This window comes from Pedobacter cryoconitis, from assembly GCF_014207135.1.
Classification (GTDB): domain Bacteria; phylum Bacteroidota; class Bacteroidia; order Sphingobacteriales; family Sphingobacteriaceae; genus Pedobacter; species Pedobacter cryoconitis_D.
In genome coordinates, this window is record NZ_JACHCC010000008.1 from 57,672 (window position 1) to 173,014 (window position 115,343).

105 protein-coding genes, 1 tRNA gene and 2 pseudogenes (1 of these 108 only partly in view) are annotated in these 115,343 nt (G+C 40.0%); 38 read left to right on the forward strand and 70 right to left on the reverse strand.

Going from position 1 to position 115,343, the window contains the following annotated elements; genetic code table 11:
* Positions 1–2: 2 nt before the first annotated feature.
* The 13 genes from HDF25_RS15395 to HDF25_RS15455 form a co-directional block, all read right to left on the reverse strand.
* Positions 3–1,103, reverse strand: coding sequence for a DegT/DnrJ/EryC1/StrS family aminotransferase (locus HDF25_RS15395; protein WP_184626292.1), 1,101 nt, complete (start codon positions 1,101–1,103; stop codon positions 3–5).
* Positions 1,096–1,875 (reverse strand): N-acetyltransferase, encoded by a 780-nt coding sequence (locus HDF25_RS15400; RefSeq protein WP_184626294.1) that lies wholly within the window; start codon positions 1,873–1,875, stop codon positions 1,096–1,098. The genes HDF25_RS15395 and HDF25_RS15400 overlap by 8 nt, the downstream gene beginning before the upstream one ends.
* On the reverse strand, positions 1,865–2,251 hold the full coding sequence (locus tag HDF25_RS15405) for a sugar 3,4-ketoisomerase (protein ID WP_221450919.1): 387 nt from the start codon (positions 2,249–2,251) through the stop codon (positions 1,865–1,867). The genes HDF25_RS15400 and HDF25_RS15405 overlap by 11 nt, the downstream gene beginning before the upstream one ends.
* A gap of 38 nt (positions 2,252–2,289) precedes the next feature.
* Entirely contained in the window at positions 2,290–3,555 is a 1,266-nt protein-coding gene (locus HDF25_RS25850) for a polysaccharide ABC transporter ATP-binding protein (protein ID WP_184626298.1), read from the reverse strand.
* A gap of 15 nt (positions 3,556–3,570) precedes the next feature.
* A complete protein-coding gene (locus tag HDF25_RS15415; protein WP_184626300.1) occupies positions 3,571–4,431 on the reverse strand; it encodes an ABC transporter permease in 861 nt (286 codons plus the stop codon).
* On the reverse strand, positions 4,415–5,407 hold the full coding sequence (locus HDF25_RS15420; RefSeq protein ID WP_221450920.1) for an NAD-dependent epimerase/dehydratase family protein: 993 nt from the start codon (positions 5,405–5,407) through the stop codon (positions 4,415–4,417). The genes HDF25_RS15415 and HDF25_RS15420 overlap by 17 nt, the downstream gene beginning before the upstream one ends.
* Positions 5,404–6,537 (reverse strand): MraY family glycosyltransferase, encoded by a 1,134-nt coding sequence (locus tag HDF25_RS15425; protein ID WP_184626302.1) that lies wholly within the window; start codon positions 6,535–6,537, stop codon positions 5,404–5,406. Before HDF25_RS15425 ends, HDF25_RS15420 begins: the two co-directional genes overlap by 4 nt.
* Positions 6,538–6,598: 61 nt before the next feature.
* Positions 6,599–7,543 (reverse strand): DUF5106 domain-containing protein, encoded by a 945-nt coding sequence (locus tag HDF25_RS15430; protein WP_221450921.1) that lies wholly within the window; start codon positions 7,541–7,543, stop codon positions 6,599–6,601.
* Entirely contained in the window at positions 7,540–7,968 is a 429-nt protein-coding gene (locus HDF25_RS15435) for a BT0820 family HAD-type phosphatase (RefSeq protein WP_184626306.1), read from the reverse strand. Before HDF25_RS15435 ends, HDF25_RS15430 begins: the two co-directional genes overlap by 4 nt.
* A gap of 55 nt (positions 7,969–8,023) precedes the next feature.
* Positions 8,024–9,874, reverse strand: coding sequence for a hypothetical protein (locus tag HDF25_RS15440; RefSeq protein WP_184626309.1), 1,851 nt, complete (start codon positions 9,872–9,874; stop codon positions 8,024–8,026).
* Between the two features lie 24 nt (positions 9,875–9,898).
* Positions 9,899–10,078, reverse strand: coding sequence for a hypothetical protein (locus HDF25_RS15445; RefSeq protein ID WP_184626311.1), 180 nt, complete (start codon positions 10,076–10,078; stop codon positions 9,899–9,901).
* Positions 10,079–10,117: 39 nt separating this feature from the next.
* Positions 10,118–11,308 (reverse strand): OmpA family protein, encoded by a 1,191-nt coding sequence (locus tag HDF25_RS15450; protein ID WP_184626313.1) that lies wholly within the window; start codon positions 11,306–11,308, stop codon positions 10,118–10,120.
* A 200-nt stretch (positions 11,309–11,508) separates the two neighbouring features.
* Complete coding sequence (locus HDF25_RS15455) at positions 11,509–11,757, reverse strand: hypothetical protein (protein WP_184626315.1); 249 nt, start codon at positions 11,755–11,757, stop codon at positions 11,509–11,511.
* 960 nt (positions 11,758–12,717) lie between these two features.
* On the opposite strand from HDF25_RS15455, the gene HDF25_RS15460 reads away from it, so the two are divergent.
* The 3 genes from HDF25_RS15460 to HDF25_RS15470 all read left to right on the forward strand — a co-directional run bounded on the left by HDF25_RS15460 (position 12,718) and on the right by HDF25_RS15470 (position 15,700).
* Positions 12,718–13,443 (forward strand): porin family protein, encoded by a 726-nt coding sequence (locus tag HDF25_RS15460; protein WP_184626317.1) that lies wholly within the window; start codon positions 12,718–12,720, stop codon positions 13,441–13,443.
* Positions 13,444–13,479: 36 nt separating this feature from the next.
* Positions 13,480–14,694 (forward strand): S41 family peptidase, encoded by a 1,215-nt coding sequence (locus tag HDF25_RS15465; RefSeq protein WP_184626319.1) that lies wholly within the window; start codon positions 13,480–13,482, stop codon positions 14,692–14,694.
* Positions 14,695–14,941: 247 nt separating this feature from the next.
* Complete coding sequence (locus HDF25_RS15470; RefSeq protein ID WP_184626321.1) at positions 14,942–15,700, forward strand: nuclear transport factor 2 family protein; 759 nt, start codon at positions 14,942–14,944, stop codon at positions 15,698–15,700.
* 54 nt (positions 15,701–15,754) lie between these two features.
* On the opposite strand, the gene HDF25_RS15475 is transcribed toward HDF25_RS15470, so the two are convergent.
* From HDF25_RS15475 to HDF25_RS15485, 3 genes are all read right to left on the reverse strand, one after another.
* Positions 15,755–17,674, reverse strand: a complete 1,920-nt coding sequence (locus tag HDF25_RS15475; protein WP_184626323.1) for a hypothetical protein — start codon at positions 17,672–17,674, stop codon at positions 15,755–15,757.
* A 21-nt stretch (positions 17,675–17,695) separates the two neighbouring features.
* The gene (locus HDF25_RS15480; protein WP_184626325.1) at positions 17,696–17,902 is read right to left on the reverse strand and encodes a hypothetical protein; all 207 of its coding nucleotides are present in this window, start codon (positions 17,900–17,902) and stop codon (positions 17,696–17,698) included.
* A 361-nt stretch (positions 17,903–18,263) separates the two neighbouring features.
* Positions 18,264–19,847, reverse strand: coding sequence for a Na+/H+ antiporter (locus tag HDF25_RS15485; protein ID WP_184626327.1), 1,584 nt, complete (start codon positions 19,845–19,847; stop codon positions 18,264–18,266).
* 530 nt (positions 19,848–20,377) lie between these two features.
* On the opposite strand from HDF25_RS15485, the gene HDF25_RS15490 reads away from it, so the two are divergent.
* The 4 genes from HDF25_RS15490 to HDF25_RS15505 all read left to right on the forward strand — a co-directional run bounded on the left by HDF25_RS15490 (position 20,378) and on the right by HDF25_RS15505 (position 25,159).
* Positions 20,378–21,520 (forward strand): TlpA disulfide reductase family protein, encoded by a 1,143-nt coding sequence (locus HDF25_RS15490; RefSeq protein ID WP_184626329.1) that lies wholly within the window; start codon positions 20,378–20,380, stop codon positions 21,518–21,520.
* Positions 21,521–21,958: 438 nt separating this feature from the next.
* The gene (locus HDF25_RS15495) at positions 21,959–23,365 is read left to right on the forward strand and encodes a sensor histidine kinase (protein ID WP_184626331.1); all 1,407 of its coding nucleotides are present in this window, start codon (positions 21,959–21,961) and stop codon (positions 23,363–23,365) included.
* Positions 23,334–24,014 (forward strand): response regulator transcription factor, encoded by a 681-nt coding sequence (locus tag HDF25_RS15500; RefSeq protein ID WP_184626333.1) that lies wholly within the window; start codon positions 23,334–23,336, stop codon positions 24,012–24,014. The genes HDF25_RS15495 and HDF25_RS15500 overlap by 32 nt, the downstream gene beginning before the upstream one ends.
* Positions 24,015–24,775: 761 nt before the next feature.
* Entirely contained in the window at positions 24,776–25,159 is a 384-nt protein-coding gene (locus HDF25_RS15505; protein WP_184626335.1) for a hypothetical protein, read from the forward strand.
* A 194-nt stretch (positions 25,160–25,353) separates the two neighbouring features.
* Here the strand turns inward: HDF25_RS15505 and HDF25_RS15510 are convergent, their stop codons facing one another.
* From HDF25_RS15510 to HDF25_RS15535, 6 genes are all read right to left on the reverse strand, one after another.
* Complete coding sequence (locus tag HDF25_RS15510; RefSeq protein WP_184626337.1) at positions 25,354–26,748, reverse strand: c-type cytochrome domain-containing protein; 1,395 nt, start codon at positions 26,746–26,748, stop codon at positions 25,354–25,356.
* Between the two features lies 1 nt (position 26,749).
* Positions 26,750–27,607, reverse strand: a complete 858-nt coding sequence (locus HDF25_RS15515) for a sugar phosphate isomerase/epimerase family protein (RefSeq protein ID WP_260409384.1) — start codon at positions 27,605–27,607, stop codon at positions 26,750–26,752.
* 106 nt (positions 27,608–27,713) lie between these two features.
* Complete coding sequence (locus tag HDF25_RS15520; protein WP_184626341.1) at positions 27,714–29,225, reverse strand: DUF1501 domain-containing protein; 1,512 nt, start codon at positions 29,223–29,225, stop codon at positions 27,714–27,716.
* Between the two features lie 6 nt (positions 29,226–29,231).
* On the reverse strand, positions 29,232–31,970 hold the full coding sequence (locus HDF25_RS15525; protein ID WP_184626343.1) for a DUF1553 domain-containing protein: 2,739 nt from the start codon (positions 31,968–31,970) through the stop codon (positions 29,232–29,234).
* 334 nt (positions 31,971–32,304) lie between these two features.
* Entirely contained in the window at positions 32,305–32,460 is a 156-nt protein-coding gene (locus HDF25_RS15530) for a hypothetical protein (protein WP_184626345.1), read from the reverse strand.
* Between the two features lie 17 nt (positions 32,461–32,477).
* Positions 32,478–32,888: a cupin domain-containing protein gene (locus HDF25_RS15535; protein WP_184626347.1), complete on the reverse strand. Its 411-nt coding sequence runs from the start codon at positions 32,886–32,888 to the stop codon at positions 32,478–32,480.
* A 329-nt stretch (positions 32,889–33,217) separates the two neighbouring features.
* Here HDF25_RS15535 and HDF25_RS15540 point away from each other — a divergent pair, with 329 nt between their 5' ends.
* From HDF25_RS15540 to HDF25_RS15550, 3 genes are all read left to right on the forward strand, one after another.
* Positions 33,218–34,291, forward strand: a complete 1,074-nt coding sequence (locus tag HDF25_RS15540) for a linear amide C-N hydrolase (protein ID WP_184626348.1) — start codon at positions 33,218–33,220, stop codon at positions 34,289–34,291.
* Positions 34,292–34,393: 102 nt separating this feature from the next.
* Positions 34,394–35,056, forward strand: coding sequence for a hypothetical protein (locus tag HDF25_RS15545; protein WP_184626350.1), 663 nt, complete (start codon positions 34,394–34,396; stop codon positions 35,054–35,056).
* A 4-nt stretch (positions 35,057–35,060) separates the two neighbouring features.
* Complete coding sequence (locus HDF25_RS15550) at positions 35,061–35,606, forward strand: hypothetical protein (RefSeq protein ID WP_184626352.1); 546 nt, start codon at positions 35,061–35,063, stop codon at positions 35,604–35,606.
* Between the two features lie 107 nt (positions 35,607–35,713).
* On the opposite strand, the gene HDF25_RS15555 is transcribed toward HDF25_RS15550, so the two are convergent.
* Entirely contained in the window at positions 35,714–37,255 is a 1,542-nt protein-coding gene (locus HDF25_RS15555) for a tyrosinase family protein (RefSeq protein WP_184626354.1), read from the reverse strand.
* Positions 37,256–37,587: 332 nt separating this feature from the next.
* Here HDF25_RS15555 and HDF25_RS15560 point away from each other — a divergent pair, with 332 nt between their 5' ends.
* Positions 37,588–37,845, forward strand: a complete 258-nt coding sequence (locus HDF25_RS15560) for a hypothetical protein (RefSeq protein ID WP_184626355.1) — start codon at positions 37,588–37,590, stop codon at positions 37,843–37,845.
* 32 nt (positions 37,846–37,877) lie between these two features.
* Here HDF25_RS15560 and HDF25_RS15565 read toward each other — a convergent pair whose 3' ends face one another.
* The 4 genes from HDF25_RS15565 to HDF25_RS15580 form a co-directional block, all read right to left on the reverse strand.
* A complete protein-coding gene (locus HDF25_RS15565) occupies positions 37,878–39,041 on the reverse strand; it encodes an MFS transporter (protein ID WP_184626357.1) in 1,164 nt (387 codons plus the stop codon).
* A gap of 82 nt (positions 39,042–39,123) precedes the next feature.
* Positions 39,124–39,810, reverse strand: a complete 687-nt coding sequence (locus HDF25_RS15570) for an HAD family hydrolase (RefSeq protein ID WP_184626359.1) — start codon at positions 39,808–39,810, stop codon at positions 39,124–39,126.
* Between the two features lie 33 nt (positions 39,811–39,843).
* Positions 39,844–40,866 carry a zinc-dependent alcohol dehydrogenase gene (locus HDF25_RS15575; protein ID WP_184626362.1) on the reverse strand — a complete coding sequence of 341 codons (1,023 nt, stop codon included), beginning with the start codon at positions 40,864–40,866 and terminating at the stop codon, positions 39,844–39,846.
* A gap of 3 nt (positions 40,867–40,869) precedes the next feature.
* Positions 40,870–42,105 (reverse strand): aspartate aminotransferase family protein, encoded by a 1,236-nt coding sequence (locus HDF25_RS15580; RefSeq protein ID WP_184626364.1) that lies wholly within the window; start codon positions 42,103–42,105, stop codon positions 40,870–40,872.
* 518 nt (positions 42,106–42,623) lie between these two features.
* On the opposite strand from HDF25_RS15580, the gene HDF25_RS15585 reads away from it, so the two are divergent.
* The 3 genes from HDF25_RS15585 to HDF25_RS15595 all read left to right on the forward strand — a co-directional run bounded on the left by HDF25_RS15585 (position 42,624) and on the right by HDF25_RS15595 (position 44,570).
* Complete coding sequence (locus HDF25_RS15585) at positions 42,624–42,881, forward strand: hypothetical protein (protein ID WP_184626366.1); 258 nt, start codon at positions 42,624–42,626, stop codon at positions 42,879–42,881.
* 25 nt (positions 42,882–42,906) lie between these two features.
* Positions 42,907–43,494: a Crp/Fnr family transcriptional regulator gene (locus tag HDF25_RS15590; RefSeq protein WP_184626368.1), complete on the forward strand. Its 588-nt coding sequence runs from the start codon at positions 42,907–42,909 to the stop codon at positions 43,492–43,494.
* Between the two features lie 107 nt (positions 43,495–43,601).
* Entirely contained in the window at positions 43,602–44,570 is a 969-nt protein-coding gene (locus HDF25_RS15595; protein WP_184626370.1) for a zinc-binding alcohol dehydrogenase family protein, read from the forward strand.
* 62 nt (positions 44,571–44,632) lie between these two features.
* Here the strand turns inward: HDF25_RS15595 and HDF25_RS15600 are convergent, their stop codons facing one another.
* On the reverse strand, positions 44,633–45,529 hold the full coding sequence (locus HDF25_RS15600; protein ID WP_184626372.1) for an NAD-dependent epimerase/dehydratase family protein: 897 nt from the start codon (positions 45,527–45,529) through the stop codon (positions 44,633–44,635).
* A gap of 101 nt (positions 45,530–45,630) precedes the next feature.
* Between HDF25_RS15600 and HDF25_RS15605 the strand changes: the two genes are divergently transcribed.
* From HDF25_RS15605 to HDF25_RS15615, 3 genes are all read left to right on the forward strand, one after another.
* The gene (locus HDF25_RS15605) at positions 45,631–46,527 is read left to right on the forward strand and encodes a LysR family transcriptional regulator (protein WP_184626374.1); all 897 of its coding nucleotides are present in this window, start codon (positions 45,631–45,633) and stop codon (positions 46,525–46,527) included.
* 23 nt (positions 46,528–46,550) lie between these two features.
* Positions 46,551–47,510, forward strand: coding sequence for a Dyp-type peroxidase (locus HDF25_RS15610; protein ID WP_184626376.1), 960 nt, complete (start codon positions 46,551–46,553; stop codon positions 47,508–47,510).
* Positions 47,511–47,627: 117 nt separating this feature from the next.
* Positions 47,628–49,175: an MFS transporter gene (locus HDF25_RS15615; protein WP_184626378.1), complete on the forward strand. Its 1,548-nt coding sequence runs from the start codon at positions 47,628–47,630 to the stop codon at positions 49,173–49,175.
* Between the two features lie 26 nt (positions 49,176–49,201).
* On the opposite strand, the gene HDF25_RS15620 is transcribed toward HDF25_RS15615, so the two are convergent.
* Positions 49,202–50,191 (reverse strand): hypothetical protein, encoded by a 990-nt coding sequence (locus HDF25_RS15620; protein ID WP_184626380.1) that lies wholly within the window; start codon positions 50,189–50,191, stop codon positions 49,202–49,204.
* Between the two features lie 109 nt (positions 50,192–50,300).
* Between HDF25_RS15620 and HDF25_RS15625 the strand changes: the two genes are divergently transcribed.
* Positions 50,301–50,735: an immunity 22 family protein gene (locus HDF25_RS15625; RefSeq protein ID WP_184626382.1), complete on the forward strand. Its 435-nt coding sequence runs from the start codon at positions 50,301–50,303 to the stop codon at positions 50,733–50,735.
* A gap of 49 nt (positions 50,736–50,784) precedes the next feature.
* Here HDF25_RS15625 and HDF25_RS15630 read toward each other — a convergent pair whose 3' ends face one another.
* Genes HDF25_RS15630 through HDF25_RS15640 form a run of 3 tightly spaced genes read right to left on the reverse strand, consistent with a single transcriptional unit; the run spans position 50,785 to position 53,502 of the window.
* Positions 50,785–51,849, reverse strand: a complete 1,065-nt coding sequence (locus HDF25_RS15630; RefSeq protein ID WP_184626384.1) for an alkene reductase — start codon at positions 51,847–51,849, stop codon at positions 50,785–50,787.
* A 46-nt stretch (positions 51,850–51,895) separates the two neighbouring features.
* On the reverse strand, positions 51,896–53,146 hold the full coding sequence (locus tag HDF25_RS15635) for an RNA polymerase sigma factor (protein WP_221450922.1): 1,251 nt from the start codon (positions 53,144–53,146) through the stop codon (positions 51,896–51,898).
* Between the two features lie 11 nt (positions 53,147–53,157).
* Positions 53,158–53,502 (reverse strand): YciI family protein, encoded by a 345-nt coding sequence (locus tag HDF25_RS15640; protein WP_184626385.1) that lies wholly within the window; start codon positions 53,500–53,502, stop codon positions 53,158–53,160.
* A gap of 259 nt (positions 53,503–53,761) precedes the next feature.
* Here HDF25_RS15640 and HDF25_RS15645 point away from each other — a divergent pair, with 259 nt between their 5' ends.
* Complete coding sequence (locus HDF25_RS15645; RefSeq protein ID WP_184626387.1) at positions 53,762–53,995, forward strand: GlsB/YeaQ/YmgE family stress response membrane protein; 234 nt, start codon at positions 53,762–53,764, stop codon at positions 53,993–53,995.
* A 52-nt stretch (positions 53,996–54,047) separates the two neighbouring features.
* Here the strand turns inward: HDF25_RS15645 and HDF25_RS15650 are convergent, their stop codons facing one another.
* Positions 54,048–54,989: a hypothetical protein gene (locus HDF25_RS15650; RefSeq protein ID WP_184626389.1), complete on the reverse strand. Its 942-nt coding sequence runs from the start codon at positions 54,987–54,989 to the stop codon at positions 54,048–54,050.
* 315 nt (positions 54,990–55,304) lie between these two features.
* Between HDF25_RS15650 and HDF25_RS15655 the strand changes: the two genes are divergently transcribed.
* Together HDF25_RS15655 and HDF25_RS15660 are read left to right on the forward strand one after the other, a co-directional pair.
* Positions 55,305–56,024: a porin family protein gene (locus tag HDF25_RS15655; protein WP_184626392.1), complete on the forward strand. Its 720-nt coding sequence runs from the start codon at positions 55,305–55,307 to the stop codon at positions 56,022–56,024.
* Between the two features lie 38 nt (positions 56,025–56,062).
* Complete coding sequence (locus HDF25_RS15660; protein WP_184626394.1) at positions 56,063–57,508, forward strand: hypothetical protein; 1,446 nt, start codon at positions 56,063–56,065, stop codon at positions 57,506–57,508.
* A 64-nt stretch (positions 57,509–57,572) separates the two neighbouring features.
* Here the strand turns inward: HDF25_RS15660 and HDF25_RS15665 are convergent, their stop codons facing one another.
* Positions 57,573–57,983, reverse strand: coding sequence for a GNAT family N-acetyltransferase (locus HDF25_RS15665; RefSeq protein ID WP_221450923.1), 411 nt, complete (start codon positions 57,981–57,983; stop codon positions 57,573–57,575).
* Positions 57,984–57,985: 2 nt separating this feature from the next.
* A complete protein-coding gene (locus HDF25_RS15670) occupies positions 57,986–58,441 on the reverse strand; it encodes a GyrI-like domain-containing protein (RefSeq protein ID WP_184626396.1) in 456 nt (151 codons plus the stop codon).
* Positions 58,442–58,615: 174 nt separating this feature from the next.
* Here HDF25_RS15670 and HDF25_RS15675 point away from each other — a divergent pair, with 174 nt between their 5' ends.
* Together HDF25_RS15675 and HDF25_RS15680 are read left to right on the forward strand one after the other, a co-directional pair.
* The gene (locus HDF25_RS15675) at positions 58,616–59,389 is read left to right on the forward strand and encodes a hypothetical protein (RefSeq protein ID WP_184626397.1); all 774 of its coding nucleotides are present in this window, start codon (positions 58,616–58,618) and stop codon (positions 59,387–59,389) included.
* Between the two features lie 90 nt (positions 59,390–59,479).
* Positions 59,480–60,217 carry a class I SAM-dependent methyltransferase gene (locus tag HDF25_RS15680; RefSeq protein ID WP_184626398.1) on the forward strand — a complete coding sequence of 246 codons (738 nt, stop codon included), beginning with the start codon at positions 59,480–59,482 and terminating at the stop codon, positions 60,215–60,217.
* A 6-nt stretch (positions 60,218–60,223) separates the two neighbouring features.
* Here HDF25_RS15680 and HDF25_RS15685 read toward each other — a convergent pair whose 3' ends face one another.
* The 3 genes from HDF25_RS15685 to HDF25_RS15695 form a co-directional block, all read right to left on the reverse strand.
* Positions 60,224–61,315 (reverse strand): aldo/keto reductase, encoded by a 1,092-nt coding sequence (locus HDF25_RS15685; RefSeq protein WP_184626399.1) that lies wholly within the window; start codon positions 61,313–61,315, stop codon positions 60,224–60,226.
* Positions 61,316–61,451: 136 nt separating this feature from the next.
* A complete protein-coding gene (locus HDF25_RS15690; RefSeq protein WP_184626400.1) occupies positions 61,452–62,687 on the reverse strand; it encodes a transglutaminase-like domain-containing protein in 1,236 nt (411 codons plus the stop codon).
* Between the two features lie 39 nt (positions 62,688–62,726).
* A complete protein-coding gene (locus HDF25_RS15695; protein ID WP_184626401.1) occupies positions 62,727–63,287 on the reverse strand; it encodes a T6SS immunity protein Tdi1 domain-containing protein in 561 nt (186 codons plus the stop codon).
* Positions 63,288–63,431: 144 nt separating this feature from the next.
* On the opposite strand from HDF25_RS15695, the gene HDF25_RS15700 reads away from it, so the two are divergent.
* Positions 63,432–63,857: a VOC family protein gene (locus HDF25_RS15700; protein ID WP_184626402.1), complete on the forward strand. Its 426-nt coding sequence runs from the start codon at positions 63,432–63,434 to the stop codon at positions 63,855–63,857.
* A gap of 65 nt (positions 63,858–63,922) precedes the next feature.
* Here HDF25_RS15700 and HDF25_RS15705 read toward each other — a convergent pair whose 3' ends face one another.
* Positions 63,923–65,554 (reverse strand): dihydroxyacetone kinase subunit DhaK, encoded by a 1,632-nt coding sequence (locus HDF25_RS15705; protein ID WP_184626403.1) that lies wholly within the window; start codon positions 65,552–65,554, stop codon positions 63,923–63,925.
* Between the two features lie 172 nt (positions 65,555–65,726).
* Between HDF25_RS15705 and HDF25_RS15710 the strand changes: the two genes are divergently transcribed.
* Entirely contained in the window at positions 65,727–66,491 is a 765-nt protein-coding gene (locus HDF25_RS15710) for a methyltransferase domain-containing protein (RefSeq protein ID WP_184626404.1), read from the forward strand.
* Here the strand turns inward: HDF25_RS15710 and HDF25_RS15715 are convergent.
* Positions 66,488–67,147 carry a PAS domain-containing protein gene (locus HDF25_RS15715; RefSeq protein WP_184626405.1) on the reverse strand — a complete coding sequence of 220 codons (660 nt, stop codon included), beginning with the start codon at positions 67,145–67,147 and terminating at the stop codon, positions 66,488–66,490. The genes HDF25_RS15710 and HDF25_RS15715 overlap by 4 nt on opposite strands.
* 409 nt (positions 67,148–67,556) lie before the next feature.
* Between HDF25_RS15715 and HDF25_RS25855 the strand changes: the two are divergent.
* From HDF25_RS25855 to HDF25_RS15735, 3 genes and pseudogenes are all read left to right on the forward strand, one after another.
* Positions 67,557–68,312, forward strand: a pseudogene (locus HDF25_RS25855) (DNA polymerase beta superfamily protein).
* A complete protein-coding gene (locus HDF25_RS15730) occupies positions 68,309–69,403 on the forward strand; it encodes a DNA polymerase beta superfamily protein (protein ID WP_184626407.1) in 1,095 nt (364 codons plus the stop codon). Before HDF25_RS25855 ends, HDF25_RS15730 begins: the two are co-directional and overlap by 4 nt.
* Before the next feature lie 100 nt (positions 69,404–69,503).
* The gene (locus HDF25_RS15735; RefSeq protein WP_184626408.1) at positions 69,504–70,463 is read left to right on the forward strand and encodes a hypothetical protein; all 960 of its coding nucleotides are present in this window, start codon (positions 69,504–69,506) and stop codon (positions 70,461–70,463) included.
* Positions 70,464–70,516: 53 nt separating this feature from the next.
* On the opposite strand, the gene HDF25_RS15740 is transcribed toward HDF25_RS15735, so the two are convergent.
* Entirely contained in the window at positions 70,517–70,888 is a 372-nt protein-coding gene (locus tag HDF25_RS15740; RefSeq protein ID WP_184626409.1) for a YrdB family protein, read from the reverse strand.
* A gap of 55 nt (positions 70,889–70,943) precedes the next feature.
* The gene (locus HDF25_RS15745) at positions 70,944–71,777 is read right to left on the reverse strand and encodes a Rid family detoxifying hydrolase (protein ID WP_184626410.1); all 834 of its coding nucleotides are present in this window, start codon (positions 71,775–71,777) and stop codon (positions 70,944–70,946) included.
* Between the two features lie 76 nt (positions 71,778–71,853).
* On the opposite strand from HDF25_RS15745, the gene HDF25_RS15750 reads away from it, so the two are divergent.
* Complete coding sequence (locus HDF25_RS15750; RefSeq protein WP_184626411.1) at positions 71,854–72,729, forward strand: LysR family transcriptional regulator; 876 nt, start codon at positions 71,854–71,856, stop codon at positions 72,727–72,729.
* Between the two features lie 204 nt (positions 72,730–72,933).
* Positions 72,934–73,575, forward strand: a complete 642-nt coding sequence (locus tag HDF25_RS15755; protein WP_184626412.1) for a DUF6266 family protein — start codon at positions 72,934–72,936, stop codon at positions 73,573–73,575.
* A 68-nt stretch (positions 73,576–73,643) separates the two neighbouring features.
* Here the strand turns inward: HDF25_RS15755 and HDF25_RS15760 are convergent, their stop codons facing one another.
* From HDF25_RS15760 to HDF25_RS15870, 23 genes and pseudogenes are all read right to left on the reverse strand, one after another.
* Positions 73,644–74,066, reverse strand: a complete 423-nt coding sequence (locus tag HDF25_RS15760; protein WP_184626413.1) for an SH3 domain-containing protein — start codon at positions 74,064–74,066, stop codon at positions 73,644–73,646.
* Positions 74,067–74,074: 8 nt separating this feature from the next.
* Positions 74,075–74,545, reverse strand: a complete 471-nt coding sequence (locus HDF25_RS15765; protein WP_184626414.1) for a BON domain-containing protein — start codon at positions 74,543–74,545, stop codon at positions 74,075–74,077.
* A gap of 34 nt (positions 74,546–74,579) precedes the next feature.
* Positions 74,580–75,965: a magnesium transporter gene (gene mgtE / locus HDF25_RS15770; RefSeq protein ID WP_184626416.1), complete on the reverse strand. Its 1,386-nt coding sequence runs from the start codon at positions 75,963–75,965 to the stop codon at positions 74,580–74,582.
* An 11-nt stretch (positions 75,966–75,976) separates the two neighbouring features.
* Complete coding sequence (locus HDF25_RS15775; RefSeq protein WP_184626418.1) at positions 75,977–76,243, reverse strand: DUF3601 domain-containing protein; 267 nt, start codon at positions 76,241–76,243, stop codon at positions 75,977–75,979.
* A 115-nt stretch (positions 76,244–76,358) separates the two neighbouring features.
* Positions 76,359–77,246: an AraC family transcriptional regulator gene (locus tag HDF25_RS15780; RefSeq protein ID WP_184626420.1), complete on the reverse strand. Its 888-nt coding sequence runs from the start codon at positions 77,244–77,246 to the stop codon at positions 76,359–76,361.
* Positions 77,247–77,257: 11 nt separating this feature from the next.
* Positions 77,258–79,291: a TonB-dependent receptor gene (locus tag HDF25_RS15785; RefSeq protein WP_184626422.1), complete on the reverse strand. Its 2,034-nt coding sequence runs from the start codon at positions 79,289–79,291 to the stop codon at positions 77,258–77,260.
* Positions 79,279–80,142: an urea transporter gene (locus tag HDF25_RS15790; RefSeq protein ID WP_184626424.1), complete on the reverse strand. Its 864-nt coding sequence runs from the start codon at positions 80,140–80,142 to the stop codon at positions 79,279–79,281. Before HDF25_RS15790 ends, HDF25_RS15785 begins: the two co-directional genes overlap by 13 nt.
* 15 nt (positions 80,143–80,157) lie before the next feature.
* A complete protein-coding gene (locus HDF25_RS15795) occupies positions 80,158–80,856 on the reverse strand; it encodes a hypothetical protein (RefSeq protein ID WP_184626426.1) in 699 nt (232 codons plus the stop codon).
* The gene (locus HDF25_RS15800) at positions 80,853–81,659 is read right to left on the reverse strand and encodes an urease accessory protein UreD (RefSeq protein ID WP_184626428.1); all 807 of its coding nucleotides are present in this window, start codon (positions 81,657–81,659) and stop codon (positions 80,853–80,855) included. Before HDF25_RS15800 ends, HDF25_RS15795 begins: the two co-directional genes overlap by 4 nt.
* A 6-nt stretch (positions 81,660–81,665) precedes the next feature.
* On the reverse strand, positions 81,666–82,301 hold the full coding sequence (ureG, locus tag HDF25_RS15805; RefSeq protein WP_184626430.1) for an urease accessory protein UreG: 636 nt from the start codon (positions 82,299–82,301) through the stop codon (positions 81,666–81,668).
* A gap of 27 nt (positions 82,302–82,328) precedes the next feature.
* Positions 82,329–83,018, reverse strand: a complete 690-nt coding sequence (locus HDF25_RS15810) for an urease accessory protein UreF (protein WP_184626432.1) — start codon at positions 83,016–83,018, stop codon at positions 82,329–82,331.
* 1 nt (position 83,019) lies between these two features.
* On the reverse strand, positions 83,020–83,529 hold the full coding sequence (gene ureE / locus HDF25_RS15815; protein WP_184626434.1) for an urease accessory protein UreE: 510 nt from the start codon (positions 83,527–83,529) through the stop codon (positions 83,020–83,022).
* A 12-nt stretch (positions 83,530–83,541) separates the two neighbouring features.
* A complete protein-coding gene (gene ureC / locus HDF25_RS15820) occupies positions 83,542–85,263 on the reverse strand; it encodes an urease subunit alpha (protein WP_184626436.1) in 1,722 nt (573 codons plus the stop codon).
* Between the two features lie 107 nt (positions 85,264–85,370).
* Positions 85,371–85,670, reverse strand: a pseudogene (ureB, locus tag HDF25_RS15825) (urease subunit beta); the annotation flags it as partial.
* A 15-nt stretch (positions 85,671–85,685) separates the two neighbouring features.
* Positions 85,686–85,988 (reverse strand): urease subunit gamma, encoded by a 303-nt coding sequence (ureA, locus tag HDF25_RS15830; protein WP_184626440.1) that lies wholly within the window; start codon positions 85,986–85,988, stop codon positions 85,686–85,688.
* Positions 85,989–86,119: 131 nt separating this feature from the next.
* Positions 86,120–86,488, reverse strand: a complete 369-nt coding sequence (locus HDF25_RS15835; protein ID WP_184626442.1) for a hypothetical protein — start codon at positions 86,486–86,488, stop codon at positions 86,120–86,122.
* A gap of 191 nt (positions 86,489–86,679) precedes the next feature.
* On the reverse strand, positions 86,680–87,963 hold the full coding sequence (locus tag HDF25_RS15840) for a TolC family protein (RefSeq protein WP_184626444.1): 1,284 nt from the start codon (positions 87,961–87,963) through the stop codon (positions 86,680–86,682).
* A gap of 10 nt (positions 87,964–87,973) precedes the next feature.
* Entirely contained in the window at positions 87,974–91,087 is a 3,114-nt protein-coding gene (locus HDF25_RS15845) for an efflux RND transporter permease subunit (protein WP_184626446.1), read from the reverse strand.
* A gap of 20 nt (positions 91,088–91,107) precedes the next feature.
* Positions 91,108–92,238, reverse strand: coding sequence for an efflux RND transporter periplasmic adaptor subunit (locus tag HDF25_RS15850; protein WP_184626448.1), 1,131 nt, complete (start codon positions 92,236–92,238; stop codon positions 91,108–91,110).
* A 128-nt stretch (positions 92,239–92,366) separates the two neighbouring features.
* A complete protein-coding gene (gene mgtA, locus HDF25_RS15855) occupies positions 92,367–95,078 on the reverse strand; it encodes a magnesium-translocating P-type ATPase (RefSeq protein ID WP_184626451.1) in 2,712 nt (903 codons plus the stop codon).
* A gap of 10 nt (positions 95,079–95,088) precedes the next feature.
* The gene (locus HDF25_RS15860; protein WP_184626453.1) at positions 95,089–95,667 is read right to left on the reverse strand and encodes a manganese efflux pump; all 579 of its coding nucleotides are present in this window, start codon (positions 95,665–95,667) and stop codon (positions 95,089–95,091) included.
* A gap of 10 nt (positions 95,668–95,677) precedes the next feature.
* Positions 95,678–96,379 carry an MgtC/SapB family protein gene (locus HDF25_RS15865; protein WP_184626455.1) on the reverse strand — a complete coding sequence of 234 codons (702 nt, stop codon included), beginning with the start codon at positions 96,377–96,379 and terminating at the stop codon, positions 95,678–95,680.
* Positions 96,366–96,617 (reverse strand): hypothetical protein, encoded by a 252-nt coding sequence (locus HDF25_RS15870; RefSeq protein ID WP_184626457.1) that lies wholly within the window; start codon positions 96,615–96,617, stop codon positions 96,366–96,368. Before HDF25_RS15870 ends, HDF25_RS15865 begins: the two co-directional genes overlap by 14 nt.
* 298 nt (positions 96,618–96,915) lie before the next feature.
* Between HDF25_RS15870 and HDF25_RS15875 the strand changes: the two genes are divergently transcribed.
* Positions 96,916–97,212 (forward strand): hypothetical protein, encoded by a 297-nt coding sequence (locus tag HDF25_RS15875; RefSeq protein WP_184626458.1) that lies wholly within the window; start codon positions 96,916–96,918, stop codon positions 97,210–97,212.
* Positions 97,209–97,874 carry an ATP-binding cassette domain-containing protein gene (locus tag HDF25_RS15880; RefSeq protein ID WP_184626460.1) on the forward strand — a complete coding sequence of 222 codons (666 nt, stop codon included), beginning with the start codon at positions 97,209–97,211 and terminating at the stop codon, positions 97,872–97,874. The genes HDF25_RS15875 and HDF25_RS15880 overlap by 4 nt, the downstream gene beginning before the upstream one ends.
* On the opposite strand, the gene HDF25_RS15885 is transcribed toward HDF25_RS15880, so the two are convergent.
* From HDF25_RS15885 to HDF25_RS15895, 3 genes are all read right to left on the reverse strand, one after another.
* Positions 97,867–99,099, reverse strand: a complete 1,233-nt coding sequence (locus HDF25_RS15885) for a carboxypeptidase-like regulatory domain-containing protein (RefSeq protein ID WP_184626462.1) — start codon at positions 99,097–99,099, stop codon at positions 97,867–97,869. The genes HDF25_RS15880 and HDF25_RS15885 overlap by 8 nt on opposite strands.
* Positions 99,100–99,190: 91 nt before the next feature.
* A complete protein-coding gene (locus tag HDF25_RS15890) occupies positions 99,191–100,558 on the reverse strand; it encodes a sensor histidine kinase (protein WP_184626464.1) in 1,368 nt (455 codons plus the stop codon).
* Positions 100,555–101,238: a response regulator transcription factor gene (locus HDF25_RS15895; RefSeq protein WP_184626467.1), complete on the reverse strand. Its 684-nt coding sequence runs from the start codon at positions 101,236–101,238 to the stop codon at positions 100,555–100,557. Before HDF25_RS15895 ends, HDF25_RS15890 begins: the two co-directional genes overlap by 4 nt.
* A gap of 249 nt (positions 101,239–101,487) precedes the next feature.
* On the opposite strand from HDF25_RS15895, the gene HDF25_RS15900 reads away from it, so the two are divergent.
* The 6 genes from HDF25_RS15900 (at position 101,488) to HDF25_RS15925 (ending at position 111,696) form a co-directional block, all read left to right on the forward strand.
* Positions 101,488–104,769, forward strand: a complete 3,282-nt coding sequence (locus tag HDF25_RS15900) for a SusC/RagA family TonB-linked outer membrane protein (protein ID WP_184626470.1) — start codon at positions 101,488–101,490, stop codon at positions 104,767–104,769.
* Between the two features lie 9 nt (positions 104,770–104,778).
* Positions 104,779–106,368, forward strand: a complete 1,590-nt coding sequence (locus tag HDF25_RS15905; RefSeq protein ID WP_184626472.1) for a SusD/RagB family nutrient-binding outer membrane lipoprotein — start codon at positions 104,779–104,781, stop codon at positions 106,366–106,368.
* A 162-nt stretch (positions 106,369–106,530) separates the two neighbouring features.
* Positions 106,531–106,603 (forward strand) — tRNA-Lys (locus HDF25_RS15910).
* Positions 106,604–106,851: 248 nt separating this feature from the next.
* Positions 106,852–107,214, forward strand: a complete 363-nt coding sequence (locus HDF25_RS15915; RefSeq protein ID WP_184626474.1) for an Arm DNA-binding domain-containing protein — start codon at positions 106,852–106,854, stop codon at positions 107,212–107,214.
* Positions 107,215–107,685: 471 nt separating this feature from the next.
* Positions 107,686–107,826, forward strand: a complete 141-nt coding sequence (locus tag HDF25_RS15920; protein WP_184626475.1) for a hypothetical protein — start codon at positions 107,686–107,688, stop codon at positions 107,824–107,826.
* 63 nt (positions 107,827–107,889) lie between these two features.
* Complete coding sequence (locus HDF25_RS15925; protein WP_184626476.1) at positions 107,890–111,696, forward strand: ice-binding family protein; 3,807 nt, start codon at positions 107,890–107,892, stop codon at positions 111,694–111,696.
* A 291-nt stretch (positions 111,697–111,987) separates the two neighbouring features.
* On the opposite strand, the gene porV is transcribed toward HDF25_RS15925, so the two are convergent.
* Together porV and HDF25_RS15935 are read right to left on the reverse strand one after the other, a co-directional pair.
* Complete coding sequence (porV, locus tag HDF25_RS15930) at positions 111,988–113,157, reverse strand: type IX secretion system outer membrane channel protein PorV (RefSeq protein ID WP_184626477.1); 1,170 nt, start codon at positions 113,155–113,157, stop codon at positions 111,988–111,990.
* A 429-nt stretch (positions 113,158–113,586) separates the two neighbouring features.
* A protein-coding gene (locus HDF25_RS15935; RefSeq protein ID WP_184626478.1) for an alpha-L-rhamnosidase crosses the window boundary here: on the reverse strand, positions 113,587–115,343 show its 3' portion. It continues 886 nt past the right edge of the window; 1,757 of the gene's 2,643 nt are visible here — the last part of the coding sequence; its start codon lies beyond the right edge, outside the window; it ends in the stop codon at positions 113,587–113,589.

Below are 115,343 nucleotides of genomic sequence, written 5' to 3' on the forward strand. Positions count from 1 at the left end.
CATTAAAATTTATTTAAAATTTCGACTACATGTTCTACCTCCACATCGCTTAATACCGGGCTTATGGGTAAGCTTAACACCTCTTCATGAATTTGTTCAGTAAGCTCAAAACACAAACTATTATACTCCCTATATGCTTCTTGTCTATAAGGCGGTATTGGGTAATGAATTAATGTTTGAATTTCATATTGTGTCAGGTAGCTTTGCAAAGCTTCGCGATTTTTTGTACGAATAACATACAAATGCCAGACATGGGATAAGGGATCTGCTGGTAAAACAGGTAATATAATTTTCTCGTTTTTTATATTTTCGGCATAATAATCTGCAATGGCTCGTCTTCTCGCATTGTCTGCATCAATAAACTTCAGTTTCTCATCTAGGACCGCCGCTTGCAATTCGTCAAGACGGGAATTTAATCCTTTATATAAGTTAACATACTTTTTGATCGAACCATAATTTGCTATAGCACGTATCGTTTGAGCCAATGCTTCATCCTTACACGATACAGCTCCCGCATCACCCAAGGCACCAAGATTTTTGCCTGGATAGAAGCTAAAACCCGCCGCGTCTCCTAAGGCACCCGTTTTCATCCCCTTCCATTCCGCACCAATTGCCTGTGCATTATCCTCTATAATTTTCAAATCATGTCGTTTCACAATACGCTGTAATTCTTTAGAAAACACAGCTTTCCCATATAAATGCACAATCAGAATAGCTTTTGTCCGGGCAGTAATACAGTCCTCTATTCTAGCAATATCAATGTTAAAGTCGACTAAATCAGGTTCACAAAAAACAGGAATTAATCCATTATCAGAGATAGCCAGTACCGAGGCAATATAGGTGTTTGCAGGTACGATAACCTCATCGCCGGGTTTCATCATACCCAACTCTATATAAGCTCTGAAAATTAAACGCAAAGCATCCAATCCATTGGCTACACCAATAGCATGACTGGCACCAATATACCGTGCCAAACTAGTCTCAAAAGTCTTCACTTCATTACCCAACAAGTACCAACCCGAACGAAAAGCAGCCAGTAGCCTGTTTTCAATAGCTTCCTGATGAAGCATATTTATTTTCTGTAAGTCAAGAAACTTAATCATTTCCGTATCCGTTTTTTATTTTCCAAACGTCGAATCCTTCATTTTCCCAAGGCATTCCTCTACTAAATTTATCTGGCCATGGATAGTGAGATTCTCCTGTTTGTTTGGATTTAAGATCTCTTACATCTTTTAGTCTTTTACCTGGATTTCCAATAATCAAAGAATAATCTTCGTATTTTCCTCCAACCAGAGATTGCGCCCCTACCAGGCAATGCTTCCCAATCTCCGTAGCTGGTAATAAGACTGTACCGACAGCGATTATAGAAAAATCACCAATTGTTACCCCTATACAAGTATCTGAGGGAGGTGTAGGATCATTTGTCAAAACCACATAAGGATAAATAAATACATAATTCCCTATTTTCGATTGTTGCCCAATATGAACATTACTATGTAACCAACAATTATCTCCAAACTCTACATATCCTTGTATATCTGTTACTGTTCCCAGTCTGCAATTATTTCCAAATTTTGATTTTTCTCTGATTGTAACACGATGGCCTGTTGAAAAATTCTCACCAAATACCGATCCGGCATAAATAATAGTGTGACTTCTGATTAATGCTCCTTCCATTATTACTGTTTCCGGATTTTCATAGGAGTCAGAAAAATAATAATCATTCAGTGGCTCTCCAAGGATACAGTCATTAGCGATAATGGAATTATCTCCAATCTTTACGTAATCATAAATAACTGTATTATCTCCAATCCTTACATTTTTACCAATTATGGCCTTTTCACTTATATATACATTACGATTGTTAAACTTCATAGCTATAATTTTTAAATTCTCTATAATTGCGGATATATTCTTCTTCAACATAATACTCAGATGCTAAACATAACAATACTGCAGTATGTGAAAAATGGATGTCACGCCATACCAAATTGGGGATATAGAGCCCCTTTGCCGGGTGGTCCAATATAAAAGTCTCTTTATTTCCCTGGCAATCTTCAGTATTAAACGTAATGATTCCAGAAACGGCAAAAATCACTTGTTGAAGATCCTTATGTGCATGTCCTCCCCGCACAACATCCTGAGGGGTAAAATAAGTCCAATATAGCCGTTTGAAATCGAACGGCATATTTCTCTGATTTTCGGCAATAGTTATATATCCTAGTTCTGAAGAACCGATTTTATCAAACATAATTATACGGGGAGTCGGATATGTTGCTTTACACATAATTAGCTCACATTAATTTTATAGTCAAACTTAGGACGGATAATGCCCGGATAAACATGGGTCTTGATGCCCATCTTAACATTCTCTACTTCAAAACCAATTAGATTATCTGCTCCTAATAAGAGTTCGGTTTGATCTTTACCAAAAAAGAGTTTAAAATAATAATTACCTGCATTGAGGATATTAGCGGGGATAACAAACTCTACAGTATATTCACCAATTTTTAAATTTTGCTTATCTTTTATAAATGCCCCTACATGGAAAACCACTGTTTCATCTACTGTACGTAACTCAAACGTTGTATCTAAAGCAATATTTGGCGTGTAATTATAAAAACGAAGTTTCACAGCAATGCCAGATTCAATATTCAAATCCTGCCCCGATGCTGGAATGGCGGCGAATTCTAAAATCCGGATATTTCGATTTCCATAAGCGGATTCGGGTGAACCTTCATGTATATAACGTGCATTGGTAGCAGCATCTTTTTGATATTCATGAATGGTGTCTATGGTAAGGCCCTTATAATCAATTGTGCCATTACGCATCAATATACCCTTAGTGCAAAGCTCTTTTACGGCTACCATATTATGGCTTACAAATAATACAGTTCTACCTTCTCCTTGTGAAACTGTATTCATTTTTCCTAAGCATTTTTTCTGAAACTCGGCATCCCCAACAGCCAATACCTCATCTACAATCAATATTTCAGATTCTAAATGTGCTGCCACTGCAAACGCCAGGCGAACATACATCCCTGATGAGTATCGTTTTACAGGAGTATCTATATAACGTTCTACGCCAGAGAAATCGACAATCTCATCAAACTTACGTTTGATCTCTTTTTTGGTCATCCCTAAAATAGCCCCGTTCAGGAAAATATTCTCCCGTCCGGTCATTTCAGGATGAAAACCTGTACCAACCTCAAGCAGTGATGCTATACGCCCTTTAACTTTGATATTTCCGGTTGTAGGAGAAGTCACTTTTGACAAGAGCTTAAGCAGCGTTGACTTGCCAGCTCCATTGCGCCCGATAATTCCTACTGCATCGCCTTGTTCGATCTGAAAATTAATATCATTCAAAGCCCAGACATAATCTGAATTACCTTTTACAGAACGGTCATTGGTTTCTCCAATTTTTAAGAAAGGGTCTTCTTTTCCGCGAAGACGAGCCCAAAACCGATTCAGGTCATGTGAAAGTGTTCCCGTTCCCACCTCTCCAAGTCGATATTGTTTTGAAACATTCTCTACTTCTAATGATATATTCTTCATTACGCAATAATCATATTAAATTGTATCTGCAAAATTTTTCTCCACCTTATTAAATATCAACACCCCTAACATAAAAATCACACACACTACGCAAGAGGAATACACCAACATCCCCGGCGAAAACTCTCCTGCTCCTAAATAAGCATATTTAAAAGCTTCAAAAATGGCAGTAAGCGGATTAGCCATCAATAATGGCTTGTACCTTTCGGGTAGTGTAGAAACTGGATAGATTACAGGAGTAGCGTACATAAATAATTGCACACCGAATGTAAGTAGCTGTACCATATCCCGGTATTTTACAGTCAAACTTGAAAAAATCATACCTAATCCAAGTGAAAAAGCTGCCATCAACACAATTAATAAAGGCGAAGCAAGTATCCAAAGGTTTGGCCGGACCAAACCCTGGAGCCAAAAATAAATTACGACAGCTATAAACAACAAGAACTGAACACCAAACTGCATCAGTTTCGAAACGACAATTGACAATGGCATAATTAGTCTAGGAAAATAAACCTTTCCCAACATTGTTGCATTTTTAGAAAATACAGTTGCCGTATCATTTAAACAGGTAGAAAAATAGTTCCATAAAGTCACACCACATAAATAAAATGCAATTTGAGGAATGCCATCTGTAGATATGTTTGCAATGTTGCCAAATACAATCACATAAATAATAGTCGTAAAAATAGGTGTAACAAAAAACCAAACCGGCCCTAAGACCGTTTGCTTAAAATAAGTAACAAAATCCCGCCGTACCAACATAACCAAAAGATCACGGTAGCGCCATATTTCATACACATCTATTTTAAACAAACCACTACGTGGTTCAATAACTTCCGTCCATTGTGGATCTATAACTCTATCTTCCTGTTCCATTTTCAATCACCTTATTACCAAACTCCGCCTTTAATGTACTTTTAAGCCCTTCTACTATTGTATAAGGCGGTTGAAAGCCAGAACTCAATACGCTATTGGAATCATATTCCGTTACTGCGCAGAATTTTTTCACTCTTACAGAACTAATGGAAAGTTTCTTTTGCAACAGCCATGCTAATACATCAAATCCATAGCCCCCAAGAAGGCCTAAGAAATAAGGTATATATATTGTAGGAATTCGTCTGTCTAATGCTTCACCAGTATTTAAAACCAAATCGTTAGTTGTAAAATCAGGTTTATCAACATAATTGTAAACGTTGTATCCTCTTTCTTTATGTAAAATCAGAAACAGTATAAACGCGACAACATTACCGATATAAGACATAGATTTCCTGTTATTTCCTTTCCCTATCATAATAAATTTCCCAGATGCAATCTGATTTAATAAATTATAAACATTTCCTCTGTTTCTTTCTCCGAAAATTACTGTAGGCCTGATGACGTTAATATTCCAGTCTTCATGAGTCTTATACCACTCCTGCAGTAGCTGTTCTGCCTTCCATTTGCTCTTTCCATAATGATTAAAAGGGTCAGCTGGCGTATTTTCATTTGGATTATTCTTATCTAAACCATAAATAGCAACTGTACTTGTAAATATGATCCGTTTAACTGCATTTTTCTCCATCGCTTCCAGGGTACACTGCATACCATTCACGTTAACATCATAATACAATGACGTTGGTTTTACGTCATCCCTGTGTTCGGCAGCCAATAAAACGACTAAATCTATTCCCTGCAACAGCGTCTGCATAACCTCTTTGTCCAGGACATCAGCAATTCTTGTAATTTCCGGATACCGGGTACTTTGTTGCTTATCAATATTTAGTATTTGAAATATTTCGGAATGAAATAAAATTTCTATCAATTTCGAACCAACAAAACCAGACCCGCCTAAAACCGCAATTTTCATAATCATTCAAATAATATTATTTTGGAATCGACACAATCAGTTTTTTTCTTATATTTCTCTATTATAGAAAAAACAAGAAGGAAACCGGTCCATAACAGTACGTTACATAAAACAATTAAGTTATTGCTCATATATTGCACCGAGACTATATTAAGCACGCAAAAACCCAATGACAATGCTATAATCGAAATCATAGCATTCCTATGAGATACCCCTGCTCTCAAAAGTTTGTGATGTAAATGGTTTCGGTCAGGCTTGAAGAGTGGTGCTCCAGTTCTCCAGCGTATGCACATTACGCGCGCCACATCCAGGACCGGAATGATAAGGGGTGAAAATGCTACAATTATTGCACCGTCAGAAAATGGTTTTATTGCCTGATTGTTTGTTGCAAAACTAAGGGCGAGAAAAACTATAGAAAAACCTAGGGTTAAACTTCCGGTATCTCCCATAAATATTCTCCTCTGGCGGCGTGCCGTTCCAAAAACATTGAAATAAAAAAAGGGTAATAAGACTCCTGCTGTAATGAAGGAAAATAATCCATGAATCCAGGCTCCATAATATATAAACAAGCCTCCAAGTACCAAAGTACCTATACCAATAAGGCCTGAACAAAGACCATCCAATCCGTCTATCAGGTTAACTGCATTTAATACAAGTACAATTACAAAGATTGTTATTGGTATTCCAACCCAGGGTGATAAATGCGTAATAAAGAATAATCCATACAAATCGTTTATCCACAAACCTGAAGCAGGTAACAGACAGGCCGCAATTATTTGGTTGAAGAATTTCCATTTGTAGTTAACTCCAATCAAATCATCACCAATACCTACAATAAAGAGCAAAAACAACCCACACATTAATGATAAAAACATGGGTAACAGCCCAAGAAGATCAACATTCAGGGCTACAAATTTGACTTTATATACTACGATTACCGTTAACGCAAATAAAAAACATTGAACAGGGAAAAAAGCGACTCCCCCAAGTCGGGGAATGGCATTCTTATGTAACTTTCTAGAGTTCACCGGATCAAACAAACGTCTTTTGTAGGTTACGAGCATAATCAACGGGGTTATTATTCTCCCCAAAGAAACAGCAATCAAAAACGGAATAACAACAATTAAAAACCTCATAATTAAATAATTAACACACTTATCCTACAGAGCATTAGACATCAATTTTACACTCAAAAACCTACTTAATTCCCGAATGTATTTTTTTAAAAAAGTATTCCACCTGTGAAAAATCAACATCCTTTAGCAACACTAACTTGTTTTTATCCAATAAATAAATTGTTGGTGAAGCTTTGAGGTCGTATATATTTTTTTTCAATATATCCCGGTCCCGATCCAGTCCATTTACCCAGTTAGAAGGCAGATTAGGCTGATATGCCTTCCAGATTTTTTCGTTCCCCTCGGGATATATTGCAATAATTTTTAACATCTTCTTACCGATCAACTCATTAATTACCAAAGATTTCTTTAGTTGCCTAACTGCCAGTTCGCAACTACTACAGCCTGGTTCATAAAAGACAAGAAGAGTGAAAGGAGATTTTATTTCACTCAAACTCTCTCTTTTTCCATTTTCCAGCCAATAAAAAAATAAATTAGCTTTTGACCCCGGCTTATTTTTTCGAACTATTTGGAGTTGTAATTGATACTTTATTTTTTCATTATTATCTACCATATCAGATTCCAGGAAATACTGTAGTACAATTTCATAATACAAGTCATTTCGCATAGGTGAATTGGGATCATATAAATACTTATCAAATAAATTTTTGAAAAAAATAAATGTCACTTTCTGCGATTTGGCTTTATCCAAAAATGAATAAATACTCTTCTTAACTTCACTGACAGGCGCATAAGGAAATATCACGATATAGCCTACAAATGCTTGCTCTGCTAACTCTCCCTGCGTACCGGTTAAATTATTTTTAAAATTAAAACTGTCCCAATAGTGGGAAAGCCGATCATTATATTTTGCTTTTGAATTTGTAAAATTCCGGGAAACAGCACGTTGCTTATCAAGCACTTTATTTTTATCTGTTGTTCTTTTTTCTTTTGTTCCCTGGCACGATAAGCAACAAATAGTCAGTACAAAAAATGACACCTTCAGGAATTGATTACAGATTTTCATAGGATGCCGAAAAAAAAGCTACGTATTCCTTTTTTGGAATTTCTATTTCTTTCCGATAAGAAATTCTCCTGAAAAACTAATTTGTGTGTCTGTTTATTCTTAATAGCCTGATAAAGCAAACCCCAATCCTGAAGCCCCCCAAAATTTCGATCGTCAATAAATAGATCAGCTCTTAATTTCCGTCCCGCAGTTAAAGGATCTTCTTCCGGAAAATTTGCATTATAGGCAAAAAAACATAAGCCCCTAGATTCACAATAATCAATAGCTTCTTGCAGCAAATCACCTTCTCTAACTGTCCAAAGAATCAATTGATGGTTTTCATTTTGAAGTTGCTTCAATGTATCAAATGCAAAAGGAATTGGTTTACCTATGGACGGGTACCTATGTTCAACAATTGTCCCATCAAAATCAACAGCAATTATCATATTAAAAACACCTTAGATTTACAGAATTATTTGATTTCCTATTTAACATCCTACTCTAATTAAGGGGATATAACTTAGCTCGGACACAACGCACAGTTGGTGCACCCAGGCTACTAACCACGCTGGCTTTATAGACATAACCATTGCTAGCATTTGCGGCACTTATTTGACTTGCAGCAGTATTTATATTGTTAGGATAAAAGAAGGAACCTGTCCCTTGAGTAAACGGTACAGTACCAGCATTGTATACGAAACCACCACCAGTGGGGTTGTCACCAGCCATAAACTGGGCAATCTTATTATTACTGGCGTTAAAAAAAGAGTCACCAGGTGTACCGCTCGCAGTAAAACCCTTAAATGAAAGAATAAGTTTATTACTGAAATAAGGAGTTGCAGCACCTGTTGTACTTTCAGTCGTAGTATACTCTATCCAATTACCCGATGAAGTAGCTGCGTTAAAGACAAATTTAAGGTTAGTGTTCTGTACAAGACTATTAACTTCGTTAAGAGTTGGCATGCGCCATGTACCCGCCGGATATACCAAACTACACGCATCAACCGCCCCTACGGTTGGTCCGGAAGGAAATTGCGTTTTAAATTTCCAGAACTCACCGCTCAAATTAGAATATCGGTTATCAGGAAAATGCCTGAATACATAATTTCCAGTACCACTGCTCAAGGAAGCTCCTGTCCAAAACAAATTCGCTCTGGCCCAGGATGTTCCATTTACTGTCACTGCCGATTCAACTAAATCGACTTTCAGGAGTTTACCATTTGTAAGCGTCACACTTGGAAAAATAAACTTACCGGTAAGTCCGGAAAAAGAACGGGAACTACCATCATCTAATGTGAGCGTAAAGTCTGTCACAGTCACAGGAAGATTTGTAATTGTTTTTGGAGTAGCTGTAGTAGCCGTATAAAAATATGCAATTCGTGCCGTATTCGATACGACACCAGTTATTGGGAAATTTTTATTAACCGAACTGGCAGAAGGAAGGCCTGTTGCTGGTGTAACATTAGTTACAGCACCCGTTTTGATGTTAACAGTTCCCACGTCAAAATTCGTTGGATCAATTTGCACCGTACCAGAGGTTAAACTAGCAAACATCCCCTGGGCATTGAGTACAACCCCTACCCTGGTAGTCAGGTGTTTAAAAGGAATATTAATATTAGCATTCTGAACGGTTTTTGCCGGCGGTATATCTTTACCCGTTGTAACTTGACCGCTAGCATATAACAGGTCCCGGTTTACCGCAGTAGGCATAGTTGGATTTGCCCTTTGGGCAGCAGGAATATCAGCAACATCGTTCGCGTCATTATAAGAATATGCAAACCAATTATAGGTTGTTCCCTGACTCACAACTACACTTGCATTAACCCCCATTGTAAATAAGGTACTGGAAACAAAGCTCCCGTCTGCAGCATTATAGAGTAATAGACGAAACTTATTTCCCCCAGCCAATGGTGAAGAAGTCGTCGCTCCCGTAGGCATTGCAAGTGCCGTCTCCTGTTGTTTACCTTCCTGCTGGACAGATAATAGAACTTCTAAACCACCCGACCTAACAATTTTATTTCCCAAAGCTTTATTTTCTGTCTTTAAAACTTGTTCTGTATTAGTCAAATTTATTCCATTACCATTATTAGAGGTTGCTTTCAGTGAAATACTATTTGACCCACCATTTTTAGAACCTTCTGCCTGCAGAACTCCATTCGGCCCTTCATCTTCGACATTATCTATACCATCAACTACAACGTTTAGTTTAACAAGATCACCTGTTAAAACATTACCCGCAGGGACTACCTCATTGCTGTCTTTTTTAGAGCAACTCCATAAAAAAAGTATACCTAATAACAGCAAAACAGTTAAACGAAAACTGATACTATTCTTTTTTATAACCAGACTCATATCTATGTTTATAAGCTTAAAAAATTAAAAATCCCCTCTCTGGGTATCTGCATCTCCGGGAGTTATATCAGTGATATCTTCTACCGTAATATTAGCATTAACCGGGGTAACTGTAGCTGAAGATGCTGCTATACCCTGCTCTAACTCAATAATTGCCACTTCTAATTTTGGAGATTCGTATTTCTTTCTTTTCACTACTTCCATATCCAATTTATTACATTGTTACAATCACTCTCTATCTTATTATTCTGCCATTGTAATAACCGCACGACTCAATTTAGGGTCATCATAAAACATATTTTTGGTTCCGCCTTCATAAGTTATTTTCAATTGAGATGCTGAAACACCGAATTCTCTAACCAAAACATTATATACCGCTTCTGCGCGTTCTCTGCTTAAACGTTTATTTGTCATTTCACTTCCTGTTCCTTTATCTGCATACCCTTTAATATTGTACACTATATTCTGACTACCCTCTTTAATGACTTTAGCAAGGAAACCTAAATTTACCCGCACCTCATTGCCAATTACACTTTTATTGATTTCGAACGTAACCAAAACCGGGACTGCCAGCATTCTTTTTTCTATTTTGATATCAGTTATTGTAGCATTTTTTGCTTCTGCCAACTGCTGTTTTAATGACTCATTGTCTTTCGCCAAAATATTTATTCTATTACGCAGTGCATCTAGCGCCACTTCATCATAGCTAATTATGGTCATTGTAGCTCTGTCCCAGTTACGTTTATTAAATTTATAAACAATTCCAAGCGCCCCAGTTAACAGCCCATCCTGCCCGCGGTTACCAACAGTACCACCAAAGCGTTCATTCACCATACTACCGCGAACATCCAAAGTAAGATCAAAGGCTTTACCCAAACGGAAACTATTGAAAAGTCCAATGTTCGCACTTACTTCTTTCGCTACAGGTTGTTCCCAGGTATACATCCACCCCAGGCCTGCATAGGGGCTTAAATTATAGAAGCGATCTTCTTTGTAACCAGATAAAATATTAAACATGTTAAACAGGACATCAGCATGAACGTTTACATAATGAAACTCCATCTTACTCAACCATTTTGAAGCATCATAAACTACACCTGTCCCATGATTACCATTTTGGTTCACTCCTACGATCTTCAATCCATTGATTGCTGCCCTTACCCCAATGCTTGGTGAAAACCACTTACCAACGTAAAATTCATAGGCCGGAGAAAAACGATCACCCAATTTCATTTGCTTATTGTGATCAGCAAAAAATAGCTGTGTTCCGGCCCCTGCACCAATAAACCAATTGTCAAAAAACCGGTTCGTTGCGATTTTGTATTTATCTTCACTCGACTTAATAACAGTGTCTTTTTTAATATTATACGTCTGAGACCAGGCACTACTACTTATTACCAAACCTAAAACAACACCTAAAATTTTTTTCCTCATAACTTATTTAGAAGCTTTTTAATCTTTAAATTACTCTCTACATTTAAATATCACACACACAATTATCTTTGACAAAGTTATGGCGTACAGATGGTTAAGAAAATGAACAATGGGTACAATGAGTATAACTGATGGCAAAAAGGCAATAATCATCCATAAAAGCTGTCAATTATAATAGAGAAATCAAGATGATCTCGGTGTTACGTGCTGAGTTCCAATCCAAGAAATGAAGAAATAATCTTCTGATCTATTTCAGGTCTGCTTGAAACCAATAGCGAAGTACTCTCGCCCATGCAGGTTAACCTTTGTATTTTTTTTTCCTGATCCAAAAATATAGCGAAAAAACCAGCGCTCTCTACTTCCTGAGAACAGTTTACCATATCAGCGTGCAAAATATCATCCGGAAATAAAACTGGACTCCCATTAATAATTACATACTTACCTATCATAAAATGCTTTTTACATTTAAGGCCATTCAACTCCTCTTCTACCATTTAGAACAACCTTTCTTTTTTAACAGATTTATTTATTATCTACCTGATTTCATTCAAGAAGAATATCAAACAGGTTATACAAACCTAGGCTGTATATCATATTTAGAAAAGACGAAATGGGTCGAAAGGCACAAACTATAAGCAGAACCTTCAAAAAACTAAACAAATAAAATGCTGTAAACCAAATATTTACAATAAACATTCTCAGGAGTACATGGTCATCCAATTGACAACCAATAAATGCCGTTCTACCCATACATATATGCCTTATACCCGATTTTAAATTTCTAGCACATGATCATCATATCTTTGTAGATTAATTGTTATCAGTTAACCATGATAATGTCACCGCATTTTTTTTGACTTAAAGCATAAATGATGTTATCATCATTTTGGATAACATCATGCAAGAAAGACAGTCAGAATAATGAAACTGGGAATAATACAACCAGTGGTGAAGCCGGACTGAATATAATTAATATCAATATGTCACTACGCTAATAAATGGCAACACAAGTCAAACCACTGCTACAGTACCTGCTTTCACGCTTGGTTCATCTACAATAGGTCCATTTACCTTCAATAACGTCAATATTACCTCTGGTGTCAGCCACAATTTAAAGATTACTGTTAGTCCAACAGATTTTTTCCTGAGCTGGCTGGGGCAGCAATCAGCAGCCATCGGCGGACAAGTATGGATGAAGTATAACCTGGGCGTAAATCAATACATAAGTTAAAATGTAACATGAGTACATTTTGGTGTATAAGTGGGTATATATAAGGATCATCAACGGAAGCAATATCAATGATAAACTATAACCTTTGTAAGCAATAGTAAAGTTAAATATGATTACAGGCATCCCTGTTCTATTGATTTAATTTTATCTGAAAACAATCTAAACCTAAACAAAAACTATGAAGAAAAGCTGTCTGCTTTTTGTTCTCTGCATTATAGCAGGGACTTTAACCTCGCGTGCCCAATGGTCTGTAGGACTTGAAGCAGGGTACAACAAAAATTATCTCTTTACCAATAGTGGTTTCAGAGCCTTTACTGAATATAAACCAGTAGAAGGTTTTAACATTGGTATACCAGTTAAATACACACTGAATAACTGGCTTGGCATTCAGGCAGATCCACAGTTTATATGCAAAAGTAACAGAGTAGAGCGCTCTGATTTTTTTGCGGGAGTTTATCAGAAAAACACAAACAGCTATATTCAGTTACCCCTGATGGCACATTTTACTTTCGGAGGCCAGAAACTCAAAGGTTTTTTCAATGTAGGAGGTTATGCTGCCTATTGGACCGCCTCGCACATTAAAGGGACTCAGTTAAACATCTTTCCGCCACCTAATGATCTTCCTGGTAATTCTCAATACAAAGGGATTATGGATATCTTTCCGGGATACAGCTATGACCAGAAGTATGATTTTGATAGTCGCAAAGACCGTCGCATTGAACTGGGAGTACTTGCAGGAGCTGGAGTAAGTTATCAGCTTAAACCCAGGTATGAGCTTTTTGCTGAAGGAAGGTACTATCGCGCATTGACCGATCAGCAGAAAAACTATATGCTCAATCAGATCCCTCGCTATAACGACACTTTCGTTATCCAGCTGGGGTGCATGTATCATTTAGGCAAATAAACCGGCTATTCAATTATTTAACTACTAAACGATTTTATGAAAACAACTTGTCATTTTATATATAAATACATATTCCAGATTGTACTGGGTATCTCAATAATCAGTGTCCTGGTGTCCTGCAGAAAAGAATTACCTCAGATTAACCAGCCAGAACGTTACATTACCGGGAATTTCAGCGAAGCTTTCGAAGCTTACTGGAATGGAATGAACAATAATTATATTTTTTGGGATATAGATCCTACTAACTGGGATGATGTATACAAAAAATACAAACCTTTATTCGCTCAGATGAACATAAATGATTCAACTGATGTCAGGAAATCATATACTTATTTTAAGGAAATGACATCCAAACTGGTCGATTCACACTATGCACTGCAGATTACCAGTAAATATGTAAAAGACTCAGCAAAATACATTAGCCCCTCTACGTTAAGACATTCTAAAGAACCTGGATATCATGGAATTATAGATCCTAATTTCTTTTACTTCAGCATTCCACCAAAATATCTTGATCCAGGTTATGTTAAAGGGTTTGTTAATGTATCTGACGGAAGTCAATTTTTCGCAATTGCCGGTAAGATCAAAAGTAATATTCTTTACCTCCATTTTAACAGTTTCAATCTGAAGCAGGTTTATGGATCAACAACGACCAATGATGCCCAGAAGACATTGAAGTACTATTTTGATCAGTTAAAAAACACTGTCGGTCTGAAAGGAATCATTATAGATGTAAGAAGTAATGGAGGTGGTGCATTAGCAGATCTGGATCTTCTGGTTGGTAATCTGACCGATAAACCATATAGTATTGGTGCAACACGATCAAAAGGAGGAATGGGCCGTCTGGATTATACACCCTGGATAGATGCCCAGGTTCATCCTGCAAAAGACGCGAAAGCATTTACTGCCCCTATTGTGGTATTAGCTGATTTGAATTCTGTAAGTATGGCAGAAATGACTACTATGGCATTAAAAGCGTTACCTACCGGGAATGCCACTTTTGTCGGGGAGCGCACCTGGGGAGGTAATGGACCATTACTTCCAAATGATGATGTTTATAATGGAGGACAATTTAAAACAGGTTTTATGAATCTGGTTTATACTTCCACTTTGATGCTACGTTATAAAGATGGTAAAATCTATGAAGGACTGGGTTTCCCTCCTGATGTCGAAATAAAATATAATGGGGCGGCTCTGGATACAGGAACTGATCCTCAGCTTGAAAAAGCAATTAGCCTCATTCCTCAATAATACAGAAACACTAATATCAACTTACATAAAATCATAATTAAACAAAAACCTATGAACAAAAAACAAATTAATCTATAAAAGAGCGGTACTATGGCAATGACTTGCCTGGTTATCCTATTTCAGCTGTCTGCCTGTCAAAAATTAATGCCCACAGCAGCGTGGCATCAGCTAGCTCCCCCCTACCCAAGAAGTGTTAAGGGGGAGCTTTATATTTTCATAACCGATAATCAAAATAAATAACAAGAAAATGAATAATAAACAAAAAGTAGTCGCATTATTAAAATCAATAGAAACAGGCGATGCAGAACCTATTGGATATATTGATGCAAACAAATACAAACAACATAATCTGACTGCAGGTGACGGTCTCGCTGGCTTTGCCGGGATATTACAAACACTTCCGCCAAACTCGGCAAGAGCAAATACAGTACGGGTTTTTGAGGATGGAGATTATGTTTTTACACATACTGAATACAATTTTTTCGGACCAAAAATAGGTTTTGATATTTTTCTTTTTGAAAATGGGAAAATTGTAGAGCATTGGGATAACTTACAGGAAATCGCAGCCCCCAATCCAAGTGGTCACACCATGACAGACGGCGAAACTATCATTTCCGATATCGACAAAACCGCAACGAACAAAATATTGGTACTCAACTTCATAGAAGATATTTTGGTAAGTGGTCAAGTAGACAAACTTTCGGACTATGTTGACGGAGATAATTATATTCAGCACAACCCACAAATCGGTGACGGGCTCTCAGGATTGGGAAAAGCATTGGAGTATATGGCTTCACAAGGCATTACCATGAAGTACAATAAAATTCATAAAGTATTAGGCGAAGGCAACTTTGTACTGACAGCAAGTGAAGGTACATTCGGCGGACAACATACTTCATTTTATGATTTATTTAGAATGGAGAATGGAAAAATAGCCGAACATTGGGACACCATAGAAACAATCCCTTCAAAAGAAGCCTGGAGAAATAATAATGGAAAGTTTTAAATCTAAATACCACCATTCTCTTGCCGAACGAATAAGGCAAGAGAATGGTAATAATTATTTATCTCTTACGCAACGAATTGGACATCTATCATCAGCAGACCAATTTTTCTGAGCTGTACCTCTGGCTGTAAGGAATGTGTTTGTACCATTAGCGGTACTGCCACCATAAATAACAGCCATCTCTGCTTTCACTTTTTGATCACCGGCATCAGTCCAGGTAAAAGGCAACGCATCACTGATCATATATACTGCCGCATCGGGGATCCATGCACTACCAGTTGGGGCATTTGTTGGCCAGTATTGCCTATTCATTACCGGAATTAATGGAGCAGTATTATCCTGCACAAGATAATAATAACGCCCTCCTGCGTAGAATTTTAACCGTACCGCCGATCCGTCGGTTTCGTTCGCACCAAAAAAATATATAAATGGATGGTTAGTTCCTGTAATGTCCCCATTTGGCTGGATAACACCACCATTAAAAACATTGCTTACACTAGCACCATTATAAACAGCATAAGCACCTAAACTAGCATAATCAGCAGCTGTTGGCATGCGCCATCTGCCTCCGGCAACCAATCTGCATGGATCTAATGCAGTGTTCTGAGTAATAGGGGTCACCTGATTATAAGCAGCGTTATTATCATCACTAGTCAAATAGGTAACGCTGCCTGTAGGAGATGTTTGTTTAGTTAATTTTGCAGGTACCAATGGCTGATTCGGATAAGAAGCATAGTTCCAATAATCGGTACTCATATAATTAGATCCGGTTTCCTCTGGATAATACCTGTTGAAATAGATATTATTTACCCAATCATACGCCAGATTCCCTCTTGCCCAGATCACATTGCCAGCCTTAATACCTGTTGATTGAAAACTAAGGTGTATAGTATACTGCACCCCCCCTTGTAATGTTCCATCCGGAATGTTGATTTGAGGGATATCGGTTCTCGCCGGAGCCGCATTAGGATTAGTAACTCCAGAAACAATGTTACCATTTAACGTAGCCGAATAAATTTTTATATAATTCCCTGTACCCTTAGGAGATAACATATATGGACTACTTGTTACCACCTGAGTATTCATAGTATTAGGAAAAGTAAAAAATCTTTCAGCAGCGTTTGAACTTGTTGGTGCTGTTGTGGTACCATTAGCGGCAAGATTTACTGATCCAGGATCAACAATAACAGCTTGCATAGCTGAAATCAATCCTAGTTCTGGTGAAGCATCAACACTAAGAGTTACTCTGATATTAACATGCCTGAAGGTTACATTAATATAATTCGCCTTCCCCCCTACAATCGTCATAGGACTACTCTTAAAATACAAAAAATCTGTTTTACTACTAACTGAAATTGTATTTGTCAAATCATTTAAGGTTTGGACATTAGCACCAAATGAAGGTGCTGTGGTCGTATTATTTGAAATAGCCACAAAAGTATACGTTTTCCCACCATCTAATTGACTTATTGCCTGACTAGCGTCACTTTGTGTTGTGCTATTATATGTTTTCTCCAGCGCTATTAAACGATTACCATTCTGATCAAACACCATTACCAGATACTGAATGTTACTTCCAAGTGGTGTTACAGTAGATGTGCCTGGTGTAACAACCAGTGCACCAGTTGCTATATTACTTTTCGTATTACCTGAGATGGTGGCTGCCTGCACTGCTGTAGTTGAACCTCTTTCCGGTGTAATGGTTGCTACAATGTTATAATTTTTATTATAGCGAACTTCTGCGACAAACTTACCAGCAGTCGAAGCAGGTACTTTTCCATTGGCTGAAGGTTGATCTTCTGCAGTACCACTATCATCTGCCACTCCCATCAGCTTTACGACAACAGAAGTTTGTCCATTCCCCTCCATATTACCAATATCATCCGGGCTACGTTTACACGATGTCATGCCAAAAAACATGACTAATACCACAAAAGCTATTCTATTATGATTCTTAAATAATTTTGGTTTCATATATTCAATTCATTAATAATATTACCAATTTATTGGTTGATCAGGGGTGACGTCAGCATTATCCCATGTTTCGTTAACTGGCGTAGATGAACTCGCCGGTAATGCTCTTCCTGAGCCAGCTGCTATTCCCTCTTCCAGTTCAACTAAAATTACTTCCATAGCAGGAGTAATGTATTTTGGTTTGAAATAGCGTTCTGTTTTTTCCTCATTGTTATTTCTCATATTCATATTGTATCTCTAAATCAAAGAATCACGACCAATTATAGTTTGAAGATTATAATTAAAAAATGCAAATCTATGATAATCAGAAACCACGAAAATGGCTAATGGGTAGAATGGCAATAATTATAGGCAGATAAAATAAAAAAGGTGGGCAAAACTTCAGCCCCCCTCCCAACTTAGACTTTAAGAAATTAAACAGTCTATTATTTTGATTTTACTAAAGTACCATCACCTAATACATATACATGATCGGGGGCATTTGAAGATTTATCTAACATGGTCACCTACAAAGAGTCTGTATCTGTCTGAATGATCATTTACATCATTCGGTTTCCCCATTTTCTTAAAATATAACTGGTTATTCTGATTAAATGATCTTCAACCGTTCTTCTTCCAAATCAATCTGGTACAATTGCAACCGAATAATATCTTCGTCAACAGAAGGATCCTTATTGAGTTCTGAAAGATACTGCCGCTGGCTTTCCAGCAATTCGACAAAAATAATTTTTGTCTTTTCATTCATCCAGCTGTCGTCAGCAGCCTTTGCTCTTTCTTCCCAATGTCTTAGCAATTTCTCTATACCTGTATGGCCATCCAACTCGTTGTCATATTTAGTCTTCAGGAACTGATATACATGCTGCTTCAACTCTTTCTTTATTTTTTTTCTGGTCAGCTCTTCGGCTTCTTCATTAAATATTCCTTCAAAAAGGCGAGTATGTTTTATAAGATAAGGAAGCGTAAGTCCCTGTACCAATAGGGTAAGTAATATCACAACAAAGGTGATGAACAATATCAGGCTTCTGTATGGAAAGACAGGGCCATTATCTAAAGTAACCGGAATTGCCAATGCCGCCGCCAGTGACACCACACCACGCATACCTGTCCAGCCAAGCAAGAGTGGCAGCATCCAGCGCCTTCTCCTGGATGGAACATGAGGAATTACACCCGGACGAAAAATAAGTGTAGCAATTAAGGCTGCATAAGAACTGATCATTCTTGCAGCAATAACTACAACTGTTACCAACACACCATAACCTATAGCAATACCTATAGAAATACCTTTTGAATGCAGCCCATCTATAATTTCAGGAAGATCCAGGCCAATAATCAGGAAAACGATACCATTCAGAATAAATACAAAACTCTCCCATACACTCTGCCCTCTGATACGGCTGGTACTATCCAAAAAGATCAACCTTCTTGCAGACATATACAAACCTCCACTTACCACCGCCATAACACCAGAACTATGAAGCTGCTCTGCTATCCAGTACATAAAGTAAGGTTCAATGAGTGTGAGCGCAATATCAGATGGGGCGTCTGTAGGTAAGCGTTTATGTCCCTGTACAAATATCCAACCTAGTAATAAACCAATGCCAACACCGCCAATTACCATCCACAAAAAACTAAGTGTAGCTTCCTCCCAGATAAACTGACCTGTACCTACTGCAACCATTGCAAACCGAAAGATAATTAGTGATGAAGCATCGTTTAGTAAGCTTTCTCCCTCAAGGACAGACGAAGTAGATTTAGGTATTTTTACAAATTTCGTAATGGCTCCGGTACTGATAGCATCCGGTGGCGACACAATGCCTCCCAATAAAAATCCTAATGCAATTGTAAATCCGGGAATAAGATAATTTGTAACCAGAGCTACAGAGAGCGCCGTAAAAAAAACCACCAGAAAGGCAAAACTGCCAATTATACGCCACCACTTTTTCATCTCCTTGAAAGAAACGGACCAGGTCGCTGCAAATAACAGAGGTGGTAGAAATATAAAAAAGATAAGGTCAGGGTCAATTTTCATCAATGGTAGTCCCGGAATAAAACTTACCGATAAGCCTCCCACAACCAATAGAATAGGATAAGCAATTTTAAGTTTGGCTGCCCACATATTTAATAATACAATTGCGGCTACCATCAAGAGAAAAAAAGGTAAAATGATATGCATCAGCTCTTTTATTTCCCAAGATTACAAGTAATTACAATTATTTAAGATACTCACACACCTCTATTTATCAGTATATGTACACCCAAAGTCAGCAATGTCTCAATGTGAGTGCAAGTAAAACCCCTAAATGGCCATTTATATTATAGTTAATCATGACCTTTATTGGAGGGAATAAGTTTAAATCAATTTATTGAATTTCTTATTTTATATAAAAAGATTTACTGTAAACATATATACCCACATATACTTGTTTGTACGACATCAAGATAATAATTCTTTAGCCCACCTTATCTTTGAATAACTAAATTAAAGTTTAGTTAGTTAAGTTAGGTGATAAAAAGACCGGGTAGTCGTTTACCCGGTCTTTACTTTCTCTGTTCTTATTTAGAATAACTCTCTCCTCTTTGAATACGGCACTTTATAACCTGGTGACTTAGCCATTAACTTATCATTAACTTTTGTTTAACCATCCTTCTCTTCTGACATACGCAATTTTGTGTCGGATTATATATCAATTAAATTATATAAAAATGAGAAGAATAAGCTATCTGCTGTTTGCAGTAATGCTGTTGGTCATGCCAGCAGCTTCATTTGCCCAGGGAGGCAATTTTACGGTAAAAGGGAAACTTTACAAGCTGACATTTCCGGCAAGAGTCTATTTGTCATACAAAACAAAAAAAGGCAAAGTACGTGATTCAGTTAATGTCAATAAGGGTGTATTTACCATTAATGGCCAGATCGGGGAAACTACAATGGCCTTTATGTCGATTAGAAGACTAGACGGTAACCCAACTGAAAATAACAATGATACAGAAATTTATCTTGAGCCGGGTACCATTACGGTAACGGGTACTGGTATGCTTACTGAGTCAACAATCAGTGGAGGAGTCGCGAATGCCCTAAACACAGCATTAAAAAAGGTGATAGAACCGATAGATAAAAAACATGATGCTGTGATGAAATCCTATCACGCAATTTTGCCTGTTGAAAGAAGAGAATCGAAAGCAGTACAAGATTCTGTCGACGCCGTCCTTGACCCTTTAAAAAATCAAAAAGACATGGCTTACCTTGATTTCATTAAGGCCAACCCGAATTCACTTGTTAGCCTTTTTGCTATACAAGATTACCAGGGTGCTAAACCAGATGTTGATAAGATCGAGCCATTATTCAATAACTTATCTGCTGACATCAGATCCAGTAGTGCAGGTGTAAGCTATGCTGCCATAATTGAGAGCCTGAAAGCAATTTCCGTGGGGCACCTGGCACCCGATTTTACACAAGCGGATGCGTCAGGTAAGTTAGTATCACTACACGATTTTAGGGGTAAGTACGTATTGGTTGACTTTTGGGCAAGTTGGTGTGTGCCCTGCCGAAAAGAAAATCCGAACGTGGTAGCAAACTTTAATCAATATAAAGACAAAGGTTTCACCGTACTAGGTATCTCTTTAGATCAGCAAAGCACCCGAAGCGCCTGGTTGAAAGCAATCCAGTCTGATCATCTGGCATGGACTCAACTTTCCGATCTCAACGCATGGGGTAACAAAGTAGCACAGTTATATCAGATACATTCCATCCCGCAAAATTTCCTGGTCGGTCCAGATGGTACCATTGTAGCTAAAGACCTGAATGGCGAAGCTTTAGGAATTAAATTAAAAGAGCTCTTGGGTAAATAAACCTGGTCCTCAAATAAAAAACATACTATTCCGCTACTGCAACACGATCAATATGAAACCAATAACTAAACTGAAACATACAGGTTTTGCTGTCTTTGTGTTCTTGATCCTTCCGTGTATCTCCTATGGCCAGGTATCAACAGCAAAATCGAACAAAACATCCCCGTCTATTGTAATATCTACACCAATGTTTACACTTATAACAACTATAGATATTCCTACTAACGCTGTAGTAGCGAACAGTAAAGTGGGTAAGAAGGATGTTAAGGGTAAAATTCAGCATCTAAAACAACAAACCTTTTGGGCGTTTTTTTTTACTGGCATAATTGAGACCTTTTCTATTTTAATGATGCTTTGTATTTTCCCAATGCTGCCATCAATGCTAAGCTAGTTTACCAAATAGGAATAGGATTTTAAGTACCTTTATATGATATATATATGAAAACCAGTTATAAAATCAAGGCGTTACTGATCTCTTGTCTTATTATTGTAAGTACATTGTCGCTTATGCAATTTTACCTGGTAAAAGCCACCTACCAGCTAAAAAAAGAGAAATACAATGACGATCTGAAGATTGCTGCCGGGAAATTTTATGATGTTACCCACAGGAAAACCAAACTAAGCGCTACAATTTGGGCAAATTTGCAAGCTACCATTCAATTGTATATTGAAGGGAAAGTGAGCAGGAAAGATCTCCTCAAAGCAATAATGATAAAGAATGATTCGGTCACAAGGATAGCAAATCAATATTTTAGCAACATATCAGCCAAAACACCACTACTTAAGAATGCAGACTACGTAGAAAGGATCGATGAGGTGATCATCCAGGTAAACGGCAGAAATAGCATTTTGTTGGCGAGATCTGGTAAACCGTATATCTATTTCGGGCATTCTGCTCCGAAGACGGATCTTTTGCTCCTGGGGGGCCAAAGTTTCTCAAATTCAAAATGGTTGGTAAAAATACCCCCTACCAACCGGTTATCATTATGTAAAGTATTTATATTTGGGTCAAGTTATGTGAATACATCCGGATGGAAGCGAGAGCTTTTTGGGCAAATGGCAAGTATTTTTCTGCTGGCGGTTGGTCTGATTGTTGCAGTTATCATATTATTTTATCTGATGTTCAGTGCAATTTTCAGGCAAAAGAAAATAGCTGAGATCCAGACAGATTTTGCCAACAATATTACACACGAACTTAAAACACCTTTAAGTTCCGTCAGCATAATCATAAAAAGTTTGGGTAAACAAGAGGTTCAGGCTAATCCAGTCTTGTTTAATGAGCTATTGCAATCATTATCGCGACAACAGATTAAAATCCAGCAAACAGTTGACAGCGTTTTAGAAAGTGCAACACTAACAGAGCTGAAAATTGAAAAGACATCAATAAATATCTCAACCTGTTTAAATGAATATGCAAAGAGTATTTTTTTAGACACGCATACATTAATAACTGACATCAGCCCTGAAACATTCATCCTTAGAACACACCTCCCTACACTTCAAAATGCACTTAATAATCTTGTAGAGAATGCAGTAAAGTATACCCCAGCGGGTACTACCATTACCTTAAAGGCTTATTCAGGAGATAATTATTATATTGAAGTCATTGACAAGGGCTCCGGTATTGCTATATCGCAGCAAACGATGATATTTAATAAGTTTTATCGTATCTCTGAACAAAACAGACACACCGTTAAAGGACTAGGTCTCGGCTTATATATCAGTAAACATGCTATTGAGCAGTTAGGAGGTCACCTGACACTAAAGAGTGAGCCTGGATCCGGCAGCACATTTATCATTCAATTACCCATAGATGAAAACAAAGGTACTAGTTATAGAGGATGATATTGATCTGGGTAACTTGCTCAGGCAATATCTGGAAATCAATAATTTCGAAGCTCATCGTGTTTATAATGGTGAAGAAGCCAGAATGGAATTAAAGGTCAACGATTATGATATCCTGATTATTGATGTAATGATGCCAAAGGAAGATGGGTTTACATTGGCTGCAAAACTTAAAGTGAGCCACCCGCAACTTCCTTTTTTATTTGTCACTGCCCGTAAACTAAAAGAGGATGTAATACTGGGGCTTAAACTGGGGGCCGACGATTATATCATTAAACCTTTTGATGCAGACGAACTGATTCTGCGCATGCAAAACATACTGAGAAGGATACAGCCACAGCTTACCAATCCAAATGAGATATATCGAATTGGTATCTACAATTTCGATGCAGAGAACCTTAAACTTTCCTCGCCCCTTTCAGAAAAAACACTTACAGAAAAGGAAGGACAATTGCTGAAATATCTTTACGAACATCAAAACCAACTAATTAAAAGGCATGCGATACTGGATTATTTATGGAATAATTCGGATTTCTTTAATGGCAGAAGTATGGATGTTTTCATTACCAGGCTTAGAAAACATCTGATGGAAGACAAAAATGTACAGATTGAAAGCATCCGCGGTGTAGGGTATCGTTTTTATTGTTGATGTTATGAAAATTGATTGCATGTTTTGGGTTACTCAATCCTTGAGAGATCATCTGTATTACAAAAGAATTCGACCCCTCTACTATCTCTTACCTTTGAATTACCGGTCCCATCATCTAACCTGATTACGGTAACTTCTTCAGTTATGGCCTCTTTTAATACTGTTGCAACTCTATTCCGGTGCGGCCTAGACCTTTTAAACTTTGTATTGCTGATACCTGGCACTAATAGTACCTTTTCTCCATTTTGCATATTGCCTTTTAATTGCTTATATATGATGTCCAATTTAGTGTTGCAATATCGAAAGAAGATGCCAGCATACGCATACTCACACATACCTGCTTATACTCATTTATACCATACTAAAATAATAAATTAGCTATTGTTTTAACTTTGAATTGCACTATAACCTTTCACAAAATTGTGCTGAGTTTGCGGTAAAAAGACCGGGGAGTAGATTACCCGGTCTTTATTCTTGGTAGTCCTATTTTTACTTCAACAAATAAGCACTTCCAGAAACATATCTTAAATGCACTGCTGCTGCGTATTTAAAATTATGGCCGATACCTTTTGTCGCATTATAAATAAGAACATGTACATCATCATCAAGCCGACTATCACGGTTTAAATAATCAAGATCATCATCCCCTCCAATACTACCACTCAAATTGGTATTCCCTTTAATGCTCAGACTGTCCTATACTGGGATAAGATATTAAGGTTGATGATGGACAAGAGTGGAAGTTTACAAAACAACCTGCAGTGCTTGCCCCTGTACAGCTTACCAGTGATTACTTACCTAAGGTTGTGAATGCGGCAGGTTTTAGTATTTCTGTACCGGTTACCAAAGCAGGGGTATACTATATACGTATTGCTTCTGTAACTTCGGGTGATTATGGTGGCCCTGTAGGTGGTACTATGGCATACGAAGCATACCAAACATTTACAACTGATGATATAGGTAAGGTTGCACAGATATTTCTCCCTTCTAATAAAGGAAAGTTACTCTTTAATTATGACCTCGCTAATAGAAGCGCTCTATTCACCACTTTATTTACCATAATGCAATATAATGCATATGGGGCGTCACAGGGAGGTGAGATTGTTAGCAAAGTTTCGTGTGTTCCTATAACGTTTAATCGGTAAATTGTAGCCAATCGTTTAAGATTAAATAAATCTGATAAACAAGGTTAAAATAATAACAGCCCCGGAATATACTTCATATCCGGGGCTGTTTGTTTTATGCCAGCTCAGCTTTTGTCAAAGCTGTAAACAGACCAAAAGATCAAATCGACATAATTGAGCTAGAAAAAATCAGGGAATTAAGAGATCCTAAATAATCATAGTGCTTTAACAATTATTGTATCCTGTGCCAATTTCGGTATATTATAATTTCCGATATCCAAACTTACTTTTGGCAATATCTTTTTTATACTGGCCAGATCCGTTTTATTCACGTTAGTTTGGTATAAATAAAGGAACTTCAGGTTTTTTAGATTTTTTAATTGGTTAATCCCTTTTAGGCTAACCTTCGCACCAACCAGACTAAGTGACTGCAACTGATCCAGATCTTTTAACTGTGCTAATCCTGCGTCGGTTACAGCAGTATAATTCAGGTTTAACCTCATTAGTTTCTTACAATCTTTAATTGCAGTTAATGTTTGATCTGTTACCTTCTTATTTTCCAGTTTAAGCCAAATCAGTTGTTTTTCGATTGATTTTATCAACCCCAAAACATCCTTGTCCATTGATGTGGCATTTATAAAATTTGCAGACAAGTAATTAGAATTTTGGGTGACAGGAAAAACAGTGACCCCTGCATCAGCTAATTTTTTCAATACATTGTTATCTGCCATTTTAACTTCTTCCACGGGTAATTCGCTGGTTTTCACTTTTTCAACAGCACCTTCACCTTTTTGTAAACTGGCCAGAACTGGCTTTATATCTTCAGGCTGTGGCAGGTCCTTAAATTTCTTTTTAAAATCGGCCCCACTGTTTATCCACCATTTTAACAGTTTAATTTCGGTTTCGGTAAGCTGTGATTTTTCTTTAGGTGCCATATGCTTCTCATCATTTAAAGGAACCATCAGTCTTTTAACTAACTCACTTTCATCAGCTTTACCTGGCACAATGGTTTTGCCGGTCTTCCCTCCTTTTAAAATATATTCCTGTTGATCTAACCGCAGTTTTCCTTTTTGTTTTTCGCCGCCATGGCAACTATAGCATCTATTTTGAAACAATGGCTGAATTGCGTTCTGATAAACAAATGCTTCTTTCAAATTAGGAATAGCAGGAATGGCTACCCCGCCTTTCACACCCCCCGCTTTTAGTGGTGCAGTTAAATAATCAGCCCCATGCGTTAAAGAGCCCCCCATATGGCCTGTAACAGAAATTAATAAAGCAAGTATTGCAGCAACTGCACCTAGTACAGAATTAGAGCTAACCCTCTTATAAATTGTCCATAAAATCATGGATAAAATTGCAACACTAATACCCATCCATTGGTGATTATTAACCAGCTTACCGTCATAATCACCGCCACCAGCCAGTAAATATCCCGTGATACAAGATACAATAGCACTTAGTGTCCCCAGAAGCAACATGATTGGGATGGCTGGTTTTAGATTAACAAATTTTGTTGTAAATGATAAAAGAATAAAAATACAGGCAAGTAACAAAATCCCAATAGGGAGATGAACAAAAACTGGGTGAAAACGACCAAAAAACTCTAACATTCTATTTGTATCTCTTTCTTAAAAGGTTCATCATATATACATTTATTTCCCATTGATCTGCAAGAGGCTGGCGGGTATAAGGCAAAGTCGGCATATAATCCGCAGGACCAAATTCGGTAAGAATGGTCATTCTTTCCCCTTTTTCTTTTTTATATCCGATTACTTTGTCCCACCAGGCTAAATGTGTTTTTACGGTCTCTTCCCATTCCGGTGCCCTTGGGTCATTTACCTGCGGGCCTTCCGGGTGCCCAATTCTGGAATGAATATGATCTACCCTTTTCAATAAATAATCAACAGTTTCTTTCTGGTCACTCAATAAACTTTCATGAACATTACACCAATGCGAAATATCTAATGTTAGACGCAGCTCAGGGTTTTTCTCTGCAAAATTGCGGGCAATATGAGCAGCAAACATCATTCTTCCCCGATGGGTTTCGTGATAAATGGGAATACCGCTGGTTTTAGTTTTAACCGTCGAATAATCAATCATCATCTTGTTCTGCTCATAAGTGAAATAATCTTTACCCGAATGACAGTTAATATAAAGCGGTTTTTGATAGGTATTAGCGCAAATGGCATCAACGTATTTTTTATAATTAATTAAATGCTGTTTAGGCTCATTGTGATGTCCTGAACATAAAAAACCAATTTGCAAGCCATTATTCTTTACCGCTTCAAAAAGCTCTTTTACGGCTTTAGTATCATCACCAGGCCACCAAACTTCTATGCCATCATAACCTTCTTTTTTTGCAGCTGCGCAAAACTCATCCCGTGTACCTTTAAACCCCCAATCGGTTTGCATAAACAGCAGTTCAAATCCAGCTTTTGCTTTTTTATGCTTCAGCTCGTTTGCGCTCATATTTTGTATTGGGGCTAAAAAAGAGGCCGCAGATACTACTGCTGTATTTTGTATAAATTTCCTTCTGGTCAGGGACATATAATTGAATTAATTCTGAATGATTAGTTTAGGCTACAATCTCTGAAATTACTTTACCAGCTACATCTGTTAATCTGAATGGACGGCCTTGAAACGGATAGGTAAATTGTTCATGATCAAACCCTAACTGATTTAAAATAGTAGCCTGGATATCAAAGGCGTCAACTTTTCCACTTATTGCACTATACCCTATCTCATCTGTTTCTCCATGCGTAAATCCTTTTTTGATACCTCCACCGGCCATCCATATTGTAAATGCCTCTGTATGATGATCTCTCCCTTTAAACGGGTTCTGTATACCATTACGGTTTTCCATCATTGGTGTACGTCCAAATTCACCACCCCAGACCACTAAGGTTTCTTCTAATAAACCGCGTTGTTTTAAATCGAGCAGTAAGGCCGTAATAGGTCTGTCAATACTTCTGCATTTATTTTTCAAACCGATATTAAGGGAGTTATTTGGATTATCGCCATGCGCGTCCCAGCCCCAGTCAAATAATTGCACATAACGTACTCCTTTTTCTACCAATTTGCGGGCAAGCAGTACATTATTTGCGAAACAGGCTTTACCTGGCTGTGTACCATACATTTCATGGATATAGGCAGGTTCGTCATTAATATTCATCACCTCTGGTGCAGATATTTGCATACGATAAGCCATTTCATACTGTGCTATACGCGATAAAATTTCCGGGTCATTATATTCCTGATATTGTTGCTCATTGGCTTTGTTAATTGCTTCAATAGAGGCTTTTCTTAAGCTTCTGTTCATTCCATCCGGGTCCTTTATAAACAGAACCGGATCACCTTCACTCCGACATTGTACCCCCTGATACACTGACGGCAAAAAACCACTTCCCCAAACACTTTTGCCTGCATCAGGAAAACTACCTCCGCTGGTCAGCACTACATATCCAGGTAGATTTTGATTTTCTGAACCTAAGCCATAAGTTACCCAACTTCCCATGCTGGGTCTGCCCAAACGCGGTGAACCTGTATGTACCAGCAATTGCGCCGGTGCATGGTTAAACTGATCAGTTTTTACTGCTTTTAAAAAGCTTACTTCATCTACCATTGTAGAAAAGTGCGGCAAATTATCACTCACAAATGCGCCACACTGCCCGTGTTTAGCAAAATTGGCCTGAGGCCCAAGCATTTTAGGCACACCAGTTATAAAAGCAAATTTTTTCCCCGCCAGTAAAGATGGTGGACAATCTTGCCCATCCATTTTCATCAATTCAGGTTTATAATCAAATAACTCTAGTTGAGATGGCGCCCCTGCCATATGTAAATAAATTACACTCTTAGCCTTACCAAAAAGTGGAGGGGATTTTGGCAATAACGGATGCGCAGGATCATAGGCTATTTTTGTTTGGGGGCTGGAAAAATAATTACCACAGCTGCCCAATAACGAACCCATAGCCAAAGCACCTAATCCCATTGCGCTTTCTTTTAAAAAATGGCGCCGGGAATGCATTCTTGCATAGGTTTCCTGTGCCTCCTTAATTAACCTATGTACATTTAATTCATCCCTTGTCATAATTGATCAGTTCTTGGTAATTACTTCATCCAGATTTAGCATCGCACTGGCCACTAAAACCATTGCCGCCTCTTCCGGTTTATATTTCTTTTGTTTATCACCCATAAATGCTGATACACTAACTGCGTTTTTGTTAAACTCTCCAAAGGCTTTTGTGTACAGATCTTCAAATACCTTTAGCCTGTTTTGTGGAATGGTTTTATACAGGATCATTTCGTATCCCTTTGAAATTTTAGATCTGCTGTTGCTCCCTCCGGTTTTTTCCATACGGATTGCAAGTTTTCTTGCCAGATCAATGTAAACGCTATCATTTAAGGTAACCAATGCCTGTAAAGGTGTATTGGTTCTAATACGTCGTGGACTACAAACTACCCGTGACGCACCATCAAATGCAATAGCTGACGGATATGGAGCGGTTCGTTTCCAATAGGTATAAATTCCTCTCCGATACTGCTCAGTCCCACCACTCAATATCCATTTAGCGCCATTATAAGGTGAAAACCAAATCCCTTCTGGTTGCCAGGGCATTACTGGCGGGCCATACATTTTGTTACTCAGCACACCACAAATGGCTAAACTTTGATCTCTTAGTTGCTCAGCACTTAATCTAATACGGGAGCCACGGGCATAAAACTTATTAAACAGATCTTTTTCTTTTAACTCCTCCGATACCTTACTGTCCTGCCGGTAAGTAGCCATCATTACCAGTTCCCTAAGCATTTTTTTAACGCTCCAGTTGTATTTGTACATAAACTGATAAGCCATAAAATCTAATAATTCCTGATGAGTTGGAGGCATTCCCTGTGTACCCATGTCCTCTAATGTTTCGACCAAACCAGCGCCATATAATTGCTCCCATAACCGGTTAACCATTGTTCTGGAAACCAAAGGGTTTCTTTTATCAGAAAGCCACATGGCCAGGCCCATTCTATTATCAGGTGCATTTTTGGGCATGGCGAAAGCCAAGGAATTAGGTACACCAACTTTTACCTCCTTACCTTTGGATGTCCATGCGCCACGCTCAAATACATAATTCTTACGTCGCATACCTGACGGGTTTTCGACCATAACAGGCGTTGTTGGCATCTGGGCATTCATTAAATCAATGAATGTTTTTTTGTATGTCAGATAATCCGGTTTACCATGACCGGGAAACTGTTTCGTAAAGTAGAACCAATCAAAGTACACCATAAATTCATCTGGATTTTTAACAGAAGTATTGGTATAGCTTAGATATATATCTTTTACCCCACTTTGCTTCGCAAAATCTACTACTACATTTTGATACCCTTTTGTTACAGCTAATTTCCATGATTTTAGAATAGGCCCATTTGGTGAACCCAGATGGAGGCTCATCATCCCATTTGGTTTGCTGCAGTTGTATCGTAAAATCAATTGGTCTACATTTTCAATGTTGACAGCTTTTAACCTTGCAGCTGAGCTGTTTTTAAAAAACAATGCGATGTTATTATTACCAATTACCGAATTCACCAACTGATCTGCCGTAGTAGAGTTGATGGCTGGCTGCCCGGTTTTTAAGAACAAAGCCATTTGATCTGCACGTTCCTGATCAGAAACCGTTTTAACCCAACTCAATAAATGGTTGAGTTGATTTTTAAGACTATCGTTAAAGTTTTTAAACAAAGGATAGTCTCCTGGCACATCTTCATCTCTTGTATTATTAAAATACGACATAAATTTGTAGTATTCATCATGTTTAAAGGGATCATACGGATGACTATGGCATTGTACACAAGAGAAAGTTGTACTCATTAATCCCTCCCAGGTAGCATTGACCCGATCTAAAACTGCTGCTGTCCTAAATTCTTCATTATTGGTCCCCCCCTCATCATTGGTAGGTGTATTTCTACTAAAAGCAGTGGCGATATACTGGGCATCAGTTGGTTTGGGAAACAGATCCCCGGCGATCTGATCAGTAATAAACTTATCGTAAGGCATATCCTGATTGAAGGCTTTAATTACCCAATCGCGATAGCTCCAGATATCCCGGTTATTATCACTCTCATACCCCCTGGTATCTGCATAACGGGCAAGATCCAGCCACATCGATGCCCAGCGTTCCCCAAATCTGGACGAAGCCAATAAGCTATCAACTAATATATTGTAGGATTTTTGTTCGTCTTTACTATTTAAATAAAATTTTGCTAATTTTTCTGAGGGGTAAGTACCGGTCAGATCTAAGCTTACCCTTCTTAATAAAGTAGCTTTATCGGCAGTTTTAGATGGCTTAAGCTTATTTTCTTCCAGTTTTGCGAAGATAAATTTATCTAAATCGTTGCGCACCCAAGCATTATCAACATCTGGCAACTCAACAGGCTTAACACTTACATAAGCCCAATGATTACCCCACTTTACACCCTGCTTTACCCAAAGAGTTAAGATATCAATTTCATCATTATTTAATGCCGGGTGTTTATAGGGCATCCTTTCTTCCGGATCATTAGATTTTATGCGTTTAATAAACTCACTATCATCTGGATTGCCTGGAATAATAGCTGGTTTGCCACTTTTGGTTTTAGCCAGCGCCTCTTCTCTAAACAACACACTAAAGCCACCTTGTTGTTTAACCCCGCCATGGCACGAAATACATTTTTTATTAAGAATGGGCTTAACTTGTGAATTAAAATCAACCTGCTTTTCTGATGAGAAAAGTGAGAACGCAACTAAACCTGCGGTAATCATTGTAAGTCCCAGTACTATTACTATATTTCTTTTTAAGAACATTTAGCCGATTTAGTAGTATAACAGTTTTTATATTTGGATAATATCAAATATAGACTGGGACTTAGGCATATACTAAAACTTATTATGCAACAAGTCAAACTATTTTACCTTAAAATAGCCTTTTAAAATTCTCACTATTGCTTTTTATAATTTAGTGTTCCGGCTTTGTTGAGCTAATTTGAACAATTAAAGCCCAACCATAAATTCTTTAAATTTCGCCACACTTTATCATCCTGCTGCTGTATAGGTGAAAGCTGGTGAAACAGAATCGTCTTATCTTGTCCCGGACACTTCCGCAGATGAACCAGGGCATAGAGTACCATCGGTTTCTGGCTCATATAGCTATACCCCAGCCATCGAGAGAAAGCTGATAAGGAGCCTGCCATGAAGGCACATCAAATACAGGCTTCGTTTGTGAGCTGACTAAATTGCTGTTCAATAGGATAAATAAAATCAGACTACTTTTTAAGGTTAAAAGATGCGTATTCATATTGAATAGTTTTATACTTATTTGAAACTATTGTATTGTTCGTCGGTCACTGGTTCCAGCCAGTCTACTACACCCTTTTCTGTATTGATACCAACAGCATAATGTGTGAACCTGCCATTGGGTGTTGCTCCGTGCCAATGTTTAATTCCCGGCAATACATTTACAACATCGCCAACTTTGATCTCCCGGATCGGCGAACCTTCCTCCTGATAATATCCCACTCCTTCTATTACGATCAGGATCTGGTTACTTGGATGTGTATGCCAGTTATTTCTGCAACCGGCCTCGAATATCACTTCACCAATAGCACAATTTGTAATTTCATCCGGCACTACCCGCATTTTTAACCATGCCGTGCCTGTAAAGTATTGCGCGGCAACAGGGCCAAATCCATCTGGCGCTGTCTTTATTTGCTCTTGATTTTTCATAATTATCTAATCGTTTAAATTCCGAAGTCCGGTCTCGTCTTCATGGATGAATATAACACTTCATATTAACAAAGCAGATAAAGAAATCATAGTGGATACAGCTATAAAATTTCCGTTCACTAATGAACAAGAATTCAAAAAACCATTCAAAGGCAAATAAAGATGGTAACATGAAAAAATAATTAACTGGACGAAATGAATACAAACCTAAAAGATAACAATATATAACTTTAGGTTTATTAAGAGCCTTGCTTTTCATTGGTAAATATAAGATAGGACGCATGGCACTTATAGAACTATAATATCAATTCAATTTAACACAAAAAATTATGTGTACAGGTATTCAACTTAAAACAACAAAAGGTGTCCCGGTATATGCGCGCACCATGGAATTTGGAACCTCTCTCCATTCAAAGATTCTGGTTATCCATCCGGGACATAAGTTCACGGCTATTGGTCCTACCGACGACTATCCGGGAATGTCCTGGACCTCTCAATATGCAATAGTGGGAATTAATGCAATGGATCGGGAAGTAATTGCTGATGGGATGAACTCAGAAGGATTGGCTGTCGGCTCATTTTATCAGCCTGGTTATGCCAGCTATATGGATATTACTTCAGAAAATGCTAAATTATCTCTAAGTTCAATTGATGTTACTACCTGGTTGCTCTCTAGCTGTTCAAACGTAAACGACGTTAAGGAAAAAATCAAAGGCTTACAAATTAATAATGGAATTCCTATAGTTGACGGTAAACAAACCGGTACTACTCCCTATCCCCTACACTATAATATACACGACACATCAGGAAATGCTCTTGTAATTGAATGTATAAATGGTGTCTTATTTTGTTACGATAACCCGATCGGAATATTGACTAACTCACCTACTTTTGACTGGCACCTGACCAACCTTCGAAATTATGTAAACATTTCGCCAGATAACAAACCCGTTACTAACCTGGTGACCAGTAAACAAAAAAACACAGCAACTCCTTTCGGTCAGGGAAGTGGTTTTCTTGGATTACCTGGTGACTTCACCCCACCTTCCCGTTTTATCCGTGCTTTTGCTCTAACTCAGAGTGTACTGCCAGTTGATGAACCATTGGATGCCATTACACAGGCATTCCATATACTCAGTTCTTTTGACATACCCGAAGGCGTAATAAGGGAACATACCCTTGATGAAAATGGTGATCCTATCACGACGTATGACAAAACATTGTGGACAAGCGCATGCGATCTGAAAAACAAAAAGTACTATTTTCATAGCAGAAATAACAGAACGATCCGTATGGTTGATCTCGGAAATTGGAATTTCCATGAAACGGAAGAAGTTACTTCTATGAATATGGAAGACAGTCAGCAAGTTGAACAACTTTATCCGGTAAAAGTTCCTGCTTAAGCTTGAACCAGGGACATTACACAGTTCCATTCTTTTTTCATGAATGGGAACTGTGTAATGTCCTTATAGGAAAATCAGAGTTTATAATTAAAAACTATCCTAATGTTAAAATTTAAAACTTTTTGCTTCTTTACCCTTATTACAATAAGTGGCTGTTCTCCTGGTAAGAAGAAAGACATTTCTTCAAGTCCCAGGGATATGATGACGCTCATTCCAAAGATTGACAAATGGATGCATGACAATAAAAATGACAGCCCGGCTACATGGCTCGGTATGCGCTATCATGGCAAAACCCTTTATGAACCCATTAACCTGATCATCATTGATACCATTTCCCGCTCTGCTAAAGCGTCAGAAGATCTTATCAAACATAGGTTTGCTAATGCAGGGTTTGATACCCGGCAAGGGCACAGCGCCAATTATAAATCAAAAATGGATGATCAGTACTTTGACCAGTTCCCTAAATTGGGCAGCAATGAAGCCTTCTCCAATTATATATGGTCTTTCACCAACGACCATGCCCGTCTTTTTGGTCCTTATCAGAAAGATAGTATCTATTTCTGGACTGGCGCTGCAAGCCGGGAGCTTGGCCTCGCCCACAACTACCTCACTTTTAAGGGTGCCGTGAACGAAATTAAAACACAGCTCGTCAAGTTTTCTTCTGTGAAATCATTGGGACAATACAACCTGAACAATACTCAAAATAATACATCCGATACTACCGGCGACCATGACGGGAAAGCTGAGGTATTACAAATCAAATAATCCTATGAACCGTATAACAAGTTTTTCTCTTGCTATTGCACTATTTTTCTTATCAGGGTTAATAAAAGCACAGGCCCAGAACTCAACTCTTCATGTAGAGATCAGTGGGGCCTTCACGATGAAAAAAGATTTTAATACAGATATCATATGGCGGCAGCTGACCGCTCAGACTAAGATCGATACCAATGCTACTTTTGGGTTCTTCACAGGCAGATCTGCTGCTATACCATTTTATTTTTCCTGCGTTCTGGTTGATATTCCTTCAAAAAAAATCGGCCCTGGTACTTTTTCTGTAGTGGAAGTGAAGAATGATATCCCTACAAGTGACACCATCAAAAAGGGCGGTTTCATTGCCATAAAACTTAACAAAAGGAATGTCGCCCGTCAGGACGAATATATTTCTGTTCCGGGAACCGGAAATACAATTATCATCTTAAGTGTAAACGGGACGGTAGTCAATGGCAGTTTTAATACCTTTATGCAATGCACTAACGATGAGAAGAAAATAATAAATGTCAAAGGCACTTTTAGAATAATTACTAAAAAGTAAATCTCATGAGGGTAAGGAATGGTAATTTCCACATAAAACATTCACAAGATTCAATATCAAAACATCCCCCCACAAACTTTATACTTGCAGGGGGTACGTTCATGACATTATATCGCGTCCATTAGCAGAGACACCGTAACTGTCGGATTGCCAAGCACTTTAAGTGGAACGGTATCCCCATACATTTCTTTATTGTTCGGCTCTACACGTATGCTGAGCTGACCACCTTTTACAACGGATAGTGGTAATCTGAAGTCAAAATGAACTGTTGGTATTTTCATACAATTGGAACACTTTTCTACTTCGTCCGGCTGGAAAAAGACCGATTTATCCAGAACCTTCTCATCTTTGAGCAGATACACCTTGAAAGTACCCGGGATCTTCGTTCTGTCCAGGTCTTCTATGCGTACATTAACCTCCTGATCGTCGGCCGTAAATACACGTGCCATTCCCAGAAACAGGTGTTTATTTGTCTGCGCTTGTGGTAATTTCAAAGTCATAGATTCATACGAGACATCGAAATTTGTAGCCAGGTCTATAGTAAATTCAGCAGTCAGATCATCCCGTTTCAAATTCTGTGCCCATGGATTCATCTTACCCAATGCAGCGTTGGTAAATACCAGGTAACTGGAGCTACTTTTGTTTTTAATGGTTTTCATGAAACCATCAACGGTTTGAGCATCGTTATTGGCCTGCCATATCCACCACATTCTATCCAGATTGCAATGGTAAAACCAAAAGATGGGATCAAACGCTGAAACATTTTGTTGTCCCATGGTATCACCCGTGGCATCATGTCCTGAATCATGCCCCGATATGAAGTCGAGGTTAGGAGTCCCATCAAGCAAACCATTGAAATTGTCCCACCATACTTCTGTCTGCGCATTGGCATAGTACTTCATTACATCAGCATTGAAGTTGTTTAAAATAGTCTGGGCATCATAACGGTTTGTTTGATAACCCGCCTTGTAATTGGGATTTTCACTTCCAGAGACTGTGCCGATATCAATGGGTAAAGTATAAGAACCAAAAGGTGCGTTGTACATCCAGTCGGGCAACAATTCATTAAAGTCCCAATATGGCAACGTTACATCTTCACATCCCTCAATTGAACGCAGGCAATTTTCAAATGCCCACATCTGAACCCTGTGCCAGGGCTGAAAACCAGGATCGTGATGCTGACAGAATGCAAGTGGCAGTCCGTGTATGGCAGCATTCTGGAAATATCCGTTCAGATTATCGGTACCAAGATTCATTATACCAATGAAAGCAGTCTTCAATTTTTCCAGTTCTTCGGTAGTCAGTGAGGTCAGGCTCTTCCTGATTCTGCCTGTTCCAGACATTTTGAACAATGACTTGTTTTGATGTTGTGGTTCTCCTTCAGGGTACCCTGCTTCCATCCAGGTTAGAAAACTGCTTATCATTTCTTTTGACCATGGTGTTCCCGGATCCATCGGCATCCTGCCCTTTGCATCAGGAGGAAGGGATACACGTTGATAAATATCTGGGGCATGGCTCACAACGAATGAATAACTGCTCAGGTCAAATCCCCTGATAGCCCGCATTTTCTCAATATCCAAAGCGGTAAAATAATTTTTAATTTCTCCATGCCATGTAGGAGCCTGGGCAATTTGTGAGATTGTTAACATGGTTTAAATGGTTTTGTTTCAGGTTAAAGTTTTAAAGAGCTCCGCTTTTCTATAAACACCACAACCAGCAGGAGTATCCAGCGTAAAGTTACCCTATAAGGATCAGCCTGACATAAGTAGAAATCCCCTTTTCTTAAAACAGGTGTTTTTACCTGCCAAGCTCAATCAGAAGAAATAGGTTCTTAAAGTTTTACCGACAGTAAAATATTTCTTTTTGTCAGTTCCTAAAGCAGTGATAACCTCGTTAATAATAGTGGCGGATTTAAACACTTCCGGCAAGGTGGATAAAATGAAGAAAAAACGCTACTTTTAGGGCATACACAAGCGCTTAGATGAAATACCACTACCAATTTGTATCAAGGACCACAGTAAGAATAGAACTCATACCGGAAGACAAAAAAGAAACAGCACTGATAGACAGCTTTTTTGCATCTGGAGAAGATGATGAGCAGCTTATGGTACTTTTCCGTAAAGGAATTGAAGATTATGCCACCAATGCGCAACTTACAGAAACCAGGTTCATGAATTTTCCGAAAGTAGCACTTTGTAGTTATAATGTGGTGGTACAAACTGCCGAATTAATAAAATAAAAATACTTTTATCTTCCTTTTCTGATCCCCTGTTATATCATTTTCTTGATTTGCGAAGCCATAAAAGTAGTCCCCAAACCAAGCAAGGCGATCAGGGCAAAAGACCAGCGTAAATTAGTTGCCTGCGCGATGAAACCGATCAAAGGCGGCCCTATCAGGAACCCCAGAAAACCAACAGTCGATACGGCTGCAATGGCTATTCCAGGAGCCAGCGTTTTTGATTTACCTGCAATAGCTAACACTAAGGGTACCACGGCTGATACCCCAACACCTACCATTAAAAAACCGGCTGTTGCAGTATATATATTCGGAAAGATAACCGCGAGTAATAAACCCGATGAGCTGATTACACCACTAAACTGCAAAATTTTACTAACTCCATATTTTGTTACCAGGCCATCGGCAGTAAAGCGGCCCATTGCCATGGTAGCCATAAAAGCTATACTACCCACCGTGGTGAGCGTTTCGGGTACAGCGACCACTTTTTGAAAATAGACCCCGCTCCAATCGAACATCGTTCCTTCTGTGATCAGGCTTGCGAAAGCAATAAATCCCAGTTTCAGTATATTATAATCGGGCTTGGCAAACAGGGGCTGTGATTCTGAAACTTCATCCTCGGGCAACAGATTTCTATAGGAAACCATGACCATGATCCAACACAGTATACCAATAATGATATAATGCATCCAGAGCGGCCATTGGAGATTTATAGCCAGTGTACCTATAGCAACGCCGCTAAAGCCGGCCAGGCTCCATAAACCATGAAAAGAGGCCATGATAGAACGGCCGTATAATGATTCGATGCCTACAGCCTGAGTATTCATGGCCACTTCAAATACATTATTCAAAAAACCAAAGCAGAATAGTACAATAACCAATTGCCAGATATGCGCAATAAGGCCAATCATACATAAAACTAGCGGAAATAATATCCCCGCGGCTATCAGTACACGGCGGCTTTTATATTTGCTTACCATCCAGCCCGAAATGGGCAAGCTGGTAAGCAAGCCTATGGGTAAAGCAAATAACACGCTTCCCAGTTCGGCATTGTTTAAACTAAAAAATGCTTTCAGGTCATGAATGCGGCAGGCCCAGCTGGAATAGGTTAAACCGCAAATAAAGAAAAATATACAGGTAGCGACGCGGTGCGAACGCTTGATATCAACAGATGAAGTAGATAATGATGATGACAACATAAATTTATTTTAAACCCAAAGGGTGGTATCAAAATTACCTGTCCGGAATATTTAATTATTTCGGACAGGTATCATAATTTAGCTACCAGGCAGGCACGTCCTGGTTCCAGAGATGCTGATAGATCTCATCATAATCATCAAGTTTGACAATATTACTGATCTCAGTCAGTTTTTTATTGTTGATGCCGATGAAGCGAATAGCCAATTGCTTAGTAGCTTCATAATCCCACCGCCCATCGCCAATGTAAGTAATTTCAGTAAAGGGTACTTCCATCTGGTGTATTTTATTCATCTGACTTATGGTATTACCTATAATATCACGTCTTGCTTTCGCATCCTGGGCAAAGGAAGCAGCAATGCAGCCGCTGGTGTCTATACCAGCACAACGCAACTTATATAAAGCTGACTCGCGCCAGCCCCCGGTAGCTAACCCGATACTGACCCCCTCTTGCTGGCAAAGTGTTTGGATGATCTTCGCGGCTTTAGGTATTTCTTTCATACAATTATTCTCCAAAGCATAAGCCCCGGCAAGTAAATTACAAAAATGACTGATAAACTCATCCCGCTCCGCCTCGGTATAAGTACGCTGATACTGTTCCTGAAATAACTGATCAATAATACCAGAATCTGTAGTATTTACATAATGACCGTAATTGGTTTCGAAACCTTTGAAATTAAATACGTCTTCCAAAGCCTGTGTAAAACAACGATCGTCAACTTCCGTAGTATCGGTTAAAGTTCCGTCGATATCAAATATAATGTATCTCATAATTTGAATGGGGGTATTAATTAAAAGAAATTGTTAAATGGTGATCACAGATTTTAAACTCGAAATATTGTTGCTGCGGTCACGCGTGCTCACATTAACACCTAAGTGCTCAATAGCCAGCTTAAAATCGTCAAGATTATAATCGTTAGTGATGATCTTTTCCAACCCCATGCGCCCGCTGTTGATCATATCGACCGCGTGCTTAAAAGTGTCCATAGAATCAATGGAGCCAATAATAGAAATACTGCGATCGGCTATTTCCCTCGGATTAATGGTCTGCTGATTATTACGCAAACCCATCATAGATATTTTACCACCATCGGCAATAGCCTGCATCGATTTTTCCAGTAGCGAACCAGTGGTATCAATGATCAGGTCATATTGATTTTTCTGCGGAATAAACGCCGGTTCTATCTTCCAGTGTTTTGATAAAACGTTGTTCTGCTCTATCAACTTGATCCTTTGGCGTGATGCTTCATAAACCACACCTTCCTGTATACCATGTTGGGTAAGCGCCATATAAAAAAGCAAACCTATTGGGCCACCTCCTAATATAGCTGTGCGCATAAAAGGGGTTACTGCCAGTTTTTTTACCGCTGTCAATACACAGCTTAACGGTTCAGACATGGCACCCTGTTCAAACGGGATATTGTCGTTGAGCGGATAGATGAAATGCTTGGTGGTTTTAAAGTACTTGGTAAATGTACCATCAATAGATACACCAGCTTCGGTACTTGATTTATGCAGGCAATGATTACGCTGCCCTCTGCGACAGTTTTCACAATAACCGCAAAAGTAAGTCGGATCGATGATCACGCGCTGCCCTATTTGGCAGCTTTCAACCCCGCTTCCCTTAGCGACAATAACGCCGGCAGATTCATGCCCGATGATCACACTGGGTTTTGCCATATATTCTCCTGAGATGATACTCAGGTCGGTACCACAAATACCTGTAGCTTTAATTTCTACAATCACCTCGTCAGGTAATGTAATCTCCGGTTCTGCTCTGTCCTGGATATCAATGTCCCAGGCCCCGCTGTATACAATTGCTTTCATATTTTATAGCTGACTAAAAATTTTATTTAAACGCGAATAGATCTCTTCAATATCATCAACAGTGGCGGTAAGTGCCGGCCGCACTTTAACCACATTGCCAAAACCATAGCGGGAACTCCTTAAAATGAGGCTATGATCTTCAAATGCAACCTCAATGATCTTATTCGTTAAAACCGGATCAGGGACACCATCTTTAGCTATGATCTCCAGACCCCACATATAACCTATACCCCGTACATCCCCTATGATGTGGGGGTAATTTTCTTTAAGCTTGTTCAGCAATTCGCCAAGGACAATTCCGGAGCTGCGCACATTTTCCAGGAAACCTTCTCTTGTTACGACTTCCATCGTTTTTTTCGATGCAGCCAGTGACAAGAGGTTACCGCCTGAGGTATAAGAGTGTTCGAATTTTTCCAGTACCGCGTACTCGGGTTTATACAGAATGGCTGCTGCCGGTATACCAATACCGCCCAGACCTTTTGCAAGCGTAATAATATCCGGCTTAATGTCATAATGCTCACTGGCAAACATATAACCCGTGCGGCCGATGCCTGTTTGCACTTCGTCGGCAATGAGGGTGATTTCCAATTCATCGCATATTTGCCTTACTTTTTCAAAATACCCTTCCGGCGGCATAATATTGCCCCCATTACCCAATATAGGCTCCATAATCATGGCTGATACATTGCCCGAGCTACCATATTCTACATAATCATAAATAGCTTCTGCACATAAAAACCCACATTGATCCGGGCCTTTAGCCGAAAACGGGCAACGGTAGCAATACGGTGCAGGTACAATGGCATTTTTGGTAGAAATAGTATTGGAAAAAGATTTTCGCCTGAATGCATTCCCAGAGATATTGGTGGTATACAGCGTTTGCCCATGATGTGATAGCGACAAGCTAACCACCTCATTTTTGCCGTTAAATTTATTGGCGATCTTTACAGCACCCTCATTGGCTGTTGAACCAATAATGTCGCGCATCCAGCCATCGGTAATGTACTCCGGAGCTTCGTCAAGAATGCAGTCAAGCACTTGCTGCGCCAATTCGGCGGTAAATGCCGATGATACATGGATCAGATTTTCAACCTGTTGCTTAAGTACCTCCACCAATTCGGGGTGACTATAGCCCAGTGAGAGGTTAAATGTTCCTGAAGCCCCATCTATGTACTCTTCATTTTCAGGGGTGTAGAGGCGAATGCCGCTACCTTTTGTAAAAGTGACGTTGTTGGACATGTTTTTTAGGTTAGAAATGATTAATATTTGGTTTGTATAAACTTTTAATTATTTATCAGACAATAAGATTCCATATAGCCAATTTTCAATGCCATAAACAAATAGGTTATATTATCTTATAATAAAACGTTTTATTAGATAAACAACAGTTTAAAAAGTAACGATTTACCCGGCCGCTTTCAATTGAAGTCTCCCAAAGTGATAAAGAAATTTTGCTTTCCAGGTGCTGCTGCCATTACCCCTATCTGCCCCTTTTGACCAGGCGGAAAATAGATAAGCCGGGAGTAACAGTTCATATAATTAACTATCGAATGAATATTTGACCGCTGCATATTAATTTTATATTAACTACTAATAAACATACGATAATATTTTTTACAAATCAAAAAAAATATATTTTCATTAATAGGAGAATCGAATAGCCCAACTAAGAACAGGCGAAAAAAAAAACACCAATCATTTAAAACATTGCCGATATCTAAAAAAATGCTACTTTTAGGGCGCACCCAAGCGCTTAGATGAAATACCACTACCAATTTGTATCAAGGACCACTGTAAGGATAGAGCTCATACCAGAAGACAAAAGGGAAACCGCACTGATAGACAGCTTTTTCGCACCAGGAGAAAATGATGAGCAGCTGATGGCACTTTTCCGTAAAGGAATTGAAGATTATGCCAGCAATGCATACCTTACAGAAACCAGGTTCATGAATTTTCCGAAGGTAGCGCTATGTAGTTACAATGTGGTTGTACAGACCACCGAAAACATTGCCTGACAATTCAAATCATAAAACCTGGCCTATGCTTGAACAATTAAAGCATAAATTTCATTTAAATGACTCCCAGTGGGAGCTATTTTCTTCCTGTCTGAAAAAACTCAAAGTCCCTGCAAAAACAACCCTGTTACAGGAAGGTGAAATCGCTAAAAGAATATTCTTTATTGAAAAAGGCTGTATCCGGGTATTGTTCAATCATGATGGCAGGGACCTTACCTTACAATTCTTTTTTGAAAATGAGACGGTGGCTTCGATGGAAAGCTTTAAAAAAGGTGCTCCCAGCCTGATGGGCATGGAAACCATTGAGCCTTGTACCTTGTGGTTTATCAGCAAACACGATCTTGATCTGTTATTACCAGAACTGGAAAAAGTATCCGGATTGAGGAACAAATTTACCGAGTATCTTTTTGAGCGGATGTTCCTGTACATGAGACACTTTTTCTCCTTCATTAAAGACAGTCCCCTGGAGCGCTATCAGAACCTGATCCAGGAAAAACCAATTGTTATTCAGCGCGTACCTCAGCATTATATTGCTTCCTATCTGGGCATCAGTTCCGTACACCTCAGCCGGATCAAAAGCCAGCTGGTGCGAAAAAACATGAAGTCTTCTTAAAAAAATTCAAAGATTTTCAGCCTGTTTTGACTGGTACATTTGATAACAAATGTTATCGCCAGCCTTGATTATAGCAACTAATTTTACAGTATTAAAAACGTACAAAAATGAAAGCAGCAGTCATATATCAGGTAGGCAGTATGCCTCAATACGCAGAGATCGCAGAACCGGTTGTTCAACAGGAAAACAACGTGTTGGTTAAGGTCAGGGCCGTCGCCATCAAACATCTCGACCGGGCCGTAGCCAGCGGTAAACATTATTCCTCAGGACAGACTTCCGGAGCCAGAATTGTAGGCGGCGATGGTATCGGTGTTTTGCCCGATGGCCAGCGAATCTATGGTTTCGGTGTGGGTGGGACACTGGCAGAACAGGCAATATTCCTGAAAAGCTGGAGTACCCCGGTACCCGACGGACTGGATGACATTACCGCAGCAGCACTCCCTAACGCCGTCATGGGCTCGGCCATGGCCTTACTTTTCCGTGCGCAGCTTCAACACGGTGAAACTGTATTAATCAATGGAGCAACCGGTTTTACCGGAAAAATGGCAATACAACTCGCAAGGCATTATGGTGCCGGGAAGATCATTGTCACAGGACGAAACCAGGAAACGCTAAATTCCCTTACGGAACTGGGCGCAGACCAGCTCATCTCATTGAATGAGAATGACGAAGCTATAGTCAGTCAGTTAAAGGCAATTCATGCAGTTACCCCAATTCATGTCGTTATTGATTACCTTTGGGGGCATTCGGCACAGCTTATCCTGTCAGCATTAAAAGGAAGTGGTACATTTAGTCCCAGGACCCGTTATGTATCTATCGGTGCCATGAGCGGCGATATCATCCAGTTATCCTCACAGATCTTACGGAGCATCGACCTCCAGCTATCGGGTTCCGGTCTGGGAAGCTGGACAAAAGATGAGATCGGTTTATTATTTCGTGAAATACTACCCGAGATATTTCAGCTGGCAGCAGCAGGTAAACTAAAGGTCGAAGTCATTACAGTATCCCTAAAAGATATTGAACAACTATGGGAAACAGACCCAGGAAACGGAAAAAGACTCGTAGTCAGCATTTAAGCCAATACGAAAAGCCTCTATACAATCCGAGGCTTTTCGTATTTAAAATCAAAATTCAGATTTTAACGCTGACCGGCAATCCAGGAAGACACAGACTCCCCTTTCGGCTTCCAGCCTAGTAACCGCCTGGCGTGAACCGCCCTTACACGACTATTAGATCCTAATGCAAAACGCGCCCAGTCCCCTAATTCTGCTAATGCATCCTCAGCGTCCCATGAACCTACCTCGCCCCCATAACCCAGCGCCCTGCTGATATATCCCGCAAGATCAAGGTAAGATTCTTCTCCATTTTCCGCATAAAAATATCCCGCAGAAGGAGCTTTTTCCAAAGCCAGGTCATATAATTCAACCAGATCAGCAATATGCACATTTGACCATCTGTTAACCCCTTTACCTAAATAAACACCTTTACCCAGCTCTCTTGATTTACGAAAAACAACAGGTAACTGATCGCTTTCGGTATCCAGCCCCAGACTGTTCCCGTAAATCATAGAAGGTACAATTACTATCGTCCTGATCTGTTTCTCTACCGCAGCAATACGTACCATATTGTTAATAGCCGTCCGCTTAACCCGAACTTCCATAGGTGTAAACAAACTTTCCTCATCAAATATTTCCGGATTTTCAGACCTGCCCAGCACATCATCGCCAACCACGCTCGATCCCGATGTATGGATAAAGGTTTTTCCCGTGCCTTCCAGGGCATTGAGCATGGTCTCAATTGCAGAACGATGATCGGAATCTGCGGTGTGTATAACTGCATCCGAGAGCCGGGCATACTCATCAAGCAATACCTGATCTTCTAAAGTCCCCAGTACAGGGATAATAGCCAATTGTCTTAGTTCGGCTTCTTTTGCAGGATTACGATATAATCCATAAATTATATGTCCCTTGTCTGCCAGGAATTTTGCTACAGAACTGCCAATATATCCCGTAGCCCCTGTTAAAAATATTTTCATGATTCATTGTTTTTAATTCATTACAAATGTCCATGAGTTTAAGTTATAAAGGAAATAATACAATTTATGGATATCTATAAATTAATTTATAGCTTTATACCATGGTAAATCTGGAATGGTACAGAACTTTTAAAGCAATATATCAAACAGGGACACTCACCGGAGCGGCTGTCGAATTACTTATCTCCCAGCCTAACGTCAGTCAGCATCTTTCAGCACTGGAAGCCCATATTGGCAAACAGCTTTTTGAAAGACAACCACGCCGCATGGTACCAACAGATTATGGGAAACTATTTTATACCCAGATCATTGAGGCAATAGATAAACTCGAACATGTTGAAGCCGAATTCAGGTACACGCGGACATCCAATATCCCCCTGACCTGTATCGGTATGCCTAATGAATTTTTCAGTCAGGTACTGGCCAGCAAAATACACGTTGCACCGGCAAATCTTGTATTCGAATTTGGCTTAACACAAACGCTGATGAAGAATCTCCTGAGCGGGAAACTATATTTCGTAGTAGCAACAAATTGTGACAACGAAAAGGATATTGTCTATGAACCATTCCGGGAAGAGAATTTCCTGTTGATCAGCAATTTTGGCCATGACACAACAGCATTTGACCAATTAATCAGTACCAAAGAATATGATCAGGCAGAAAAATGGCTCACAGAACAGGACTGGTATGTATACAGTAGTGATTTGCCAATTATCCGCCGTTTCTGGCTAAAGAATTTCAAAAAGCGCCCGGCCATCAAACCAAGATTTATTATACCCGATTTTAATGCAATTTTAAAAGGCATTGCTCATGGTACCGGAATTACAATTGCTTCAGATTACCTGGCAAAAGACCTGATCGAAGCACAAAAAATCAAAGAAATATGGAAGGGCAGGGAAATTACAAGCAACACCATGTATCTTGCCTACAATAAGAACAATGTCACTACAGCCCAGATTGAAATGGTCAGAGAATTATTAAATTTAACCCGAGATTAATCATTAAATATATTAAACAGAATATGAAAAGAGTACCAGAGGACGAGTCACAGAATGTCGCTGATTACCCAAATAACAACACCATTTTTACAGTCTGGAAGTTTAAAGAAAACACAGAGATCAAACCTGCTTTCGAAAGAATTTGTGCCCTCATCGCTAACCTTAATCACTCATTCATTATAAGAACACCTGGTGGACGTTCCAGTTGTGTAATGGGTATAGGATATGATGCCTGGATTAAACTTTCATTACCTACCCCACTTCCTAAGGAATTGAAAAATTTCGAACCTGTTGCCGGATCGAAACATACGGCTGTCGCTACTCCGGGAGATTTACATTTTCATCTGCGGGGAACCGACATGGCAGTTTGTTTTGATATGCTCACCGCGATAACAGAAGTATTATATCCGGTTGCCGATTCTCTTGAAGAAGTACATGGTTTCAGATATTGGGATGGACGTTCCATTCTTGGTTTTGTCGATGGAACAGAAAACCCGGTTGGCAACGAACGACAAGGCTTTGCAGTTGTAGATGATGAAGACCCACTTTATAAAGGAGGAAGTTACCTTTTTGTACAAAAATACCTGCACGATATGCAGGCATGGACGAAATTATCTACCGAAGCCCAGGAAAAAGTAATCGGACGTTATAAACTCAGTGATATTGAGATGTCAGACGATGTAAAACCTGAAAACTCACACAGTTTCTTAGCCAATTTAGAAGATGAGGATGGGAATGACCTGAAAATAGTAAGGGACAATATGCCTTTTGGAAATCCTTCCAGAAGAGAGTTTGGAACCTATTTCATTGCTTATGCAAATACTTTCAGTACCACACATAAAATGTTGGAAAGGATGTTCATCGGCGTTCCTTCCGGAAACCATGACAGAATATTAGATTTCAGTACAGCACATACCGGTAGTCTTTTCTTTGCTCCGTCAATGAATATACTGAACGATTACACTGCTGAGCCTGCAAGCTGATACGGTATTTAAATAACACCAAATGGGGCAAACTGGTTAATTCATAGTTTGCCCCATTTTTTTAATATTAATCCGGATGATTTCGTTATTTTTAATCAATCCCGACAAAATTGTTTTATGGCAACAGTTGCACTCCGAAGTATCCAGGGCAAATGGGTTATGGCTTGTACCATAATGGCCTCAGCAATGGCTTTTATTGATGCCACTGCATTAAATGTGATCTTACCTTCCTTACAGCAACACTTAAAAGCTTCCGGACCAGACCTGTTTTGGGTACTGAATGCCTATTTACTCATGCTCGCTTCCCTCATTCTGATCGGCGGGACATTGGGCGACAGATTAGGCCGCAAAAAGATATTCATGATCGGGATCTTTATTTTCATATCAGGGTCTGCAGCCTGCGGTTTTTCTTCCAGTGCCACTATCCTGATCATTTTCCGGGTGATACAAGGCATTGGTGGTGCATTGATGATACCAGGAAGTCTATCCTTAATTTCTTCTTCTATTGATGAAAAAGAACGGGGAAAAGCCATAGGAACCTGGTCTGCGGCCACCACTTTAGTAACAATGGGCGGGCCTGCACTGGGTGGCGCCCTTGCCGATGCCGGTCTTTGGCGTTATATATTTTTCATTAATGTGCCTATCGGGATTATCGTGTTGATCTTCTTAAGGACAAAAGTGAAAGAAATCAAAGATGAGGACAACCATAAGGGATTGGATTTTTATGGTGCAATTGCTATAGCCCTTGGCCTGGCGATGCTCACCTTTGGCTTCCTGCGTTTACCCGCTGTTGGCTTTAGTCATATCCAGGGTTATGGTTCAATCAGCGCAGGGATTTTACTACTCCTTACTTTTATCGTCATAGAACGTAAAAGCAGTCAGCCAATGATGCCATTGAGTTTGTTCAGCAATGTCATTTTCAGCGGGACAAACCTGCTTACTTTTTTCCTTTATGCAGGACTAGGTGCAGGAATGTTGTTTATTTCACTGAATATGGTGCAGGTGCAGGGTTATACACAGCTTGAATCCGGTCTTACCTTTCTGCCATTTACTATTTTCATGGTCGCGAACGCACGTTTTGCCGGCAGCCTCGCCGATAAATACGGACCAAGGTTCTTTCTGATCACAGGCCCTTTTTTAGCTGGCGCAGGCTTACTCCTCTTATCCTATATTCAGCAGACAAAAGGACCTTCAGATTACTGGACCACCTTTTTACCAGGTATTCTGATCTTCGGTTTTGGCATGTCACTTACCGTTGCACCCCTTACTGCAGCGGTAATGGGTTCGGTAAGTGATCATTTTACAGGTACAGCATCAGGCATTAACAATGCTGTATCAAGAATTGCAGGTGTTTTTGCCAATGCAGTTCTGGGTTCGATGGCTGTACTACTGTTTTCCGCAGCTTTACAAAAGGAAATTAAAGAACTCCCGCTTAACCAACAGCAAAAACAAGCTGTAATTGCGCAAAGCGCAAACCTCGGGAATGCCAGGGCTCCGGAAGGATTAAATCCAGTTCAGGAAAAGAAAGTAGTAGCGGCCTACCATTCCGGTTTTATTGATGCGTATGGAAAAATCATGAAAGTTTCTGCTGGTCTTGGATTCTTAGCCTCATTAATGGCCCTGATCTTTATTCAGTCACCGGGCATTAAAAAAGCACTTGTTTGACCCAGAAAAAACAGAGCAACCCAATATTAATCAGACACAATTGATGATTTCACAAGCTTATAGAGGTCAATATTCTTTTTACCCTCAGCTCCCCTGAGTTTCTCCTTAAAGCTGATCACTGAACGGGCAACAGCACTGGCCGGATATTTTTTGATAAGCTGATCAAATGTTTCTTCTACATCAGGCTGGAGCTTATTTGTATCAGGATCAGTGCTTGGCGTATTCTCCAGACCTCCCAAAAGATAACTCATATAAGTCTGATAATTACTTTTAGCTTCTGCCTTGTAATACCCCTTAGGAGAATGCTTCAAATACTGTTCCCATGAAAAAGCCCAGTCTCCAAGCGTAGCTCTGTCTACTGCCAGTCCTGCATCATAATCAACTACAGGATCGTTCTCCAAAACTGTTTGTGCCCAGAATTTCTGATCATCTTTTGTTAAAGATGATGCAAATAGCCATTCCCAGTAAGCTGGTCTGAGATGAAAAACAGGTCCAACTTCTTCTTCAGACCTGATTTCAATATAATGAGCTGAGAGTTGCTGAAACAAATCTTTTTGTTCCGGACTCAGCTTTTCAAGGAAGCCTGCTTCTACTCTTTTCTTACTTGCATCCATTGATTCTCCCTCAACGTAATTATTTTCAGTATTTTCATAAACTGGCAACAGTTGTCCCTGACGCGCGTCCAAATGACTAATTACCGGTGTCAGCACTTTTCTCCATTGATCCAGCAATTTGTACCGCTGGTTCAGGTCAAGTTCGGGTAACTTCTCCCTGATCATTTTTTCGACCGCTGTCAGACTAAGCAGAGATGGTTTTTGCCTGAATAAATCAAACCCAGGCTCAGCAATGGTATCGTTCCTGGTAACTAAGGAGTCTTTTTTCAAGTCCGGACGAAGAAAGCTATCTGTTTTTTTGATTTGTGCCACTTTTTCCGGCCGTGTACGCAGTACTGCCCAGATCGCAGCGATCAGCACTAAAAGGGATACTATAATTAATGGAATTCTAAATTTGGTCATTTAATTTAAGGAATTATTGAAATGGCTTACTTACATAAAGTATGCCATCAATTTATAAACATTACCTTTATCCATCATTATAAATTTGCTTTACTAGAACAGAAAGAAAATGGCACAACAAAACATACATGTGTGGACAGGGATCTCCAACAAAACGGAGGAGCAATTCTATAAATATTTTGACCAGGATAAATTCCTGAAAGATAATCACAGATTCAGCACTGATGAATCTCCAGAGAAAGACGGTCCGGATCTCAAACTCCGTTGTCAGTTCTGTAAAGACCTCGGGCTGCCATCCGCCTATAACGAAGATTGGATAACCATGCACTTCAGCCGTAAAAAAATCAATGTCCAGCTGGCTATTGAAGAACTTCCGGTTTGGGATGATCAGCTGGAAGTAGATATCTACAAAGCCTGTGTAGCTAAAGGAATTTCAACAGTAAACGCCATATTTTCATATGCAGATGATACGCTGACAATTGATGCTCCGTTGAAAAGCTATAATGATCTGATGTATGTTGGCTGTTTTGTCAGTCAGTTTTAAACAGATTCATAGCATTGAAGGTGTCCGGAAAGACCGGACACCTTCCTTTTTACCCCAGATAAGGGTAATCGGTATACCCCTGTTTTCCGGTCATGTAAAAAGTAGACGGATCTGGTATATTCAGGCCCGCATTCTTTGCGAACCTTTCCGGCAAATCGGGATTAGCGAGAAACAGCTTTCCATATACAATAGCATCAGCACCGCCTTTGGCCAGCAGGTTTTCACCAGATTCTTTCGTAAATCCACCATTAGCCAGATAAACACCTTTATAAGCCTGACGCAGCAATCCATGCAGTTCAGCGTTAGTTAATCTTTCAGAAGCAAAAGCGACATGAAGATAAGCCAGGTTCCTGTTGTTTAATTTATTGATAATATATGGATAAAATTCTTCCGCATTGGCATCCTCCATATCATGAAGAGGGTCACCAGGAGAAATCCTGATTCCCATCCTGTCAGCGCCAATCACAGCAATAATAGCATCAGCACACTCCAATAGAAACCTCGCTCTGTTTTCCTCATTTCCCCCGTATTCGTCAGTCCTCAGATTTGAATTTGTACCTAAAAACTGATGAATAAGATAGCCATAGGCGGCATGCAGCTCTACCCCGTCAAAATCACAATCTATGGCATTTTTAGCTGCCACTGCAAAATCCTTAATAATATGTCTGATTTCATTGGTGGTTAATGCCCTTGGGGTCACCAAATCCTTCATACCCTGTGGAGTATAACTTTGCCCTTTTGCAGGAATGGCACTTGCTGAAACAGGCAGCGCGTTTTCAGGTAGAAAATCAGGCATAGCCATGCGTCCTGTATGAATAAGCTGCATAAATATTTTACCTCCTTTTTTATGAACCTCAGCCGTTACAGCTTTCCAGCTCCTGAGCTGTTCAGCAGTATAAATTCCCGGTAAATTACTACCGGATTTTGCCATTGGCGAAATACAGACTGCTTCAGTGATCAATAAACCAGCTGAAGCCCGCTGCGCGTAATATTCACCTACAATATCCGGCTGGGTTCCCGCATTATCTGCACGCCCCCTGGTCATTGGGGCCATCACCATCCGGTTTCTTAATTCAACTTTTCCTATTTTTAATGAATCAAATAATGTTGTCATGCTTTTATATTTTATTAAAAAGATAGCATCAACCGCAAATACAGCACTATCCCTGACGAAGGATCAATCGTTCCAACTCTCTGGTCAGAGTTTTCCTTTCAGCAGGTGATTTTGTCAGCTCTATAGCTTTCCTGTAGTGAATTATAGCTTTGTCAATGTTAATGGCTACATATAAGTAACCAATCAGAGAATGATAGTAATTATTCTCATTCAGGTTGAGTTTTTCTGCTTCTTTGATACCTTGTTCATTTCCATGAACTTTTGCAAATGCAAATGCTCTGTTTAATGCTGTCACTGGTGAGTATTCTATCAGGATAAGCTGATTATATAAAGATAAAACATGGAGCCATTTGTCTACTTCTGCCGGAGTAGTATGCCAGTAAGCAATTCCCGCTTCCAGGTGATATTTAGATATCTCGTTTCCAGAACAGGCATTTACCAGGTAATAGTTACCCTTATCAATTAATTCCTGGTCCCACAGAGACTTGTCCTGCTCTTCATATAAAACAATCTCTCCGGCAGCATCCAGCCTGGCTTCAAACCTCGAACTTTGAAAACATAGTAAAGCCAGTAATGCATTAGTTCTGGTTGTATTGGTCAAGGGGTTTTCAATCAGTACCAATGCAAGTCTCATTGCTTCTGCACAAAGATCTTTTCGGATCAGATGATTATTGGATCTGGAAGAATACCCTTCATTAAACAGCAGATACAGAGTCCTTAAAACTGTATCTAACCTTGATTTTACTACCGTTTCCTGCAACTGACTAATCTGAAATTCATTCTTCCGGAGGCTTGCCCTTGCTCTGAACAGCCTCTTTTTAATCGCCTCTTTCCTGGCAAGAAATGCATCAGCAATTTCTTCTATACTAAACCCGCAAAGAATCTGCAAGGCCAGACAGATCTGTGATTCTCCGGGGTTATCCGGATTACTGACCGCAAAAATCATCGCCAACTGGCTGTCAGCTATTGTTTGCGGTGTAAAATCAGTCTCTGGTTCAATCTGAGGTGTATCTCTTTCAAATTCTCCCCTCACTTGCGTCTCAAAAATATTTACTCTTTTAAGATAGTCCCTGGTTTTGTTTTTAGCTACCGTATAAAGCCAGGCTGAAGGATTTTCTGGAACACCATTTACGGCCCATAACTCACTCGCCTTTAAAAACGTTTCACTTGCTATATCTTCAGCTACTTCAATATGTTTCAAACCAAAATGACGGCATAACACTGCTGTCATCCGGGCATATTCCTGCCTGAATAAATGAGGTAAAAGCTCAGTCCGGAAACTATTTCCCTGATTCATCCTCCTGGTTCTTACAATCCGCTACGACGTACCATCACTTCCCTTACTTCTATATTTCCGCCAATTTTGAAAATAGGATTGGCTTTTGCCAGCTCAACCGCTTCTTCAATAGTCTCTGTATTTACAATGATATACCCACTTACAAACTCCTTGATTTCCGTATAAGGACCATCAGTCACCACATTATCCGGATAAACGGTTCTGGCATTTACCGAAGATAAAGTATTTCCCTGATCAGCCAGTTTGTTTTGGGCGGCAATACTCCCCAGCCAGTTCATTCTCTCCTGCATTTGTTCAGGTGATGGTTTAAAATCGGAATGATTATTCAATCTGAAAATTAATACAAACTCTTTCATTTTTATAAAATTTTAATGTTTTTGGTCTGATGACGATTGAGCATCCAAGATGGGGACAAAATATTTTTCTACAAAGCGTTATAATTAATAATTTTCAACCAGGATCTCTGAATATCATGCCCTAAGAACATGATTCACCATGCCATAAACACCCGATAATAATATTTTTACATAATACATACATTCTCAGTTTTTATATTAACTTTAGTTAACCTAAGAAATTTTGTCACAAACAATTTAAACAATAGAAATTATGCACATGTTATTTCACATTTTATTGGGAGGTATTGCTGGTTGGCTTGCCGGAAAAGTAATGAAAGGCGATGGTTATGGGGTTATTTTTGATATCCTGCTAGGTTTAATTGGCGGATGGGTCGGCGGAGCGCTCTTAGGATGGATTGGTATCCACACAGGGGGAGACATCAGCTATCTGGTCACTGCATTTTTAGGTGCTGTATTGTTGGTGTGGATTTCAAGGTTGATCAAAGGATAACCAGAACAAAATCTAAAATAAGGCTGTACCTGAGGGGGTACAGCCTCTTAACTTATCTGATCAGCTGCTTTAGTTCCTTTTTGGTAAACTCCTGCGTTCTGATTTCAGGTGTATCCGCCACAACATATTCCTGTTGTGCTGTTAAAACGGTATCCGCATTTCCGACTGTATAGAAATGCGGAGCTACAAACCCATAAAAACTTTTAGAGCTCTGAATGCTCCTGTTTTTCATCCCTTCAAAATCAACTGATTTCAGATAAGTGATTAACAGATTGACACCGAATAAATCACTCCCTGTCTCCTTAGTATTAAGTCCCAATGTGGTTCCCGGAAAGACAGTCTGCCCCTGGCGCACAACAAAACTTCCTTTTTTAAATCCTCTGTAAGTAGCCAGCGTACCATCCGCATGTTCAATCGTTAATTCATTGATTTTGTCGCTATAGGTTAGACCGGCAGAAGCCTCTGGTTCATAAAGATCCCTGACTTCAACAACTATCCCTTTCCGCACAGCGGCAATGGAATCTGCCTGTTTGGTGTAAAACCGATAGACTTTCCAGTCTTCGGCTGTAGTACCACCAAAATACGCTTCCCCGATAAAACCAACCTCGGCAATCTGGGTCTTTGTTCCGTTCTTATAAGGAAGGATGTAACTGAAATTGCTATTATATTTGGGGTTTAACTTTCCTTTGATATAGGAGTAATTAAAGGAGTATTCAATATTTTGTTCTTTATTTATAGGTGATAAAGTAACCAGACTTCCGGAAGAACTTTTCAGTGTATAACTCTTTTCCTTTGCACCAGATGAATTATTTAAAGTATTGAACTTTAAAATTAAGGTATAAGTTCCGGGAACGTTCTTTTCGTAATTAATCTCTACTCCTCTTTCCTTGTTTGTTTTGGAAGCCACAGTAATCAGATTTTCCTGTGCGTTTACTTTTAGTACACCTAACCCTAAAGAAGCGCAAAGCATGACTATTTTCGTTTTACTTATCATTTATCCAAGTGGTTTAATATTTATGCAATATACTATACAAAAGACACCAGAATAATCTTTAATGAAAAATAGTTGCCTTTTTTCATTAAAAAAAACCGGGCTCATAAATCCAGTCATTAATTATTAATAAAAATAGTTAAACAGCAGGGAACTGCTTAAATAATTATAGAAAAATTATATATTTGCAAATTATATAATATAACCTCAAAGCGCATAATGTTCTCTCATCTTAACGCCGATGTTAACACTCGGGCAATCTTAAAAAAAACTTGTGTTTTTGTTCTTACACTCGCAACTACAATCAGCTTAACAAATGTGGCAATTGCACAGGGTATCCAAAAGAAAGAACATACCAACAAATTTACAGACTCATTAAAAAACAGGATTGAAGTTGGTATAAACGGAGGTCTTAGCCTCAATCAATTTACAAAAGGGCAACCTCAGACCAGTTCAAATACCGGTTATACTGCCGGCCTGCTGATCAACTACAGATTACCCAAAAACTTAAGTTTACAGCTGGAAATAAACGCGCTTCAGCAAGGAGGCAGAATGATCCGTTTTAAGGATGATACCAGAATTGGCCTGCCGGAAAGTTTTAACAGCAAAAATGTTAAAAACAGCTCATACCTACTTAATAGTATAGAGGTTCCATTATTAATCAATTATACTTTTAAAATAAAACCTACCTGGAAACCTTCAGTGTACCTTGGCGGAAGTTACGCCTACACTTACAATGTAAGTGAAAAGTATCAAAAAACAGGTGACCTGCTTCCAGGAGAAGATATTATAGCCACTGTCAGCGGATCACAAAATGCAACCAATTTGTTTAACACCTCCAGATTTAACTTAATCGTTGGTGCCAATGCAAAATTGCCACTGATTTATAAGTTCATGTTGCTGATAGACTTCAGATATTTAAAAGGGTTAACTCCTGCCAGGGAAAACTATTCTTATATCGAAAAAACCGGCTTTGGAAGCGATATCAAAACTAATTCTTTCCTGACCAGGATAGGAATTACCATGCCTTTGAAGTAAACACCCCTCCCCCTAATCAAACAAATAAACAAGCACATATGAAGTCAAAATTTACTATTTTAACGATGGTGTCGTTCGCCATTCTTATAGCAGGTTGCAGTAAGAATGAATTTAATGAACGTGACGCTATAAACGCACAAAAAGAATTGCTGAACCTTAAATATCAGCATGAAATTGATCTTGAAACCCTAAAACAAAAGGGTGTAAATGCCCTGCAACAATTGGTTAATGATGCTGCACTGGCACAACTCAAATTGAGTGACAGTTTGAGAACCAATAGTGATATTGCTGCAAGAAAACAAGACTATACAGTAACAGTTGTCGATGTTTTGACCAATAGCCCTGTCTCGGATGCAGATGTCACAGTATCTTCACAAGGAAAATTATATACAGCGAAAACAAATGTTCAGGGTTCTGTAACGTTTACTTCTCTCTATTTATTTCCGACAAGTCCCTTCCTGATATCTAAAACTGGTTATGCAGCTACGCAGATACTACAGCAAAACATTGCTTACGGTACAATAAAGCTTTGGAATACTGCGGATGTGACGAATGAAATTTTAGGTAATCTGTATATTGAAACAGATCTGACAAACAATACGTCAGAAAAAGTAGGAGCTAATGTTTTAGTTACAGCTTCAACAAGTATCCCAAATGGTCAGAATAACCAATATAACCAACCTGGATATTATAATGTGTATTTTCCAACATACACCAAAGCAGACGGTAGTTACTCTATCAAGGTACCAGCTGCACCGAATACATACAATTTGTCATTTGAGCAAATTACAGCTGACCAGAAACTTTTTGTAAATTCAACAGATGAGGATCCTATTCAATCATTCCCTAGTAGTTTACCCCGTGTAACTACTATTAAAACCTATTTTAACGTAAATAGCTACAGTGTCGGCATCCCAAATGTAACTAACTATTATTATTTCAAATTTGCTCCTGACAAAACCGGAAAAGTATTATATATACCTGGTAATCAACCTAATTACAATTACAACCAGGTTTTACTATCCTCTACTGGCGATAAGTTCCAGATTGAAAGACTTAATGTAAATAACAATTACTATAATAATTTCGATGTATCGAACTTCAATTATGATCCGAATACTAAAGTTGACGTAGAAATGATAGATGTGGTAGGGAACCTCATACAATCTGCTCCAAAATTAGCGGCTCTTGCAAATTCAAATGGAAAGTTAAGTAATTATTATTCTCCTGAAGGCGGAAATGGTTACGTACATCTTAAAAGAGATGATACAGGTGTTATAGTGCCAAATGCGAAAGGTCTAATATTAAAAGCTACTTCTTACGATAGCTATAATAACACTTACAATTTAAACTTCACAAGCAACCTTAATACAGCAAACAACCGCTATAATTCGAACAGCATCCAGCTCATTAACAAAGGAGATAAAAAAGCAGTTAATTTTTACTATGGTTCTGGAGATAGCAGAGTAAAACAAGCTAATTAATACTGTCTTATCATTTAAGAATACAAACCCCTGTTTCCTAACATGAAACAGGGGTTTTATATTTCTATCTGGAAAGCAGATCCTTTTGCATCACAACAAAGGCAACTCCATCCTTTATGAAATGCCTGCTGGTCTTTATCATTCCGAATTTCTCATAGAAAGGTGCTTTATCCAGCCTGGCATTACACCACAGCATATTCACCCCGCAATTCACCGCCTCTTCCATCATATGCAATAAAAGTTTACCCCCATAACCTTTCCCCTGCTCCTTTGCGTCGGTTGCAAATTTTCTGAATTGGGCCGAATTCCCGTCAATAAAGAGCGAGACAACAGAAACCAGTTGATCCTGATTAAAAAAACCAAAATGAATTCCTTTTTCGTCATCTTCAAGTTTGATATAATCAATTGGTTGATCCGGCCACATTACCCTTTGTCTTAAGGCCCAGGTATCGGCAGCATTAATTTCTCTGATCACTTTTAAGGTATAGCTATAAAAATATCAACTTCAGCATTTTCAGGATCTGATGTTTTATGTCCATATACTTCAAAATCTGCCGTATAAATTCTTTGTATCCCTGAATTCCAGATTTTCATCCATTCCTGTATAACGATGTAATCGCTCAATTTCCCTTTAGCTGTAAATTTCATATAATTTCCGCCTTCAATAGAGATACCTTTAAATCCATCCGGAACATTGTTCAGATTAGCTACCCTACAGCCAAGAATTGTGGTATATGGTTTTGTAAAATCCTTTTCATACTCCGTATAAACGCTATAAACAGTATGATCAATTTTTCCAGGAATCTGTTCGATCATATTTTCTGATAAAAACCTGTCCCATAACTTAGAAATGTCCGTTGCAGCTTTTTCGTTCTCATTTGTAGTTCTTACAGCTATACCTATAAGATAAAATTGTTCTACTGATTCACTCATTTTTTAAATATTTATTAGGTCACGAAATTAGCACTGCTAATGACAACCCTATGTCAGCAGGGATAAATTTAGCTTATTTTGGGTCATATGACCCTGTAATTATGATGTGTTCTAAATTAAATTGCAACTCAATTCAATTCTGATTAGCAAAGGACTATCCTAAATTATATAAATATGAACAATAGATTATACAGAGAATTCGCTCCTTACTATGCAGCAGCGAGTGGTGATAGAGATTTCAAAAACCAGCTGGCCAGCATACTGAGTACCTATACACCAGAAAGTCCCTGCAACTCCTTCCTCGAATTATTTGCTGGTCAGGCCGTCCACAGTCTGGAAGCCCAGGAAAATCAGGATCTTGATGTCTGGGCCTTAGATTCCAGCCGTGAAATGAAACAACTGGCCATCAAAAACGGATTCAAAAACCCCAACCAATATATCCTGGGGAACCTGCCAGAATCAATTTTAAAACTTTCAGAAAAAACAAAGTTTGATTGTATCACCTGTCTGTATAATGGTTTGAGCAATTTAACTACACGGGAAGTATATGAATTGTTATCGAATAGCCAACAGCTATTGAATACCCACGGCAAAATATTCATAGAAATGCATGATGTCGCCTATATCATGGAATACATAACAGATCCACAAATTCATTTTACCGAAACACAAACTACAGAAGGTGAATCCTTTAAGTATGCATGGCCAAGTGGAAAAATCAAATGGGACAATTACAGTTATACTGCAAAAGTACCTGTACAATTTCTTATTCCAACCTCAAAACGCACCGATACTATTGAATTCACTTCAATTGAACGTATTTACAGTGTTGATGAAGTCAGATTCATGGCCGGATTGCTGGATTATAATTGCAGGATATTAACCGAAGACCCATTATGGCAAATAAACTTCGCCGGAGAAATCATTCTGGAACTGTCTCTTAAATAAATACATCTACCTGCAAGAGCCCCAATAACAAGGGGTTCTTTGTTCCGTTTTTAGGCAAAAAAGCATAAAAATGTATAGCTTTGCTTATCTATGAAACAGAATAAATACGATGATCCTCAGTTCTTTGCCAATTACAGCCTGATGCCACGCTCTGTCGATGGACTGAACGCTGCAGGGGAATGGCATACTTTCAGGGATATGCTACCCACGCTTCAGGATAAAAAAGTACTTGATCTGGGTTGCGGTTTTGGCTGGCATTGTCTTTATGCACGTGAACAACAGGCCCGGGCAGTAGTTGGTGTTGATCTTTCAGAGAATATGCTCGCCAGAGCAAGAAAAAGCACTGATGACCCAGCCATTGAATACCATCAGCTGGCTATAGAAGATATTAATTTTACAGCAGAAGAATTCGATGTAGTAATCAGCTCACTGGCCTTTCATTATGTAGAGAACTTTGCGCAGGTTTGCCAGAAAGTTGGCCATAGTCTTCAACCAGGCGGTTCATTTGTCTTTTCAGTTGAACACCCGGTTTTCACTGCCATGGCAACACAAGACTGGTATTATGATGAAAATGGTAAACGTTTACACTGGCCGGTTGATGGTTATCAGCAGCAAGGCCAGCGTATCGCCAGATTTCTCGATCATGATGTGGTCAAATATCACCGGACTATAGAATCGTATCTGAATGACCTGATTGATTCCGGTTTTCGGATCACCAGAATTTCAGAACCACAGCCATCTCAGGAAGTATTAGACAAACATCCTGAAATGCAGGATGAAACACGCCGCCCTATTTTCCTGATGATCGCTGCGGTCAAAGATAAATAAGAACCTTTAATATACCTCTTTACTATCTTTTGGTAGTAAAGGGGGTACCATAGAACTAATTCCATTGATGTTTGCCCCGGCCTGTCCCATATGTCCGGCCCGTTCACGAAGAAATGGTATCGGGAAGCTTAAAGCAGGTTCTGATAACTTATCCAGCGAAGCAATATCATTCTTTGTCAGTTCTACTTTCAGAGATTGCAGATTCTGGTTAAGCTGATCCATAGTCCTTGCCCCAATTAACGAAGAGGTCACTCCCGGGCGACTATTTACCCAAGCCAGGGCTATACCGGCAGGCGTTGTTTCTTTTTCTTCTGCCAGTTCCACCAGACGGTCAATCACACGATAAGTGTCTTCCGGGAACTCCGCTCCTGTTTCTGTACCATTCCGGCCGCTCACCAGCTGACCTTTATTCTCTCTGGTATATTTGCCGCTTAAAACTCCTCCTTTTAATGGCGACCAGGGCATAACACCTAAACCAAGATCCTGCGCCATAGGAATAAGTTCACCCTCTACTGTCCTTTCCAGCAATGAGTATTCTATCTGTAAACCAGTGAAAGAACTCCATCCCCTGAACCGGGCAATCGTTTGTGCCTGCGCTACTTTCCATGCCGGTGTATCAGATACAGCAATATAACGGACCTTGCCCGAAGTGACCAGATCATGTAAAGCAGACATGGTTTCCTCAATAGGTGTATAAGGATCAAAAGCATGCATCCAGTACAGGTCTATAAAATCAGTTTGTAATCTTCTCAGTGAATTTTCAAGAGAGGAGATAATTGTTTTTCTGCTGGCCCCTCCGGCATTCGGATCACCTGGATAAAGATTACAGAAAAACTTGGTAGAAAGCACCAGCTGATCCCTTCTTACATCCGATTTTTTCAAATAATCCCCGATTATTTTTTCCGAATGACCTTTAGTGTAAACATTAGCTGTATCGATGATATTACCACCCTGCCCAATATATGCTGAAATAATTGCCTCAGAATCTGCTGGAGTAGAACCCCAGCCCCAGTCTTCACCAAATGTCATTGCGCCCAATGTCAGAGGGCTAACCCTTAACCCCGATTTACCCAGGGTTCTGTAATTTGTTAAATCCATAATTTTTATTTTTCCGGAGCAACAGAGAACCGGTATATAAAATTAGGATGAACCCGATCTTACAGATTGTGTAAATCAAACCGATAATAGCAAAAATCAAACATGGCCTGAAAACTATCCCTGATCGTTACCCGTATCAGGGTTTTGCCCAGAAGTAAGCCGCATTGTTTGTCGCATAATTTATTCTGGTTTTTGATTCCGATTGATCTCCTTTCAGCGTAGTATAGCTTCCCGGAAATAAATCTATAATCACATAGGGTTGTTTTCCACTTCCTGAAGTTTCCAGATCCCATTCACTTTTAGCTGCACAATTTATCCAGAACAAATTCTTGGACATATAATAATCCAGGTAATGCGCTTTAGTCTGTTTTTCCTGGTTATTCCAGTTGGCATCAGCATTCACCGATAACTCTTCACCCTTAACCAGTTTGTCCCTCACCTCTTCAATACTGAGTAAATTCCCTTTTTCATCACTGACAAAGGCATTAAAAGTAGGGTCCATCCAAACCCATTTATTCAATGTTTCTGACCAGACTACATTAATGACATGACAATCAAAATCAGCAGTATCTTTAGGCATGCAGGTGACCACTCTTGATTTAAACCCGACAGCCTGATAAGTGTCTCTTAATGCCGTAGCCATCATTCTGCAATTGACCCCACGATTTTCCTTTTGACAGATTTCAATTAAATCCACCGCATTTTTTTGTTTTGGGTTGTCTGCATTTCCGTCATGCCTGATGGTATTATGTATCCACAAAAGCAGGTTTTTGATTTTTGATATTTCGTCTCCGTTTCCACTTATAGAATCCAGCTTAAACTGCTTTCTGAATTTAACCAGTTCCGGAGCATTGACATCCTGATAGCTAAAGATCTGGGAGGTGGCTCTTTGATCCTGATTATTATAGGCACCCGAATTTTTCAGGATATAACCAAAATCGCCTTTCTCCCGTATTTTTAATAATACAACCTTAAAAGCTTCTTCACTGCGCAAACCATCAAGATCAGTATCTTCCATGGTATGTTTGTAATTGGTGTACCCGCTCTGAAAAGCACTGTCCAGGTAGAGAATAGCCCTGGCCTTATCCCCATCTAAAGCCGTGTAACAAGACAGATTATAATATTGATTTGGCACTATACCACTATATTTTTGCTGTACTTCAACCGGTAATTTCCTGAAATCCATACCAAACCGGAGGGTGCCGGCAATAGCAGTTTTATAATCTTTGTTGTCCACCGCTGCCTTTATTTCTTTGACAGCGGCCTTATATAGCTGGTCTAATTCTTTTTCTTCCTTTGAAGCTGTCTGACTGTAAACAGTAAAACCACTCAGACAAATTACAGTTAGCAGGGTAAGTAGTTTTTTCATCATATAAATTAAGTTGGTTTACGACATAGAACCTGGTTAAGGTCAGGACTGAAATAACAAATCAAGGTGTACCTGGCAATTCCCTTTTGCCAGACGGTCTAAAGACACTTTTCCACCCAAAGCCAGCGGAGGAACAAAAAAGAAGATCTCATTATTTTCAAGGTGTCCCAATTTTTTCAGTGCTGCCTTAAACAATTTAATCCTTAAGATTTCAGTCATGATGTAACTATCGCACAAATAGCCGTTAAAAAAATCAACCAGGCTCCAGACGCAGGTCTCTATTTGTTTATAATGCGGATCAAATACACAAACATCCTCATCCACTGCTGTTAATTTCCTATAATAAAATAACTCTCCGAAACCACTGATAGCTATCGGAACATAATTTGGCACTTTTCGCCCCAGCGTCCTTTCCAGATCATCCTGAAAATCGTCAGGGTTAATCAGTTCAATCAATCCGTCATTATACTTACCTAACCCTTTTGTACTCCATAAGTTAATGATACTGGAGGGGAGAATATGTGCATAGCGATTCATCAGTTCACTTTCTGCTTTAACCGTTAACGTGGGATGATATTTTTTCGAAAAATGAGTTAATGACATAGAGACTGAATCAAATAGTTGTATTATAAATATAGCTTGATTTTCAGTCCGAAACAACCACTAAAATTGTCTAATTCATACCCCTTCTGATTCCATTCTCTTGTCTATATTTGATTTGTAATAGTTAATCTAAAAACACAAACCATGGCAGCACTTAATCCTTATTTAAACTTTGACGGCAATACCGAAGAAGCTTTTAATTTCTACAAATCAGTTTTTGGCACCGAATTTCTGGTTGTATCCAGATTTAATGAAATGCCTCCGGAATTTCTGCAATCTCCGGAAGACGCTAACAAAATCATGCATATTTCCCTGCCAATCGGAGGAAAAAGTGTGCTGATGGGTAGTGACAGATCAAGCGCGTTCGGCCCCATGACCAAAGGAGATGATTGCTACATTGCTATCCAGGCGGACAGTGAAGAAGAAGCTACAAAATTATTTAACGGTCTTTCCAAAGGTGGTGTAGTGACCATGCCGCTGGAAAAAACCTTCTGGAATGCCTATTTTGGGATGTTTAACGACAAATTTGGAAAACAATGGATGATCAACTTTGATTACAATCAAAATTAAATCATTTTAACCAGCACACCAGTTAAAAAGAGCATCAGCAGAATTGCTGATGCTCTTTTTTTGAACTATGGCATCAACGAAGCTATTTTTTCGAAAACTCTCGCAATAACCTCAGCACCCGGATCAGGAATATCTTTCAAGACTGCCTCAGACAGGTAAGACGACCTCCCAAATTTAGTATTGGTAATCGTTTTGGTATATTCGGCCCCATGACGTGCCTGTAAGGCAGCGACAGCCAAAGATTCTTTTTTCGCCAGTGCCTCAAAACCAGGCTCCAAAGCATCAATCATGGTTCTGTCCCCTGCTTTGGCCCCACCATAATCCTTTACTTTCTGTAAGCCCGCTGAAAGCGCTTTACCCAGATCAGGATCCTTCGAATAGGTATTACCAGCGGCAGTGAACAAGATAGACAACAAGACCCCGCTTGATCCTCCGGCCTCTCTGGCCAGGACCCTGCCAATGGTCAGCAGTAATTTTCCTGTATCATTCAGTGGCAACTGATCAACCACCCCCGACAAACGTCTACCGGCAAGTGCAAATGTTGACCCTGCATCCCCGTCCCCGACCTTAGCATCCAATGCATTGATTTCCTTTTCTATGGCAACCAGTAAAGCACCCGTTTCCTGGATCAGCTGTTTCACCTGACTATTCGCAGAAGCTTCATATGGCATCGTCCCAGGTAATTCAGGACTGGCAACAGTTGCAGGTTTTTTAAAAGATTGTAACTGCCATGCCCGGGGTTCGGCAACGGCTAACAGTGCTTTTTCGATCTTTTCATCCAGCAACAACACCGAAACTGAAAAACCGCTCATATTGATGGATGACATCAAAGCCGCCGGACCTATCATATAATCAATCTTTGCAGCTAGTTTTGTCTTACTGAAAGCATTAACCAGTAAACTCATTTCAATAGGGCTAACACTCCCCATATTGTTAAAAATCATTGCATATCTGCCATTTTCAACTGATAATGCTCCCTCTAGTTTGTCTATAGCAAGAGCCATCAGCTGATCTGCCTTGTCATAAGCAATCACCTCAATACCAGGCTCTCCATGAATACCCAGTCCCAGTTCGGCCTGTTCATCTGTCAAACGGGATGTCGTTGCTTGTCCCAAATGCTGACATTCGGTAAGTGACAGCCCTATAGATGCCGTCCGGTCGATAACCTGTTGTGCAACGGCCGCAATTTCATCCAGTGAGCGGCCTTCCTCTGCCAACTGTCCCGCAATTTTATGTACAAATAGTGTTCCCGCAAGACCACGTTTCTTCACTTCCTGTCCTAAAGCAACATCATCATCCACCGTTACTGTTTTCACTTCATAACCCAAAGCACGCGCCTGCTCTGCCGCCAATCCGAAATTAAGACGGTCTCCGGTATAATTTTTAATGATTAACAAACAGCCCCTAGGCCCTGTAGCAGCTAAAATAGCTGACAATACTGCATCTACAGTGGGTGAAGCAAATATGTCCCCACAAACCGCAGCAGTCAGCATTCCTCTCCCAACAAATCCTGCATGTGCCGGTTCATGCCCCGAACCTCCACCGGAGATCACTGCCACTTTTGATTTGTCCCAGTCTTTACGAATAACTACACGTACTTCAGGAAAGGAATCTAATTTGGCTAATCTGGGATCGGTCAGGAGTCCGTCTATGGCTTCATTTACAATCTGATCGGTTTCATTTATAAAAAATTTCATATTATAATTATTTTTTGTCCTGTTAATTATCTATTCAGATGATCATTTCACAAGATACCGAAAAGATCCGCCCAGAGGCTTTTCAGATCATTAGGATAATGTCAAATTTTGTGTCCCAGCATAAGAAACAATATCAGGATCAATAATGTTGTTATATAAATCAATAATTCATATGGCCTGGAATCCTGATGTCTATAACAAGTTCAAACAAGAACGTTTTGGTCCTTTTTACGACTTAATCAAATTAGTAAAAGTCAAACCTGATTTAAAAGTAATCGATCTGGGTTGCGGTACCGGTGAACTAACCCGAAAACTGGCAGATGCTTTACCTGATCCTACAGTGTTAGGTATAGATTCTTCACAGGAAATGCTCAATGATGCCGCCGCATTTCAGAATAAACAGGTTAGCTTCCTCAAAAGAGGTATAGAAGAACAACTAAGTTCAAATGAACATTGGGACCTGATATTTTCGAATGCAGCCATTCAATGGCTGGGTAATCATGAAAGCTTGTTTCCAGAAATAATTTCCAAAGTGAATCCTGGCGGCCAGCTTGTTGTTCAGGTACCTTCTAACCATCATCACTTTACCCATACTTCCCTGATCAGCCTGGCCTCAACAAAACCATTTGCCGAGGCCTTTAATGGATATACACGAAGTTCACCGGTACTGGGCATTGAAAATTATGCTGAATTATTTTTTCAACATGGAGGAACAGAAATAACTGTTTTTGAAAAAATCTACCCCCATGTTTTAAAAGATGCGGATGCTTTATTTGACTGGGTTTCCGGCACCGCCATGATTCCTTATGTGGAGAGACTACCGCCAGCTATCAGGCAGGAATTTATAACAGCATATAAAGAAGGATTAAGACATGAATTTAAAGGATCTCCTGTATTTTATCCTTTCAAAAGGACAATTATGGCAGCTACCTTCTAGTCTTTTTTATTTCCGACTACGACCACTCCGGATATCTTTCCTGCCGCATCTCTTAATGGTGTATAACTAAAACAGATCCCATCGTTTTCAACTGCATAGGATACACCATTATGAAAAACATGCTGAAGCTCCCTGATGCCTAGTTTTTTGTTGTCATTCCATAAATTCAACATTCTGTCATTTACAATTTGTACGATAAAACTATCGCCCTTAAATACTGCCATTGCTACGGGTGCTGACATCACCAGTGCACGCAGATTCGGCTCTGATTCTTCTAACCCTAATTTGCTCATCTCTCTTTCACCTACATCTACACTCACTACAAAAACTGCTCTGACCTTATTATTTTTATCAAAAATTGGCGTCAGACTATAATCGATAAAGATAGTTTCCAACTTATCATTGGCCCTGAGATAGACCTTTGCCCCGCTTTCCTTATATGGCTTTCCTGTCCGGATCACATTATTCAGTATTTCAGGATAAGGTTGTTCTGCAACTTCAGGCATAAATTCCAGCAACCTTGTCCCCAGTATACTTTTTTCACGTTTTAACAGTTGCAGCATTGCAGGGTTTACCAGATCCAGTTTTAAACTACGTGCTTCAAAAACAGCCATCGCAACCGGGGCGTTATTAAATAAATTAATATATTTTCTCATAAACTACAAACGGGATAATTACCTGATGCCTAAGTTCATCAGGCTTAATAAAGATTCCTATTTAAATCCATTTAACAAAATTTATACGAGGTAAAACAGCTTTTATAAAAACAATATTCTTCACTCTTTCTTTAATCGCCGTCTAGGCTAAAAAGCTCTGGTTCATATCGTTATTGCGGTTTTTGCAATTTTCTATCAGAAATTGTACTACTCAATTATCAAAAAAGACATGAAATGCTTCAAAATTATTACAAATCAGGTCTGGTAAAAACCCACGCTAACATTCTGATTTCAGATTAATCCGAGTAACACACATCATTTAGTTTATTTTTTCCGAAAAATATTCAAGCTACGCAATTGCACTGCGCAGTTAATAATTTACTTTGTACGAAGCCTAAATATTAAACAGATGACTGAAACAATTAAACAAAAACTAACTGAGCTTGAACAAACTCATCAGATAAAGATATTATACGCCTGTGAATCAGGCAGCCGTGCCTGGGGATTTCCTTCTCCTGACAGCGATTTTGACGTACGTTTCATCTATACCCGGGCTATCAATGACTATTTAAATATCAAAGAGGTTCATGATGTCATAGAATTACCTGTTAATGAAGTCCTGGATATCTGTGGCTGGGATATCAAAAAATCATTGAATCTGTTTCATAGATCTAACAGTCCTTTATAAGAATGGCTGCAATCCCCTATTGTCTATCAAGAAGATAGTGCTTTTGCAGGGGAGTTACGAAAACTGATGCCATTATATTATATCAACAGGTCTGGTGCCAATCATTATCTATCGATAACCTATAATACGCTGACCAATGATTTACAAAGTGATGAAGTAAAATTAAAACGTTATTTCTATGCTCTACGTTCCCTGCTGGCTGGCTTATGGATCGTAGAAAAACAAGATCTCCCGCCAATGGAGTTCCACATACTGCTTGATTTGGTTACTGATTTCTCTGTCCGGCAGGATATCAATGAATTAATGGAAATCAAAAAGACAGCAGACGAAAAGACACGCATTCCTAAAAGAAAAACACTAAATGACTGGTTAGCACATACGATGGAAAACTGTAAAGAAAAAATAGCCGGGCTCTCTGCGGAGAAACAACAGGCTGAAGAATTAAACCTAATATTCAGAAAATATCTCTTGTCATGACATACAATCAGTTAAAACAGCAGAAACAGCATCTTTTACTGGATTGTATCAGCGGCAGTACGGCTTATAACCTAAACATACCAGGATCGGATATTGACAAAAAAGGGATATTTGTTCTGCCGCAGACCGAATTATATGGCTTTAATTACCAGGAACAGCTATCAAATCCGAGTCAGGATGAGGTGTATTTTGAGATCGGACGTTTTTTGGATTTATTAACTAAAAATAATCCAAACATCCTTGAATTACTGAATACCCCAGGGGAATTCGTTTTGTACAGACACCCTTTAATGGATCTGGTCAGACCTGATGAATTCTTATCCAAACTCTGTTTAGATACTTTTGCCGGATATGCACACAATCAGGTCAAAAAAGCCAGAGGGCTAAATAAAAAGATCAATAAACCAACGGCCGGGGAGCGAAAATCAATCATTGACTTTTGCCATGTGATCTATAAAGACCTGAGTATCCCACTCGCAGACTTCTTAAAGGAAAAGAGGTATAGCCAACAAGACTGCGGTCTGACCAATCTTGCTCATTTCAAGGATTCTTATCTGTTATTTCATCAACATCAGCTGTCGGATAACAGCAACTTTTCAGGAATCATTTCCGGACCACAGTCACAGGATGTACAATTAAGTCGTGTGCCTAAAGGCCTGGAATCCCTGGCTGTAATGAACTTCAATAAGGATGGCTATTCAACTTACTGCCGCGAATACCGGGAGTATAAAGATTGGGAAGAAAACCGTAATCAGCTTCGTTATAGCGGTACGATAGCACATGGTAAAAATTATGATGCGAAAAATATGATGCATACTTTTCGCCTGCTGAATATGGCTGAAGAGATCGCTGTAAATCATCAGGTGATTGTCCATCGGAAAGACCGCGATTTTCTACTGAAAATCCGCAATGGAGAATTTGAATTTGACACTTTATTAAAACTGATCAGTGAAAAACTCGAACATATCACTGAATTATATCAGTCTTCCTCTCTACCGGATCGGCCTGATATAAAAAAGACAGAAAGTTTATTGGTTCAGCTCAGGAGCGAATTTTATGAAGAGTATAATTACGGATCATTATCAAAATAGTATCATTTTGATAATGATCCGGTTACACTGCTTCACCGATTTATTTTCTGTTTTATAAGTAAAAAAATATCTTTATAGAATTAATCAACCCTATTGAAAAATGAAATCAATATTTACCTACATTTCCTGCTGTTTAATCTTACTTACAGTAGTTTCATCCTGTACCAGCAGGGCCAGTAAAATCGATGCCGGAGACGGTGCCAGCAAAGGCACTGCCGAAAGTGCCAGTCGCATTATTGAATATACCAATTTAATTGTGGACATGTCGAACAGCCATAATACTTATCTGAAAAGTATACTTGGAAATACAGACCGGATTGAAAGTGGATTGAAAAATCCCGACAAAAGATTTGCTTTCGTGGGAATAATCCCTCCCCATCTTTTCACAACGTCGATCCGGAGTACTTCGGGGATTACTATAGATAAACCCGTTGATGAATTGGGAAAAGATGACCAGGCCTATTTTATGACTGAAATAGCCCGGTACAAGTTAACTTTTAAAAAGCTAAATGACAGTTATCAGCAATTAGACGATTATCTAAAAGCACAGGACTATAAAGATGATAAAAGCATTAAAGGTTATGCTTTGATAGACACGGTCAGAAACACGGCAAAAAACCTCTACGAACAAAAAGTAGCCATGATGAAACGTGTAAATGTAATAGCGGATGCTGCAGAAATGGTTGTCCTGAAAAGCAGCCCGCTGAAAGACTATATCCTGGCTATGAAGACTGATATGAAAAACATCAGGAATTTCGTTGACATGCTCGCGAATGATGGCAGGAACTATACAAAGATCAGTGCACAGGCACAGGCTAATTACAAAGCTCTGGAAGCCTCACAAGCTAAAAATGCTGCGTTAAATCCTGATAACGCCAAAAAGGCAAATAAAGAAAGTGAGTATAAACGTTTTTATGATGGTTTTCATGAGCTGTTATTACACACAAAAAAAACATTACGGGATGCAGGTGAAAAAGGTACACTAACAGCTGCTGATATCGAGGGCCTGGACCGTGATTATGATGGTCTGATCAGAAATTACAATTACTTCAATCAGTAAGATACCAGCTTTAAAACGGATGTTCTTTTTTGCTCACGAAGAACATCCGTTTTTCAGGATTGTTTCAATAGCCATTTGATTCTTTCGTACGAAACCACATAGTGCGCAAAAACGATTACCGAAAAAATATTCGCCACCAGCGGCCCTATACTCCCGTGAATAAACCAGAACCCCAAAGCAAAGAAAAACAGTTCGATAACCAGTCTGGTCCACCCTGGCACAGCAACAACAGTTTTCCCCGAGCGGCTGGGATCATGAGGTACTGCAAATATTCCCCAGACTGCTGCCAAAATCAGTGGCAGAAAAATTGCCCATAAGTATCTGCTCCATTCTCCGCTGGTTACCCAACCCCAGTAAACGGCAGCAAACAGAACTGTTAATTCCAATAGAAAGCGTAAAGCCAGATTGACGGGATGGTAACTCATTTCAGATTTATTTCCACCCAAATTACAAATCTATTTTTTAATATAAAACGGTTTATTAACGACTGGCTTCTAATTGTTTACCTAACCCTTCCCTGTCTATCTGAATCCAGTATTCTGCTATTTTACCATGTTCTAACCGATAAACTGCACTTGCAATTTCCACCAGTGTTTTCCCAGTAGAAGGATGACCATCTATCGTTCCAAGATGTTTTCCGGTTTGTTTCCAGCGGGCATATACTTTATCATCACTGGCTATTAATTCAGTAATTTCAAAAGAGAAATTTCCATATAAAGCGAGGAACTCTCTGATATGTGCAGCGTAATCCTGTGGTGTCCTTTTGACAGCAGTCTCTTCTTCGGCATTCATCTGGTGGGCCAACACTGTATCAGCCATAAATTTCACTGCCTGATCTGGATGTTTACCAGAGCGTACCACTTCCAGAAATTGCCTGACCATTTCTTTATTTTCTAAGGTCAGATACTGCTTTTTCAAGGCTATTGCCGCAATTTCTATATTTGCTTTTGAGGGAAGATCAGCTACAGCGATGCAAACTCTTGCAGGAAAACCCTCCTTAAAAAATGAACTGTAGACTTTATTCGTCACAGGATAATTATCCATATTCTTGAGGTAAACAGTTACATTCACCAAATCAGCAAAACCAAGCCCCTGTTCCCTGAGTAACTGATCAATGTTTTTCATGACCTGATTCACTTCGGCTTCAAAGCTGTCATCGACCAACTTTCCTGTACGATTGTCCTGACCAATCTGTCCAGATATAAATACTAATTCATTTGTCTGTTTTACTTTGCTGTAAGGTAGCTTTTCTTTCTGCTGTGCCATCGTAGAGATAGAGGAGATTAATAAAAGGGTGAATACTATACTTTTCATCCTTACAAAATTACCGGAAGCATTTAATACTGAAAATACTATTTTTGTCAAACATTAATACCAAAATAGTATTACTATGGATTTGAGGCATCTGAATTATTTTCTTGTTTTAGCAGAAGAATTACATTTTGGAAGAGCGGCTGAGCGATTACATATTTCACAGCCTCCTTTAAGCAGGATGATCCAGCAAATAGAAAACGACCTGGGTGTATTACTCTTTGAAAGAACAAAAAGAAGTGTCATCCTTACTCCTGCCGGCTCTGATTTCCTACAGGAAGCGAAACAAATGATTTCGCAGATGCAAGCTGTAAAAAAACGCCTGGCAATCTACGGGAAAGGTGAAACGGGTACTTTAAGGATTGGCTACGTAGGTGCGGTGATGCACAGCAAACTCCCTTCATTATTAGCAGATTTCAGCAAAGGCCTGCCCTATATTAATCTCCGGTTTGAGGAACTACCGAATCATAATCTAGTCCATGAATTAAATAACGGGACGCTGGATGTCGCTTTCGTCAGAACCTGGCTGCACCCCGAAAAACTAGAAGAAAATCTGATCCTAACAGAACCATTTATAGCGGTTTTACCTGTAGCTCATGCTTTAGCACAGCAGCAAAGGATAGCAATCGAGGACTTAAAACAAGAGACTTTCATCACATTTTCCCGTGAATGCGGCCCGACTATATTTGATAGTTTCCTCGCTCTGTGTTCAAATGCAGGATTTAGTCCGCAGATCTCTCATTATGCCTCACAGTTAAATTCAGTACTAAGACTTGTAGAAAGTGGTTTTGGCATTTCTCTGCTACCCGAACATGTAGAACAAGGATATCAACTGAATTTAAAATTTATCCCCCTTGAAAATACAGAAGAAACTGTTCCGCTGATTATGCTGCACAGAAAGGAAAATCCAAATCCTGCTTTGTTGCATTTAAAAAACCACCTGTTTCAACCCTAATAGTAAGTACTAGTCTGCTTGTTCAAGTCTGCTTTCGTTCGGAGATCGTTCGGAGATTGTTCGGAGATTGTTCGGAGTACCTTCGAACTGAGCTGAACAATATATGAACCAAACAAGAATTAATTATCAAACAAGTTACAATCTATTCAAAATGAATGATTATATTGTATATACTGAAATATTAATCATTTAAAGGAAATTATTATGGCAAAAGCAGATGATGGCCTTTTTGGGGGCCTGAGAGGAAGTATCAGAAATCTGGTGTTCTATAAATATATGGGACAGCCTTGTGTAAAAACGAAACCTCAACTCAAAAAAAAAGGGTCGAGAACGCTTCCACAACAAGCTCAGAACAATAAATTAAAATTATTAAGTCCATTCTTAACCTCGGTTAAATCATTCCTCAGCATCGGATTTGAATTTAAAGCAAAGGAGCAGAACAAAACAGCAAATAATCAGGCTACATCTATCAATCTGCTGAATGGGATTAAGGGCATATATCCAGATCAGGAAATCAACTGGAATGAAATATATGTAGCCGATGGAGACCTTGCCAGGCCAGAAAATGTACAGGTGACAATGACAGCTGACTCTTTTCAGTTTAACTGGGAGCGCACTACCGGATCAGAGGACGACAGGAGTATGATATTAGTATACTGTCATGATAATAATGAATCTCATTTCAGCTTCAGTGGCGCAAGAAGAGCAGAATTAAAGGATGTATTTACTTTAAGATCCAGGTATATAGCAGGTAAAACATTTGAAGTATTTATCGCCTTTAAAAACATTATCAGTAATGAAGTGTCCAGAAGTGTTTATTGTGGCAGACATGCGTACCAACCTTAAAATAAAAGCGCGGTGCTCCGGTTCTGAAAGACGAACCGGAGCACCGCGCTTAAATAAATTTACTCTTTTTATGCCTGAGGCTCCAGGTACTGCGCATAACAATAGCCTTCTTCCCCATCATTGGTACGCACCAGCCACCATAAATCATTACTTCTGTTAACCAATGTAATCACTTCATCATGAGCAGCTTTTCCAACGATAGGCTGATCAGTTCCTGGTCCTTTACGGATATTCAGGTTACTGCTGTCAGTAATCACTTTAGCATGGGTTACCGCAGCATCAACAGCTACGTTTACATTTAAAACCAGATCACCGGAAGCAAAATTCGGGTCAATCTGATTGTAAATATCCCAAAGTTTATCTTTCGTAGCACCATCCGCAGCGGTTCCGTCTACATACAATATTCCATCCTGCTCACGAACAGCCAGGTCAGAAATCCCTGCTGCAGTTGCAGCATCAGTCAGTGCTTTATATTTATCTTCTAATGCCATAATTCAGCTTATTTTACAATTAATTGGTTGTCGATTTTTTTAGGTTTCAGCGCAGAAAGCTGCTGCATTAATTTAATCAGTGATGTTTTGTTGATTGTTCCTGTTAGCGTAACTACACCATCCTTAATGGCAGTTTTAACTGTTGGAAAATCTTTAGTTGCATCAGCTACATTTTTAACCAGTGTAGCATCTTCGGCAATCACTACCGGTACTACAGCTACAGCAGGTTTAACGGTAATATTATTCACTACCGATTTTACCCCTTTTTCTGCCTTAGCGATTACTTCGGCTTTAGCTTTAGCTGCATCATCAGCAACTTCACCAGTTAAAGTAACTTCACCTTTAGCGACAGCCACACTGATTTCGCTGGCTTCTTTAGCTTTCACAGCTGTTTCTATGTCCGCGTCTTTAGGGGCACAGCTTGCAAGAAACAGCGTTGCGACTACCGCCGCGCTCATTAATAGTTTTGTTGTTTTCATTTTTTCGGGGTTATGTTGGTTTTAAATATTAGTACTATAACAAAGTTCCCTTCAAAAAGATTGCTGCAATGCTAAAATAAATTACCAGCCCCGTCACATCGACTAAAGTGGCGACAAATGGTGCTGAAGAAGTTGCCGGATCTATCTTACATTTTTTTAAAACCATAGGAACCATAGAACCACTTAATGTACCCCACATGACAATACCAATTAAGGAGAAAAAGATCGTTATGGCCAGTAATAACCAGTGAATCCCGTAATCATACCAATGCAGGTTCTGCCAGATCGCAATCCGGATAAAACCTATCGCACCCAGGATGATCCCCAATACCAGACCCGATAGAATTTCCCTGCGCATAACGTACCACCAGTCTTTCAGGTTCAGCTCTTTTAAAGCCATTGCCCTGATGATCAGCGTGGCTGCCTGCGACCCACTATTCCCCCCGCTGGAAATAATCAGCGGAACAAACAGGGCCAGAACCACTGCCTTTGATATTTCCCCGTCAAAATACCCCATGGCAGTAGCAGTGAGCATCTCTCCTAAAAACAGGATGATCAGCCAGCCCGCCCTTTTTTTCAGTAAGGAGAAGAAAGGTGTTTTGACATAAGGAAAATCCAGTTCTTCGATACCCCCGAATTTTTGAATTTCAGCGGTATCCTTCTGTTCAGCGACATCCATCACATCATCAATAGTGACTACGCCTAATAAAATGTTCTCCTCACTGATTACAGGCAATACTACCCGGTCATATTCTTTAAATTTCTGTACTGCATCTTCTATGGTATCGGTAATTTTTAAACTGGTACAAAAACCATCCGCGATCTCCATAATTTTTTTTGACCGCTCGTTCAGCACCAGGCGCCGTACAGGAATATCATCCAGCAATTTCCCTTCATCATCTACGACGTAAATAACGTTGGCTGCTTCACTATCTTTATGAAACAGACGCAGGTGTTCACTGGCCTCTGCAATGGTCATGGTTGCATCCACCGTAGCAAAATCGGTATTGATGATCCTCGCTACACTTTTACGGGAATAACCCAGTGTACGTTCTACTGCATTTCTGTTCTCTTCATTCAGATATTCGAGAAAACGGGACCTTTCCAGCCCTTTGGAAGCTGCATAAAAGATAGTCCTGTCATCTGATTTCAGCTTGTTCAACAGATAGGAAGCCCTCTCTGCTGATATGCTTTTAATAATCTTTTTCTGAAGCTGCACATCCAGGTAAGGCCAGACATTAACCTGCTGGTCTGCATCAAATGTATTATAGGCGACAATAGCATTTTCTGTCGGGATTGACGTAAATAACCTGGCTACTTCAGACGGGTGGATATAACCAGACTGATGAGTAGGTTTAAATAAATCAGAAAAATCGCCGGACAGTAATCTTTTCCTTACTTCGTTAAAAGAGAAATTCATTAGATATGGGTTTAAGGTAGTTCATTGGTCAGTTCGGCAACATAGTCTTCAAAATCCCGGATAATCCCGGCCTGTTCTTCTTCTCTCCACTGAAATCTGTAAATCTGGTCATGCCCATTTTCAATTACATGAAGTGTTAACCCATCTTCATAAGGCAAAAAAGCCGTTTTATTAAAAATCCATGTCTCACCAATATGATGGGTGATATAATCATAATCCACAAATGATCTGATCACCTGGTACCTTTTTCCATTTTTCAAGTTATTTATATCTCCCATAAACGTTAATAAATGAATTAACTGATGACGTATCCTAAACAGATTGAAATTCAACACAATTTATAGATTGACAAAGACATCAACAAAATAATATTTATTTAATTTAAAAGGTGGATCAGGTACTACCTGTCAGTTGCGCCCTGAAGACTGAAGGCGTACATCCTTTGACTTTTTTAAATACCCTGCTGAAATAAGAAGCAGACTGATAATTCAACTGATAAGCTATTTCAGCAATCTCCATAGTCATGTCCTGTAGTAACAGCTGACTATGGAGGATACTTATTTCGTTAATCCATTGTTTAGGAGGCTTTCCGGTCGTTTCTTTAACGCATTTGTTCAGGTAGGTTTCTGATAAGGCCATCTTCTTTGCATAATACAACACATCCCGGTTTGTCATATGATCATGCTGAACGTGCTCCCGGAACAAATAGGAAATTTCAATACTTCTTGTAATTGCATAAGGTTTATAAGGACTCTGGTGAATAATTTTAAGCAGCACAGAAGTAAAAAGTGAAGTACATATTTCAGGAAGACAATTACTATCCTGTATTTCTGCTTCCAGGAGCAGAAATACATTGGACACCCAGCGGATTACTTTTTCAGATAAATTGATAAAGGGAGCCGTAAAAAAGAAATTCAGCTCCGTTTTATTCAGGGCAATATCAGAAATAATTTCATTTTCATAGATCACATAAAATCCACTGATATCTTCCGAAAGTTCCAGCGTCCGGGTTATACTCCCCTGTTTAATATTCAATACCTGACCAGCACCGACGGTATAATCCTCTGTTCCTAATTGCTGACCTATATATCCTCCGGTCACCAGGATCAGAAAATTAAATGAAGTCCGGTAAGGAGGTACCGGAATAACAATATCCTTTAAATAATCTTCAATTCTGTAGAGTTGAAGATTTGATTGATTATGCAATACCTGTTCAGTTACTTCGGGAAGAAACTGACGTTTGTATTCGTAATTGGTAATCAGTTTCACAACGTGACTCATCCTATAAAAAATTAAAATTTCACTGTGACACCCGCTTTGATATAAAATGGAGTCCCTGGAGTAAACGTCAGTTGTTCAACGCCCGCTGATGGTTCTCCATGAAGCCTGGTCGTTTCTGCAAACATCGCTTCATTCCAGTTGACATCAAACAAATTTTGCACCTGAATATTAAATGCCCATGATTTCTTTTCGTACCCCAGTAATAAATCATTGACAAAATATCCATTCGCTACGATGCTGTTATCTTGCGTAGCAGGCCTGTTATGCATATAGCGATAACGTAGATTTGCAGAAAGCCCATTTTTCAATTGAACACCTATCCCTCCTGTACTGGTAAAAGTAGGCGCCAGTTCCACATAATTGTTACCAACAGGCTTACCTACCAGTCTTGGATCTGCATAATTACCGTCTGCATCCAGGTACAACCAGTGTAAAGGCTGATAACGTAAAGCCAGATCAAAACCATATCTGCGGGTTGGGCCTACTGCACTGGTTCCATAACTGTCTCCATTCCATACATATTCATTGCTCAGATAAGTATACCAGAGAATCGGCTGGATAACAAGGTCTTTAACTGGTTTAAGCAGAATACCAAGATCTGTACCAGCCGACCAGGGCAAAGTATTTACTCCTTTTTGCAGGATGACATCACGCATATCATTGGAATGAAATCCAAAACCAGTTTTCAGATAAAGTTGTGTATTGGCATCAATATTATAAAAGACATTGAATTTAGGGCTTACTCTTATCTTTTGATAGCCCTGTATTCCGTTGCGGGTATCCAGTTTATCAAAATAATTAAAGTTAAACCAATCTGCACGCAGCCCCGGGTTAATCATCCATTTCCCGATCATCCATTCGGCAGAGGTAAAAACATTGACATTCGTTTCTGTGCCGTTGCCCCAGGCTAAACGCTCATTTAAGGTATCTCTTGCTGTGACATAACTCAGTCCAAGATCGTGGATGACGTCAGTCCGGAAACCACCTCCTGCCTGCCAGATAAGGCTGCTGGTTCCAAATTCAAACCTTTTACTGTATTTATGGTTCATCCCGTAAACATCCCGGTTATCAAACTGATGGATTTCATCACCCTTATCCGGATGCACCAGATAAAATGTAAAATCTGAATACAGGTTAAATTTATAGCGGGAATAATAGAAGCTGCTCTCCCAGTTTTGCTGGTCATCGATTTTATACCGGTAGTTTAGCAATAGATTGGTACGGGATGTATTTCCACCTTCGGTCGTATCAATTGAATCAAATCTGCCGATAATCCCTTCAGTAACGGCACGTTCAGGTATCTGACCGGAAGCATTCCAGCTGGAGCTAAAAGTGGATGCCTGGATGTTGATATAAGATTTTTCATTAATCTGCTGATTAAATTTACCAAAGAGATTAAACCTGTTAAAGTTTTGTTTCACCTGAAACGGACCGTTTGTGAAATTATACTCACCGGCAATATAAGCGTTACGTTGATGCTGATCACCAGGAAGAAGATTAAAAATACCTGCTGTACGCAGGGTATTAAAATTTCCACCTTCCAATTTAATCATGCTGTTACTGACCTGGTCATAGGTATGAAAATCAACATAACCTGAAGTATTAAAATCACCCTTATCTGCATAATAGGCACCTTTTCCGAAGGTAATATTATCAATAGTCTCCGGAATTAAAAAATGGAGGTCTGAATAACCCTGTCCATGCGCATGGCTTACCATATTAACCGGTATTCCGTCTGCGCTGATCGCAATATCAGTACCGTGATCGTTATCAAAACCTCTGAGAAAGATCTGTTCTGCTTTACCCCCGCCTGCATGCTGCGCAATAAACAGTCCGGGAACCTTACGTAACAAATCTTGTGCAGTATTTGCCGGAACCCTGGTCAGGTCAATCTTCATCAACTGGCTTTCGGCAGTTTTGGAAGTGATAATCACATCTTTCAGCAGAATACCTGCCGGCTGTAAGCTAACCTGTGCATGGATTGTCTGTGTAAATATTAACAATAGAAAACCAGTACAGGCAGCTAGATATTTTATTTTTCCCATTTAGTCGGTAGTAGTTTTTGAAGTGTCAGAGTAATCCAGCTGGCAGCTACAAAAGGAAAGGTTAACACAGCATAATTCATTTTGAGCATCATGATTTCGATCAGTACGGACAGGATCACAGCAAACAATACAAAGAAACCTCCCGCTGGTCTTTCCTCTGCAAAGGTTATCGCGCATAAAACGGCATTGAAACTAAACAAGCCCATATGTATATCCTGCGCCGGTTCGCCAAATCTAATAGAAATAAATGCACTTAGCAATGCGGCCACAGCACCATACAACGCAGCCACTGGCCTGCTGATAAATACAGCGAGGAAAAAGATAATACCTGCGATTTCGCTTCCCTGAAAGATAACTTCACCAAATCCGCGTGCCGGAGTAGTCAGCTCATCACTGTCAGGAAAAACGGTAGTCATCGCTAATGAATCCGGGACCACATAAACATGATGAAAAAGATAAAGCATTGACCAGCTAACCAGGATAAAGGGAAAAGTAAACCCAGGCAGTTTCTTTTGTATCAGCGCATGCTGAATAACTGTTGCGATTGCTGCCCCGGCAATAATAGCCAGCCATATTACCGGTACCGGTTTAAAGTAAAATGTTAGCGCAACCCCAACCAAGGCTGCACTGAAGCCATAGAGCCCCTGCTCTGTTTCGGCCTGATCATAGTTTAATAATTTAGCAGTCAGTGTACCAGTCAATACGGCTAGCAGAGCTGCGATCCCCGCTAGGTACGACCCATAAGCTATTCCTGCCAGAAAGAGTGCTCCTGTCCAGCCATTCGGCTGCAACATAATCTGTCCGATACCGCGAAAAACTGCACGGCCGGATCCAAAAGTCTTTGCGTTCATAATTTTGATTAAATTTTACCAGCCTAAAAAGACCATTCCTATCCCACAAACAGTTACTACAGCTCCGCCAATCGCATGGACATAACGTTCCAGTTTTTCTGTGTTCAGAAAGGAATAACCATAAATGCCCAGCAATACCATCCCCAGCATCGTAAGCACAGTACTGATGGTAAACACAGTAATCAGCACGACGATTTCCGGAACTGACCGCTTAGCCCCTGAATAGAATAAAAGTGGGATTAACGGCTCACTGGGACCCATGACAAAAATGGCAAACAGCACTAATGGAGTTACCTTTACTTTATTTCCCGGCATCACTATTTCTCCATGCTGATGCGTGTACACATAAACTTCTTCACCCATAACATCAAAGTGTTTATGCGGTTTATTGATCAATGCCTGTCTTAATCCGTATAACAGATAAATCAGACCAAAGGCTAGTAATGCCCAGCCGGACACATTCCCCCTTATATCCTGTAACCAGGAGATTTTATTCAGCTGCCAGCCTAAAAAAACACCTGCCAGACCCAGGATCACAGAACTGAGTACATGCCCCAGGCCGCAGGTAATTGTCAGGAAGATAGTTTTCACTTTACTCCATTTACGGGAACGCGACAATACAATAAAAGGCAGGTAATGATCCGGACCTGATGCCGTATGAAAAAAACTGATCGTAATGGCTGTAAGTGCTAATGCAATTAAAGTAGAAGTCATATTTTTAAAGTTATCAGGTCACCTTGCAGCTCCCATAAATAGTGCTGTACCTTTTGAAAACAGTTGTATAACTGCTCGCCGCCATGACCTAAAATGCGCAAAACAAATCCCTTTTGCTGTAAGGCTGAAATACCAAAAATCACATCCTGTTCTAAACTAACACTAGAGAAGAAGTGCTCAATCACCTCATTTACAGAATATCCTTTCGTATGCAAATAAATTAAAGTCCCCTGATGTGTATATTCTTCGAGCAGTCCGGTCGAGGTTAAGGGCATCATTGCCGGTTGCAACAATACATTATCTTTCATGATCAGGCGTTCGTGATGGTAGATCTCAGTCAGGTTCTGGAAATGTCTGTATTTGAATACTTCACCATGATGTTTACGGCCACAGGTAATAATTTCACTCATCAGCAGCTCACAATCATCCTCCAGGTAAACCTTATTGATACTGGTGAAAAATGAATTTTCATGCGGTACTACCGGATGTGGTACATAAAAGAAAGAGCTCCCTTTTTCGAGCTGAACTTCCAGGTGCTGGGTAGCGCTGTTTTCCATATTATAAAGCCGCTGATAAGACTGTGACTGCAATTGTAATCTTGCCCTTTCCTGAACATGAATATCGATCTGGTATTCATCCCCGCTCAATATCCCCGGAGAAGAACTCATGATCATTAAATATGCAGCCTGATCTGATTGATGCTGGCCTACCGGAACTACACGAAAAGGCGGAGTGACAAAAACATCTTTCAGGTAGGATCGTCCGTTTTTTTCTTCAACGGTGAGGTTAAGTGAACAAATCATAAATGCTTATCTGGTGAGTTGCGGTTCTTCTACATCTTCCAGCAGCGCATATTTTTTAATCCAGCCGATGACTTCATCCAGGCCTTCCATGGCGATCAGATTAGAAAAGATAAACGGCGCACCTTTACGCATTCTGCGGGCATCATTTTCCATCACCTCGAGACTAGCACCTACATGGGGCGCCAGATCGATTTTATTGATCAGCAGTAAATCTGAACGGGTAATACCCGGGCCTCCCTTACGCGGGATCTTTTCACCACCGGCCACATCAATCACAAAAATAGTGACATCTGCCAGGTCGGGACTGAATGTTGCCGAAAGATTATCCCCCCCGCTTTCTATCAGGATCAGCTCAATATCCGGAAAACGATTAACCAGTTCGTCTATCGCTTCCAGGTTCATGCTGGCATCTTCCCTGATGGCAGTATGCGGACATCCACCTGTTTCAACGCCGATAATCCGCTCAGTAGCCAGCAGGCTGTTTTTAGCCATAAACTCTGCGTCTTCTTTGGTATAAATATCATTGGTGATTACTGCCAGATTGTACTGATCCATCATTCTGCGGCTTAATCTTTCCAGTAATGCGGTTTTGCCAGAACCTACCGGCCCGGCTACACCTATCTTTACATATTTTCTTTCCATTTGTTCTGTTTTAAAATTTGAATAGGATCAGGACATATACAGTCTTGAATACAATCTTTCATGCTGCATACACCGGATGTCAAAAGCGATGCTGCATAAACCAACCAGACTGCGGTCGAGCGACAGACTTTCTGCAACCAGCTGCTTTAACAGCGGCTGAAGCTCAAAAAGAATATCCTGCCCGTCCAGCTGCCCCAGTGGTACCAGCTTGACACTATTGGTAATCATACCAATAGCCGCATTATAATAAAATGCAAATAACGCTTCGGCCAGCGGTAAGCCTAAAAGCTGGGCATACGCACCAAATACAATGCAGTAATGTGCCTCGGCACTTTTCTCCGCAATCGCTTTTTCATAAAGTGTAATTAAAGGGAATACCTTTTGCCTTCTGAAGATCTTAATTAGTCTGAGCCCCAGTTTCTGACTAGCCTGCCGGATTTCCATCGCTGACTTTAATGCAGTACACTCCTGATCAAGCCGGACAATACAACCGATATCATTTTGCGCAGCGGCTTCAAAAGCAAGTTTCATAAAAGCCGCATCATTGTATTTGATGTTATGGGCCAGCATATTGGTGACATATAGTTTAGCCGATGCTGCATTACAGACTATCCCCTGCTGCACATAGGTCTCCAGACCACCGGAATGGCTATAACCGCCAATGGGTAATGTAGGATCGGCCAGATGCAGTAAACTCCCTAAAAAATTAAGTTCCATATTATTCTTTTGTCGATGCCAGGTTCAGAATTTTTGTAAACAGCGAAGTACCCTCCCGGCCATGTCCATGAGGTTCTACATTTGATTTCAATAAATGAAACAGCTTCACCAACTGCTTTTCGGGCTGGTAACCACTTGCCTCCAGCCAGCGGAACATGGGCATTTCAAAAGGCATCATAACCTGATTATCCTGTATAAATAAGGGCATATGTTTATTGCCGATCTCATAACACACAGTACCCATTTCCAATAAGGTAGCGGGACTGATCACAATGGCTTCGCAGGGTTTGATATCCACCAGGACAACTTTGCTATGATCCAGATAAAGGATATCATCCTGTCTTAACCGCTGTCCTTCCCTGACAAACCTGATGGCGATCTCCATACCAGCCGCTGTCTTTTTCCGCTGGATCCGCCTGGTAGTCTCGTACCACTCGAGCTCAAGAAGGTCAATTTCCAGACCTTCAATAGGATAACTATTTTTGTTTCCGATAATTTCCTGTATGATCATAGTTCTTCTATTTTAAAAAAGGAAATAACGTTGTCCTAAGGCTACCTCATCAATGGGTTCACATGTTATCTTTTCACCATCTACTCTGACCTCATAATTCTCTGGATCAACTGTGATTTCTGGTAAAGCATCATTGTGGATCATATCCCGTTTAGAGATATTACGGCAGTTAACCACTGGCAGTAAGGTCTTCTCCAAACCATACTCCGCTGCAATACCGTTATCCAGGGATACTTTAGAGACAAAAGTAAATGCCGATTTAGTCAGCGCCCTGCCATAAGCGCCAAACATATTGCGCATAATTACTGGCTGAGGAGTTGGTATGGAAGCATTGGCATCCCCCATTTTACTGGCAATGATCATCCCGCCTTTGATAATCATTTCGGGTTTAACCCCAAAAAACGCTGGTTTCCAGATCACCAGATCGGCAATCTTACCAGGTTCCAGTGAACCTACATAATCCGAAATACCATGTGCAATCGCCGGGTTAATGGTGTATTTGGCTACATACCGTTTAGCCCGGTAATTGTCATTTTCATTTTTCGCATCCTGCGGCAGGTAACTCCGTTGTTTTTTCATTTTATCGGCTGTTTGCCAGGTTCTGATAATGACTTCCCCGACACGGCCCATAGCTTGTGAATCAGAACTCATGATACTGAATACACCCAGATCCTGTAAAATATCTTCCGCTGCAATCGTTTCCGGCCGGATACGGGAATCGGCAAAAGCCACATCTTCCGGAATATTTTTACTCAGGTGATGACAAACCATCAGCATATCAAGATGCTCATCTATAGTATTTTTAGTATAAGGTCTTGTAGGATTTGTTGAGGCAGGAAGTACATTAGGATACATGGCAGCCTTGATGATATCCGGCGCATGTCCGCCACCAGCACCTTCGGTATGGAAAGTGTGAATGACCCTTCCATTAATTGCTTTAATGGTGTCTTCCAGAAAACCTGCTTCATTGAGTGTATCGGTATGGATCGCCACCTGTACATCGTATTTATCAGCTATATTCAATGAGGCATCAATGGTTGCCGGTGTAGCACCCCAGTCTTCATGGATTTTTAACCCTAAAGCCCCTGCTTCTATCTGCTCGGCCAGGGGTGCTTCTGTCGCACAGTTACCTTTACCAAAGAAACCTACATTTACAGGAAAAGCTTCTGCGGCTTGCAACATCCTTTTGATATTCCATTTTCCAGGGGTAACAGTGGTTGCATTGGTTCCGTCAGCCGGGCCGGTCCCACCACCGATCATTGTGGTAATTCCACTGTATAATGCAGTTTCTATTTGTGTAGGACTGATAAAGTGAATATGGGTATCTATTCCTCCGGCAGTAACAATATAACCTGCACCACCATGTACTTCAGTAGAAGCACCTATAATCATATTGGGAGAAATCCCATCTGTGGTATCCGGGTTCCCGGCACAGCCAATTCCGACAATCTTTCCGTCTTTAATCCCGATATCGGCCTTGACAATGCCCCAGTGTTCAATAATAACAACCCCGGTAATAGCCATATCCAGTACCCCCTGGTCCCTGAGTGCTGTAGAGGACTGACACATGCCATCACGAACTGTTTTACCTCCGCCAAACTTGGCTTCATCGCCCTGACTGGAATGATCTGCCTCTATCTCTATAATTATCTCTGTATCACCAAGACGTATTTTATCGCCTGTAGTGGGGCCAAATATATTCGTGTAGTTTTTCCTGTTGATTTTCAAACTCATGTTCGTAGATTTTAAAATTATTGCTAAACCTGGCTGTCAGATTCATCTTTAAACTGATTTTCCGCCAGTTTTTGCATCGCAGCGGCCTTATTTTGTGGAAGTGTCGTATCGCCATTGACCAGATTGTTATGGCCATAAATATGACGTGTACCACCGAATTCCACGAGTTCTATTTCTTTAGCTTCGCCAGGCTCAAAACGTACAGCGGTGCTAGCAATAATATTGAGGCGCTTACCAAATGCTTTTTCACGATCGAAGGACATCGCCTTGTTAACTTCAAAAAAATGGAAATGTGAACCTACCTGAATGGGCCGGTCTCCGGTATTGGTTACTTTTAATTTAACGGTTTGACGACCTGCATTACAGATCAGGTCACCTTCTTTGACAAAAAATTCTCCTGGTATCATAAGGAAACATTAAGGTTAACGGATCGGATTATGGACGGTCACCAGTTTGGTCCCATCCGGAAAAGTGGCTTCTATCTGGATGTCATGGATCATCTCAGGAATACCTGTCATCACATCATCGCGGGTTAGCAAAGTGGCACCATATTGCATGAGTTCTGCAACTGACTTCCCATCCCGGGCTGCTTCCATTAACTCACCGCTGATGTAAGCTATAGCTTCAGGATAGTTTAGTTTCAGGCCACGGGCCCGGCGCTTCGCAGCCAGCTCACCGGCCAGATGCAGCAATAATTTTTCTGTTTCTCTAGGAGTTAAATGCATAAATTTTATTTAATTTACTATATATAAGGAAGATACAAATCAGATTATTTGAAATCAATAGCAAGCGCATGCATGTCAATCCTGATCAACAGGAAGACAGACAGCCTCAATGATTATTGATCAAAGAGGTATTAGCAGGAAGGAATACGTAAATTACGATGCAGGATATACCTGGGCGTCGTATAGGCAGCAGAAATTTCCTTTTCCCTAAGTGGGTTCAGCGTTATAGCCGAAGGTTCTGCAAATAAATGGTGAAGAAGAAATAATAACCCGGGATCAGGAAAAAAGGACAGGTCTTTAGCCCCCTGTTCTTTATAGTCATCATCTTCCCTGTCCAGAAGGTACTGATTGTCGGCTGTCAGAGAAGCCGGCAGTCCGAAGTGTTTACTGGCTAATTGCAGGCCAGCCTTTTCCTGATGCTGAATCCGTACCGGCAACGTATGATCTCCCTGACCTGTAAGGACAAAGATAATCGCGATGAATAGTATTCGGATAAACATTTTCATTTTCAGGATGAGATCAATTCGGTTTCCTCAACAATGTTTTATTGTCAAGCAAAATTATGTCCCCAGGTCCTTGCGTTATAGTACAAATCACGAATATGCTGTTAACTATCACGCTTTTTAAATAGTAAACAGCCGACCCGACCGGATTCGGCCGGGCCAGCCTGTTTACGCGTCTAGACTAACCATTATCTGATGTCCCAAATCCCCGCAGCACGCTCTAATTCAATCAGTGCGGCTGCATAATTGGATTGTGATTCATAAAATCCCTGTTGTACTTCGTTATAGGTTCTTTGTGCGTTCAGCACCTCCAGTAATGAAGTTTCACCACGTTTATAACTGTATATTTTGGCATTTAGTATCTTTTTGGCTTCTGCAAGCAAACCATTTTTATACTGCTGAACCTGTTTTTGTGCAGCCATATAGTTAAAATAGGCTTGTGTCACTTCAACCTGTATTTGCTGTAAAACCTGTTCATACTGTACTCCAGCCTGTTTAATGGTATAACGAGCTGCTTTCAGGTCTCCTTTATAATGATTGGAGAATTTTAACGGAACGCTAAAACCCGCATTAAAAGTACGATGATAAGGCGTGGGCGCTTCTTCATTGGTCGAAACCCCGTTAAACTGCAAACCTGCATTAATTCCCAGGTCAATTGTCCTGTTTGCTTTAACTAAAGCCAGGTTCCGGTCGGCTACAGTTTTACTGTTCAGTGCAGCGACTGCGTCGGCCCGGGTTTCCTGCGCAATACTGATCAGGTTCTGGTAATTCAGCTCTCTTTCCAGATTTTCGAAATCCCCGCCTGGGATCAGTAAAGAATCAGGATGTTTTTTGCCCATGTAAGAACTTAGTTTCACGAGCGAATTTTTCCAGTCGGCCTCATTCTGGAAAACGCCATTTTGTAAATTATTGGCTTCCAGTCTCGACTGTCTGGAATCTGTTTCAGTAATCACCCCTAATTTATAACGGATGGCATCTGCATCGGCTAATTGCTTCATTGTCTGATAAGAATACTGCTGTACCTGAAGTAGATAATGCTGTCCTATTGCACTGAAATAGGCTATTGCGGCATCTGCTCTTAAGTTTCTCAGGTAATCGAGCAATAATGATTTACTCAGTTCAGTTTCGCTTTTAGCTAACTTTATCCTGGCATTTCTTTTACCTCCCAGCTCAATGGTCGTTCCAAGGCCAAGGGTTACTCCCTGACCAAGGTGTAGTTTAGCATCCTGGTTATCAAATGCACCGAATGAAAATTCCGGATCAGGAAAAATCTTCGCGGTTTCAATTCCTGCTTCGGCTATGTTTACATTATACTGCTCAGCAGCATAGCCCAAATTCTCTTTACCTACCCGGCTGAGATATTGCGTCACAGATATTTTTGATTTTAAAGAAAGCGTGTCTACCTGTGCCTTTGTAGTAAAGACAGAACCTGTCATTAACAACAGGGACAAAATATATTTATTGAGGTACATATGTTTCTGTTTATTGTTTTTCTTCTGTTAATTGAGCAGAGGGGTTAAAGTCATTTCTCCCCCATTTGTTCTCCAGGATATAATACAATGCCGGTAAAACGAATAAAGTAATAGCTGTTGCAGCAAATAAACCATAGACAATTACCGTAGCCAATGGCCTTTGGACATCAGAGCCGATACCGGTAGCCAGTGAAGCTGGCAGTAAACCTAAAGCAGCAACTGTAGCAGTCATCAGCACAGGCCTGAATCTATGTTTCGCCCCATTAATTACTGAAGAGAGCAGGTCATACCCTTTCTTGCGGAGTTCGTTAATGTGAGAAATCAGGATAACACCGTTTTGTATAGCAACACCAAAGAGCGCGATAAACCCAACTGCCGATGATACATTGAGGGTCATCCCTCTTATATTCAGGGCGAGCATCCCACCAAACAAGGCCAGCGGCACAATACTGAGGATTAATCCTGCCTGTCTGAACCTCCCGAAAGCACCATAAAGCAGCAAGAACATAATGGCAAGGGCCAATGGTACCACAACAGCTAATTTTGCATAAGCCCTGTTCTGGTTTTCAAATTGCCCCCCCCATTCTATTTTATATTTTTCAGGATCGTATTTAACTTCCTGGGTAATTTTAGCCTGTGCAGTCTTCAGGAAAGTACTCAGGTCTGATCCTCTTAAATTTAACCGGACGGTGAGTTGTCTCCGGTTCATTTCGCGGGAAATAGAACTTTCACCTAAATCAGTTTTAACATCAGCGACCTGTGAGAGCGGTATTTTTGCACCTGTTGAAGAAGTTAACATCAGATTGGCAATCTTCTCGGGGGTATCCCTGCTTGTCTCTTTATAACGACAGATCACGTCATAAACTTTATCACCGGCAAAGATCTGTGAAACGGCTTTACCACCGATAGCTACTTCTACCAGTTCGGCCACATCACTCATATTCAGCCCGTATTTAGCTACAGCATCGCGGTTAACCCTGATTTGCAGTTGTGGTAAAGGCGGTTCCTGATCTATAGCGATATCAACAGCCCCTTTAACTTTACGTAAGGTGGTCACTACATTTTCAGTGATACGTCTGGTTTCTTTAAAGTCGTTACCATATATTTTCACTACCAGTTCACTGTGTGCCCCTGCAATTTTATCCATTACCCCATCAATCATCGGCTGGGTAAAGGCAACGGTATACCCAGGCATAGCCGCATATTCTTTAGACAGGTCTTCAATCAACGCAGATTTAGTCCTGCCGCTTTCCCATTCTTTGTAAGGTTTTAAACCTACCGAAACTTCAAAATGTGAAGGTGTAAAATAGTCTGTACCATCATCATTACGCCCGGCCTGTACATTGACATAAGTAATTTCAGAATGCTTCATGGTTACTTTACGGAGGGCATCGCTCATTTCCTTCGACTTCTGAAGGGTAACCCCCGGGGGCAGAGACACCTGGAGCCAGATAGAACCTTCATCCAGGGGCGGAAGGAAGTCTTTTCCTACAGTAACGGAAAGTACAACAGCACTTGCAAGAACTAAACCCAGGGGCAGGAAAACCTTTTTTGGTTTGTCCATCACCTTTTTAAGGTTTCTTTCATACCAGACTGATAAGTTCTCAAGCCATTTATTATGGTAAATTTTTCCCGGTTTTCTATAAACGGCATAGGCTAAACCCGGAATGAGCAACAAGGCTACGGCTAGCGCACCCAGCAAGGCATAACCTACAGTAAATGCCATTGGTGTAAATAATTTTTTCTCTACTCTTTCAAAAGAAAACAAAGGCAGATAAGCAGTGATGATGATGATAGTGGAGAATAAAATTGGTTTAGCCACGCTCAGTGCTCTTTTGGCAATAGAGCTTTCTTCTAATTCTGCTTCCGGATCTGCTTCTCTTTTTTTAAGGATGGTTTCGAGCATAACTATTGCCCCATCTACAATGATCCCAAAATCTATTGCACCAAGAGAGAGTAAATTGGCAGGTATCTTAGTAAAATGCATCAGGATAAAAGCGACAAGTAAAGCAACAGGAATAGTAATCGCCACAATCAGCGCACCCCGCCAACTACCCAGAAAGACGATCAGCACAATGATAACCAAAGCCATTCCTTCTAAAAGGGTATGAGAAACGGTATCCAGGGTAGTATTAACGAGGTTGGTCCTGTCCAGATACGCCCGGATAGTAACACCTTCCGGTAAGATGCCTTTATTCAGATCGGCCACAGCTTTGTGAATGCCATCGAGTACTACGGAAGGATTCTGCCCTTTCAGCATCACGACAATTCCTTCAATACCATCAGAATAATTCACGTTTTTATCGGTATATCCGAGTACGCCCTTACGTTCGAGTGTACCGTATTTCAATTCACCTAAATCCTTGACAAAGACCGGCACGCCATTCACTGATTTAACCACCACATCGCCCAGGGCAGCCAGATCTTTAACCAAACCTATACCACGGACTACATAACCTTGCTCTCCCCTGTTTAAAATACTTCCTCCAGCATTGGTATTGTTGCTGTTGATTGCAGTTTGCACATCGGTCAGAGAAATATGGTACTGGGCTAATTTAGCAGGATCAATTTCTACCTGGTACTGCGTCGTGATCCCACCAAAATTGGTCACATCAGCGACTCCCTGTACCTGCTTGATCCTTGGAATAATCTTCCAGTTCTGTAAATCGGTCAACTGCCGTAAATCATGGTTTTTACTTTCTATAATATACCTGTAGATCTCACCTGTTGGTGAAGTCAGCGGATCAAGACCGGGTACAGCACCAAAAGGAAGTTTGACATCAGTCAGTCTTTCCTGTATCCGCTGTCTTGCCCAGTAATCATCTACCCCGTCTTCAAAGACCATGGTAATCAGGGAGAGACCAAAGAGGCTCCGGCTACGCATCACGTGCATACCCGGCAGCCCGTTCAGTGCTCTTTCGATAGGTATTGAAATTTGTTGTTCTACTTCTTCAGCAGCCAGGCCAGGTACCTGGGTAACGACCTGCGAGGTTACATCAGCGATATCGGGATAAGCTTCAATGGAAAGTTGTTTCCAGGAATAGTAACCAAAGAATGCCAGCAGCGTAAACAGCGCAGCAAAAAGCCACCGCTTTTTGATAGCAGTAATAATTAATTGTTTCATATGTTTGGCTTATTAGGTTTTTATTTAGCTTCTAATAGATAAAAACCACCTTCTGATACGATCTTTTCGCCTTTGGCCAGACCTGATTTAATGACAACACGGTCACCTGTGGTACCGCCTGTTTCTACTTTTCTTTTCAAATATTTACCATCGTTGGTGACCACGAAAACAAAATTTGCATCGTTCATCTGTAAGATGGCTTTTAATGGAACCAGGATGGCCGAGGTTGGTGCATCGATAAAATTCACGGACACATACATACCTGGCTTAAGCGCGTGATCGCTGTTATTACATTCGATTAAAACCTGTACACTCCTGGTTTCTTCATCTACGACCTCATTGACATGGTAGACTTTTCCTTTTATCTTTTTTCCTGGTAGAGCGGCTATTTCAATCTCACATTCATCCTTTTCCTGGATATAACGGATATCCTTTTCTTTGACCTGACCGGCAATCCATACTTTGGAGAGATCGGCAACGGTAGCTACACTGGCAGCATCGTCTTTGATAAACTGACCTAGAACTACTTTATTAGCGATCACTTCACCATGAATGGGCGCATGGACTGTCAAGGCCTGCCCAAGGGATAATTTCTCGGGATTGGCTTTGAATATTTTAATCCCGATAACTGCATTTTCAAACTCTTTCTTTTCTACCTCATAAGCTGTCTGAGCTTCTTCAAGATCTTTCTGGGTTCCTACACCGTTGGCCATCAAATCTTTCTGTCTTTTTAAAGTTCTCTCTGCCTGCTGCATCTGCGATTTCTCCTGAAAAAAGATCTTTTGTGCAGCAATGAAATCGGGTGAACTGATTTCAAACAAGGGGGTTTCGGGAGTAGTTTTCATCCCCAGTTTTAAAAACGATTTAGTAACCCTACCCTGAAAAGGCGGTGCGATTTCAGCATACTGGGTTGGAATTGCTTTTACAGTCCCGGCTGTCATCATTTCCTGGCGGTATGGCTCGGTCTGGACAGTGATGGTCTTTAGCTTCCCTTTTAAAGGGGAGTGTTCTGAGACAGTGATCACATCTCCCTTCAGCGTAAATTCTGCAGGCACCTCTTTGGCAGCAGGTTGAGAGCAGGATGAGTTAAATCCAATAATTAACAAGGCAATAGCGGGCAGATATTGCGGAGAGGTAGTTTTTAATTTCATGTTGATTAGTGTGTGAGTTTGTAATATTACTTAGGAGGCATGATAGCGGTACTCCAGCCAATCGGCGAGTACCACTATCAATATGATGAATACGAAAGCGAGTATCCATTTGTATCTGGATCTGTTTTTTAAAGCCATTGTCCGAATCTTTTGATGTACCAAACTTTAATGTATTGGGTAAGCAGACAGTAGCTGGCCAGTATACCAATCAGCCATGGGAAATAACTTAATGGCAGCTGCTCCATTTTTAAAGCTCCTGCGAAAGGTGAAAAAGGAATAAATATGCCTATAATCATAATCAGCGAAGTCAATGCTACTACTGGCGCCGTCGCCCAGCTCTGGATAAAAGGAATTTTACGGGTACGGATCATATGTACAATCAGGGTCTGGGAAAGTAAACCTTCGATAAACCATCCACTTTGGAACAGGCTCTGATGTGCCGGGCTGTTTGCCTTGAAAACAAAGAACATTACGGCAAAGGTGGCATAGTCAAAAATGGAACTGATCGGACCGATATAGAGCATAAACTTTTTGATTCCTGAAGCATCCCATTTTTTCGGTTTTTCAATAAACTCTTCATCCATTCTATCCCAGGGAATAGAAATCTGCGAAACATCATACAATAAATTCTGAACCAGAATCTGCACAGGTAGCATAGGCAAAAATGGCAGAAAAGCACTTGCACCCAGCATACTGAACATGTTCCCAAAATTACTACTGGCAGTCATTTTGATGTATTTGATGATATTTCCAAAGGTTCTTCTACCATAAATAACACCTTTACGTAAAACCATTAAATCTTTCTCTAACAGAATGATATCCGCGCTCTCTTTAGCAATATCGACGGCTGTATCAACGCTAATCCCAACATCGGCATCTCTGAGGGCTACCGCATCATTAATACCATCGCCCATGAAGCCTACCGTATGTCCATTAGCTTGTAATATTTTAACCACTCTGGATTTCTGAACAGGACTGAGTTTGGCCAGGATTGAAACGTCACCTACTTCCTGCTGCAATTCTGCATCGGTCATCTTTTCTACTTCAGAGCCTAATAGAATTTTATCGAAAGGAATACCTACATCGCGGCAGATCTTTTTAGTCACGATCTCATTATCTCCGGTCAATACCTTAATGCTGACACCCAATTTCTGTAAAGCCTCAATCGCTATTTTAGCCGATGGTTTTGCCGGATCAAGGAAACCGATAAAACCTGTCAGGATCATATTTTTTTCATCCTCCACTGAATATGTCAGTGCTCTGTCGTCAAATTCACGGATAGCGACCAGCAGGACTCTTAATCCTTCTGCATTGAGTTTTTTAGAAGTCCGCAGGATCATATTCCGCATGGTTTCGTCCATAGGGATAACCTTATCGGATTCAATATGCAATTCTTTGTTATCCCCCGGATCGAAGGCCTGGCTACATAAATCAAGCATTTCTTCAACTGCACCTTTACAGATCAGCAAATGTTTACCATTTCTTTGTTTTAACACCACTGACATCCTGCGTCGCTGAAAATCGAAAGGGATCTCATCAACTTTCAGGAAGTGTTCTTCTACTTTCAGGTAATCATGTAATTCAACATGTTCGAGCACAGCCACATCCAGCAGATTTTTCAATCCGGTCTGATGATAACTATTGAGATAAGCCCATTTCAGGACTTCTTCATCTTCATCTCCAAAGATATTCAGGTGCCGTTCCAGTACGATTTTATCCATGGTCAATGTCCCTGTTTTATCAGTACACAGTACATCCATAGCCCCAATATTCTGGATCGCATTAAGCCTCTTAATAATCACTTTGTGTTTACTCATATTCACAGCACCTTTAGCCAGGTTGGCTGTTACTATCATCGGCAGCATTTCGGGTGTTAAACCTACGGCTACAGCTATAGCGAACAATAAGGCATCCCACCAGTTTCCTTTAACCAAACCATTGATCAGAAAAATCAGGGGCACCATCACCACCATAAAGCTGATCAGCAGGTAACTCACTTTGTTTACACCTTTATCAAAATTGGTTTCTGCACGTTTACCTACTATTTCTTTACTGAGTGAACCGAAATAGGTCTGGTTACCAGTATTGACAACAACCGCAGTGGCATATCCACTTACTACGTTGGTGCCCATAAAACAGATATTATCAAGTTCTACCAGCGGTTTATCTTCTGCATCACGAACGGCAAGGCTCCGTTTTTCTACAGGGAGGGATTCTCCGGTGAGCATAGACTGGCTCACAAAAAGATCCTTGGACTGTACAATACGGCAATCGGCAGGGATCATATCCCCTGCTGAGAGCATAATCATATCTCCCGGAACCAGTTTTTTGATATCGAGTTCTTTCTTACCGGTCACTTTCCGCAAAACAGTAGCGGTAGTTTTCACCATACTTTTTAATTGTTCGGCGGCACGATTACTTCTGTATTCCTGGAAAAATCTGAGCAATGAGCTTACCATCACCATAATTCCAACCATAGTCACCGTTTTATAATCCTGTTCACCCGGACTGGCCAGCCATACGTCAAGTATAAAAGAAATAAGCGCAATAATCAGTAAAATCCCAATGAACGGGTTGATAAAGGCCTGGAACAGCTGTTTAATCCAGGCAGGTGCCTTTTCATGATGAACCTCATTTAAACCGAAACGGCTTAAACGTTCTTTAGACTGCATAGAGGATAATCCTTCGCTGCTGCTATCCAGCATTGCAAAGTAAAAGTCCTGATCTGACCGCGAAACATTCTGTAATTTGGTAGCTGCGGCTTCGTCGCTACCCATAGACAGAATTTTTCTTTTGTCGAGTGTGGTTCTTTTTTTGAAACTTTCTTTAACGATAGTCATGGTGTGTGAATTATATAAGCTGAAAAATGAGTACGACAACACCAAGCATAAGCAGGCCTGTGCAAATCGTACGAAGAGTGTTAATGAGTTTATGACTGTGAGATCTGCCAAGCCATACGCCCATTCCTAAAAACAGAAGAATAGAAACCGGCAGGATAATAGTCACATTGGTATCCGGCCGGTCGAGCCATTGTACAGCCATCCCAAACACAAAGAGATAGACTGCTGAGCTAAAGGCAAGCAGCAACAGGTTATTGGCAGTATAGTTAATGACTGGTATCTCTTTTTTATTTTGAAAATGATCTGTGTACATTTTCACTCCTATAGAAATCAGCAGGCCCAGGGCCAGCCAGTCTTTCTGGTTTACTGTCAGTGAAGGTGTCCATCGGGTGATCCACCTCCCCCATAGCAGCATTTGATTTTGTGTAATGAACAACAATAGCAGGATCAGTATCCAATTCCCACGGCTGATCACTGAGACCCTTTTACCGCTTAGTTTTGCGATCATCAGGTTATCTGCAGTGATCCCCACTGTGATAAATAGAATGGCATACTGTATAATGCCTGATTTTAAAAGTAAAAAGCTCATGCGTTATCTATTATAAGTCATTTTCATCGCCAGCCTTATTCCAGCTTACTTCGGACACTTCATGTTCAATGGTCAGCCGGCCTGCAATTTTTTCCATCACCGAGTCTTCATTGCTATTGGCCAGTATCTCGGCCATGATAATGGCTTTGCTCGGATCTCCGTCATCTGTACTTTTCAGCGATCTCAGCAAAAGTTTGTCATCATTACTGGTAAACTGGAGTAATAAAACTCTCAGGTGATTTTCTACGTCTTGTCTGCACTTGATAATCAGCAGATAAGCCACAGGAATCCTTGTACTTTTTAAAGGTAAACGGCTTAGTTTTACACCTACCGGACGCATTAATACATGTGTCAGAATAACAAATGCAGTTACGATAGCAGCTTCAGGAATGAACCCCAGTCCGCAGGAGGCACCAACAGCGGCAGAACACCATAAGGTAGCTGCGGTATTTAAACCTCTCACATTGAGGCCATCTTTCATGATTACGCCGGCTCCTAAGAAACCTATTCCGCTGACTACATAAGAGATTACTCTGCCTGATGCATCACCGCCAACTTTCACACCCAGCGATACGAACATACACGCACCTAAACAAACGAGCATATTGGTACGTAAACCTGCCATGCGCTGACGCCACTGACGCTCAGTGCCTATAGCAGCGCCCAGAACGAATGCTACGGCCAGTCTGAGGGTGAATTCAAATATTGTCATATCTTGCCCTCCATTTTTTAAACTGGTTTAAAGCTTGTCTGAAACCATACAGCAGGAAAGAAAAGAATCTTACTGTATATTGTCTTAAAGAGAGTGACTGGTGATAATAACTTTGTCCGCTGAATATTTTATCGGATATACCAAACGTAATAGTTGGTCTGGTGTCCATGCCTACCGGATAATTGTAATCGGCAATATAATGGGCATGTTTTTTCTGAATGTTTGAAAATTTGAACATAACTTTGCTTTATGCCAGTTAGCGGCATAACATAAGTTATGAGGGCTAACCGACGGTTAAATGAATAAATAATACTTCCGTTGAATAGGGGCCTGAGTCCATATTTTCTTGTTTTTTAATGTGCTGCAAATATAAGGCAGCCCTTCGGTAAGGGCAGTTAGAGGACTCACAGAAATTCATTAGAAATTCATTAGAGAAAAGGCTGAATTAACCTGGTTTTCCTAATCCGTTTATCATCAGCGGCTTTCTGCAAGATTACTTCTATATTTAAACAGGCTCTAACCAGAGAATCTCAGAAATGATAAATAATTTACGCGTAATAAAAGGTCTGTGTATTTTTTACCAGAAGCTGATTATCCCTTCACTGGCACTTTCGGCTGTGATAGCCCTGTTTATGACGAAGCTGGTCAATTTCCATACCGGGACAGGAATTGCATTTATGCTCCTCACTCCTGTTTTCCATTATTTTACTTATGAAGTAAATAACCCAGGCGAATATTTTTTCTATTATAATTTAGGGCTGAGTAAACTGTTGTTATGGCTGAATACCTTTATAGTTAGTGTGATTATAGGTTTATTATTGATCCTGATATGAGTTTACTGCATGTAGATAGTGTCCGCAAACAAATCGGGGGAAGACAGATCCTGAATGATGTCTTCCTGTCCTGCAGCCAGGGACAGATTGTTGGTCTGTTAGGGAGAAATGGTTCTGGAAAATCGACCTTATTGAAGATTATTTTCGGTGCTTTGAGCGCAGATCACAAATATGTGGCGATTGATGGTCAGGTGAAGCGTTCTTTAGCTGATACCAGGAATCTGATTCAATATTTACCACAGGATAGTTTTTTACCAGGTCACATCCGGATAAAAACTATCATTTCTTGTTTTTGCAATCAGGCTCATGCGGCCGTTATAAAGGATCATGAACTGATTAAACCTTTCCTGACCAAAAAGGCGAACCAGTTATCGGGTGGCGAAAAAAGGATTCTGGAAATCTTACTGATGGTTTATTCGGATGCAAAATACTTATTGCTCGATGAACCTTTTAATGGGATTGCCCCCTTGCATATTAAGTTAATCAAGGAGCTGATCAGAAAACACAGTCAGCACAAGGGCTTTATGATCACGGATCATGATTACAGGAATGTACTGGATATTTCAGAAACGATTATCCTGATACAGGATGGAAATACCAGAAAGATTAATGACGTACAGGAACTGATCGACTATGGGTACCTGCCAGAAAGATCTACTTAATGGTCTCAGCAATTTTTTTCAGAGAAGTAGTTGGTTTGATAAAGTTATAGTCTCCCCAATAATCGTCACTATAATCAACTGCATTTTTATTAAAACTATAATCACGCGGCATCCTGTCGGCCTGATCATATTTTTTCAGCGGCTTCCCATTCACATTCGAAATAAATAGCTCTGCACTAAGCTGTAAATTACCATCAATATGTTCTTTTCTTGCTTTGACATGGTGAGTAGTGGCAATGCTGTAAAATTGTGGGTACCATTTGTTTTTGATCTTTGCATACCGGCAGCTTAATTGTTCATTCAACTTCTGAAAACTATATCCCATTAATCTTACCAACGGCCGCAATACAAAAGGGACATCAGATCCTATATATTGTTTTCCTTTCGGGCTTAAGCTAAAATCAATAGAAGCAATGGCATAACTGCCTTTAATTATCACGATGGTCCCTTTATATAAAGCTTCCCTGATATTATCTTTCTGATCAAAGGTGATTACAAATGCTTCTTCTCCATTGATACTCGATGATCCGCTGATTTCATAATTATACTTCGCAAGATAACGTTCACCAAGTATAGCACCGGGGTTTTGAATCAGATCATTTTCGAGGATCACAAATGGCACTCCTTTTAACGAGGCTTTAAAAGGATTATTCACGACTTCATTACCAACCTTTTTCAGGTTCCTCTCTTTATTGACAATGATAAAATCCTTATTTTTTTTCTGACCATAGCCCCGCATCAGGATATTTAAAGAGGCCTCGGCAAAGGAAAGATAACCGGCATCTATTTTTGCGATTTCTCTATAAAAACCGACCAGTTCAAAAGGGGTCTGTGCGTAATTCGCGGGAATATTTTTGATTGCTTTTTTAACGATTGATTCTGGGGTACCTGAATATATAGCTACTTCTGCTAAATCAACAAGCCGAGGTTTCAGGATCAGTCTGAGTTTACCACTGACAGTTGACAAGGGGATTTTAATACTTTGAAAACCCACACAGGAAATGCTCAGTGTATCTTTATTCAGCGCTTCAGGAAACTTCAGGATAAACTCTCCTTCGTTATTCGTAACTGAACTCATTTGTTCTTTGATACGTAAATTTACATTTGGTAAAGGGACATTGTTCTCATTGACGATTAATCCTTCTACTTTTAGTAACTCCTGCGCATCTAATAAATGATGCACACCAAAAATTAAGCATAAGATAAGGTACCCTTTCTTGATCATACAACCCTCAGATTATTTCCTCTAAGGTAAATACATAACCCTTTAAAACATTTGTTTTAACAAAGTTTAACAACACGCCGATCTGGTGGGTTTACACGTGCGGTAAATCTACTGTAAATACACTCCCCGTCCCTACTGTAGAATTCACACCGATAACTCCGTTATGCATGGTGATAATTTTTTGTGTTAAAGACAGGCCGATCCCATTACCAGGACTAAAATCTTTATTTTTTCCTCGGTAAAAGGCAGTAAATATATTGGAAAGCTCTTCCTGCTCAATACCGATCCCCGAGTCCCTGAATGACAATTTAACCTTGCTGTCATCAGAATTTATTGTTACTGTACACTGGTGATCGGGAGAAAATTTACAGGCGTTCTCCATCAGATTAATAAATGCGACCTTTAACAGATACTCATTGCCTTTGACCGAGATATCATCATCGTCATCGATCTCCTGTTCAAAGACAATATCGACACGATAATCCTCACTTGTTTTTAAGACGGCCTCTCTGGCATCCATCAGCAATTCATCAGTCCTCAGCTCCTTCATACTCACTGTGGTCTGATCGTAACTGGCCTTGGCCAGATCGAGCAATCCGTTGGACAATCTCACTAACCGTCTTGCATCACTAAGCGATAAGCGGATCACTTCTTTATATTCCTCAGCACTGCGTTCACGGATCAGGGCCAGCTGCAATTCACCGACTATAGTGGCCAGAGGTGTCCGGAGCTCATGTGAAATATTACTTACAAAATTCTTCTGACCATCAAATGATAACTCCAGTCTGTCGAGCATATTATTAAACGTAAGGGCCAGCTCTCCTATCTCATCTTTTTCATTTTTAACCTGTACGCGTTTATACAGATTGGTAGCCGTGATTTCCTCTACCTTATCTACAATTTCGGCGACGGGGTTCAGGGCTTTGCCCACAAAGTAATATCCGGCAGCAATCGTTAAACTGATAATAATGATAAATGAGATAATCAAAGTATACTTAAATTCTTCTAGCCGGCTTATTCCATATTTATCATTTGCCGCTGCAGTGATCACATAGGTTTTATGGTTATGTATATATAAAAGACCGACTACCTGTAATGAACCCTGTTCAAAGGTTATTTCTTTTTGAAGGGTAATCTGATCAATCATCCTTTTAGTCTCTTTTACTTTATCTATCTGAACTGCATCATGGTAAAGCAGGTTAAAGGAAGTATCATATACGGCTACTTCTTCTTCAAACAGGGAGTTTAAAGAGTTCTTGTAGATAAGTTGTAATACGGCAGGCGGAACTTTCGCATCGAAAAGTAAATTGGCTTTTGTAATCGCTTCGCGCTTTAAGTGCTGATAATATTGATCTTTCCGGCTTTTTGCAGTCGATACATAGATAAAAACAGCAAACGCTGACAGCAATGCCCCAAAAAGCATCAGAAACAATAACAGCAGCTTAACTCTTATTTTCATCCTTCTTTAAATATAAATCCCATACCTGGTTTAGTATGGATGAGTTTTACGGGATAGTTTTTATCTATCTTTTTTCTCAGATAATTGATATAAACATCGATAAAATTTGTTCCCGAATCAAAGGTATCCCAGACCTTCTCGGCGATTTCTGTTCTGGACAAAACGCGCTCGGAGTTACCCATCATATATTCCAGCAAACGAAATTCTTTGGGGGTAAGGTCTATAGGTTCATTGTTTCTTTTAACCATCTTGGTTTCGAGGTTCATCTCTAAATCTGCAAAACGCAGAATGAATCCCTGGTTAAAGGTGTTGTTCTGTGACTGGTTTCTTTTAATCAAAGCACGTATGCGGGCATGGAGTTCCCTAAAGTCAAAAGGTTTGACCAGATAATCGTCTGCACCGGCATCAAAACCTTCGATCTTATCATCGGTCGTACCTAAAGCAGTCAGCATAATAATAGGAATATCGGGACGTGCCACCCGCACTTCCCTGCACAGATCTATCCCGTTAATTTTAGGGAGAATCAGATCCATCAGAATGAGGTCGAAGGTCTTTGTCAGGGCCAGCTTTTTTCCCATCTCCCCGTCATAAGCGAGGGTAATATGAAATCCAAGTTCTTCGAGCCCCTTTTTAATCAGCTCAGCTACTCTTTGTTCGTCTTCGATAACCAATATCTGCATAAGGATATATATAAACGACAAATGTGAGGATTATTTCCCGATCGTCAAGCACACTTTACGTGAATCTATAAACTGCTTATTAAGGACAGGTTAACACTGGGTAACGGAGTTACTGCAAAACAACGTAAATAAACGTTATAGCACCCAAAAGTTTAAATTACGATAACACTAAATGAGTTTAGTTTTAATAAACAAAGTTTAGTATTGCTGCATGAAAACAAGAATTCATTCTAACCTAAATTAAAGCAGATGAAACAACTTTATCAGCAATTAAAATCAGCAGTAACCATATGCTTATTTTTATTCGCCCCAATGGTGTTGGCGGCACAGACTAAGATATCCGGAAAAGTTACCGACGAAACTAAACTGGGCTTACCTGGGGTAAGCGTTTTGGTTGAAGGAACTAAACTGGGTACAGTAACAGACATTGATGGTCACTTTATTTTAACTGCAAAAAAGGGCCAGACTTTATCATTCCAATACCTTGGATATGAGAAAAAACAAATCATTATTGGTGACGATGTACTTTTCAACGTGGTATTGAAAAGTGACAGTAAAGTCCTGAACGAAGTTGCAGTAACTGCATTAGGTGTTAAAAAAGAAACAAAGAAAATTGGTTATGCCTTACAGACTGTAGATGGCGGTGATCTGCTTAAAGCACGTGACCCTAACCCAATCAGTGGCCTGGTTGGTAAAGTAGCGGGGTTATCGGTTGGCCCGAACCCTGAGATACTCAGACAACCCAATGTAATGATCCGTGGGGACAAATTGACTTTGTATGTGGTTGACGGGTTTCCAATCAACACAGATACCTGGAATATCAGTCCTGATGACATTGAAACTTATACGGTATTGAAAGGCCCTGCTGCTGCTGCTTTATATGGTAGCCGTGCGGTAAACGGAGCGATTCTAATCACCACTAAAAAAGGAGATAAAAACAAAAAAGGACTAACCGTTGATATCAATAGCAGTACGGTTATTAACTCTGGATTCTTGACCTTCCCGCGTTTACAAAATTCGTATGGTGCTGGTGAGAACAGTTTTTATGAGTTTGTGGATGGTAAAGGTGGCGCACCAGGTGGTGTAGATGGTGACTATGATATCTGGGGTCCTTATTTTGCAGGACAATTGATCCCTCAGTATGACAGCCCGGTGATCAATGGGGTAAGACAGGGAACTCCTTATATTGCAAGGGGTAAGAATAACCTGAAAAACTTCCTTAAAACTGGTTATCAAACAAATAATAACGTTTCCCTGAGTGCTACAGGAGATACTTATACTACAAGATTCTCAGTGTCTCAGCAGAAACAGTCAAGTTACATCCCTAATAGTGGATTGAACATTCTTAACTTCAACATGTACGGCGCGTTTAATCCAAGCCCAAGATTCAAAATTGAAGGTAACCTTGATTTTAACAGACAGTATACGGACAACTTCCCGGATGCGGATTACGGACCTTCAAGTTTAATCTACAGTACCGCTATCTGGACTGGTGCGGACTGGGATGTAAATGCTCCTGATATTAAAGCAATCTGGCAGCCTGGTAAAGAGGGTGTTCAATCGCAGTTTGCAGAATATCAGCGTTATCACAACCCTTATCTGATGACTGAAAAATGGTTAAGAGGTCATTATAAAAATGATGTTTATGGATATTTATCTGCAAACTTTAAAATTGATAATCACCTGAACGCAACGCTTCGTTCGCAATTCGATACTTATAATATCTTACGTACGGAGAAACTTCCATTCTCTGCTCACCCTTATGGACGTGAAGGAAATATGGGAGACTACCGTGAAGACAGACGTAACTTATTTGAAAACAATAATGAGTTGTTACTGAACTTCAATTACAACATCAAGAATTTTGTAAACCTTTCAGGTTTGGTAGGAACTAACCTGCGTAATTTAACTTATAATTCGAGCTGGACTTCTACAGATTACCTGAACGTTCCTGAAGTATATGCTTTCAGTAACTCTAAAAATCCGGTACAGTCTACGAGTTTCAACTCCAGCATGATGGTATTCAGTGGTTATTTCTCATTGGATGCTTCGTTTGGTAAATATGCTACACTTTCTACGACAGGAAGGATAGATAAATCATCGGCCTTCCAGACGCCAACTACTTATTATTACCCAAGTATATCACTGGCTACTGTGATCTCAGACTATATTAAAATGCCTGATCTGATTTCCTTCCTGAAAGCAAGGGCATCATTCTCGAACGTACGTACTGATGCAACAAGCGCAACTATCGGCCCTGCCCCATTCAGCTCAATTACTGCATTCGGCGGACAAACAGGAGCGAATTTAACGAACAACCCACTGGGCTATGGTAACGTTTATATGTCACCTTATAACGGTCCGGATTATTCATTGAATTCTTCTTTTAATATTAATAAACCTTACAATAATCAGCCAGCTGGTTATGGCCCGGATTATTTATATCAGAATAATATCAAAACGAGTACCCGTGTAAATTATGAAGAAGGTTTTGATGTTAAATTCTTAGCTAACCGTTTAGGTTTAAGTGCTACGGCGTTCCAGTATATCGATGGCCCGGCAATTTTACCTAATCAGATCTCTACAGCAACGGGTTATTCAATTTTATATCTGAATGCCCTGAAAACTAAAAAGACTGGTTATGAGGTTTCGTTAAGTGGTACACCAATCAAAGATTTAGGTGGTTTTGGATGGGATGTATTGGTTAACTGGTCAACTTACAAAAGGATTTACACAGAACTTCCTGGAGTACAGGATACTTACAACAACCTTTTCCACAAAGGAGACCGTACGGATAAATTGTATGGTACAGCTTTCGTAAGAACAAAAGATGGTCAGATCATCAATGATGCTGCCGGAAAACCATTGGTTAACACTGGTGCGCCTCAATATCTGGGCAATATGAACTCTGATTACTCATGGAGTATTTACAACAAATTCCACTATAAGAATTTCAGTTTAGGTGTTCAGTTTGATGGTAGTGTAGGTGGAAAAACAGTGGATTATATGCATAACAAAACAATGCGTGGTGGTTCAAACATCGAAACTGCAGAAGGTGCATTGGGTGCTGCACGTTACCAGGATTGGGCAAATTATGGTAAAAAAGGTTATACTGGTACTTACATAGGTCCAGGTGTGGTTATTTCTAACGGTGCTTCAATAAATTACGATTCTAAAACTGGTGCTATTCTGAATTACGGAGATCTTACTTTTGCGCCTAATACGAATAAGGTATTTGTTCAGGATTACGTAAGTAAGTACTATAATTTCGATGAAGCCAACCTGATGAGCAAAACGTTTGCAAAACTTCGTGAGGTAACTTTTGGTTATGATTTACCTAAGAAAATGCTCGCAGGTACATTTATACAGAAGGCTTCATTCTCTTTAGTTGGCCGTAACCTTTTATACTTCTACAAAGACAAGAGATTTAAGGATGTCGACCTGGATCAGTACAACGGAGAAACTGCTGCTACTGGCCTGCAATCACCAACTGTAAGAAGTTATGGTTTCAACATCAATGTGACATTTTAATCATTTTATATGAAAACGATATTCAAACTCAATTATCTTTTACCTTTTTTAATGGCAGTTACCTTTTCTGGCTGTAAAAAGGATTTTGAAGATAAAACAATTAATAATAACAGACCATCTGCTGTTCAGGCTTCTTTACTATTGAACGGTGTTTTAAACAGTAGTGGGCTGGTTGAAGGCCCGAATGGTTCTAAAGAAACCTATGCTCAGTATTACCTGAATAACTATGATTATTATGGTAATAACCGCTACGATTTCGGATACGGTGATGACTATTTTACGACTTTGAAAAACGTAGCGGAGATGGAAAAACAATCGCTGAAAAGCTCAGCGGCAGTAAACTCATACACAGCACTTGGCAAATTTTTCAGAGCTTACCTTTTCAGTAAGATGAGTATGGAAATGGGTGATATTCCAATGACTGACGCATTACAGGGTGCTAATAACCTTACCCCTGCTTATGACAAGCAAAAAGCGGTCATGATGCAATGTCTGGCCTTACTGGAAAGTGCAAACACAGATTTAACTGGTTTGATCGCTGCGAAGGAAAACATACTTGCGGGTGATATCTACTTCAATGGAGATTTATTGAAATGGCAAAAAACGGTGAATACATTCAGGTTACGTCTGCTGATCCAGCTGAGCAAAAGGGCTGGTGACGATCTGGATTTGAAAGTGAAATCACAGTTTTCTGATATTGTGAGCAACAAGGCAAAATATCCGATTATGGAAAGTGCCGCTGATAATATGCAGTATATCTCCTTATCTCCTACCAATTATTATCCTCAGAACCCGGATAATTTTGGACAAAGCGGATCAAGAAAAAACACTTCTGCAACGTATATCGGACTGTTGACGAAATTACAGGATCCACGTGTCTATGTAACTGCTGAGCCTTCCCGTTTCCTGGTGGATAGTTTAAAACAGAGTCCTACAGATTTCGCTTCTTTTGTTGGCGCTGACGCTGGCCAGGATTTGGGTGTCATGTATAATAATGCCGGTTTACAGAAATATTCTTTTTTGAACAGAAAACGTTATTATTCTACTTACACCGGAGAACCCAGCATCCAGGTTGGTTATGCAGAGCTGATGTTTAACATTGCGGAAGGTATTAACCGCGGATGGGCTGCTGGCAATGCAGAAACCTTTTACATAGCCGGGATTAAGAGTTCTATGGATTCTTATAGCATCCCTACTGGTACAGGATCATTTACAGCATATTTTTACCGCCCGGGTTCAACGAATGTTGCTTTACCTGCAAATTATGATACTTATACCATTAATGTAAACTGGGATAATTATTATAACCAGCCGGCTGTAAAATATATTGGTTCGGATGATGGTCTGGTGCAGATCCTGCAACAAAAGTATCTGGCTTTATTCCGCCACTCTGGTCTGGAGTCTTATTTTACTTATCGCCGTACGCATGTGCCTAATTTCACAACAGGCCCAGGTACTGGAAATGGTGGTCGTATTGCAAGCCGCTTCCAATATCATCAGTACGAACGGACATCTAATACGGCAAACTATCAGGCCGCATTACAAAGTCAATATAATGGTAATGATGATATCAACGGAATCATGTATATCCTGAAATAACCTTGCTCTATTTTTTTTCGGAGAGGCGGATTTATTCCGCCTTTCTCATTTTCAGAGGATTAGGTTTTTACTGGTTATTTTTATCAAAATTATTTGAACAATTAATTGCTTCTTAATATTTAATTTCTATCTTTGCACCTCCTTAAACAAAAGGAATTATTTGATTCCGTAGCTCAGCTGGTAGAGCATTACACTTTTAATGTAGTGGTCCTGGGTTCGAATCCCAGCGGGATCACACAAAGCGCACCAAATGGTGCGCTTTTCGTTTAAAATGCTTTTTATTTTGCATTTCTAAGAATAAGCAGTACAAATCTCATCATTATAGTGCAACCTGATCGATTACCATTTCGGTTACCTATTCTATTGTTTAAATTAGGTAACTGAATTTCCAAAAAGAATAGCTTGTGAGGTGGAAGTTTTAGGGAAATCAAAGTCGTCCGGAATAATCCGGGACACCTTTTGATTACTTAAATATGTGAGAGGATGAAAAAGCATTGTAAATTATCAATCTTGTTTTGGCTATGGAAGGCAAAAGCCGCAAAGGATGGAAAAGCACCAATTTATGCAAGACTAACAATTGACAACGAGAATGTAGAAATGTCAACTGGTAGAAAAGTTTTACCGGAATTCTGGGATAACAACTCAAAGACAGTAAAGGAAAAAGGTGTTGAAGGAAAAAAGACAAATTCTCATTTAAGGGACATGACAGTCGATTCAGAGAGGCTCTATACTGTTTTACAATCTAGGTATGATCAAATTGACCCCGGTTTACTTAAAATGCTTTACAAGAATCCATTTGACCAGAAACTGAAGTTGCAGTGGAAGAAGAAATTTTACCCCAGATAACTTTATTGGATGAAGCGGATGCACCCTTAAAATCATTCAAAGAGGAAGTCGATATGAAAAAAAATATTAATTATAAATAAAAAAATACTACAATTATTATGTATACTTGTGTCTAAGTATTCCTTTACAAAAATTGAACAAATTACATTAACGCCTGTAAATGAAGTTGGTTTTAAAGTTCAATCCAAGTAAGTAAACATTATCCTTTTGATTAATGTCTTTCAAAATATATTGTTATCCAGTCTTTAACAAGAAATAAGAACAGTCTTATTTAACGATGTATCCGACCAGATTTCTCTTCCACCATTCTTATTTAGAAGTATTTCATTTTTAAATATCCTGCTTCTAATTTCAAACAACTGTTACATCTTCCAGGAACAGTAAGAACAAAAATCATTGACAGATTTACCTGGTAATGGCTGCTGTTTATATTTACTACGATACGCTTATTCTACCTAAAAATGTCTCATCATGAAGAAACTATTCATCTCTGCGGGTATTACCCTTGCCAGTGTAGCTTTCACCTTTAAACAGCCCCAGACCACAATTGTCACGAGCGGTATGGGTAACCAATATATTCATCTAAACTCAACCTCATTACAGCGCGTGTAAATCCTTTTCTACGCACTACTTTACTACTGTAAATTATAATTAATGCTCTCAAATTTTAATATAATGCAGAAAAACACAAGACGAACATTCATACCTTCGTCCATTTTAAGCGATAGTTTACTGATTGTCTTTCTGATCGTTTCTATGTCCTTTCGGCTAAGCGCTCAAACCATATCCAATTCTATTCTCACGCCTTTACCAAACTCTGCCGGTACAACCGGGTGGACAGATAATAATGTTGATGGGTTGATCCTTGCTGAATCTGATTCCGGGTCTGCAGGAACTAATTTAACTTCAATAACAGGTGCAAATCTAACTCACACAGTTACCGCACCAACAATGGGCACTTTAGTCAATTTCGTTCTTTATACAAGCAGCGGAGCCGTAGGTAACACTGGAACTTCAAACATTACAGGTAATCTTGGCACGAATGTCGGCGCTATTACAGGCCTCGGAACTTCGACAGTGATAGGTTCTCTGCACACTGCTGATGCCGCAACCTTACAATGTTCAATAGATTTATCAGCTGCCTATGTCCAGTTGAATGCAACTATTCCAACCGCCATCCATGGCGCGGTACTTGGAAATGGAGAGACACTTCAAAAAGGAGCATACCTTATACTGGCCGCTGGGTCTGCAGCAGGCACTTTAACCTTAGATGCACAAGGAGATCCTAATGCGGTATTTATCTTTCTGATTGGCGGTGCGTTTACTACCGGTGCTTCTACTACAGTCAGCCTGATTAATGGAGCTTCGGCATGTAACGTATTCTGGAAAGCAGAAGGTGCAATAGCCATGGCAGCATTAACCACCATGCAAGGAACACTGATTGCAAACAATGGTGCAATTTCTATGGGTGCTGGTGGTACACTTCAGGGAAGAATGTTTTCTACATTAGGAGCTGCAACAGTTAACGCGATAACAGCAACACTGCCTGGCTGTGCCTGCACCCCCCTTGCTCCGATTGTTACAAGCCCGCTAACCTATTGTCAAAATGCTACAGCTGCCCAGTTAACAGCCACAGGAACAAACTTACTGTGGGGCACCGGCTCGTCCACTGCACCAATTCCAGCTACTACAGTGATAGGTTCTTCAAATTACGTAGTTACCCAAACAGTAAGCGGGTGTCTTAGTCCGCCAGCAACAATTACAGTTAACATTACTGCAGGACCATCTGCTGTGATCACCTATATCAATTCTCCTTATCGTACAGATCTGGCAAACGCTTCGGTAACCCTTACCGGAACAACCGGAGGAACATATTCCTCAACGACAGGTTTATCTCTTAATACAGCTAGTGGCTTGGTTACTGTCCTGACAAGTACATTAGGCACTTACACTGTGACCTATACTATTGCTGCCGCTACCGGATGTGGTCAATATCAAACCACAACCAGTATTACTATTGTTGCTCCACCGAGCGTAAATTTAGGCACCGCAGCCAATTTTGTGCTTTTCACTTCAAGCGGAGCTGTAGGGAATACCGGGGTTTCAAACATTACAGGTGATATTGGTACAAATGTTGGCGCCATCACCGGCTTCGGGATTTCGACTGTGGTAGGTACCATGCATACTGCTGATGCAGCCACACTGCAAGGTGCAGCAGATTTACTATCGGCCTATACACAATTGAATGCCATTTCTCCCACTTCTATTCACGGTGCTGTACTAGGAAACGGAGAGACCCTTTATCCTGGAATTTACGGTTTAGCTGCCGCAGCGTCCGTTGCCGCGGTATTAACTTTAGATGCGCAAGGAGATCCCAATGCCCTGTTTATATTTAAAATAGGAGGCGCATTTACTACGGGCGCTTCCACTACAGTTAATTTGATTAACGGGGCTTCCTCCTGTAATGTATATTGGAAAGTAGAGGGCGCAATAGCAATGGCCGCCTCAACAACAATGAAAGGAACACTGATTGCTAATAATGGCGCTGCCGCTATGGCTGCAGGAGGTATACTTGACGGAAGATTATTTTCTACTTTAGGAGCCATTGCAATTGATGGCGTAACTGCATCTAAACCAGTATGTTCTTCTGGTTCTTCATGGACAGGTGCGATCAGTACCACCTGGAATCTTGCAGGAAACTGGCTTAATGGTATCATCCCGACAAGTACAACGAATACTACCATCCCATCTGGCGTTCCTTATTTTCCGCTCTTAAATACTGGCACTGGGTCAGTGAATAACATCACCATACAAAATAGCGCATCCTTAACAGTAGCCAATGCAACACTGCAAATTGCCGGAACAATTATTAACTCAGGAACATTTGATCTGTCAGCTGGTACACTCATCATGAACGGTGCTATTGCCCAGGTCATACCAGCAGCAGCATTTGCAGGAAACCAGATCCAGAATCTGACTGTCAACAACACTGCTGGTGTAACTTTAGCCGGAGCCTTAAATCTCAGTGCAATACTACTAGCTACCAGTGGTCAGTTTAATACCAGCGGATACCTTACCCTTATTTCAACAGCAGCGCAAACTGCATTGATTGATGGCAGTGGAGCAGGCAGTGTTACAGGTAATGTAACTATGCAGCGTTATCTCACTGCTGGCTATGGGTATAAATATTTCAGTTCTCCTTTCCAGGCAGCTACAGTAAGTAATTTTTCAAGCACAGTAGATCTGAATGCGACTTTTCCAAATTTCTATAATTATATAGAAAACAAAGCAACGGCAGGATTTACAACATACACCACTACAACAAATCTCTTGAATCCATTACAGGGGTATGCAGCAGATTTTGGTTCATCCACCGCACAAAAAATGGTCAGTATGACCGGCGTGGTGAGTAACGGAAGCCTTTCTTCTACTTTATACAATAACAACCAACCTTATACGCAGGGTTTTAACCTGATGGGCAACCCTTATCCCTCACCTATCGACTGGGATGCGTCGGGTGGCTGGACCAGGACTAACATTGATAATGCAGTATATTATTTTGATTCGGGTTCAACAAGTCAATATACAGGAACTTACAGTACCTATATTAACGGGGTTTCGAGTGATGGTGTTGCCGGGCACATTATTGCATCTATGCAAGGTTTTTTTGTGCACGTTAGCAATGGCACCTATCCGGTGACAGGTACATTTGCTATTAATAATACGGCCAGAGTTAATAACCTTTCACCTGTTTTTCATAAATCAACGGCTAGTATGTCCACTATGCAGCGTATCCTGGTCAGGTTAAGTGCAAATTTTTCTGATAATAGTTCATCTTCCGATCCAATAGTTGTGTACTTTGACAATAGGGCAACTCCAGTGTTTGATAAGGAGTTTGATGCCATTAAACTGATGAATATTGATGAACTCCTGCCTAGTTTATATTCTTTGGCTGCAGACTCAAGAAAACTGGTCATTAATGCTTTACCAGAAGTAGATACACTTACTGTTATACCTTTAGGCGTACAAACCGACAAAGATGGTATGGTAACTTTTAATTTAAGGGACCTAGAGCAATGGCCTTCTAATCTGCATTTGTATTTAACTGACGCGGAGAAAGGCACAGATCAGGATCTGCAGCAAAACCCAATCTATACGGCCAGCATAAAGAAAGGTGCCAACGAAAACCGCTTTTCACTGCGCTGTGTTCCGCTAAACACCAACGGGCCAACGGATAACAAAGACGACATTTATACCATATACGGCTCAGGGGGAATTTTATTTGTAAAGATTAAACTCGTTCATGAGCAAAAAGGAACTTTAATGATCAGCAATACAATTGGACAGGTCATTTCCAGCAGAGCGATTGGCGGAAATGGTGATTATGAACTAGACGGTATAGCTGCTAATGTCCTCTATATTGTTAGTTTCAGGACAGCAACGGGTATCCATTCACAAAAAATATTAATGACAGGAAAATGAGAGCAGGTATTAATCATAGGTTCAATGAAGGACAAATCAAAGGATTTTTGATACTTAACTTTATTTTTGTAAACTACCAGGGCTTTGCCCAGCATAAAATCTCCTTATTGGGGCCAGAAAACCCTCCCCCGCCTATCACAATATATGTTATTTATGGCGCTTCGTAAATAACGACAATACGGTTATCAAACAGATGTGTATTACCATTTACTACAGTCAGGAATATAGAAGGTGTCCTTGTTGAGGGCCTTACATTTGTGATTAGACCAAAGCCTGAAAATACTGTTCCATCTATAAAAAATTAAAAAGCAGTGAAAACCTGAACGTATTGGCCAATGGACTATTTTGGACACCTGCAATCAGATAGGCAACATCTATATCAAAGTCCTGATATTTAAACCCTGCTCCGACTGTAAAATAACGACGGTTACCTTTTTGCGGGTTTTCATAAAAATATCCTGACCGGAGTTCGAATTTTTTATTGTACACATATTCCAACCCTGCTGCAACGCTAACCTCCTTAATCTCTTCTTTAAAGCCGCCTGGTGCATCGCTAAATGACCCAAAGATCCCGGACGCGACCGATCTGTTGGGATCCTGGCCTTTAACAATCTCTCCGTTCGTATCGTAGATCGGCTGAGTTGGGACCAGTAATTTATTCAGGTCTAAAGCGACGGTAAATTGATTAAGATCATCCAGTATAAATGTGGATGCACCACCAATCTTTAAGTTGGTAGGAAGGAAATATTTAGGTCCTGCATCTGTATAACTCATTTTAGTACCTATGTTGGATATACATATTCCCAGGGCGAGAATAGCATCTTTACTTAGAAAAACTGTAGATTTCTTGAAATAAGCAGATACATCTGCAGCCAATGCATTGGCAGGCCTGGTATTCTGTCCGGAGGCAAATTGACCAGAAGTCAAATTTGATCTGATATACCTTACTGCTGTACCTAAAGAAAAGTGTTCCCCAAATTTCCGGGCAAAAGTTCCATCAATTGCAAATTCGCTAGGACTATAGGTGCCCAAGTCTTGTTTATTCATATCAATCAATTGGACCTGACCAGCAGAAAAATACCTCAGGGAGGTACCAACTGTATTTCTATTGTCTAATTTATAATACCCGCTGAGATAGGCCAGATTAATACCAGGAACCAGGCTCCTTAGCCATGGGCTATAAGATGTTGAAACTCCATAATGCTGATCTAAAAAAGCCAGTTTGGAAGGGTTTATACTCATTGAATTTCCATCTGGCAGAATGGCTACACCAGCTTCACCCATTGCCCCTGCTCTCGCATCAGGGGTGATCAGTAAAAAAGGAACGGCTGTGATGATGTTATTGGTCTCACTGCCATTGGTCTGGGTACCAGGCTGTATCACCTGAGCTTGGAGTTCTTGACAAATTGCTGTCAGAACAAAAAACCCAAGAATAACTAATAAAAAATATCTTAGGCTCATGGATGATACTATTTTACAGAATATCAGTAAGTTACATAAAAATACCAGCTTATGATTAAACAAGACATAAATAACTCCGATAATAAATCCCTGATGTAAAGAGTTTAATAATACATACATTTTATAGCGACGGACTAGGATTCCCTCAGAGGATTTTGCATTTACATAATAAAACTGACTGATTATCCCATCGGATAGATGAATCCCATTAACCCTACTATTTACGTCTGTGGATTCGCAACAGGCAGTTATTGAATTTGCAGGAGAGATTTTGTTATATCTAGAGGCATATAACCCTGCTGAGACAGATAGATTTTATTCGCTTTATAAAAGTTGGAGTATATAATGAAAAATGTTTGAGCAAAGATCATTGTAAGAAAAATATTTGCAATATTAGTTAACTTTAGTAAACAAGCTAACAACAACGGCCTATTTATTTTTAATGATGAACTCGTACTGACCAGCATCAACTTCAATCTTTCCAGGTAAAGGCTTATTGTTCTCATATACTTTTTCACCGTTTATGAATGGAAAAGTGATAGTTGCCCTTGAATTGGCAGGAACAGTAACCGCATAGATCACTGAATTACCTGATCTTTTCCAGGAAGAAACGATTTTACCGAACGGTCCATCATGTTCTGCTTCGAAATACGCCAGTCCGGAAACAAAATTAGGCCTCAGTAATACATTTTTAAACCCAGGATATTGTTCATCCGGGTGGATACCGCCTAATCCTTTAAATAACCAGCCGCCTATTTCTCCAAACATCATATGATTTAAAGAAATATCCCTGGCTGCTTTAATGTCCCAGTTTTCATAAAGTGTGGTTGCACCATTTACAATCCACCAGCCCCAGGAAGGATAGGTATCCTGTGCAGCAAGCCTGTAAGCAGTCTCTGCCTGCCCATTGTCACTCAATGCATTTAAAATAGCTTTGGCACCCAATACACCTACGTCCAGGTGCATACCATCTGCTTCTACCCTTTTTGCAAGCTGCTCTGCTAATTTAGTTTTAAATTCATCAGGAACAATGCCCCATTGCAGCGCCATACTGAGTTCCGTTTGCACCCCGGAAGCATAGATACATTTTTCCCTGTTAAAGTATTTATCATTGATGGCTTGTCTGATTTTTTCTGCAAGTTTGCTATAAGTACTATAATCTGCCTGCTTACCAAACATCCTCGCTGCCTTGGCTAAAATAACAACATCTACATAATAGTAAACAGACGAAGTATATTCCAGCGAAGAGGGTGATTTAACGGGTACCCAATCTCCCCGGCCATAGGTAGTTAGCCCTAAAGGGCTGATCTTTCCAACATAATCCACGTACTTTTTTATACTTCCATAAGAATCTGCCAGTAATTTGCTATCACCATAAAACAGATAGATATTCCATGGGATAATAGCAATAGTACTCGTCCAGTCTGTTCCGTTGGCCGTGCCGTATCCCCAACCGCCCGTTGGGATAATATCAGGGAGTACCCCATCCGAACGCTGTTCATCTCTATGATCCGCCAGCCATTTTTCATAAATTGTAATGCCATCGAAATTGAATAAGCCCGTTTCCACTGCAAAATGTCCGTCACCTGTCCATCCATTTTTTTCCCTCTGCGGACAATCTGTCGGATAGCCCATCAGATTAGATAAATAAGAATTGTTCGTTGCCCACCACAAACGGTCTATCAATGGATTAGAAGAACTGATCTTACCCGTAGCCGCAACATCGCTATGCATAAAATAACCAGTAATACTTTCCTGAGTTAAGGAAACAGGCTTACTACTGGTCACTTCTACGTACTGGAAACCCTTATAATTAAATTTAGGCATAAACTCCAAAGTCCCTTTACCTGATAAAGTAACAATATCTGTCTGAAAAGGGTCACTGTTGTCTTTAGGCCGGTAATACACATCAATATTGGAAAGATCCACCCTCCCATCCGGATACAAACGTTCCCCATGTTTTAAGCGGATAACTGTTCCGGCCTCACCGTTTACCCTAATCTTGGTGACCCCGGCTATATTTCTGCCCAGATCAAATACATAGGTACTGTCATTGAATTTTTTAACAGATTTTGCAGGAATCTCTTCCACATTACGAATGGGCTGCATCGCCTGGCTTACAATCTGATCAGAAGGTGCTTTGCGCAAAGTCACTTTAGCCCATTTCGAATCATCAAAATTAATCC

Bases quoted from the DNA above. Each gene is read 5' to 3' on its own strand.
- HDF25_RS15395 (WP_184626292.1), bottom strand. From the start codon at position 1,103: ATGATTAAGTTTCTTGACTTACAGAAAATAAATATGCTTCATCAGGAA.
- HDF25_RS15400 (WP_184626294.1), bottom strand. From the start codon at position 1,875: ATGAAGTTTAACAATCGTAATGTATATATAAGTGAAAAGGCCATAATT.
- HDF25_RS15405 (WP_221450919.1), bottom strand. From the start codon at position 2,251: ATGTTTGATAAAATCGGTTCTTCAGAACTAGGATATATAACTATTGCC.
- HDF25_RS25850 (WP_184626298.1), bottom strand. From the start codon at position 3,555: ATGAAGAATATATCATTAGAAGTAGAGAATGTTTCAAAACAATATCGA.
- HDF25_RS15415 (WP_184626300.1), bottom strand. From the start codon at position 4,431: ATGGAACAGGAAGATAGAGTTATAGATCCACAATGGACGGAAGTTATT.
- HDF25_RS15420 (WP_221450920.1), bottom strand. From the start codon at position 5,407: ATGATTATGAAAATTGCGGTTTTAGGCGGGTCTGGTTTTGTTGGTTCG.
- HDF25_RS15425 (WP_184626302.1), bottom strand. From the start codon at position 6,537: ATGAGGTTTTTAATTGTTGTTATTCCGTTTTTGATTGCTGTTTCTTTG.
- HDF25_RS15430 (WP_221450921.1), bottom strand. From the start codon at position 7,543: ATGAAAATCTGTAATCAATTCCTGAAGGTGTCATTTTTTGTACTGACT.
- HDF25_RS15435 (WP_184626306.1), bottom strand. From the start codon at position 7,968: ATGATAATTGCTGTTGATTTTGATGGGACAATTGTTGAACATAGGTAC.
- HDF25_RS15440 (WP_184626309.1), bottom strand. From the start codon at position 9,874: ATGAGTCTGGTTATAAAAAAGAATAGTATCAGTTTTCGTTTAACTGTT.
- HDF25_RS15445 (WP_184626311.1), bottom strand. From the start codon at position 10,078: ATGGAAGTAGTGAAAAGAAAGAAATACGAATCTCCAAAATTAGAAGTG.
- HDF25_RS15450 (WP_184626313.1), bottom strand. From the start codon at position 11,308: ATGAGGAAAAAAATTTTAGGTGTTGTTTTAGGTTTGGTAATAAGTAGT.
- HDF25_RS15455 (WP_184626315.1), bottom strand. From the start codon at position 11,757: ATGATAGGTAAGTATGTAATTATTAATGGGAGTCCAGTTTTATTTCCG.
- HDF25_RS15460 (WP_184626317.1), top strand. From the start codon at position 12,718: ATGAAGAAAAGCTGTCTGCTTTTTGTTCTCTGCATTATAGCAGGGACT.
- HDF25_RS15465 (WP_184626319.1), top strand. From the start codon at position 13,480: ATGAAAACAACTTGTCATTTTATATATAAATACATATTCCAGATTGTA.
- HDF25_RS15470 (WP_184626321.1), top strand. From the start codon at position 14,942: ATGAATAATAAACAAAAAGTAGTCGCATTATTAAAATCAATAGAAACA.
- HDF25_RS15475 (WP_184626323.1), bottom strand. From the start codon at position 17,674: ATGAAACCAAAATTATTTAAGAATCATAATAGAATAGCTTTTGTGGTA.
- HDF25_RS15480 (WP_184626325.1), bottom strand. From the start codon at position 17,902: ATGAATATGAGAAATAACAATGAGGAAAAAACAGAACGCTATTTCAAA.
- HDF25_RS15485 (WP_184626327.1), bottom strand. From the start codon at position 19,847: ATGCATATCATTTTACCTTTTTTTCTCTTGATGGTAGCCGCAATTGTA.
- HDF25_RS15490 (WP_184626329.1), top strand. From the start codon at position 20,378: ATGAGAAGAATAAGCTATCTGCTGTTTGCAGTAATGCTGTTGGTCATG.
- HDF25_RS15495 (WP_184626331.1), top strand. From the start codon at position 21,959: ATGAAAACCAGTTATAAAATCAAGGCGTTACTGATCTCTTGTCTTATT.
- HDF25_RS15500 (WP_184626333.1), top strand. From the start codon at position 23,334: ATGAAAACAAAGGTACTAGTTATAGAGGATGATATTGATCTGGGTAAC.
- HDF25_RS15510 (WP_184626337.1), bottom strand. From the start codon at position 26,748: ATGTTAGAGTTTTTTGGTCGTTTTCACCCAGTTTTTGTTCATCTCCCT.
- HDF25_RS15515 (WP_260409384.1), bottom strand. From the start codon at position 27,607: ATGAGCGCAAACGAGCTGAAGCATAAAAAAGCAAAAGCTGGATTTGAA.
- HDF25_RS15520 (WP_184626341.1), bottom strand. From the start codon at position 29,225: ATGACAAGGGATGAATTAAATGTACATAGGTTAATTAAGGAGGCACAG.
- HDF25_RS15525 (WP_184626343.1), bottom strand. From the start codon at position 31,970: ATGTTCTTAAAAAGAAATATAGTAATAGTACTGGGACTTACAATGATT.
- HDF25_RS15530 (WP_184626345.1), bottom strand. From the start codon at position 32,460: ATGAATACGCATCTTTTAACCTTAAAAAGTAGTCTGATTTTATTTATC.
- HDF25_RS15535 (WP_184626347.1), bottom strand. From the start codon at position 32,888: ATGAAAAATCAAGAGCAAATAAAGACAGCGCCAGATGGATTTGGCCCT.
- HDF25_RS15540 (WP_184626348.1), top strand. From the start codon at position 33,218: ATGTGTACAGGTATTCAACTTAAAACAACAAAAGGTGTCCCGGTATAT.
- HDF25_RS15545 (WP_184626350.1), top strand. From the start codon at position 34,394: ATGTTAAAATTTAAAACTTTTTGCTTCTTTACCCTTATTACAATAAGT.
- HDF25_RS15550 (WP_184626352.1), top strand. From the start codon at position 35,061: ATGAACCGTATAACAAGTTTTTCTCTTGCTATTGCACTATTTTTCTTA.
- HDF25_RS15555 (WP_184626354.1), bottom strand. From the start codon at position 37,255: ATGTTAACAATCTCACAAATTGCCCAGGCTCCTACATGGCATGGAGAA.
- HDF25_RS15560 (WP_184626355.1), top strand. From the start codon at position 37,588: ATGAAATACCACTACCAATTTGTATCAAGGACCACAGTAAGAATAGAA.
- HDF25_RS15565 (WP_184626357.1), bottom strand. From the start codon at position 39,041: ATGTTGTCATCATCATTATCTACTTCATCTGTTGATATCAAGCGTTCG.
- HDF25_RS15570 (WP_184626359.1), bottom strand. From the start codon at position 39,810: ATGAGATACATTATATTTGATATCGACGGAACTTTAACCGATACTACG.
- HDF25_RS15575 (WP_184626362.1), bottom strand. From the start codon at position 40,866: ATGAAAGCAATTGTATACAGCGGGGCCTGGGACATTGATATCCAGGAC.
- HDF25_RS15580 (WP_184626364.1), bottom strand. From the start codon at position 42,105: ATGTCCAACAACGTCACTTTTACAAAAGGTAGCGGCATTCGCCTCTAC.
- HDF25_RS15585 (WP_184626366.1), top strand. From the start codon at position 42,624: ATGAAATACCACTACCAATTTGTATCAAGGACCACTGTAAGGATAGAG.
- HDF25_RS15590 (WP_184626368.1), top strand. From the start codon at position 42,907: ATGCTTGAACAATTAAAGCATAAATTTCATTTAAATGACTCCCAGTGG.
- HDF25_RS15595 (WP_184626370.1), top strand. From the start codon at position 43,602: ATGAAAGCAGCAGTCATATATCAGGTAGGCAGTATGCCTCAATACGCA.
- HDF25_RS15600 (WP_184626372.1), bottom strand. From the start codon at position 45,529: ATGAAAATATTTTTAACAGGGGCTACGGGATATATTGGCAGTTCTGTA.
- HDF25_RS15605 (WP_184626374.1), top strand. From the start codon at position 45,631: ATGGTAAATCTGGAATGGTACAGAACTTTTAAAGCAATATATCAAACA.
- HDF25_RS15610 (WP_184626376.1), top strand. From the start codon at position 46,551: ATGAAAAGAGTACCAGAGGACGAGTCACAGAATGTCGCTGATTACCCA.
- HDF25_RS15615 (WP_184626378.1), top strand. From the start codon at position 47,628: ATGGCAACAGTTGCACTCCGAAGTATCCAGGGCAAATGGGTTATGGCT.
- HDF25_RS15620 (WP_184626380.1), bottom strand. From the start codon at position 50,191: ATGACCAAATTTAGAATTCCATTAATTATAGTATCCCTTTTAGTGCTG.
- HDF25_RS15625 (WP_184626382.1), top strand. From the start codon at position 50,301: ATGGCACAACAAAACATACATGTGTGGACAGGGATCTCCAACAAAACG.
- HDF25_RS15630 (WP_184626384.1), bottom strand. From the start codon at position 51,849: ATGACAACATTATTTGATTCATTAAAAATAGGAAAAGTTGAATTAAGA.
- HDF25_RS15635 (WP_221450922.1), bottom strand. From the start codon at position 53,146: ATGAATCAGGGAAATAGTTTCCGGACTGAGCTTTTACCTCATTTATTC.
- HDF25_RS15640 (WP_184626385.1), bottom strand. From the start codon at position 53,502: ATGAAAGAGTTTGTATTAATTTTCAGATTGAATAATCATTCCGATTTT.
- HDF25_RS15645 (WP_184626387.1), top strand. From the start codon at position 53,762: ATGTTATTTCACATTTTATTGGGAGGTATTGCTGGTTGGCTTGCCGGA.
- HDF25_RS15650 (WP_184626389.1), bottom strand. From the start codon at position 54,989: ATGATAAGTAAAACGAAAATAGTCATGCTTTGCGCTTCTTTAGGGTTA.
- HDF25_RS15660 (WP_184626394.1), top strand. From the start codon at position 56,063: ATGAAGTCAAAATTTACTATTTTAACGATGGTGTCGTTCGCCATTCTT.
- HDF25_RS15670 (WP_184626396.1), bottom strand. From the start codon at position 58,441: ATGAGTGAATCAGTAGAACAATTTTATCTTATAGGTATAGCTGTAAGA.
- HDF25_RS15675 (WP_184626397.1), top strand. From the start codon at position 58,616: ATGAACAATAGATTATACAGAGAATTCGCTCCTTACTATGCAGCAGCG.
- HDF25_RS15680 (WP_184626398.1), top strand. From the start codon at position 59,480: ATGAAACAGAATAAATACGATGATCCTCAGTTCTTTGCCAATTACAGC.
- HDF25_RS15685 (WP_184626399.1), bottom strand. From the start codon at position 61,315: ATGGATTTAACAAATTACAGAACCCTGGGTAAATCGGGGTTAAGGGTT.
- HDF25_RS15690 (WP_184626400.1), bottom strand. From the start codon at position 62,687: ATGATGAAAAAACTACTTACCCTGCTAACTGTAATTTGTCTGAGTGGT.
- HDF25_RS15695 (WP_184626401.1), bottom strand. From the start codon at position 63,287: ATGTCATTAACTCATTTTTCGAAAAAATATCATCCCACGTTAACGGTT.
- HDF25_RS15700 (WP_184626402.1), top strand. From the start codon at position 63,432: ATGGCAGCACTTAATCCTTATTTAAACTTTGACGGCAATACCGAAGAA.
- HDF25_RS15705 (WP_184626403.1), bottom strand. From the start codon at position 65,554: ATGAAATTTTTTATAAATGAAACCGATCAGATTGTAAATGAAGCCATA.
- HDF25_RS15710 (WP_184626404.1), top strand. From the start codon at position 65,727: ATGGCCTGGAATCCTGATGTCTATAACAAGTTCAAACAAGAACGTTTT.
- HDF25_RS15715 (WP_184626405.1), bottom strand. From the start codon at position 67,147: ATGAGAAAATATATTAATTTATTTAATAACGCCCCGGTTGCGATGGCT.
- HDF25_RS15730 (WP_184626407.1), top strand. From the start codon at position 68,309: ATGACATACAATCAGTTAAAACAGCAGAAACAGCATCTTTTACTGGAT.
- HDF25_RS15735 (WP_184626408.1), top strand. From the start codon at position 69,504: ATGAAATCAATATTTACCTACATTTCCTGCTGTTTAATCTTACTTACA.
- HDF25_RS15740 (WP_184626409.1), bottom strand. From the start codon at position 70,888: ATGAGTTACCATCCCGTCAATCTGGCTTTACGCTTTCTATTGGAATTA.
- HDF25_RS15745 (WP_184626410.1), bottom strand. From the start codon at position 71,777: ATGAAAAGTATAGTATTCACCCTTTTATTAATCTCCTCTATCTCTACG.
- HDF25_RS15750 (WP_184626411.1), top strand. From the start codon at position 71,854: ATGGATTTGAGGCATCTGAATTATTTTCTTGTTTTAGCAGAAGAATTA.
- HDF25_RS15755 (WP_184626412.1), top strand. From the start codon at position 72,934: ATGGCAAAAGCAGATGATGGCCTTTTTGGGGGCCTGAGAGGAAGTATC.
- HDF25_RS15760 (WP_184626413.1), bottom strand. From the start codon at position 74,066: ATGGCATTAGAAGATAAATATAAAGCACTGACTGATGCTGCAACTGCA.
- HDF25_RS15765 (WP_184626414.1), bottom strand. From the start codon at position 74,545: ATGAAAACAACAAAACTATTAATGAGCGCGGCGGTAGTCGCAACGCTG.
- mgtE (WP_184626416.1), bottom strand. From the start codon at position 75,965: ATGAATTTCTCTTTTAACGAAGTAAGGAAAAGATTACTGTCCGGCGAT.
- HDF25_RS15775 (WP_184626418.1), bottom strand. From the start codon at position 76,243: ATGGGAGATATAAATAACTTGAAAAATGGAAAAAGGTACCAGGTGATC.
- HDF25_RS15780 (WP_184626420.1), bottom strand. From the start codon at position 77,246: ATGAGTCACGTTGTGAAACTGATTACCAATTACGAATACAAACGTCAG.
- HDF25_RS15785 (WP_184626422.1), bottom strand. From the start codon at position 79,291: ATGGGAAAAATAAAATATCTAGCTGCCTGTACTGGTTTTCTATTGTTA.
- HDF25_RS15790 (WP_184626424.1), bottom strand. From the start codon at position 80,142: ATGAACGCAAAGACTTTTGGATCCGGCCGTGCAGTTTTTCGCGGTATC.
- HDF25_RS15795 (WP_184626426.1), bottom strand. From the start codon at position 80,856: ATGACTTCTACTTTAATTGCATTAGCACTTACAGCCATTACGATCAGT.
- HDF25_RS15800 (WP_184626428.1), bottom strand. From the start codon at position 81,659: ATGATTTGTTCACTTAACCTCACCGTTGAAGAAAAAAACGGACGATCC.
- ureG (WP_184626430.1), bottom strand. From the start codon at position 82,301: ATGGAAAGAAAATATGTAAAGATAGGTGTAGCCGGGCCGGTAGGTTCT.
- HDF25_RS15810 (WP_184626432.1), bottom strand. From the start codon at position 83,018: ATGGAACTTAATTTTTTAGGGAGTTTACTGCATCTGGCCGATCCTACA.
- ureE (WP_184626434.1), bottom strand. From the start codon at position 83,529: ATGATCATACAGGAAATTATCGGAAACAAAAATAGTTATCCTATTGAA.
- ureC (WP_184626436.1), bottom strand. From the start codon at position 85,263: ATGAGTTTGAAAATCAACAGGAAAAACTACACGAATATATTTGGCCCC.
- ureA (WP_184626440.1), bottom strand. From the start codon at position 85,988: ATGCATTTAACTCCTAGAGAAACAGAAAAATTATTGCTGCATCTGGCC.
- HDF25_RS15835 (WP_184626442.1), bottom strand. From the start codon at position 86,488: ATGTTTATCCGAATACTATTCATCGCGATTATCTTTGTCCTTACAGGT.
- HDF25_RS15840 (WP_184626444.1), bottom strand. From the start codon at position 87,963: ATGTACCTCAATAAATATATTTTGTCCCTGTTGTTAATGACAGGTTCT.
- HDF25_RS15845 (WP_184626446.1), bottom strand. From the start codon at position 91,087: ATGAAACAATTAATTATTACTGCTATCAAAAAGCGGTGGCTTTTTGCT.
- HDF25_RS15850 (WP_184626448.1), bottom strand. From the start codon at position 92,238: ATGAAATTAAAAACTACCTCTCCGCAATATCTGCCCGCTATTGCCTTG.
- mgtA (WP_184626451.1), bottom strand. From the start codon at position 95,078: ATGACTATCGTTAAAGAAAGTTTCAAAAAAAGAACCACACTCGACAAA.
- HDF25_RS15860 (WP_184626453.1), bottom strand. From the start codon at position 95,667: ATGAGCTTTTTACTTTTAAAATCAGGCATTATACAGTATGCCATTCTA.
- HDF25_RS15865 (WP_184626455.1), bottom strand. From the start codon at position 96,379: ATGACAATATTTGAATTCACCCTCAGACTGGCCGTAGCATTCGTTCTG.
- HDF25_RS15870 (WP_184626457.1), bottom strand. From the start codon at position 96,617: ATGTTCAAATTTTCAAACATTCAGAAAAAACATGCCCATTATATTGCC.
- HDF25_RS15875 (WP_184626458.1), top strand. From the start codon at position 96,916: ATGATAAATAATTTACGCGTAATAAAAGGTCTGTGTATTTTTTACCAG.
- HDF25_RS15880 (WP_184626460.1), top strand. From the start codon at position 97,209: ATGAGTTTACTGCATGTAGATAGTGTCCGCAAACAAATCGGGGGAAGA.
- HDF25_RS15885 (WP_184626462.1), bottom strand. From the start codon at position 99,099: ATGATCAAGAAAGGGTACCTTATCTTATGCTTAATTTTTGGTGTGCAT.
- HDF25_RS15890 (WP_184626464.1), bottom strand. From the start codon at position 100,558: ATGAAAATAAGAGTTAAGCTGCTGTTATTGTTTCTGATGCTTTTTGGG.
- HDF25_RS15895 (WP_184626467.1), bottom strand. From the start codon at position 101,238: ATGCAGATATTGGTTATCGAAGACGAACAAAGAGTAGCTGAGCTGATT.
- HDF25_RS15900 (WP_184626470.1), top strand. From the start codon at position 101,488: ATGAAACAACTTTATCAGCAATTAAAATCAGCAGTAACCATATGCTTA.
- HDF25_RS15905 (WP_184626472.1), top strand. From the start codon at position 104,779: ATGAAAACGATATTCAAACTCAATTATCTTTTACCTTTTTTAATGGCA.
- HDF25_RS15915 (WP_184626474.1), top strand. From the start codon at position 106,852: ATGAAAAAGCATTGTAAATTATCAATCTTGTTTTGGCTATGGAAGGCA.
- HDF25_RS15920 (WP_184626475.1), top strand. From the start codon at position 107,686: ATGAAGAAACTATTCATCTCTGCGGGTATTACCCTTGCCAGTGTAGCT.
- HDF25_RS15925 (WP_184626476.1), top strand. From the start codon at position 107,890: ATGCAGAAAAACACAAGACGAACATTCATACCTTCGTCCATTTTAAGC.
- porV (WP_184626477.1), bottom strand. From the start codon at position 113,157: ATGAGCCTAAGATATTTTTTATTAGTTATTCTTGGGTTTTTTGTTCTG.